Source organism: Desulfosporosinus shakirovi (genome assembly GCF_020595055.1).
GTDB classification, from domain to species: domain Bacteria; phylum Bacillota; class Desulfitobacteriia; order Desulfitobacteriales; family Desulfitobacteriaceae; genus Desulfosporosinus; species Desulfosporosinus shakirovi.
The window spans coordinates 115,344-230,686 of record NZ_JAJDOO010000001.1; the positions used below are offsets into that span (position 1 = coordinate 115,344).

Genomic DNA, 115,343 nt, shown 5'->3' on the forward strand with positions numbered 1-115,343 from the left:
TTTTCAAGTCGTCTAAGCTCTGTAACATCATGAAACACAATAACTGCGCCTCTCGACTGGCCCTGTCCGCTTAAAATCGGATTAATTTTGCTCTGCACGATCCTTTGAGCAATCTGTATTTCTCGCATAGCTGAAGGTTGGCCTGAAAGCACTTTGCGAGTGAGCTGCTCCAGTTCCGAGTCATAGGTCAGCTCTAGCAGATATTCCAGATCTCGAACAGTTTTTTGTCGCTCAAAAATCCTCTCTGCTGCAGCATTCACTAAGACGACCCGCCCCACATGATCTACAGCCACGACACCTTCTTGCATCCCGGCTAAAATGGCCTCCATCTTTTGTGCTTCTTGAGTACCATTTTGTACTATCATTTCGACGTGGCGTGAAAGACTATTAAGTTCGACTGTGAATTGTCCAATTTCATCTGTCGAATCCGATAAATGAATATGCTCAAAGTCTCCCCTCGCAATTCGCTGAGTTGCAAAGTGAAGTTTCTCCATCCGCCGCATAAGTCGACTCGTGTAGAAGTAAACAACCCCAGCCGGAAGAATCAGGGCAAGAAGTAGGACTCCCACATCAATCCGTTGCTCCCCAGACACTAGCCGAACACTTTCCCCCACCCAAAAAAGGAGTATAGAAAGACCTGTCATACCTAAAAAAAGTCCGGTTAGCCGCCATTTTATGCTCATCATTGGTTATCCTTTAAAGCGATAGCCGATTCCACGCAATGTCTCAATATACTCAGGATTCGAAGGATCCTTTTCAATTTTCAAACGCAGATGACGCACATGAACGTCAACCGTACGGGTATCTCCATCGTATTCATATCCCCAAATTCGTTCCAATAAATCGTCCCGTGAGTAAACTCTGCCAGGATGTGCTACTAAAACACGCAGAAGTTCAAACTCTTTGGGGGTTAACTCAGCCTCCACCCCTCGCACATAGACCCGAAACCCTTTTACATCGATTCTTAGCTCTCCACGAATAATCTGAGAATCAGCTTCTTCAGGCAAATTAATCCGGCGCAGACGGGCTTTAATTCGAGCTAATAGTTCACGAGGACTAAATGGTTTAGTCATATAATCATCCGCACCAAGCTCAAGCCCTAAAACCTTGTCAATTACCTCACCCTTGGCAGTTAACATGATGATGGGAATTTGCTGGTACTTTGGAATTAACCTGATTCTGCGACAAACCTCTAGTCCATCCATCCCCGGTAACATTAGATCCAGCACCACGAGATCAGGTTGTTCCTTTTCAACACGCTCCAAGGCTTCCTGACCATCCTTTGCTACACACACAAGGTACCCTTCCTTCTCCAAATTAAATCTAAGGAGTTCAAGGATCGGTTCCTCATCATCAACCACTAAGATTGTTGCCACCTAACCCACCCCCTACTCGATATTCCTAGTTCGATGTTCAATATTCGAACAATGAACTACGAACCACTAACCCCTGAGTCGAATCCATCCTGCCATTCGCCCTGTCCGAGCACCATCTCGACGATGAGAGAAAAACCACTCTTGATTGTCTGCGGTGCAGATTGCCGCGACATCTATATTTTCTGGGCGAACTCCTCTTTCTAAGAGCAAGGTTCGATTAGCCTCCCATAGATCTAGCAAGTAGTGACCATCTTCTTGGAAAAAAAGAAACGGAGTCTTATCGTAATTGGAGCGAAACTGCTCAGCGACACGTTCGTCAACAGAATAACAGCAGGGACCAATGCTCGGCCCGATTGCCACCCAAGCATTTTCAGTCCGCCCACCAACTTCTTCAAAACACTCCAAAGCCCTTTGCCCAATTTTCGAGGCAGTCCCTTTCCAACCAGCGTGTACAATTCCCACTGCTTCTAGATCTGGGTAGTAAAAATATAGCGGGACACAGTCAGCAAAAAAGGCCATTAGCCCTATAGTACTTTGTGTCACTAATCCATCGACAGCTGGAATTGCCGTCCCTAGTTCCTTTGACCCTCGTCCGCCATCTGTTTCCTTAACCCAAATTACATTTGTCCCGTGAACCTGTTCTCCGACTGCAACCCCAGTCGACGGAACCCCCCAATGATCAAACCAACGTTTGCGGTTTTCCAAAACTGCATTAGGGTCATCTCCGACATGAAGTCCTAAATTCAACGCATCATAGGGAACCATGCTCGCCCCCCCGACGCGAGTCGAAAATCCTAAGTCGATTCCTGAAACTTGCCACTTTGGAACAGTTAGGCAGGTTAAACCTCCAGTATTATACCACTTCCAGCTCATCCTTCTAACTCCTTTGGTTTACATTTAATAATATCATTTAATAACCTTTAGGACAAACCTCCAAAGGTCCTAGTCATATAGTACTTTCAGTAACAAATAGGGTCTTAATTGGATTATTATCACACCTAATAATATAAAAACGCATAAAGCTTTGCTCTGATGAGAACAAAGCCTTATGCTTTTTCCGATTTAGTGAACATTATCGACGATCATCATTTTCGATATTAAATTCGGGCAGATCATTGACATCTACTAAGATAACGTCAACCCCTATCTTTTTGACATGATCCCAAGGGACAAAAAAATCTTCAGTCTTCCCACCGCCAAAAAGCCCCCAACTGCGCGAAGGTCCGGGCACAATGATCCCTTTAACTGTGCCCCGTTCCAAATCTAAATCCAGGTCTTTAATTGGCCCTAACCTGCGCCCATCTTTAACATTTACAATATCTAATAATCTTAAATCCGAGACCCGCATTGTTAGCCCCCCCTTTATCGAGGCTCGAGGTTCGAAGTTCGAATATCGAGCCTTAGCCCCGAGATATGCCCGACTATGCACTTCACATGCATCGTACTTCATATATCATCCTATGAGGGAGGTTCTTAAAATAGCCTTATATTCACATATATTTCGAAAGTCTATGTTCGAATTCGAAGCATACATGCATCGCATCTAACCCTTCCAGATATTTATCCTACACTAAGCTTTTAGTGGTCAGCCTAGTTATGTGCTCATCACACATAACTAGGCGTTGGTTTATTCTAAAACCGTACTTATCGTGCCTCGAGCATCGCGCTTCGTGCCTCGCATTAAACATACTTGCGCATGTGTTGCATAGCTGCTTTCTCAAGGCGAGAAACCTGAGCCTGGGAAATCCCGATCTCATCAGCGACTTCCATTTGGGTTTTACCTTGAAAAAAGCGCAAAGACAGGATAAGTTTTTCTCGTTCGCTGAGGCGACGCAATGCTTCCCGCACAGCAAGTCCTTCAACCCAGCCAGTATCTGACTGTTTATCATCTCCTATTTGATCCATTACAAAGATAGGATCCCCACCATCATGATATATGGGCTCGAATAAAGAAATAGGTTCTTGAATAGCATCTAAGGCAAAAACAACATCTTCCCGAGGCAGAGCCAGTTTGTGGGCTATTTCTGCAACCGTGGGTTCACATGATCGCTCGCTGACCAACTGGTCCCGTACCTGAAGCGCCTTATAGGCAATATCCCGCAAGGACCTGCTCACTCGAATAGGATTATTATCTCTTAAATAACGCCGGATTTCCCCAATAATCATAGGAACAGCATACGTAGAGAACTTTACATTCTGACCAAGATCAAAATTGTCAATAGCTTTCATTAACCCAATACAGCCGACTTGAAAAAGATCATCCACATATTCTCCACGATTCGTAAACCGCTGAATCACGCTTAGAACAAGGCGGAGATTCCCATGGATTAGTTTGTCTCGGGCACTGCGATTTCCAGCTTGATAAATCACAAACAACTCTTTCATTTTCACGCTGGATAACACAGGCAACTTTGAGGTGTTCACTCCACAAATCTCAACTTTATTCAATGCCAAACTACGAGCACCTCCCCAGCAAATTCTGTTGGGAAGTATGCCCTAAGACAGTTTAGGTTATTCCAATCGGCAAAATTCTTTACGCAATCTGCGAATTATCCGTTTCTCAAGTCGTGAAATATAGGACTGCGAGATCCCCAAACGATCGGCTACTTCTTTTTGCGTCTTTTCTACACCATCATCCAGACCAAACCTTAGTTCCATGATGACCTTTTCTCTATTCGTCAACCTTCCCATTGCTAAATGCAACAGTTGGCGGTCCACCTGCTCCTCAATGGGCTTCGAGATAATGTCATTTTCAGTACCTAATACATCTGATAAAAGTAATTCGTTTCCATCCCAGTCGATATTTAAAGGCTCATCAAAAGACACTTCTGACCGCGTCTTATTGTTACGTCTAAGATACATCAAAATCTCATTTTCAATACACCGTGAAGCATAGGTTGCCAGCTTGATTTTCTTCTGTGGATCAAATGTATTAACCGCTTTAATTAGTCCAATGGTGCCTATAGACACGAGATCTTCAATCCCAATGCCTGTATTCTCGAATTTACGAGCAATATAAACCACAAGACGCAGGTTCCGTTCAATCAAAATATCTCGAATTGAACCATCTCCCATTTCCAAGCGCTCTAAGAGAACCCCTTCTTCGTCCGAGTTAAGTGGTGGGGGTAGGGCTTCACTGCTTCCAACATAATAGATTCCACTAACTCCAAAGACCTTTTGAAGAAGCATGACCCATAGGCGTCTAGCCTTACCTTGAACACTGCTCCACCACTTCATTTCATTAATCTCCACCTCTCTGCACATGTTCCGGGTGTAGTAACGCTTGGTATTCACCCTCTGAGCTTAACACTTGCCTGACAAGTGCCACGGTAGCATGGATTTGCCGAGATCCTTTGTTACTAAAACACGTCACACGCTCAGGTCTTATCCCCAGCAGCCAGCTTTGACTATCAATAGCTTGGAAGGGGATGAAAACAAGATGTTTTACTAAAATAGGATTGACCTTCCATAATAATGGCCATGGATCTGCGTAATCCTTCCAAGGAATATCTAGGAATGCTCTGATGTTATCCGGCATAGCACTTACGGCGACCTCCTCTTCCAGAAGAATAACTGGGGACCCTGTTAATGGATCTCTCAAGTGATTGCCAGTATCCAGCAACGCTTTTATTTGCACGACCCCATGTTCTTTTCCGCCAAAGTTGATCTCCAAATCATAGATATTTCGCCTCAGAATAGATTTCCTTTCCTGCCAACGTTGCCAAAGACGTTGTAAAAACCACCAAACGATTGCCCCTAAAGGAATAATCCAAAAATTGTTGATAACCAGAGTTAATCGTTTTCCACCTAGCCCGCCATCAAATTGGGCCCACCCCCATAAAGCATAGACAAATCCGCCAAGCCCTGCCGAAAGAAGCCAAAAACCTGTTAGCGCCTTAAGAAACACATTTAGTCTCCTTGTCGGAAAAGCAACTAAAATCATAAGAAACGGAATGATCCATTTAATTAAAACGGTCCACTGTGGAGCTGAATAACAGGTTAAAACTACTGGAATTTCGCCGAGCAAAACCGCAATCAGGATTCGGCTTGGACGGATCCTAAGGTTGAGAAGTCGACCGAGAACGTTAAGCAGAAGAGTATCCATTCCTCCATTGATGAGAATAACCAGATCGAGATAGGTCTCTGCAACGCTCATCTGGTACATCCTTTCCATGCGCTTCTCTAAAAATTATATCTGAAAGGTGAAGTAAAACCTGTCGCTTTCAGGGAGGTATAAATGGATATTTTAGGAAAAACAGTACGAGTGGTGTAGTTTTTTACCCCTGAAGCGTATTCGTCGACAGGATACTCAAGCTTACGCCTAAGATAGTCTCTGGTGGAGATTATCGCCGAAAGCGCATGGCCCGTAACGAATACTATTGCGCTGAGGATAGACTTATGCCTAGGGTGCATATTCACAGACGAATACATTCGCGCCGTAGGATGGACTCTACTCCTTAGTCACTAAATATTTCCTAATGGGAAGGCGGCTCGGCGAAAGCCTCCACTAGAGTCTTTCCTCACCGAAGCGGAACAAGAAACTCCACTTATAGAAGCAGGAGTGTTCTTTAAATTGACAAAAAACCTGTTTAGAAAAACCTAAAGGTCTATGCCAAACAGGTAAGTTCACATAATTGCTGATCCACACCTATTATCACAGCATAGATTATCCTCAGAAAGGCAGCCGGCTAAAAGATATGCCCTGAAATTATAAAAAAAAATTAACAAGTCGATAAAGCACCCGTGAACAAGCTATATAAAATAACTTTTTGTCCAGAAGAGTTAAGTCGTTCTCCTTTCCCCCTATAAACGATGACAACATCAAACTCTTTCATTAACTTCGGCCTAGAATAGTTAACCTTAAAAACCACCTTATTGAAATATAATCGAGTACGTGTTATTGTAAATTTATAATCTTTTAACTATTCATTATACTTTTTAAGCCATTTTCTTAGTTAGAGTTAGTAATTAACGATTATTTTAAAGGAGGTTGATGATCGTGGCTGGAAATATAAAAGTAAATCTTACTCAGAAGAAACGTGGATTAGATACCATCAATCGTATAGCAAGAGAGTTTGAGGGCATCTTAGACCAATCTAATGATTGGGAAACTGCCCAGAGACCACTAAGGGAAGCAATCGATCGGAACCTTGAAAACAATGAGTTTTTATTACTTTGTGATTTAAATGGATTGGCCTTAATCCACTCAAACCGTTTAAGAGAAGGTATTATCTTTAACAATGATATTGAACTAAAAGCCGCTCAATGCACTCAACCTATTACTCAGATTTATCATCGCAACACTGGAGAGGTTTTACTTGACGTTGCAAGTCCGGTTTTCGTCAAAGGAGATCATATCTATACCGTTCGTCTAGGTATCCCCCTACATAAAGTACAACTTGGCAAACAAGTGTTTTCCGGAACACTCCCCGTTCTTTTTCTCGGTGGGGCATGGCTTATCTTAAGCTCTTTTTCACCGGTATCCGTCATCTCTTCAGCCATTGCTCTAGGAGCCCAAATTGTTTATAGTGCCTGGCTAAAAAACAGATTTGCAACTGCCCTGCGTGAAACCTTTAAAGTGACTAAAGCCATTGCAAAAGGGAATTTAAAAATTCTGGCCAAAGCTCATACCAACGACGAATTAGGAAATCTATCCTATGAAGTAAATAAAGTATCCCTCGGCATGAAGTCTATCATCATAGATTTAGCTTCCTTTTCTGAACGCGCCCAAAAAATGAGCCATAATCAAGCATCCCATGCCCAAATATCCGCCGAAAACCAAGAAACTTTGGCGGCGACTTTAGAAGAATTCAGCGCAGGGGCTACCGATCAAATTCAGGGGATGCAAATGTCTCAAAAGCAAGTGGATGAGATCCAATCCGCTTCCCAATGCATCTTAACAAGTACTCAAGAAGTTCTTTCCTTGACTACATCAGCTAAAACAACAAGTCAGGAAGGAACCTTCGCAGTTAATGAAGCGATTCGCGAGATGAGCATTATCTATCAAGTAACTGAGCAAGCCAATGATTCTATACTGGGATTAGCTGCGCAGGCGCAAAAAATCGGGGATATCATTTCTGTGATTAATGGCATCTCCGACCAAACTAATTTATTAGCCTTGAACGCAGCGATTGAAGCTGCCAGAGCAGGAGAACACGGCAGAGGATTCGCCGTTGTTGCAGAAGAGGTCAGAAAGTTGGCAGACAGCTCTGCTTATTCTTCACGTCAAATTATGGAGCTCATTTCTAGTGTTCAGGGAATGGTCGATACAACTGTAGATAAAATTAGTCAAGGCATGGGCGAGGTCAACCGCGGGAAAGAGGTAATCGAAAAGGCTGGACAAGCAATCACATCTCTTGACGAGGTGATCAATGCAACTTCTTATAAAGTAGAAACAAACCTGCAAAATGCCGATCGCTTATTAAACCAGAGTGAACTTTTAGCTCAAACTCAACGGCAAGCTACAACAATTGCAACTCAATTCGCCGAAGGAGCAACTCAAGCAGCGGCAACTGTAGAACAACAAATGATTTCAACCAAAGAAATCGCCATGATTTCTTCAGAATTAGCCAAAACTTCCGCTCACTTGCACCAAGTTATCCAGCGTTTTGAAGTTTAATACTTTAAGGCTTTTAAACAGCGGGGCAGATCCATTGAATGGATCTGCCCCGCTTAACCCTAAATATTGATTTTCAAGGATCTTATTGAGATCTTCCGCAATTTTCTCGTCTATTTATTATTGAAGTCAGCTCCAGTCTGCCTATAAAAGCCATATCCTCTGCGAATAAAGTGAAAAACGAGGCGCAATAATGATTCGCGTCTTTATACCAATATAACGCTCCGAACAAAATTGCATCTCGTTTTACATATAATTTAAAATTAACGTCTGCGTCTAAGAAACTCCGGGATGTCAAGATCCCCTTCTTTTGATACCGTCTTGATGATATTCTCCTGAACCTTTCCGGGTGCCGAACCAAAACCAGCCCACTGCTGATCAAATCCGGTAGCGATAACTGTAACTCTGAGTTCTTCCTTTAGGTCCTCGTCGATAACCGCTCCGAAGATTATATTCGCCTCAGGATCAGCCGCTTCCGCAATAATACCTGCTGCTTCGTTCACCTCAAAGAGAGTTAAATTTGTTCCTCCCGTTATATTGAGCAGTACACCTTTGGCACCTTCAATCGAAGTTTCAAGCAGAGGACTGGAAATTGCTTTTCTGGCCGCATCAGATGCTCGATTTTCTCCCGTTGCCTGGCCAATGCCCATTAAGGCAGAACCTGTATTAGACATAATAGTCTTCACATCGGCGAAATCTAAGTTTATTAAGCCCGGAACCGCAATCAAATCTGAGATACCTTGAACCCCTTGTCTCAAAACATCATCTGCAATACGGAAAGCCTCATGGATTGTAGTATGCTTGTCCACCACTTGCAACAGACGATCATTTGGGATAGTAATAAGCGTATCCACTTTACTCTTAAGTTCAGCGATCCCTTTTTCCGCCTGCATAGCACGTTTACGCCCTTCAAAGGTGAATGGACGAGTGACTACCCCTACCGTCAAAGCTCCCATTTCTTTGGCAACTTCTGCAACAATAGGTGCTGCCCCAGTACCAGTGCCTCCTCCCATTCCAGCAGTGACGAAGACCATATCTGCTCCCTTTAAGACTTTAGCCAGCTCTTCTCGGCTTTCTTCTGCTGCTTTAGCACCAATTTCCGGGTTCGCTCCAGCCCCAAGCCCCTTGGTTAATTTTATCCCTATTTGGACTTTTTCCCCTGCACGGGAGAGTTGCAAAGCCTGTGAGTCAGTGTTTACTGTAACGAAATCTACCCCTTGTAAGCCAGCGGTGATCATACGGTTAACCGCGTTGTTTCCACCACCGCCAACACCAATAACCTTAATTTCTGCAAATTGGTTTAAGTCTGTATCAAATTCCAGCATTTAGGCTTTAACCCCCTCGCTCATTCTTACCTGCAATATCTTTAGCAATACAGGTTATCTTAATATTCATCTGTGCCGTCTCAACGCCCCATGTGTAAGGTCCACCCTCTGTTACTGCTAAAAAAGCCAACTTCTACTGATAAAAAACATGTGCGTTAAACACGCTCATAAACATTTGTAAAACTACTTCTTTTAATACACACAACATTACAAATTCTATATCCATATGCCGTAACCCTTTTTTTTAAGATAAAAATTTCTCTGAAGTTTGTTGGCATCTTCTTAAGAAGAATAACAATCAATATAAAAAAGTAAATTGGTTTTATTTTCTAATTAGATGACGTCGTATACTTCCTAAATTTTGGAATATTCTCACCCCAAATGCGACCACCGCTGCTAAGTAAAGATCAACACCCATGCGGTCTCCGACGTACGCCAATAGAGCTGCAAGAAGCATATTACTAAAGAAACCGGTCAAGAATACTGTGCTGTCGAAATGATCCTCTTGAGCCGAGCGTATCCCTCCTAGGACAGAGTCTAACGCTGCGAGGATTCCAACAGATAGGTATTTGGCATATTCAATCGGGACTGAAAACGGGCTTACATACCCAATTGCCAATCCTAAAACTAAGCCTAATAACGGTAACCACATTTCCAAAGATCCTCCTGACTTAGCGGCCGATTACTGGTTTTGCCGCCGTAAAATCAATATAGCGTACCCCTTGTTGAATCGAAGTATATCCATTATCGCTTATAAGCTGATAAAGGGCCTGTAATTTATCTGCCCAGTCATTGGCTTGTCCTAGTCGGACTTCCACACCGCTAGTCAGAAACAACGTAATTTGTTCAATAGCATTGACGTTTAACTCCCCGATCTGAATAACTAATTCTGGCGGAGCTTGTCCAAGCAAGCGCAAAGCTGCGGTAAGAAGAGGATTCGCTAGATTTTGCCCCGGTCCAACTGTATCCGAAAGCTCGATTCCACTAATCACCGGATAATCACTTTTAGGCCAACTCTCTAAACGGCGTAAAAAAGTCCCTTCAGAATCCACCTCTAAGACTCCCTTGGGGACTACGACCAAGGCTGCTGGGGTTCGTTCTGTCACTTGTATTACAAGGGTCTGCGGTAACTTTTTCTGAAATTGGACACTTTTTACGAGTGGATGTAAGGAAATCTTATATTCGAGGGCCTTTCGATCAAAGAGTAATAAGTTTTGCCCCTGAATCCCATCAGATAACTTTAGAATTTCATTCTCTGTGATCAAATTTAGCCCTTGTACACTAACCCGTTGAACAGCAAAAGCATTAGAGCGTAAAAAGAGCGCCAAACCCAGGGAAAGGAGAATCGTCAAGACTGTGACATAGAGAAAGGACGTATTCATTTTCTTGGGTTCCATATTGGCATTTTCCTCCTTGTTCCAAGTATAACGAATACAATCCTATTCTGCTATGTCTTTTTGAATATTTTCCTAGCAAAATTTAAATTATCGTTAAATTATAGATCCAGAGGCTTCTCACTTGTACCTTTTTTAGAGACACGTAGCAACTTTGCCCCCAAAAGACAGTATTTCTCTTCTATTTTTTCGTAACCACGGTCAATATAATCCACCTTTTCGAGAACAGTTGCTTCTTCTGCGGCTAAGGCTGCCAAGAAGAGCGCCGCTCCTGCCCGAAGATCCGTCGCCTCGACAAAAGCTCCTTCGAGCGATTTAACTCCACGAATAATGGCTGTTCTTCCTTCAACAGTAATTTGAGCCCCCATGCGACGCAGCTCATCTACATGTTGAAAGCGATTTTCAAAGATTGTTTCGGTAATAATACTTGTTCCCTCCGCACTGGAGAGCATGGCCATAAACTGTGGTTGCATATCCGTAGGAAATCCCGGATAAGGCATTGTTTTAAGGTCCACACCTCGAATTCCTCCCTGTTGCTTAACGCGAACGGAATCATCTAACAGTGTAACAGATGCTCCAGCCTGCCGCAATTTTGCAATTACAGGTTCTAAATGTTCTGGGATAACATTTTCTATGACTACATCTCCTTTAGTCATGACCGCCGCTATCATATGGGTCCCTGCTTCGATTCGATCTGGTATGACTGTATGTTCAGCGGGATGGAGCGCACCTACTCCGTCAACCCTCAAAACATCCATTCCTGCTCCGCGCACTTTTGCTCCCATTTTATTTAAGAAGTTTTGCAAATCTACTATTTCCGGCTCACGTGCAGCATTTCGAATGACTGTAGTCCCTTTGGCTAAAACTGCGGCCATCATAATGTTCTCCGTAGCTCCAACACTGGGAACATCTAAGTAAACGTCAGCTCCTTGAAGGTGATCCGCCCATGCTTCGATATACCCATGTTTTTCTTTAACTCTTACTCCAAGAAGTTGAAGGCCTTTTATATGTTGATCCATCGGACGAGAACCAATAGCACATCCACCGGGTCTGGAGATTTTTACCCGTCCATATCGAGCTAATAAAGGACCCAAGATAAGGTTAGAAGCACGCATTTTCCGCATTAGTGCTTCATCAACTTGACAGGACTCTAACCCTCCAGCATTGATAAGCATTGCCTCATTTTGGCGCTCAGCCCTGCACCCCAGGCTTTCAAGTACTTCAATCATATGCTTGATATCCGCTAACACAGGAATTCCCAACAAACTGGAAGTTCCTTCAGCCAACAATGTTGCTGCCAGTAAGGGAAGAGAAGAGTTCTTCGCCCCGCTTACTCGGATACTTCCTTCTAACCTCTGTTTTCCTGTTATAACATAGCGATCCATCGCCATAATCCTCTCCCCCTTTTCGTGTGTCATTCTTCTTTCTTTGTGACTCCACGATTGCCCGTCAAGATACTTTCTACTTCCGTTTGTAACGTAATGCCATATTTCAATTGAACATCCAACTTAATTGATTCTATCAAAGCTAATACATCCTTAGATTTAGCCTGAGCAATGTTCACTATAAAATTTGCATGTTTTTCTGAAACTTTTGCACCGCCAATGCTTTTTCCCTTCCAACCAGCCGCTTCAATTAAACGCCCAGCAGAATCACCCGGCGGATTACGAAAAACACTTCCTGCATTTGGCTCCTCAAGTGGTTGATTAGCAGTTCGTTTTGTCAGGTTCTCTTTCATGGTGCGCAAAATCTGTTCGCGTTCTCCAGTCCTAAATTTTAGCGTAGTTTCCAAGATCCACGCATGGCTGCGTAAAGAACAGAACCTGTAATCAAACTCGAATTCATCTCGCTCCAGTTTCTTAATAGTGCCATCCGCCCAAAGGGTGGAAACACTTAGTACACAAGAAGCCATATCGTCGCCATGAGCACCAGCATTCATCATAATAGCACCGCCAATAGACCCGGGTATACCTCGGGCAAACTCCAAGCCACTCCACCCTCGTTCTCCAGCTTCTTGTGCTAAACGAGCCAATGTGTACCCCGCCTCAACCCTGACCGTGTAATCACTCCATTCAATTCCACGAAGTGACGTAGTCACTAAGGTTATTCCCGGAAGCCCTTCATCCGGAAAGAGAACATTCGATCCTCGTCCGATTAACCGAACCGGGATTTCTGCCTCTTGGGCGCGCATCCATACATTTGATAAGTCTTCCACGCTTTCAGGCCAATACACAGTCTCAGCGGGCCCACCAATCCTCCAAGTGCTCAATAGCTTGAGCGGATAATTCTTCTCCACGCGCCCCTGCATTCCATCCAAAATCATTAGTATTCCACCTCAAGTTATCTGCCATTTTTATGTTCTTCCAAATAGAGCTAAGGGCCGAGCTAATATCTAGCCAAGAAACTCCTAAATCTATACACATCGCTATGTTTTGAGCAACTGTTTGTTCTTCCGACAAGTTAGGCCACCGTGGCAAATGTCCTGCAAATTTCTGACCATCTTGCGAACGATAAAAGTCGATCCGAGTTTCACGAACCACCCATGAAGCTTTTTCTTTTCCTTCATCCCATGCAGTCTCTCTCCCCAATGAGCTTTTCTCCATAAGACCATCCAACCAAGACTCCGGTATTAGCCAATGAAGTCCCTGCTTACGCTCGCATTGCCATCTTCCATCAACAGTTGGCCAGAGAACAGTTGGTTCGAAACCAGCCTCACTTAAGATATGCGCTAACAAAGGGCGTTCTTCTATAAGAACTGTTGGTTCTGAAACCCATATAATTAGTTCATCCTCAAAAAGACTATGTATTAACGATTGAACAGATTGCAGTTCTATCCCTTGTGCAAGTGCCTTTTCTCGCCAGTAATCACGTTCATGCTTCTCAGGCCAGTATACTAATTCCGTTACAGGGCTAAATATATCGGGCCCGGAATTGGGATTAAGCCCAAAAGGCAATTCGATCCAATCCCCCGGGAATTCTTGGCTTAAACCCTCCTTAGTCGGTTCAACCTCGGAAAAATCGAGCAGTATCCCCTTCAGTACGGCCCGAACTCCACCAATTCCTGGAGCCGCAGAAGAAGCAACCAGTTGTATTTTTCGCCTCGGCCACACCATGCTCACTCCTTTCCTTTGTTCACTGCCATATGCTATGCATCGGAGTAAAAAGGTGTGAGCGTATTCGATGTTCGATCTTCGATATTCTTGGTTTGAAACCGAAAATACCGACTGATTCCTCGTCTCTCTTGGATGGAATAAATCTTTACTCCACATCAACGCCTGTCATAATTTTGCCCTTTAAGGCATCTGGCTACTCGCCTGACCAATCGCCGATTGCAAGCCGAGATTTCCCCTGCTTGCATTCGTTGTCGAACCACGATTTATCGCCATGCGTTGGCTAGGCAAAGGTCTACAATTTTATCTAAAGCCTTTGGCCGGGCTATGGCTTTGGCAGCAACCCCCATTTGGTCCAAAAGTGCAGGTTGGGAAATAAGCCTTTCAACTTCTTTCCACAGTCGTTCCCCATCACACTCTGAGTCCAAAATAATTTGAGCTGCTCCAGCTTGTACTAAGGCTTGGGCATTATGTTCTTGATGATTCTCGGCTGCAAGAGGGTAAGGGATTAAAACACTGGGTATGCCGGCAACCATTAACTCAGCCAGAGAGGCTGCCCCCGCCCTGCCGACATATAAATCCGCGCAGGCTAAAGCTTCAGGCATATCTTTCAAATACTCTAAAACGCGCCATTGAGGACATCCCCAAGAAATACCCCTTTTCCCAAATTCCTCAATAGTTTCTGCATACGTCACAGTTCCAGTTGCCCAAATCACTTGAATATCCGGGCGTTTTGCCAGATACTCCAAGACAGCAATCATAGCTTGATTTAACCTGCGGGCTCCCCTGCTTCCGCCTGTTACAAGCAAGGTTAACTGATCAGGCCTCAACCCAAAGCGCTTTGCTCCTGCTTCACGTGAAATTTGCCCAATTTCCTGTCGAACCGGAAGCCCTACCAATTCCAACTTATTCTTAACTCCAAAATGCGCGATACTCTCAGGAAATGTCACCATCACCCTCCGCACAACGCGTGCTAAAATTCGATTTGTAATTCCAGGCAATGCATTCTGTTCGTGAAGCAGCGTTGGAATATTAAACAGGGAAGCTGTCAAGACCACGGGACCAGATACATATCCGCCCGTCCCAACCACCAGATCCGGATGAAATTCGCGCAAAATATTTTTTGTTTCCCAAAGAGCCTTAAAACCTTTGCCGATAACTTTTATCGTATCTAGGCTTAACCTGCGTGGAAGCCCTTTACCGGAAACCCCTTTAAAGGCTATCCCGGCCTCCGGCACCAGACGTGCTTCCATACCATCCTGGATTCCTACATAGAGAATTTGAGTATTAGTATCACGAGCCAGCAACCCTTTGGCGATGGCTAAAGCCGGATAGATATGTCCACCTGTCCCACCACCGGTTAAAATAACACGCACCACATGTACCCCTTTCTCCACCACTTCTGAGACTTCCGCTATCAAAGCTCAGAAACGCGCATCTACTCGAACCTCGTGCTTCCAATACAGAGCTTCGAGTCACCTTACTTCCCTTGAAATATTCAGCAACACTCCAACACCTAACATTGTAAATACAAGGGATGTGCCCCCATAACTTATGAACGGCAGGGTGATCCCCGTAACTGGCAATACCCCGCTGACTACGCCCATGTTAATCATTGCCTGAATAGACACCATGGCGGTTATTCCAACTGCCAGAAAACCCGCAAATGGGTCCGGGGCCCTCATTGCCACTCGAAATCCGCGCCAAGCGAAGAGGAAGAAGACTAAGACCACCAAAGAAGCACCGACAAAACCAAGTTCCTCCCCAATCATCGCGAAGATAAAGTCTGTATGATTTTCCGGCAAATAAAGAAACTTCTGGCGACTCTGCCCTAAGCCTAATCCAAATAATCCTCCTGGGCCCAACGCCAAAAGCGCTTGTATCGTCTGATATCCATTCCCTAAAGGATCCGCCCAAGGGTCCAAAAAGGCAAAAATACGCCGCATTCGGTAGGGAGCGGCTGCAATTGCAGCTACCACCAATCCTAAACCTGTTCCAGCTAAGGCTAGTATATGCCCCGCCCTTGCACCAGCAGCAATTAACATGAAAAAGGTTGTCGCCGCTATCACTAAGGTCGTACCCAGATCTGGTTGGAGCATAATCAGCCCTGCTATTACTCCCATCAAGCCAAGAATTGGCAGAACCCCTTTACGAAACGATTCAATCTTGTGCGGATGAAGAGCTAATAAATGGGACATCATCAACACCATCGAGAGTTTAATCACTTCCGAGGGCTGAATCGATAACGGCCCAAGCCCGATCCAACGATCTGCGCCATTGACTCTGCGCCCAATTCCTGGAACTTTAACTGCAATCAATAAGACAATTGCTAAAATTAGGGCGGGTTTCGCAAATTTTCGCACCCATCTCAAATCTACCACCGTACTGATAAACATAGCCACAAGTCCCATCGTAACCCAGAGTATCTCCATCTTAAGATAGTGATAGGGATCATCGTACTGTATGTACCCCCTTACAGCACTCGAGCTGTAAACCATAACAAAACCTATCCCTAACAGAGCCAAAATCGCTCCAAGCAAGACTAAATCTGGTCGATGGTACTTTCGCATAATAGATCCCCCTTTTATTATTGAATGGGTTCCCTATAATGCCTACGCACTAACTCCTTAAACAATTCCCCTCTTTGCTCATAATTCTTAAACATATCCCAACTTGTACAAGCAGGGGATAATAAAACTACATCGCCAGCTATCGCTTCAGAGATCGCTTTCACTACCCCTTCCTCGAAACTGGTAACTTTAATAACCCTCTGAACCCCTTCGTCTTTTGCTGCTTGCTCCATCTCGTCTGCCGCTTGTCCCAGTAAGATCAGGCTTTTCACCTTCCTCTGAACAACTTTCATGAATTCGTGAAAATCAAGTCCTTTGTTTTTTCCCCCGGCGATTAGTACCAAGGGCTCATCAAAAGCTAACAAAGCTTTGGAAGCAGCATCCGTATTAGTTCCTTTGGAATCATTCACAAAAAGTATCCCTTCGAACGAACCCACAATTTCCTGTCGATGTTCTACTCCTTTGAACTGAGCAAGCCCTTCAGTAATCTCAGTCCAAGAAAGACCGAATGCCCGCGCCGCTGCAGCCGCAGCCATAACATTTTCCAGATTATGAGACCCGCGCAATTGGAGATTCCTTCGGGAAATAATCGGAATCATTGTCCTTTTTTCCTTTTCAGCATAGACAATCTCGTCGCGCCAAAGACTTATCCCATCTTGTAAAAAGGTGGTCGGACTGAAATATATGACTCGGCTTTTCAATTCAGATCCCAGGTTACGTACTAAGGGGTCGTCCCAATTTAAGATTGCTAAATCTGTTGGACCTTGGTTCTTAAAAATTTGGGCTTTGGCCTCGAGGTATTTTTCTAAAGTGCCATGCCTATCCAAATGATCCGGTGTAAGGTTGAGCAAAACTCCAATATGAACATGGAGTTTATCGACAAATTCCAATTGAAAACTAGATAGTTCAGCAACAACTATGCTGTTATCTTCCAAGCACTTCACTTGGCCGCTCAAAGCCATGCCAATATTACCCGCGACAATTGCAGGTCGGCCCGTCAGCTTGGCCAGTTCACCTATTAAAGTTGTGGTTGTTGTTTTACCATTTGTACCGGTTACCCCAACACAAAGCGCAGGACAATCATGCATAGCCAACTCTACTTCGCTCCATATTGTCACATCATGAGAAATTCCCTCCCGGACCAAAGACAGCTTGGGAGACACCCCCGGAGACAAAATTATCAATTCAGGATTAATCTCAGCTAATTCAGGCACCTGACCTAAAAACAAATGCTTAGCATCAAGCCCTGTCTCCTCTACACCAGAAAGCTTCTCGATTGACTGACCGTCTGTCAGAAAAACCTCTGCCCCCAAACTCTGAAGTTTCCGAACTGCTGCCTGGCCGCTTAGACCTCCACCAATCACCAGAACACGTTTATCTAACCATTCCACGTCAAGTTATCCTCCATTTCCAAACCAGTATATTCCTCAATTATCTTTAATTCTACTTTTGTAAATTCATTTCAAACCTTTCGAAATATCCGATCAAATCTCCATTCTCGTCTCTAACCGGCACAATATAAATCCTTTCATTTCTCGGACTAACCTTTAAAAAGACTTCATTAGCGTGATTCTTAAGTTGCTCAACTACAGATTTAATCATTTCCACTGATTTGGGATTCTGATGACAATCGAAAATTGATTTTCCAATTAAATCACGATAACCACGCTCTTGATAATAATGATATTCTGCCCTTTTGTTAAGGTATCTAATAACATGGTCACAATCGACAAATACAATAGAATATGGGTATGAATCTAAAATATAAGACAACATTTTCTCTTTGTCCACAAAAAGCACCTCCTTTGATCATTTAAATAAGCGGCGGCCATTGCTTACTTACACAAGTTCCTTTTACTCATTCTCAGGCTGCTGTAGCTATTACGCCAACCTGGGGACGGTTCTTAGTTCCATCAAATTTTCCCCTAACTTGCTTCCTTCCTACCATGCTCACATGGTAGGAAGGAAGCAAGAGAACCGTCCCAAAGCTTGTATGGGCCCCTCAAGCTTCGCATAACGCAAAAAAACTAAACATCCATTCCTCCCACCTGTCGACCCCAAGCCCCGCAACGACTCAACCAAAGATGGTTGAGGAAATTTCTTCTCTAACCCAGTGTAGGCATATATCCAATTATTCCCATAATAGCACAAATCAACGCTACAAACCAAAAGACAATCACTACTTTCCATTCACCCCAACCTACGAGCTCAAAGTGATGATGAAGCGGGCTCATGCGAAAAATTCGCTTCCCTGTCGTTTGGAACGAAATAACCTGAATAATCACAGAGAGGGCCTCTGCTGCGAATAATCCACCGATTACTATAAAAACAAGTTCACTCTTTGTTAGTACCGCCAAACTCGCTAAAGCTCCCCCTAAAGCCAAAGATCCTGTATCCCCCATAAATATACGGGCAGGGTAGGTATTAAAGCGCAAAAAGCCTAGGGTTCCACCCACCAAGGCAGCCGCAAAAACTGCCATATCTGTCTCATTGGCCAGAACTGCAACCCCATGGATAGCTGCCAAAAGAGCAATCAAGACATAGGCAACTCCGGCAAACATAGTGCTCCCCGCCGCTAAACCGTCCAAGCCATCCGTGAGATTAACAGCATTGGCCATTAACACGATGACCAGAGAAACAAAGACGTAGTAAAACCAGCCCAATTCTAAGTGTATGGATGTGAAAGGAATTGCCACATCCGTTCCCCGCCCTAACCAATGAACAGAAACCCACATTAGAGCGAACGCCAAGCTAAACTGCCCTATAAGTTTTTGGTAGGCCCGAAGCCCTAAAGAACGATGCATCACAACTTTAATAAAATCGTCAACAAATCCAATCAACCCAAATCCGAGCGTAATTCCGACTAAGGTCACCATTTCCAGCGAAGTGGGCTGTTCTGCCGTAAGCAAAGCACTGACAATAATGCCAACAAGAAAAATTATGCCGCCCATTGTAGGAGTTCCGGCCTTTTTCAGGTGTCTCTTAGGGCCATCATCGCGTACATTTTGACCGAACTTAAGAATCCTTAAGACCGGTATCAAAAAAGGGCTTAGGACCAACGTAATAATCAGGGCTAATCCTGCCGCCAAGACCAAACGCTCAGACATGTGCTATTCCATCCTTTACTCTATCTTTCAAGTTTCGCAGTGATCTCTTCCATTCGCATTCCTCGTGAACCTTTAATGAGAACCCAGGTCCCTGTACCCCACGACGTGAGCAGATCCAGTGCCTTCCCGACCGCTTCTTTATGTGATCCCGTTACCGCAACCTGATTCTCACCATATCCAGCCTTCTGAGCCTCTTGTGCAATCTCTGCCGCCAAACTCCCCACGGTTATTAGCCCGCTTACTCCTAAACTTGCGAGGGTTCGCCCCACTTCTCGATGGCCCGACTCTGCAGAGATGCCGAGTTCATACATATCACCCAAAATTGCTAAGGTCTTGTTCCCGCCTGCCCGCTCTTTGAGTACTTCCAGAGAGGCCTGCATAGAAACTGGATTCGCGTTGTAAACATCATTAATAAGGACGCTTCCCAGTACTCCCTGTCGGACTTCCAACCTCATTTTAGATAATTCCAACTCACTCAGTCCCATACATCCCTTATCCAGTGAAACTCCAAGAACCGTACCCACTGCCAAAGCCGCCAAAGCATCCAATACGTTGTGAGTACCCGGCAACGGCAGATTGGCCGACATTTTCTGATCTTTATAGTTTACATCGAAGGTCGTCCCCAATTCTCCCCAAGGCCGAAGCTGAATTCCTTTAATGTTTGGCTTTGCAAAAGCACCTTCAAGACCATAAAAACAAATTGAATGGAAATCCTCTTTGGCCTTCTGAACTGAGAACCTATCCTCAGCGTTAATTATGGCTATTCCATCATTGGGCAGAGCTTCAACAAGCTCCCACTTGGCTTGGGCAATTCGTTCCTGGGTAAGGAGCAATTCTAAATGAGTTGTGCCAATATTGGTAATTACCCCGATATCCGGTTTTGCAATTTCACATAGACTTTTAATCTCTCCTAAGCCGCGCATACCCATCTCTAGAATTAAAATCTCTGTACTAGGCGGCGCATTAAGGATTGTCAACGGAAGACCTAATTCATTATTATTATTTTCTTTATTGCGATAGACTCGAAACTGTTTTGACAAGACTGCGCAGATCATATCCTTCGTGGTGGTTTTTCCGTTACTCCCTGTAACTCCGACCACCTTGACCTTTAGTTCTGTACGCCAGTTCTGAGCCAGTTCTTGAAGTGCGATAAAGACAGACTTTACAAGCAAAAGAGCCTTTCCTTCCGGAACTTTAAGCTTCGTTTCCGCCCTCTTAAAACGGGCTTCATCCACAATTGCCAGCACTGCCCCATTTTTCCAAGCAACTTCAATATAATCGTACCCATCTACTCGTTCCCCCTGCAGAGCAAAAAACATTTCTCCCCCCCGGGCTTGACGACTATCCAGAATGCACCCTTGTACCTCTGAATTTGGGTTTCCAATTAAACTCCCTTTTGTGACTCGTGCAACTGCTTCAGCTGTCCAATTGCGCATAGCCTAGCCCCCTCAGTGCTTCACGCGCTACTTCCCTGTCATCAAATGGGTGAACCTGAGTCCCAACGATCTGGTAAGTTTCGTGTCCTTTACCGGCGATCAAAATTGTATCTCCCGGCTTCGCCAGGTGGCAAGCCCTCCAAATGGCTTCCCGCCGATCTCGCAAAGTCACGTAATCCTCTCCTGAGACTCCGGTTAGAATTCCTTCGATAATTCGATCAGGATCTTCTGTCCGGGGATTATCTGATGTCACAAAGAGGAAATCGCTCCCTTGCGAAGCCACCTTTCCCATAAGCGGCCTTTTGGTTCGATCTCGGTCGCCTCCGCAACCAAAGACTGTCAAAAGTCTCCCCGTAGTAAAATCCCGAGCCGTCCGAACAACGTTCTCCAAACCATCGGGTGTATGAGCATAATCTACAATCACCTGAAAAGGTTGCCCTTGCCGAACACTTTCAAAACGTCCGGGAACACCTGGAATTTCTGCGAGAGCTTCTGCAACAGCAGATGGCAGATACCCTCGTTCAACTCCCCACGCAAAGGCAGCCAAGGCATTATAGACACTAAAAAATCCTGGAGTCGAAAACCAGATATCTTGCACATTTTCACTAAAGCGAACCTGAAATTGTACCCCCTCTGGGGTAACATCAATATTCTCCGCCCGGTAATCAACAGCGTTGTTAATCCCATAGCTCACTATCGGGGCAGCTGATGTCCTGCTCAATTCTCTAAATGCAGGGTCATCCCCATTTAATATACTAATTTTCCCAAGCGGTTTACTCCCCTTTAAATTTGCAAATAAGAGAGCCTTTGCAGAAAGATAGTCCTCCATTGTTTTATGATAATCCAGATGGTCTTGTGTCAAATTTGTGAAAATTCCAGTATCAAATTCACACCCGGCGACTCTTCCGAGGTCCAAAGCATGAGATGACACTTCCATCACAGCCAAGCTTACTTCTTCAGCAACCATATCCCCTAAAAGTCTTTGGACTTCAATAGCTTCCGGCGTTGTTCTGTCTCCCGGGATATCTCTACCGTTAATTCGGGACCCCAGGGTTCCAATCAAGCCGACCTTCTTACCCTGCTTTATCCCTATTTTCTCAATAAGGTAGGTAATGGTTGTTTTGCCATTTGTACCAGTCACGCCTACCAACTCCAGTTGTTCACTAGGGTAACCATAAACAATAGCAGCCAACGTTCCCATAACTTGGCGCACATTCGAAACCTTAACTTGAGGAACATCGAGTGGCAAAAACCGCTCCACAACTAATGCCACAGCTCCAGAGGCGACTGCATTGGCCGCAAAGTCGTGACCATCTACCTGAAAGCCCGGTACGCAGGCATATAGATCACCTGCTTGAACAAGCCGCGAATCCATTGACATCCCACGGACTGTGACTCGACAATCCCCCGAAGATGCCTGAATCACAATTCCGCTGATTATGTCTGTTAATGATTTGTGCACTGTTGGCATTCCTCATCTTTCCTTTCGCCTTTATAATATCTCAGCTCAAAATATTATCGTAAAAATATTATTGACAAATTAACCATTCAACAGACCTTGGTGCCGCGATTAGCGCCCCAGTGGACTGACTTCAATCGGCAAACGTCCTGTTAAACTGCGAATGGCTTCAATATCCTCATCCCCATCTTCCCACCAAGGAGTGAGAGTTGGTTTGGATGCATCTGCCCCCAGATAGAGGAGAATATTCGATTCAGCTTCTACTTGCGAGTCCCCGTGAGGAATCTGATCCAGCACTACCTCACCTTGGCCCTCAGTCATTGTCTTGAACCCGGCTTGAGCCAAAATCCTTTCCGCCTCAGCTAAAGGCAGACCTAAGACAGAAGGAACTGTAGCCGCCTTCTTAATGGGCGGAAATTCAAGTCCGGGCATAGGCTTGCCAGGTGTCAACGGCGCCTTAGAATCCGGCTTAACACCCAAGTATCTCAAGGAATCGAGCAGAACGGTCTGGACTACAGGAGATGCCACTACACCGCCATAAAAAGGCACACCATCTATTACACACAGTATGGCCAACCTCGGCTTGTCAGCAGGAGCAAACGCTACAAAAGAGGCAACATATTCCCCTTGAATGTACCCGCCATTCTGTACTTTTTGCGCAGTCCCTGTTTTTCCTGCCACACGGTATCCCGGAAGAAAAGAACGACGTCCGGTTCCATTGGTTACCACAGATTCTAAAACCTCGCGTTCCAGCTTTGAAGTATCTTCACTGATAATACGTCTGATTTCTTCTTTTTCAAAAGGGGTAACCACCCTTCCACTGGGGCCAACGATTTCTTTGACAAGCTGAGGTTTCATTAACGTCCCACCATTAGCCACTGCCGAAACTGCAGTTAATAGCTGGATAGGGGTAACGTTATTCGTCTGACCAATGGACATAGTTGCCAAGTCCAACGCAGTGGCCTTTTTCTTATTTGCCAATATGCCCAGAGCTTCCCCTGACATTTCGATTCCAGTCTTTTGACCGAACCCAAAATCCCGCAAATACCTATAGAAATTGTCCATTCCGAGACGTTGTCCCATTTCGATAAAACCCGGATTACAGGAATTTTCGGCCACTTCCATAAAGGTTTGATCACCATGCCCTCCTGCTTTCCAACAACGTACATTCTTCCCTAATACGGTATAAGCGCCTTTATCAAAAAAATGCTCAGTAAGCTTGATTTTCTTTTCTTCGAGAGCTGCCGCCAGAGTAATTATCTTAAAGGTAGATCCTGGTTCATAGCCGTTTTGAATAGCAATATTACGCCTCGTGCTAGGGTCCGCTTCCTGATAGCGATTAGGATCAAAGGTCGGGGCAGAAGCTAAGGCCAGCATCTCTCCGGTATTAGGCTCCATCACCAAGATCGATGCGCTCTTAGGCACTTGTCCGTTCATATTGATTCCTTGACCCATCATTAGCTTTTGCAATTCCCTTTCCGCAAAAGCTTGGATATTCTTATCGATCGTTAATCTCACAGTGTTTCCCTGTTTGGGCGCTAAATACTGATGTTCAGCCTGAGGCAAGGGAATTCCATTGGCCCCAAATTCTTGGAGGATACTTCCCGGAATCCCTTTCAGCTCGGATTCCCTGGTCAACTCTATTCCTTCAAGACCCTGATTGTCAATTCCCGCATACCCGATAATATGGGCAGCCATGGTTCCATTTGGATAATATCGTTGGCTATCCTCCGTAGTTCCTATTCCAGGAAGCGCTAACGCCCTTACTTGGGCCGCCACCTCCGGGCTAACCCGTTTTTGGACATATTCTAATGCTGAACGTTTCGTAATACGTGCTTCAATGTCTTGGGCAGGTTTCCCAAGCAGAGGGGACAAAGTTGCCGCCATCTCTTTGGCTCGGCCAGATTGCCGAACCTCTGCCGGAACCGCATACACTGTTTCAGTGCTGACGCTCATAGCGAGGACATTTCCCTCACGATCCTCGATATTTCCACGTTTGGGAGCCACTGGAACACCGCGAAAATGAGAATCATCCGCTTTTTTGCGCAAATCAGCTCCTTGACTGAGTTGCACGAAACCCAATCGAACAATTAAGACGACCAAAAATATACTGACACACAAAAAAAGAAAAGCGATTCGTTTACGCATGACGACATAAGGACTCACAAGTCCTCACCCCCACCTCTCTGGGGTCTCCGCGTACCCAAAGCGCCTTTCTCTTAACGTTGTGTTGAAGCAAAAAAGCTTGTAAATTTTTGAGAAAATTGTTTAAGTGTCGAGGGTTTAGCCTCAGTAGCCTCTGATGCTTGAGTTTCGGCTTGGGTCAACGGAGCCCCCTTTTGAATTTTGGTCGCAGGTACTACACCTGCCATATACACTTTCCCCGTAGGCTTTTCCATACCCATGGCTAGAGCTGCACTCTCAATTCGTCCTACTGAACGAAGTTTGTCGGCCTCCATTTGGAGCAGATCATTTCTAGTTTTAATTGCGGAAATATCATTTTCTAAGGACCGAATCTGAGCTCCTTGGACGACTGTCAGATGAATTGTTTCCGCTCCAATTGCACCAGTTAAACCAACAATGAATGCCAAAACCATAATACTTTTAATCTTAGAGTATCCTTTCCCTTTTCTCACAGGTTGAGGATTTCTCTCGGCATGGGTTTGCGTCAAAGCCTCCTGCCACTCAACCGTTTCCTGCGCCACTACCATGGGTATTCCTCCTCCTATTGCTTTAGACGTTATATTTTTTCGGCAACCCGTAATTTTGCACTTCTTGATCTGGGATTCTGCTCTACTTCCTCTTCTGATGGAAGGATGGGTTTTCTTGTCAACACCTTGGCAATCATTTTTGCGTCACACCGACAGATCGGTAATTCCGGAGGACACGTGCACCGTCCAAGCCATGATTTCATTCTGTCCTTGACAATGCGATCTTCAAGCGAGTGAAAGGTAATGACACCGACTCGTCCTCCCTGATCCAAACAACTAAGGGCTTGATCCAACACTCTGTCCAAGACCCCCAGTTCATCATTCACTACAATCCTAATAGCCTGAAATGTTCGCTTTGCCGGATGAGGTCCACTGCGTCGAACTGCTGCCGGAACCGCTGCTTTAATGGCCTGAACCAAATCCCCTGTAGTTTCCAGCGGCCGTTCCTTGCGATTTTGGACAATAAATTGTGCAATCCGTTTGGACCATTTCTCTTCACCAAAGTCCCAAATAAGTTGCGCTAATTCCTCTTCAGTCCACGAATTTACAATCTCGCGTGCATTCAGAATGCCCGAAGGATCCATACGCATATCCAAAGGTGCATCCTGCATATAACTAAAACCCCGTTCGGCTTCATCCAATTGAGGAGACGAAACTCCTAAATCAAATATGATTCCATTAACCGGAAGTAAGTCTAATTCTCTTAGAGTTTCCTCCAAGGACTCAAAGTTACGATTAATTAAGGTAACCCGCTCATCCTGCCCAAAAACTTCTTCTGCATGACGGATGGCTTGCCCGTCCTGATCAAAACAGATCAATTTCCCAGAAGGTCCAAGCTTTGATAAAATCCTTTGACTATGTCCGGCACCACCCAAGGTGCAGTCAACGTATCTGCCCGCGGGGTTCATAACAACTGAATCTACCGTCTCATTTAACAACACTGTTACATGATGAAACTCCAAATTAATCCGTTCCTTTCTATATTCCAAGCTGGACCAGGGATTCAGCAGCACTGGCATAAGCACTTTCTGCTTGCTGACTGTATTCTGTCCAAAGTGTCTGGCTCCAAATCTCGACACGACTTGATACTCCCACCAGAACCAGATCTTTCTCTAATTGCGCATAATCCCGCAAATTAGCTGGCAATAGAATTCTTCCCTGCTTGTCCAGTTCACATTCCGTTGCCCCGGAAAAAAAGAAACGAACAAACGCACGCACATCAGGTTGAGTAAACGGCAACTCACGCAGTTTCTGTTCCAAGGTGTTCCATTCTGCACGAGGGTAAACAAACAAACAGTGATCTAAGCCTTTGGTCACAATAAATTGTTCGCCTAAGGCCTCGCGGAATTTGACTGGTATAATCAACCGTCCTTTTCCGTCAATCGTATGAATGTATTCCCCCATAAACATAGTGTTCACCCCACTGACGTGGTTTTCTACCCCACTTTACCCCACTTCATCCCACTATTCTCCATTCGTGAAGATAATCCTGCTACAAAATTCCCGTTTTCAAAGAAAAAATATAAAAACAGGAGGAAGGTCCTATTAAACCAGGGTTAACCAGCTAATAACCATAGGCCTTATAGCTGTCTCCGTCTAATTAAGGGTATAAAACTAAAATTAAAAGAGCCTTTTGACACACCGCAAATTTGAGTGTGTTAAAAGGCTCAAGAAAGTCTATTCGCCTAAGTCTAAAAGACTAAGCTAAATGCAATGGTTTACCGTCAATTCCATGCGCCGCCTCCATAATAGTTTCCGGCAATGTCGGATGGGCATGGACTGTCCGCGCAATATCCTCGGCTGGAAGTCCTTTTTCTACTGCAATTACTAATTCAGCGATTAAAGTGCTCGCCTGCGGTCCCATGATACTTGCTCCTATAACCACTCCTTCAGCATTTGCCAGAATTTTTACGATTCCAATACTTTCACCCAGGGCTAAGGCTTTACCATTAGCGGAAAAAGGAAACTTGCTTACACTGTAATCCTTTCCTGAAGCTTTGAGCTCCTGCTCAGTAAAGCCAACTACAGCAATTTCAGGATGGGTGAAAATCGCACTAGGTATAGCTCTGTAACTCATTTCAACTGAATGTCCAGCGATGTGTTCTACTGCAATGATTCCTTCTTCAGAAGCCACATGGGCTAACATGATTCCCCCGACGACATCACCAATGGCATAAACATTAGGAAGATTCGTTTGCATCTGAGCGTTAACCTTAATAGCTCCTCTGTCTAATTCTAAACCTAAACTATCTGCATCAATTCCCCTCATACTCGGCTTGCGACCCGTAGATAAAAGGACACGATCGGCAGGAATCTCTCTTACTCCTTTAGCATCTTCAATCTGAACGACCAAGCTTTCCCCTTCTTGGCGAATCTGCTTTACCGCCGTCTTCGTCAAAATATCCATTCCACCGCGTTTTAACAAAGGAGTTAACCTCTTTGGAATTTCTTCATCAATCGTAGGCAACAGACTTGGAAGCATTTCCACTACACTTACTTTCACTCCAAAAGCCTCATAAATTGAAGCAAATTCTAAACCAATAACCCCTCCGCCAATAATAACCAGGCGCTCGGGCAGATCTATCCTTTCAAGAATCTCATCACTAGTCTCTACCCCCGGGAGATCAGACCCTGGAATGGGGATACGAACAGGCACAGATCCGGTAGCCAAAATAACATTTTCCGCTTCAAAATGTTCCACACCACTTTCGGTCGTCACTGAAATCCGCCCCGCTTTTTTGAATTCCCCCCAACCTTTCACCACACGAATATTCGCGGCTTTCATCAACTTCTCCACACCAGTGACAAGCGAATTGACAACTTGATCTTTTCGCGCGACTACAGCACCGTAATCCATCCGTTTTTCACCCACAAATAAGCCAAACTCCTCAGCCCGTCCTATCTCACGCCATAAATCTGCACTCTTCACCAAAGCCTTAGTAGGGATACACCCACGGTTCAAACACGTACCACCCAATCGGTCACCCTCAATCAACAGAACCGATAAACCCAATTGGGCGGCTCTTAAAGCACATACATATCCTCCAGGTCCTCCACCAAGTATACCAACCTGATAATCCACATTACCTCTCTCCTTCCATACAATTCTCCATTATTCTATTCAAGCAATCATTTTACCTGCTTAACTATACGAATGACACTAAACCTCTAAACAAATATGTCCAGCACAATTCGATCGTATGCATTCATCTCCAAGGGGTCGTGATACCAGGTCACCCTAAGATATCATACCCGCGGATTAAATAGTCAGTAGTTTGTTTTACAAATGTCAAAAAAGCCTTTTCCGTCATCATTGAAGGATCTAAACTCCAAGTCTGCACTCAGAGTTTAGATCTTATAACATCGCTATTTTTATTAATGCTTGCAATTAACCGTAAAACTCTTCAGTAGATGCTCCAGGTATAAACAGAATTTGCCCTGGATAGATAAGATCTGGATTACGAAGATTGTTTGCAAGAATAATAGCTTGCATTGTCGTGCCGTAGCGTTTAGCAATTTTCCAAACGGTGTCCCCTTTTTTCACAACATAAACTTCAGGTGAGGGAGCAGGCGTTGGCACAGGACAATGATGTTCATGATGATGTCGTTGTTGCATCACAGGTGAACCACATGGTGAACAAGGCATTGGGCCTTCAAGATCAAGCGAAACAAAACCAGGATCCCTGTCAACATCTAGATTAACGAACCCTCCAGGCGGATACATACAAGGACCACCATGCATCATACCTCCTTGCATTCCCGGCATTCCTTGCATACCTGACATACCTTGCATTCCTTCCATTCCTTGCATTCCTTGCATTCCTGACATACCTTGCATACCTTGCATACCTTGCATACCTTGCATACCCGGTGTAAAAGTCGGATTATAAGCAACGGAACGTAATTCCATATCAATTTCCTCCTTCAATATAGCAAGATTAGTTATTCAATCATCATAGGATTTAATTCTTGCTCTTAACTAATAACAATATATGGAATAATATGTTATAATGTGTATGTACATTAAGTAAAGCAAATTTATTTTTAGATGCATTCGACTTCACCTGAAGCTATGAATCTAGCATGTATCTAAATTCAAACAAACCGATTATTTGTAAAACGACTTGTACTCTAACCCATAGTAACAACCAATTAATGATTTAGATTAAATAATCCTGTCCAAAACTTTGCAAAGATTGTTTCTGCTGAGACAAAAAAGAGCCGGTCCTTAATTGACCAGCTTCATTAACTAAAATTAACGTGAAGTATATTCCCCCACATAAGTAAGGATAATTCTATACAGCAGCAATTGCCTTATTCAGTTTTTCAACTAACTCATCTGGACTTTTTCCATGAGTTAAAGCTGCTCCTTCAACACTCTCCATCGCGGAAGACGGACATCCTAAGCAATGCATCCCAAGTTCCAAGAAAACTTGAACTGTTTGAGGATATTGCTTTAATACTTGGCCCACAGTCATTTCCTTTGTTAGCATATAAAAAATTCCTCCTCTGCATTCCTAAGTAAATTACTCGGTTTTATTATAAAGCAAAATTGTCGGATATGCAACCCAATCATCCCCGAAGTCCGATGTTAAAATACCTATATGCAACTTCATACAAACTTTTTTCTCCTGGCACAGGAGCGGGACCTCGACATGGGCAGTACGGCCGATGGAATGAGGGTTGGCACGAGCGCGACGTCTTCACGTAAGCAGAACAGCAAACTTCCGTTTAAACGACCGACCCGAAACGCAGGGCAATGTTCAGGGTGCGCCATGGACAGCATACACACTGCCGACTCATCTGACACGATAGTCTCCAGTGGAGATTATCGCCGTAGGCGGGTTCCTCAAAATAATACTATGGCCGAAGGATGAACCCCGCTCCCCAAAGCCAGTCGCTTAAACGGTTGGTTTGCTCTGCGTCGTTAGCACCGAGCGCCGTGTCACACAAGCCCTCCCCGAATCCCAGCCAAAAGCCCATAAATGTGCTCTGACAACTCTTTCTGGAGCGTACCCGTCCCACAGCTCGGCGTTATCATACTTTGCTGACGAAGCAAACTTTCATCAACCCCACGCTTCACAAGTTCTGAAATATTATCTTCCAGCCGAATTATCAAACTTTCAGCAGTCTCTTCCCAGGCGACTGGATTTGTAGGAACAATACCCCAAGAAAGGACACCCCCGCGCATCAAAAATCTGTTGATAGGCTCAGCTAAAACCATCATGCTCTGCATATAGTCATAAGCATCAAAATTCACGACTACCACCTTCGAGTCAAAAAGAAGGGTCCAATCCATCCCTGCACAGACATGTGCACCAGGAATCCCCCCTTGGCGGAGAATCCCCTCGAAAATCGAGTTTAACTCGGCTATCAGGTTCTCTCGATTTAGAGTTACATGAGTTGAAGCACCAAAACCATAAAGCCCCGGGTCATCAACTGTCATAATCACAGGCAGACCAAACTTTCGGAGTCGTTTCGTTTGCCACTCAGCATGCAAAGTAAGGGTCTTAACCAAAATATCTCGCAGACTCTCATCATAATAACTTGATCGTCTATTTTTATCCGTGATTTGCATTCCCAGCGTCAGAGGCCCGCTGAGTTGCCCTTTAAGTATTACAGCTTCTCGTGTCCCTGAACGTTCTAGATTGCGATAGAAAGCTTCGAATCCTTCTCCCCCCTGCGAACTGAAGCCAAAGCGATTCAAGGCTTGTTCATCTCCCTCAATGCCCTGTAAATAAAGCGAATAAAATTCAGTCATGCGCTCTAGCCAATCTGTCTCCTCAATCTGAAACTTCGGATTCGTGACATCGCCAATAACTCCGGTTTCAATCAAGGCATTGAGGTACTGTCCAATAAAAGAACTCTCAGCCCCCAGGTTAGGAAGCTGAGGCCAATGCGGCGCAAAAGGAACACTATTCCATATTAGATCTAAAGCCTCTTCACTGTTAGTTTGAGGAACACTTCCTACGCCCGTTGCTAAAAAATTAGGTGTAAATCCTTGATTCTTCATATAATTCAACCTACCTATCTAAATAAATTGACTCTGCTGCTCCCATTATAGTACGAGACACAAAGTTAACTTGTTCATTTTAAGCTTTGATCGAGATTCAGTGCCTGATGTCTTAGAAGCCCCCCTCCACAAAGAAGCGGGAGGCAAAGATTAGTATAGGTATAGATTATTTTACCATAACGCCTGTAATTGTTGGATTATTGATTCCGTCAGGGGTCTTAACATATTCCAAAGAAAGAACCAATCTGCAACGTAAAAGAGAGCACACACGAATAAGGAAGCAGCAATAATTCCCGGCACCCATAAGAACGGCCGATAATGCCCTCCAATCCGGTGGATATCATGAATACGAATCGGCATAAATAGACAGACAAGAAGGATGTATCCAAGAATCGGTACATAATATGGAATCCCCCAAGGCATCAAAGCCCACCCAACTGCGATAAATACGGACCAACGGTAACGCCTTTCCAACCAATAAATAAGACCAACTTCATGTGGGGTATTCGGTAAATGAGGGATAACTACTCCAATCTGGAGCAGTCGAATGAAAATAATTAACTCCGCAAACATCACCCATATCAGCCAAGGGGATTGTGCTTGCAACAATTGAATTCCGGGCCACAAATGCGAAATCCAAGGATTAACGTGAATCGGAATCCGAAATAGTCCTGAAGTTAATAGCCCTGCCACCATACATACACGGGCAATCACAAACAATCCATTCCATAGCCATGCATTGCGCAAACGGCGTTTAGGCTTTTTGTCTCCTATCTCCTTGTAGCGCCAAGTTACCGACCGAATATTCATCCAGGCTAGAAAAACCATTAGAATAGCCCAAGTTCCGGCGAGAATTTGTTCCTTAGCCCAACCGACACCTGCGCTAGAAGGAGTTCCAACATTTACTTCTCCCCATACTCCTTTAATCATAGGACCTTCAATAAAAATCGATTGTTCCTCTGACAGTCCTGTGCGAAGGTTAGGGATTAGTTTTAGCGCAAAGGCCAAATTGGGTTGAACTTCTTTTTCGGCTTGTTGAAAATATGCTTGGGCCAATTCGCCAGAATCTAAACCTTTCCCTACCGTCCAGGCCCAAAGAGATGGATGAAACGTTTTCTCTTTGATTACTTCCCCAAAAACATCCGGCTGTGGAAGTCTCTTAGACGGGACCAACTCGACAGGCAATTCGGCCCAAACCCCTATCCCTACGCGATCCGCAGTTTTCAACCAAATCTCGTCTGGAAGTTGCCCAATAAAATAGATAAGGTTTTTTCCTTTTTGCCGTTCCGATATTAACCACGACTCCAACTCCCCGGAGTTACGAAGACGATATTCCTCTTGAGGAGTCAACGCCTCTCCTGAGATCAGGATAGTTTGATTATTCAATATCCAATTTCCAGATTCAAGAGAAACCGTACGGAGACCCAAGGGCAATGACAAATCGTCAAGGTCTCCTTTATTGTTCGTGACCGTTAGATGAAGTTGATAGAGAAAAGGATCTTCCATCGTCCAACGCCGGGCATCCGGCAATGTGAAGGTTAATGTCACAGGTTGGCGATCAGCGCTTTCCTGGGGATCTACTATTAGCGTCTGCTCAGCTAAACCTGCAGAACCATCTGAGATCACACCGTAAACCGTCCAAGGTCCTTCCTGAGCAAACCCTCGATGCAACAAATCCGTAGATACAGTTATTTGTGCGGCATTCTCTAACCAGTTAACGCTTACTTGCGGGGGAGCTATTGTCGTTTCTACTACCGCATCTAAACGAATATCGCCCTTAATATGCCCAGATTTTGGCCAGGAGGAACCAAATAACGTAGCGCGCTGTTCGGCACTTCCCGTGAGCTCTACTAAGAGAATATTATCTTCTCCATAACGAAATGCCTTAGGGAAGATCTCTAATTCGTTCGCGCCTCCACTTCCTTCGAATTCTCCAATTTTCTGACTGCTAGAGATTCCATTTAAGTAAACATTCGCATGCCCCTGTACTCCATTAAAAGTAAGCAACATTATCCGCGAACTCCACTCCCCCGGGATTTGAAGCCGTTTAGTTACGACCGAAAATCTCGCACTTGAGGGAAGGTCCAGAGAGCTTCCTTTAGTTAAAAGGGATTGATTAGTTATTCCTTGGGAACGTTCGGATTCCGTTGTCCAGGCCTGACGCAATGACGAAAACCGACTCCAATTCCCATTTAAATTCTGAGTAAAACGTTCAGAACTTATACCGCTTTGCTCAGCATAAAGAGACTCTCCTGTAAAACCTTGCCAGCTCCACCACAAAGTTCCTAATGTTAGTAACCATAAGACAATAAAAAACATGAAGCGACGATTAAACATAAAACGGCCCCTTCTAACATTTGTTCAATTAATAACGTTGATAAATAAGATATTCGTGAAAGATTACTAAAACCCTTGCAAACAATAAAAAAACTCATTTGGTTAACCAGCCCTCACGAAGGACCACGTTTACCAAACGAGTTTTTGCATAGTCTGCACCTTAATTAAGTTGCTCATCCTTGCGGCAGTCCGGACAAACCCCATAAAACTCCATACGATGTCCCAAAATAAGAAAACCGGATTTCTCCATAACTTCTTTTTCCATATTGATTAGAGGTCCATGAAAATCTGCTACCTTACCACACTTTGAACAAACGATATGATAATGGTTATTGGGGTTGCCATCAAAACGACTGGCCATATCTCCATAAGACAACTCCAAAAGATGTCCATGTTCTTTTAGCATGTTTAGCGTATTATAAATCGTCCCCAAGCTAACCCCTGGAAATTTTGCCTTTACGTGATGATAAATTTCATCAGCCGTGGGATGGGAATGAGTTTCAAGCAAAAATTCTAAAATTGCTTGTCTCTGCGGTGTAAAACGGACACCTTTATCTTTTAACTGTTTGAGAATTCCAATTGCGTTCATGTCCGTATCCTCTCCCTTAGGTATTTTAAAATCACTTTTAATTAGATTTTAAGTCAATATAATAAATTTGTCAACCAAAGAATTGCTGTTTAGAGAAGTTCTTAATAGTTTTTCTTAATTAGTAGCTTTTTCAGGCTAGGTTTTCAAATAATCCGACGATAAGCTTACACATTCCAACGACCAAAAGGGCAGTAATTGAAAAAAAGGAGAGTAATAACTCTCCTTTTTCTGGATACCGCTCAAAATAAGATTCAGGTAAATATTAAGCAGGATTTGGTGCTTCAACTGGACAGACAGTAGCACATGAACCGCAGTCGATACAAAGCTCTGCATCAATAACGTATTGACCGTCACCTTCACTGATTGCAGATACTGTACATTCCCCTTCGCACGCACCACAACTAATGCATTCTGAGTTAATAACGTATGCCATTGCAAAACATCCCCTCTTCTCCGAACTTCAAAATCAATATACCAAAGCTGCGGAAAAAAGGCAAGCTAAAAAATTATTAGCATCTTCCATTACACAACAAATTATTCTTGGGTTAAAGATCACGTCCCGGTCTGTAAGGCACTTGATAAAGCCTGCGCAAACAATGAGAACAATAAGGCAATACTCGATTACTTACATGATTTCTACGGAAAAGAATATGTCCTAAATCTTCATGTTCAAAACCACAAGCACGACATTTTTCCAACATAAATTTACCCCCTCACACCTTTGTGTGTTTCTGTACAAATACTTTAATTATAGTATGCTCCTTTTAACCGAAAAATAAACAAGCAATTTATCTAGAATTGCTTGTTTAAAATCTGGGTTAAATGGCCGAGGGTGAAACACTCATACATTTGACAGAAAGGAAGAAACGAGTTTACAAAAGGAGTTTCCGACCAGCGGCGTTCAGGAAGAGTATTTAGCCACAGCACCTCTCGAACATGTCTGCGAACCCCGCTCAGTAAGGCCGCTGCCTTTTCACCTTCAAGGGTCTGTGCATCACTGACGATAAGCAACAAGGTTTGCTTTGTAAACGTATCAGGATACTTCTTGAGCATAGTTTCTAAGGCATTAGCCAGATTAGTCCCGCCCCCCCACTCTTTTCCTGATACAGAGAGCGCTTCCTTAACCATCGCTTCAAATGTCTGACCCTTTCTGAACTTTCCGCTCAAAGGAATCAACGATTCTCCAAAAGCGAATGTTTTTATTCCACTTACAACAGTCGATAGTCCATAAACGAATTGCCAGATAAACTCTGTATATTTGAGCATAGATCCTGATATGTCACACAGCAACACAATTCTGGGCCTTCCTTTGCGGCGGCATCGATAGCTTCTTTCAACAAGCACTCCGCCATAGCGCAGATTTTTTCGCAAAGTAGAGCGCATATCTAAGCCGCCTCGTTGCCGGGCCGCCCTATATCGACGAGTAACTTGACTGGCGAGACGTTGACTGAGACGACGGATTAAACGGATAACTTCCGGCCATTCTTCAGGAGAAATCTTCTTCAAATCCCTGCTGAGAACCTCAACTTCACGGTCACGCAATGCGCGTTCCACCTCAGAAAGAACCCCGTTCGTCGAACCTGGGGAAAGAATTGGCCCTTCTTCGTCTAATTTCTTGCGCCAATACTCCAAGGAGCCCCTGAGAACCCGTTCCACCATAGGCTGATAAGAATAATCCACCGAAACCCCGCTCCGTGTCCCATTAGACGATTTCTCCAAAAAATCGCGCAAGCGTTGTTTATCCTTTTCAGGCAAGCTGGCATAAACTGCCCGCTGTTCCTCACTAATATCCAATTCATTGTCCTGAAAGCGCAGATCTTGATAAGTACTCTCGATCTGTTGGTTCCATTGGTTTGTTTGTTGGGTTGCCTCCTTCTGCCAGGCCTCTTTTTGCTTCAAAGTAGCAAAGTAAGCTCGAAAGGCTTCTTGGAAAGCAGAAGTATGCTGAGCGTTCTTAACAAGTGTCGCTTGCAGAATGGCCTCAACTTTATCTCGATCCACTAAACCGATAAGGGCTAACCCTTCCGTTGCATCAGAAATCTCAGAAGGACTAATTTTAAGTCCCACGGTTCTTAACAACTGCGCAAATTCCACTAAATGACGATCTAATTCACTGACTTTTCTATCGTTGTTGATGTCCATGCACATGCCTTTCTCCTTGTGCCATTTTACTCGACTCAAAAAGGAGGCGTTCTGCTCCCATCTCACGATAGAATAGCTCTACATCATCCTGACTCTTAAGCAACAAGGTTAATGTGGCATCGACCCAGGCCGGATCGAGACCAGTCTTACCCATTACGAGCAAGGCTTTTGCCCAGTCCATTGTCTCCGAGACAGAAGGGATTTTATTTAGAGAGAGGCGTTCCCGAAGAACATTGACAGCTCGAGCCACTTCTAACGCTAATCGTTCCGGCAAATCCGGAACTTTAGCTCTAAGAATGCGAACTTCCTTGTTGACCGAAGGCGGCTCTACAAACAAAAAAATACAGCGGCGCTTCAATCCATCCGAGAGCTCCCTTTCTCCATTTGAGGTTAAGACCACCATTGGGCGTTCTTTAGCCCTAATTGTTCCCATCTCAGGTATTGTCACTTGGAACTCTCCTAAAAGCTCAAAGAGAAATGCTTCAAACTCAGAATCCGTCTTATCAATTTCATCGATCAGAAGGACGCTCCTTTTCTCACTTAAAAGTGCCTGCAGCAACGGGCGAGGAAGCAGATAGTTTGTAGAAAAGAGGTCTGCCTCTTGAAGATGCTCACGGCCCATCTGGATTTTTAAGAGTTGACGTTGATAATTCCATTCGTAAAGTGCTTTCGTCTCATCCAGCCCTTCATAACATTGCAAGCGAATCAGAGGAGCATCTAATACTTGGCTTAACACTTTGGCAATTTCTGTCTTACCCACCCCAGCCGGTCCAGAAATCAAAAGGGGTTTGCCTAACTCAGTCGCTAAGTAGGCTGTAAGCGCGATTCGATCATTCCGTTCGGTAATGTAACCGATGGCTTCTAACTCGTTCTCAAACTGATCCAGCGTCTTCCGATTTTGCATCTAATCCCTCCTAATCGTAGTTCGATATTCGTAGTTCGTGGTTCGCGACTCTAGCTTGAACCACAGCACGAAATCAATAAGTGACTCCTTCAGCAACAGCTGAACATTGAGGCTTAAGATACGAAAGCCTCTCTTGACGATAGTGTCCAGTACTAAAGTCCAGTAGACACTTCGCCCTAGGGCGCATGCTCCTACTCCAGTACATAACTACGATAATAAAACTGCAAACTGTAATACGAGATTTCCAGTATCGGACTACGAACTACGAACCACGAACTACGTTTTGGTATACTGATTCATAGCTTTCTACGGCCCGTTCAATTGGAAATGATTCTCTGGCCCAGGTTGTAGCTTGTTCAGAAAAAGCCTTATAGCGTAATTGATCGGTCAACAGTTTAAGAACCGCCTCGCTCATCCCTTGGATATCTCCTACCTCTGCCAGATAGCCTGTTTCTCCATGCCGCACAACTTCAGGCAATCCTCCAACCCGACTGGCTACTACCGGAACTCCGCAAGCCATCGCCTCAAGCGCAACAAGACCAAAGCTTTCTTGTGCAGAAGGGAGTAGAAAAACATCGGCCATCTGTAAAATATCCTGAACATTTTCCTGTTTACCAAGAAACAGAACCTTTTTCTCAAGCCCTAATTTAACGACCTCCCGTTCAACTCTAGCCATCTCTGGCCCATCTCCGACGAGTAAAAGGCGACTGGGAACTATTTTTTCCACCAAAGCAAAAATATTAACGACATCTACAACCCTTTTAACTTCTCGGAAATTCGAAATATGTGTTAATATCTTTTCTCCTAAAGGGGCAAAATGGTCCTTGCATTTTGACATCAGTCTCCCCTTAGGTAAATACATCTTAGGATCGATAAAATTCGGAATAACCTCAATGCTTTGTTCCAGTGAACCAAAAGCAACAGCTGTGTCTTTTGCCAGCGCATGGGATACAGCTGTAATACGGTCGCTAACCCGCAACGCCAAACAAGTTAAGAGCTTAAATTCTTCAAAAGCCCCCACCAATGTGACATCTGTACCATGAAGAGTTGTCACCAGAGGAATTGGCTTTATCATCATTTGTTTGGCCAAATATGCGCTAATACTATGTGGAATTGCATAATGGGCATGAATCAAATCTAACCCTACATAATTAGCTACTTCAACGATTTTATTAGCAAGTAATAGTGTGTAGGGAGGATATTTAAATACTGGATAGCTCACATCCGTTACTTCATGATAAAAAAGTTTCTCATGAAACCGACGTAAACGAAAAGGTCGAGCCGAGGAAATAAAATGGACTTCATGTCCTCGTTCGCCCAGTGCATACCCTAGCTCGGTTGCGACCACACCACTCCCACCATAGCTCGGGTAACAAACCATTCCGATTTTCAACTCATTCGCACCTCTTTTAATTAGCATACTACAAAGGGCTTGGATGCCTAAGGTGCTCCAATTCTGACTTCCCGCGTTACCATTACGCCATCCTAACGTAAAGGAAGTCCTTGCTATAGAGCAACTTCAAGATCTCCTCTGTTCAGGGATTAATTTCCTCAAAACCTATCGGCATTGCATCTTGAATAGCCTCGCCAATAATCTTTTGGATATCATTAACCATGCAAGATACTTCGAATTCAGCTTCCAAATACTCCCTGGCAGTCGGGTTTATGCTTACCAAACTGTATAATCGTTCTAATTCTTGCTGCTTTTCCTCGCTAACCTCTTGCTCTAACATTTGAGCTTCGCGGATCTCCCATTGTTTCAATTGAAATTCGCGAACCATCTTGTGATTATTAGCATCACTCATAACCTTTTCCTTTGATTTAAGGAACTGCTTGAATTGATCAGACTCCTTAAGTGTACGAGCTAACTCGTGGGCCAAATCAGTAGTAGCCATATCCCTTCCCTCTCCTCTGTCCGTACCTATCTATGTATTAATTCTTAATATCTCATTATATAGAATTTTATTGGAAGAGACAAATACAAGAAACTTGGCAAGTATAAATAAAACTTATACTTTCTGACTAAAATCTAGAAAGTCAAACATCCTGAGCCTTATTCACAATATGTTCCAACAAATCAAAAGCCTGTAACCGGCTAAACGACAATAAATCTGTCCATTGTTCTCGGGAAATAATCCAGGGACTGTGCACAGCCGCTCGACTGGCAAACCCGAGTGGACATCCGCCATACATTTTTTCCAAACGACGTTGGGCGAGGCTTATAGGTCCGGGCGGGTGAGCATTGCAGGTTATCGGTTCTAAACACAGCACAGGCTCACTTTCATAGGTCACTGATAAACTGAACTTAGAGAGCTGCCTTATCCCTACTTTATCGGGACTAATCGGCCCCTCTAAAGGCACCGGGTCCGGCTGGATAACCCCGCCAAGTTTCTGCCAAAAGCTCTTTTCTGAGAGACTGGCATTAGAAACACATACGCCCAAAGCTCCCATTTGTAAGGCGAAACGAACGACAAAACGAGCAAAATCACACTCTACATTTCCCTTTAAGGACAGACCATCTAAAATAACAAGCCTTTCAGCGCTGCTTAAAGTAAGATCTCCAATTCCCGCATCCCCCAATTGAACGACATTATAACCAGGCAACATTTGAATTTGTGGATTTAACCCAGTTCCTTTTTCGGTCAGAAAGGTGCCCAGGGCTAAGGCCCAATCCTTTAGGCCGTCTTCATTCCATTCTGAACGGGGAGAAAGCGCAATTTCTATCCAAGGCATTTTCTTATCTCCTTCACAACCGACTCAACACATATGTACTTATTTAGTGTTTCACCGAAGTGTGAAGTCTATCCAAGTCATCCCAAGTTTTAGCGTAATCGTTTTAACAGGGTCCAACGCCTCTGCACAAAGTCGGCTTTTCTTCGATGAGCATTTCTCATCAAGCACATCTGACAAAGTGTGTCACCCCTAATCCAGCGAATAACTTACTTTATCGAATTTGGCAAATCCAACGACCGATTGAACACCAATCTGACGTAACAACAGACTCGCTTCATCCAGATCCCGTCCCACATTTTCCGCACAATGGGCATCTGACCCTAAGGTGAACCCAATTCCTCGCCGCTGAATCTCCTCGATTAAACGTCTTTCCGGATAAAATTCTTGAACTGGTTTATATCGGCCGTTAGTATTAACTTCCAGAACTAAACCCTGTTCAGCAACCGCCGTTAACGCCTCATCCGCTAGAGTTAAGATATCCTTTCCAGGCCGGGCTCCGAATACTTTAATAAGGTCTAGGTGTCCGATCGTTGTAAACAACCCACTTTTAGCGGCCAGTGTCACTACTTCAAAATACCTGGCATAAAAGTCATCTACATCTTTCTTGCGATGCATGTGTGCTTCTTCCGGAATATCAAAGATCCAGCCGTCAAACTCATGGACCGACCCTATCACAAAATCGAAGGGAAACTGATTTATCAGGTTCTTGATTCTTTCTTCTTCATGAGGGCGATATTCCGCCTCAAATCCAATTCGCACAGCTAAATTGGGATAATCTTTGGCAACTTCCAGAATTAAGGGAAAGTTCATTTGATCCCAATAATAGTCATGATCCGCAAACCCGATTTCTTTTAACCCCCATCGGGTCGCTTCATCCAAAAAGGCCCGAATATTTTCTCGGTTAGCCTCCCGATCGTTATGCCCGAGAAGGTGAACATGTAAATCCAACATCTCTAAACGGTTCCTCCCCTATCTCTAAAGAGTTTGTACTCCGGTCCTTATGATTAGATATGGATGCGTATCGAGGTCAGACAATGCCGTCTTTGTGTTTGGTGCAGCCAAATCAGCGAAGAAGTTACCCGATAATTTCACATCAGTCTTTCCTGCGATTTGACCCTTTAATATTCTTAAGCTGTGAGGTGCACTAAGAGAATACGAGCCAGAAACCGAGTCCTGCGTATGTAACCCCAGCACAGACAAGACAAGAACTCCATCGTCAATCCCCTGCAAAGCTTCAACCCAAGGAACCTCAGCCTGGTGCTTAAGGTACAGTCCCCCCGTTCCTTGCGGAACAGCCGTTGGTTTAGTGCCCCATCGCACGGCATCTTTAACTTTCAGAAAGGGAGTCCGTAATTGGCCATCCTGCACCAATACTGTTTGATTTGCTGGGACCCCCTCAGGCGTAACCAGATAAGACCCCAATTCCAACGGACGGAGCGGGTCAATTATTAAAGAGAATTGTTCGTGAAATACTTGTGTGTGATCTAGAAAACTCTCTTTCGAAAAAGCCCCTTGCCCCTCAATCACTCGATCTCCGGAAAAACTTGGAAGCACAAACTGCCTGAGCATGTCTTCCGTCATAGAAGGTGCAAGAATAACTTGAGTCTTAGGTCCAACAGGAGTTGCTTCCTTCTGCATCCATTCGTATTGATTCACCGTCTGAGCCCATAACTCCTCCTGTTCTTTCGGTTGAATTAGTCGGCGCTTAGCAAACCCGCCCCCAATCAAACTATCAAAGGAAAACCAAGACATAAATTGAGACTGCTGATAGGTAACAGCCAGCCCAGTTGAAGTACGAACATGCCGATAACCCCAGGCCGCCTGAATACTTCCCTGCATTTTAGCTTGTGAAGGTTTATCACTCAGCCAATGATTTACTTGATCAAATAAAAGCTTGTCATCTCCGGAAATGATCTTTTTAATAGCTCTGTCCTCAACCGCAACAAGGGGTAAGGATTCCGGAAATGGTATATGTACAGCATCCGGATCTTCATAGGAGGCCTGTCTCCATTGTTCTAATTGTTTAGTCCAATACTCCGGACTGCTTGAAAACGGAAGTTGGACCATAGCCTGACTGCATGTCCCATCCGCCCACACCAAAAAAACATCCCCGCTCTCCCCTTGACGATAACTTGGCGGAGTATAAACACTGCCCGGTGAATTATCTTTTATTCCTAAGGCTACTACTTCTGATTCATGAACCACAATCCGCCAAGCTGAGAGCCTGAGCTCCTCCTTCTTCGGCGACTGCTGGGATTGGTAGAGCAGATCCTCTAACTGCGCTATAAGTTTCATACCTGTTCACCTCCTAAACTCACTTGTTGATCCGCATCCATGAGCAGGTATCGATGACTTCCACCGCTTGATGCCACGGATTGCCCACCCTTTCCGCAAGTTCCTATTGCATCGTAACACCCTTCACCTAACCCGCCACGGATTGCCTCTAAAGCAGAAAGAATTTTCCCACTAAAAATTGAAGGCTGGTAAATCGGCAGATCAGGGTTAGCAACATCAATAATCCCGTCACATTGGAAGACGAAATCCCCTGTTTTGGGATTCACTTGACCGCCGCGATATCCCAAGAGAAGTAAATTCTTTTCCCCTTCACTCAGCTCGCCGTGCTCCAGGAGGGTTTCCCTGACAGCTTTCACTTCATCCATCAGATGCTCAGCAGGTGTCAATGGAAGCATGGGGTCAACTTGCAAACGGATATTGCTCATACGAGGCAATGGAATATGCCCGTAACTCTCCGCACGCCCAGCTCCTGTTATCGGCATTCCTGCTTCTACTGCCGAAAAGATATCCCCCAGTCCGGCTTCTAACACTCCATCTCGCACTATTGTCACAGTCTGTCTGGGAAGGCCATTGGCCGAATAAGGTTGATTCGCCCAGTCCCCAACGAGCGGACCATCGATAATATTGACGCCCGGCCTTGCTACACGCAGTCCCTGCCTCAGTTTTCCTGCTTCACCAAGTACAGATTCGTTCATATGATCAGATTCTACGGCATGTCCAAATGCCTCGTGCGCCAGCCCTTTTGCTAACCCATAATCAATAATCAGCGGATAATGGCCGTTGGGCAACTGGGGTGCACCACAGACTGCCATTGCAAATTCAGCCCGATCCATCGCCTTTTTCTCCAGTACATGATCTTCAAGTTCCTTAATAAGCAGAGTCGCATCCACTCCGCTGCGGTGAATCAACGTACTCTGAGCCTTGCCCTGATTTCGCACCGTCCCTTGATGCATCAGCACTGCTCGCGGAATGACAAAAGACACCAACGTCCCATCCGACCTTCCGATACACCACGTCTCTTCGACCTGGCGATAACTCGATTGCCACACTCCCTCAGGGAAAGAGCTCCGCAAACGAACATGTAGCTTCATCACCATCTCTTCAAGCTCAGCTAAAGGAATTTCCTCAAATCCTTTTTGAACGGAATTCTCTACCTCCTCCTGAACCTGAGGAGCTTCCCAAATCTGCCGATTTCTCTTCGACCCGATTTCTTCATTTCTGCGTGCCAATTGAATCGCTTTTTCCACGAGTTTGCGGCCAACCCCTTCTTCGAAAACATCCGAAGTGGCAAAGCCTGATGCCCCTTTTTCCGTAAAAGCTTGGACTCCAAACCCACTGTCTTCCCCTGTTGATACCCTTTCAAACCGCCCATTACTTAAGCGCATACTCCATTCTCGACGGGATTGAGCACGCACTATAAAGTAGCCTTCTATTCCCTTTGTCTCTTCCAACACGGATTGAACCAACACCTTGATTTCTTTTTGCTCCAAAAATAACCCTCCTATATTAAACATTTGGTACAATTATGCTTAATAACCAGCTTTACTACTCACTATGGATATTATACCACGGAGAGAAGAAAGGGAAACTCTTCAAAGGACTTTAAAACTTTCTAAACAGAAGCTAACTTTAACTACCCATAAAAATAGCCATTTTCTCCCTTCTAATTGTACCGCTTGGCGTCGAACCCACTCACTTCGAACTTCGAAACTCGAAATCGGGTCAACCCCTAAGGAATCCTTGGGAAAAAATATATCCCGAGGCTAGTATAAATACTAAAGCCTCAGGACATGATTTTAATAGTCTCACTTTTTATTTTTTATCCCCACTCCTCTCTTTACTTCACTTGCGACAGTAAATCCGTCGCAAGCTTTTTTTATTATTCTACATTTTTAACTAATAGTTTGCGTTCCTCTGCAAAGCCGAATTTCTCGTAAAGTCGAATTGCTTTCAAATTATGACTGCTAACCGCAAGGCCTAGGTATGGAATTTCATGTTCCCGACAATAGTCTTCCGCAGCCTTAAGCAACACTTTGCCAGCCCCTTTGCCCCTCCACTCCGGAAGGACCACAATATCCATAATCCACCCCTGAGTGATCCCAGTTAACTCTTCCCGTGAAGAACCATGCAGAACCAAATATCCGATCGGTCGTGCATTAGTATCCTCATCCTGTTCCGATTCCTCGACAATAAACGCTTTAGATTCAGACTGCTCAATCCAGGTCCAAAACCCTCTGAGAAATTCTTCTCTGTACTTAAGCGTTACCGCCATTGGCTGCTTGCGCCATGGGGAAATACTCTCTGGAATCCCAATTTTCCCGAGAGAATAAATAAAAGGCCAATCACGAACATTTCCTTGACGAACTCGCATATAATCACCTCTTAGGTAACTTATGCAACCATCTCCAGTATCGCTTTCACTTTATAAACAATATTCTTATCAATTAAGAGACTCCCACTTAACTGAACGAGTTCACTCAGACGAATTTTCTCCCAGGGGCACTAGTAAAATAGTGCTTTTTTGCTTTGTCGGAAAGTTTTCGAGCTAAAAGGATTTGGCTAAGTAAGTTCTTGACACTTTTCTTGCTCAATATATTTAGGAGAGAACGCAAACAGAAAGGGACGAGATGAAAAGGAGGGGACACCACTGTATATTGTTATCCTAGCCTTGGGCCTTTGCCTGCTTCTCTGGGGGATGAAAATCCTGCGGCAAGGCCTTCAATCATTTGCCGGACATCGCCTCCACCAAGCACTTCTGTGGATGACCGCAACTCCCTGGCGTGGTTTTTGGAGCGGATCAATCTCCACTGCTCTTCTTCAATCAAGTACTGCCTTAACCGTCATGGCTGTATCTTTCGTTGATGCCGGACTCCTCCCTTTTGGCAACGCTTTCGCGCTGATTTTAGGCAGTAATATCGGCACTACTTTAACGACACAACTCCTTGCTTTTCCCTTAGACCAGATAACCCCTTACATCATGGTTTTTGGCTCTCTGGGCTTCCTTTTTATTCCGTCTCATTGGCGGTTTCTTTCCCAGTCAGTTTTTGGCTTAGGCGTTCTCTTCTTCGCATTAGGCTTACTCCAAGTGGGGATGGCCCCACTCGTCGACTTGCCTATGATTCAGAATTTCCTCAAACAGCTGGGTGATAACCATCTCCAAGGGGTAATTGCCGGAACAGCAGTATCCGCCCTGCTACATTCCTCCAACGCCACAACGGGGATTGTTATGTTGCTCACGGCTGACGGATGGATCACCCTTCCTACAGCTCTCGCCTTCATCTTTGGCGCTAACATTGGCACCTGTTTTACCGCTGTTTTTGCAGCTCTAGCCTCCTCGCGAGCCGCCCAGCGGGTGGCATTGTTCCATGTCTTACTTAACGTGTTTGGAGTACTGCTATTCTTACCTTTCGTTGAACCAATGGCCTATGGACTCACCATCATGGGAGGAAGCCTCTCGCGTCAGGTTGCTAATGCTCATACCATCTTTAATCTTTTGTCCTCCCTATTGGCCTTTCCTTTATTGCCCTGGTCAACCAGGTTCCTAAAAAAAGTGCTCCCTTAAAAATAGCTGCTCACCAAAGCGTTTAAGCAATGGCGGCAGCCTGTATCCCAGATAACCTGACCATGACCTTCCAGAAAAGCGGATAAATTTACCCAGCGCTTCCCTTAACACCAAATTTACTCTCGATTAAATTACAAATCCCTTGAACATCTTCTAATCCAAAGCAGGGTATCCCGTTATCAAACTCAACATCACTGGCTATGGCAATAAGTTCCTCAAGTTTAGAATAGAGCTGCTGATGAACAGCTGAGCGATAAACTTCAATCTTTGGCTTGTCAGCATGCTTATATCCTTCAGTGAAAATCACATCGACTCCCTGAATTCGGGCCAGAACCTCATCAAGGGGCTGATCGTCTGAGACGCGTTCTAAGACGGCAATCCTTTTGGGAGAGCTGATTGCCACAACATCCGCCCCAGCACGGTCATGGCGCCAGGTATCTTTGCCTGGTTGATCCATCTCGAACCCGTGGACATCATGTTTTAAGGTCGCTACCCTCCAGCCGCGGCGTTTAGCTTCACGAATAAGCTTTTCTAAGAGTGTAGTTTTCCCTGAATTAGACTTACCGCCTACAATTGAAATAACAGGAATTTGTGAACATTCCTCTTTTGCATCCATCTTAGCTCTCCCAGTCTGCAATCCAGCGTGCCATTAAGAGTTCGCCGACCTCAACGGGTCCATGATTTGCCGGTACATCCACTAGTAAATGGCTGCCAATCATAGAGCGAAGGATTCCCGATCCCTGAGCAGGAGCCAGGTCCGCCCATATTACTCCCTCTTTAAATACCGCCTGAGCCCGCAGGAAGCGTCGTTGTTTCCCCGGCTTATCAAAGCAACCAGCCATTTTAACTTGGAATTCCGCTTCTTCGGGGGTGGAACGTCCTGCAAATTTGCGAAGCGCCGGACGAACCAAGAGTTCAAACGTTACCATCGCTGCTGCGGGATTTCCTGATAGTGAGAAAAATAGCTGCTTTCCTTTTTGTCCAACAGAAACCGGTGTCCCTGGTTTTAAATTCAATTTCCAAAACAGCATATCACATCCAAACTGAGCAAGAGCATGGCGCATAATATCATAATCTCCAACAGAGGCCCCACCTGTAGATATGATCACATCAGCCTCCGCAACTTTTTCTAAAGCATCAAGCGTGTCCTCTATTTGGTCGTAAACAATGGGAATGACGAGGACCTCGCACCCGGCCTCCTGAAGCATTCCACGCAAAGTGTAGCTGTTACTGTTATAGATCTTGCCTGGATACAATGGTTGCCCTACATCCATCAGTTCCGAACCCGTAGAGAGTAACCCAACCCGCGGGCGCCGGTATACCTTGACTTGATTTGTGCCAACCGCAGCCAACAACCCAATAGCGGGCGGAGTCAAGTAAAACCCTCGTTTTAGAAGAATGTCCCCCTCTTGGATTTCTTCCCCTTTATGTACGATATTCGAATCTGGCAACACCGGACGAGAAACCGTCACTTTATCGCCCATCAACTCAGTGTCTTCCATACGAACAACACAGTTAGCACCAGGTGGAATCGGTGCACCGGTAAATATCTTGGCAGCCTCACCCCTGGTAATAACTCGCTCAGCAAAAGTTCCCGCTGGAATTTCACTTACAACGTTAAGCTGAAGCGGTCGAGGGTCAACCTCAGTGGCTAGATATGCATACCCATCCAATGGCGAGCGAGCAAACGGAGGCATAGCAATTTGTGATATAACATCCTGAGCTGACACATGCCGATTAGCATCTGCAAGGGAAATATACTCTGTTTCCACCGGCCGGATGCGAGCGAGGACCAACTCCAAAGCCTCTTCTAATTCAATCATTATTTTCATGCCTCTTCGATTCCTTCCGCTACAAATAGTTGCCAGTTTAATTTTTAACTCATTACACTTCTTTGTTTCCTAAAATCGATTGCTGATCCTATTGAAATAAGCACACCTTAAGTGTAACGATAATTCAAAACATTGTCAAAAAAAACCTGTCAAAGCGACAGGTTCTGATGCTCAATTGGGGATTGGATTAGCCCTTATCTTTTCAATTTGAACCTTGCCATTTTCGCGATAGATCTCTAAGTTTCGGTAGGGCTCTTCAATTTGGATAATTTCTTTACCCACCGCGATTACGACATTCGAATGGCAATACTTTACGTAAAGATGGCTTTCGGGACTAATTTGAACTAAGGTTGAACTAACCTCTGACCCCCCAAGTTCGCGGATTTGGACCTTGCCTCCCGCAAAGATTTTGCCCCCTCGACAAACACCCTCAATCGTAACATCCCCTTCTACACGAATGTCCGAATTGTAGGTTCCTTTCTGACACTCAAACGATCCCCCGCACTCAATGGTTGCCCCTTGTACATAACTAACAACAAAACTGAGCTTATCTGAAATCTCTATGGTTAAATTTTGAGTAAATTGTTCAAAAGCCTGATTCAATCGCAGTAAAATTGGTATAGATTGAGCTTCTAACGGCCCTAATCCTGTCAAAAAACGTTTCGCTGTTCTAATAGAAACACTAAGTCCTTCTGTGATCACTTCGTCACCCTTATTATCTGTCACAAATTTTTCCAGGCGATTTGATAATTTGGGAAGTTCCGAAAATTGTTTTTCCATCACTAACTTGAGACACTGTCCTTGTTTCAGATTAACAGCCCCTGGCGACTTAATCAACTCTGCCGTTCGCTGTAAGCAAGCGCTTAGTCGATTTTGCAATTCTGAGACAAGGCGAAGAAGTTCTGAGCGCACTACGAATTTTTCACCAATTACGATCTTTCCACCTAAAAGATTCTGATGAATCACAGCCCCTTTTTCAGCTCGTATTTCAGCATGGGAAACAGATCCTCTAATTTCTATTTTTCCCCCGGCAAAAACACGGAGCCCATCTTGAACATTCCCATTCACGAACACATCTCCAGGGAATTCAATACTTCCAGTGGCCAGATCGACATCCTTATTCATTATATAGACATGTTCAACCGAGTACGTTTTCTCATCAATACGTACAGGTTGTCCCGCACATTTAGCCACCACTTCAAGTTCATTGGAGGAAAGACAGACATTCTTTTTCAGACGGAATTGAAAATCCTTGGCTATGGCCGCAGGAAGCAACTTCCCTAATACATCTTGGCCTGGTATCCCAGGGCTGCTGGGAATTTTGCGTGCGAGAACAGCACCCTCCTCAACCAATTTTACCTTCGAAGCAAAAAAATCAATCTTTTTACTCTCTTGACCGGAATGCGCTACAGGCTCACCTACAAAGTCCTCTAATCTTGCGTGTTCGGGCGGAATCGGAAGGGTCGCTTCAGCAACAACAACCTCTTGCACGCCTTTGACCGCTAAAATCTCCTCCCAAACTCTGAGACGCCGTCCATGAACAACTTTCAATTGCTCCAAGTCTGCATTTAACCTGGCCTCATCCCAGATCTCACCCTGAGCCGGCAGGCTTTCCCAGGTAAGAAACTGAACCAAATTAATCTCCTCCGCAGGAGGGAGATTTTCAACAAGGATATAATGTCCCGGCAATTCATGTTTAACTTTCGCCACAACAGACAATCCCTGAAAACGGACATCCATTTCCCAAGTCAACACCCCTGGTTGGGCCAATGGATGGAATTCCACTTGATCCCCAAAGCTCACACGAAATGGCTTTTCTTGAAGAACCCCATTAAACCAAACTTCTCCGGCCTCCCAATATGGGGTAAACTGTTTAACCCCTTCACCAAGAACAATATTATACTTCGTACCATCCCAAATTATTTGACTCGGCCCTAATACTGGTACTTGAACTTCCTCCCAAATTAGGCGAACTTTCCACTGACGAGAAAAGAAACTGGGTTTATCTATCACTTCAAGCGTGATATCTTCCGGTAAAATATTTAGTTTAAGTGCCCATTCTTTTTTTATGTCTTCAAGGGATCGCGCCTGAACGACTTTTTCTGGCATGATGCTACACCCCGCTTTTCGAAAAGTTTTCATTTTTTAAATAATATCATAATTCCATTCTATCCCTATAGGTCTTTAGTCCTATTAATGTATAAATTGTGCAAAATAATTAGGTGATTTTCTTTAAGCTTTTATATTTACTCTTTAAACTACTCTCCACGAATTTGAATTAGGGAATTCTAGAGTAAAACCGGGCTGTACTAAAAAATATCATCTACAGCCCGGCCTAATGAACATTATGCTTCCCTTAAGAAATTAGGTGTTATTTACCATTATAGATACCTGATGACCCGGGGATTTCATCCCATTGGGATCCTGGCTGTTCCCTGGAACTTGGGGCAAAGGCTTAGTGGGTGTGGGTAGGACTGGCTTTAACAAATCCACATTCTCCTGATCCATTACTTTATCTGTCGTCTTCCCTTGAAATAAATCTTTAACCACTTTCTTAGCCGCGACAGGGTCGACTTTCCAGTAGCTTACCCCTTCCAGGTCAAGAAATGACCCCGGCAACGTCTGGGAAACCATATTCGAACTGTCAAATCCAACGACAACTTTAGACAGGGTCAGAATGTCTTTAGCCGACAAATTCGTGTTAACAGCACCCATTAATTGGGGAAGGAGAAAGGGGAGTTTTGGAATTGTGCTAAGCCGAAACATCTCCTTAGCTACTGCTTTCAGTACTACTTGTTGCCTGGCAGTCCGCGAAATATCGGCTAACGCGTCATGGCGAAAACGGGTATACTGCAGGGCCTTAAATCCATTTAAGCGCTGTTCGCCTTGACGCAGATTAATATACCCATCCTCATCATCTCCCGTCTCGTAGTACATATCTTTTTCCACATTGACCGTAACTCCGCCTAATGTATCAATAATCTTCTTAAACCCTTCAAAGTTAGTCTGAACATACCCTGCTATTTTTTCCCCCGTCAGCTCTTCTACGGTGCTTTCCAGTGCAGATAAATCCTTCAATGAGACAATCTCATTAATTTTTTTATAACCATGGCCTGATAGAAGGACTCTCGTATCACGCGGAATCGAAAGTAAGCTTGTACGCTGTGTTTTCGGATCGACACTAGCTAGAATAATTGTGTCCGTACTAAACTTCTTTTGATCAGGGCGCTGATCAGCCCCTACGAGTAATACGCTGACCCGATTTTTTAATCCGTCATCGTTAAGATCTGATAAATCTCCACCCGATATCTTACCCGATTCAGAAAATACCATATACCCTACAGCCCCAGCTGCAATAACTACCGTTAAAGTAACAACCATCAAGATTAACCTAAACGCCCGCCGCACATCACCAACTCCATTATGTAACATCCTCTTTTATCATTATACCCAACTCTATTCTTTAGAAAAGGAAATTACAAAATCTTTAGAAATACTTCAAGAAAAAAACTAATCTAATTCTAAAATGTATGAAATAACATTTTAGAGAAGTATCTGATGTTCGGAAAAATCGCCAATTGGAATTTCTGCCACTTGGTCCACAAAGCTAAGCCCATAACGCATAACAAAACTAAAGGGATTTAAAACCCGTTCCTGTCTGGAATGATTAGGAACAATTCCATCCTCAAGCTGTTGCAAGTGGTTAAGTACATCACTGCATCGTTTGCGTTGTGCCTGCCAAACCTTTCTTTCTAAATAGTCTAATTGAAACTTGACCTTCGCCTCATTTCGATCCAACCAATCAATGACATTGGCATGAACCTCTTGCAGTGGTTTCAGTTCTGCATATCCCCTCGCAATTTGTCCCCGCATACGTTGAAAGTGGTCATCAATATCCAGGTTATCCTGTTCTCGCACAAGGCGATTTCGCTGTTCCTGTAAACCATGGTTAACATCCGCTAGCGTTAATCCCTGCTTTTTCAGATATTTCTGCCAAGAGGCTGTCAACGCTACAGCAGACAACCGCGGAAAAAGAATCGGCATTACGAAGCCGAGCTTGGCAAATACTCCCCCGAGCTGAGCCCAGTAATTCAATTCCCCCGGCCCTGGTACATATGCCAAGGTCGGAAACAAATATTCCTGAATCACAGGGCGGGTTACTACATTAGGGGAAAATTTCTCAGGTGCTTGGGCCAGCAATTCATTCAAAGTATCCAAATCCATCGGCTCTTTTTGCCCGCGCAAATAAAACAATTCCGCACTATATAGAATCGCACGTCGTTCAGGTACAGAAAGAAACAAATTAACCTCCCCGCCAGTTGGTTGTATTTGTGGATTAAATCCAAGCTCAACCCATCTATTAGTGCGTTCGGCCAAAGCTTCCCTTACATCCGCATGCATTTTTAAGATCTGCTCATACATTGGCGCTGCTAAACGCTTAAATTCCGGTAGCATAGGATCGAAGAAAATTAGACCCCATTTGTGGACCAGCCACTGTAAGTTAAGGGCAAACCAGTGTGTTAAATTCTCTGCTTGTTCAGTTAACTGACGACATTGCTTCAAGACGGAGGATCGAAATTCACTATCCGGCATCTCTACAAGTTGGGCTTCGATTGTTTCCCAGTCGGGAACCTTTTGATGCCCCACAGATTCCCCGCCTCCATCACCCGGAAGCATGCAAGGAATCGGTTTTCCCTCAGAATTTAAGAGATAGGTCTCGCGAATTTCTTGCCAGTCATGATCTTCACCCGCTATCCAAAAAACTGGAACAACCGAACGACCCAGTTTTTCACGTTGCTCTTTAGCCAACTGAATAGTTGTCATGGCTTTATACAAAGTATACAATGGCCCGGTCAGGATTCCCGCTTGCTGTCCGGTGATCACTGTAAGAGTCTCTTTCTGTCTCAGTTCTTCAATCATATGGAGGGTTTCGGAATTCGCCCCTAAATTCCTGTGATACTCCTTCAGCGTATCCGCTAAAATCTCTCTGGAATAATCTCTGGAGTCTAAATAAACTGCCCTTTGTTCAAAACTTTCCTGAATTTTAGGATCTCCACTCGGAAAAAATAAAGCTACTTGTTCAAAACAAGTAGCTATGGTTTGCATTAGATCTCTCATCTTTATCCCTCCGCTACCTTACCAGTACACGGTATTTTATCATGCACGACTGGAAACCGCAATTCTTCCCGGCTCACCTTTATTAACTCGACCGATAACAGCTGCTGCTAAGGTCTTATGTTCCTTTAATTGTTGAAGCAATGAAGTAACACGTTCTTCAGAAACAGACATTAGCAACCCTCCCGAAGTAATTGCATCAAAGAGCACAATTCGCAACTCTTCTGCAACGTCCGATTCGAAATCCACCTTATTCTCCAGATGACGGCGGTTAGCCTCAGTTCCTCCCGGAATCGCTTTTTGCGCAATACAATGCCAAACACTGTCTAGGACCGGTACAGCACCAGCATAGACCTCTGCACTGCAACCGCTGGCCTCAAGCATTTCATGCAAATGACCTAACAGCCCAAAGCCTGTCACATCTGTAACCGCATGAACTCCAACGGATATAGCTGCTTCAGCAGCCCCCTTATTCAACGCAGCCATAACTCTGATGACTTCCGCTTCGGCCTCCGGTGAAACAATTCCGCGTTTGATCCCAGTTGTGATTATTCCAACTCCCAGCGGTTTTGTAAAAACCAGGATATCCCCTGGTTCAGCCATAGCGTTCGAAAGGACATGGTCAGGATGCACAATTCCAGTGACCGATAAACCGTATTTTGGCTCAGGATCATCAATAGAGTGCCCGCCTACAAGAACCGCACCCGCCTCTCGAATCTTATCGCTTCCACCTTGCAAAATCTTAGCCAAAACTTCCATGCTCAATTTTTTAACAGGGAAAGAAACTAAGTTCATCGCAGTCAACGGTTTAGCTCCCATTGCGTAAATATCACTTAAGGCATTCGCAGCAGCAATTTGCCCGAAAGCATAGGGATCATCTACCACCGGAGTAAAAAAGTCAACGCTTTGAACAATAGCCTGTGCATCATTTAAACGATAAACCCCGGCATCGTCCGAAGTCTCCATGCCTACTATAAGGTTAACATCCTCTAGATTAGGCGGTAAGTAGCGCAAAACTTGCGCCAGGTCAGAAGGACCTATCTTGCATCCTCAGCCAGCCTTCGTGGACAACTGAGTCAGCCTGACCTTATCCTTTACCTTATCTTGCGTCATATTAAGATCCATCTTTGCACCACCTATCGCTTCATTAACTAAATCATCTTTGGACATATCATTCTTTAATTATAACTATATATAACACCACGTCAACTATCGACTCCGCCTCGACCTACCTTAAAAGACACCTAAAAGACGCTATTTCAATCGTAATCCAGCCGACCAAAAGTAAGAGTCCTTGAAGCTGTGGTGATCGTGCAATTTTATTTCACTTCCCCCATTGCTCCAACCGCAGAACGATCTCCTCACTGTCACCACTCAACAATGTTCGTACATCAATCACTACTCGATCCTTGTGAATCCTAGACAGTATTGCTACCGGACCCATTCTTAAAAACTCCTCTAATTCAATAACGTTCCCTTCTGCCGGCCGAATGGCGCACACCCAAGTCGGAAGCCCAACCGTCGGCCAAGCCCCGCCACCCACCTGGGAAACATCCTCTTTTAACTCGGCAGCGATCTTCTTATTCGGCTGAAGTGTCATAACCAGCTCAGACGCTGCTTTATGTAGTGTATCCAAAGGGGCAGAGAGCATTCTCCAGACAGGAATATCTTCTACTTCCCCATTCTCATATAAGTGAAGAGTCCCTTCCAGTGCTGCCAAGGTTAGTTTATCGACTCTCAAAGCACGAGTTAATTGATTTGATCTTAATTGTTCGACAAAAACTCTCTTGCCCACGATGATTCCAGCCTGCGGTCCGCCAAGCAATTTGTCTCCACTGAAAGTTACGAGAGACAGACCTGATTTAACAGCTTGTTTAATAGTTGGCTCTATTGGAAAGCCCAGACTTGTTCCGTCAAAGAAGCTGCCGCTTCCTAAATCCTCCATTACGGGCAAACTCCACTCTTCACCGAGTTCCACTAACTCTGCTCCGGTAACAGCATGAGTGAACCCTTCAACCCGGTAATTACTCGTATGTACTTTCAAGAGCAAAGCAGTATCCGGCCCGATGGCTGCTTCATAGTCCTTTCGCCAAGTCTTATTGGTCGCTCCCACTTCCACCAACCTGGCCCCGCCTGCCTTTAGCACCTCCGGTATGCGAAAAGATCCGCCAACCTCCACCAATTCCCCCCGCGATACAATAACTTCTTTCCCCTGGGCAAACGTATTCATCATCAATAAAACTGCGGCCGCATTATTATTAACAACCATGGCCGCTTCTGCACCCGTGAGACGACAAAGAAGCTCTTCAACATGGACATAGCGTGAGCCCCGCTCACCAGTCTTGATATTCAACTCGAGGTTGCTGTACCTTTCTGCTTGTTCCGAAACAAAACGCGCGACTTTCGGTGCAAGCAGCGCTCTTCCGCAATTGGTATGCAAAACAACTCCGGTCGCATTGATAACCCGCTGTAAATTATATTCAGTACTTGTCAGTTTCTCCAGAAGCTTGTCTCTCAAAGATGTCCAAAGGAAAGCTTCATACTCCTCATACGAATCTGCTAAACTCCGGTTAATATTTTCCCGTGCACTTTGTAAAACCTGTCGAACGCACTGAGTCATACGAGGCAACCACCTCTCATTCGTCATAAACGGACTGAATTCTATGTCGTCTTCCAGCCGAGAAAGCACTTCATGAACAGCCGGTAGTGCCCTTAGTCGCCTATGTATCTCTTGTTGCACTAATTCCCAACTCCTTATGGACCTTCATTATTATCGACCAATTTCCCGTAATCTGGCCCGCACACTTTTTAGGATTTCGACAGTAGGATTAGCATATGATAAAGGAAACCTAAGCACTGAGTTTTACCTAACTATAAAGAACAATCTTACTTATTTGCTGAAGTCCCCGTCTGCTGGCTTCCGGCCTCTGACCTCAGACTTCTTATTTCAAGGAGGTATTCAATGTCTAACATCAACTCAGCTCGCACACTCATGCAGCCAGCGCGTCAAGGCGTTATTCTTCCCTTTAAGACGCGCTCCCAAACAAACGAGCAATTCTCTCCCTGTATCTTTTGTGGTAAAACTATGAGAGTACATAAATTCAAAGGCAAAACAGTTTGCATAAATTGTCTGCGCCTAATACCTGCTATCTTCTCCTATGGATAAACATTATTCTTGATTGCCACTTATCCGACGACGGTCATGGATGACCTGATCGGTCACAGCCAAGGCTCGAATCGACAACCAGCTATCCATAAATAATATTGTAAAAGGGAAGCAAATTGCTTCCCTTTAGAGTGTCTAGCTTTGTGTCGACTTATTGAAAGCAGCATTAAGCGTTTGAACGGCCTTTTCAAGGATTATCCCTTTGCCGTGTTCAGACAGAAAAACTCCGGTTGTACCGACGATTTCACCGTATTCATCAAGGATTGCTTCTGCCAAAAACCTTTTCTTACCCGTTCCCATTCGGTTGAGTACAAGATAGTATTCTTTTTCGAACTCATAAAGTCCCGAACGAAGTTGGGCAAATTCCGGTAACCGTGAAACAGCCGAAATCACATCTTCTAAATCTGCAAATACATAGACCAATTCTGTAACCCGACCTTTAGAGGTTTTTCGACCCGCCTTCTCTTTGACAGAACCCTCAACCTGATCTTCTTGCTTCATAATCGTGATTACAAACTCATCATTCGTTGCCACGGTTGCTTGAATCCAAAACGGTTGATCTAAATTAAATTCAACTTCTTCTCTGGCTTGCGCGATGAGTTCCCAAAACAATTGCTCCGTCTTAGCTGACCGTTGAAAAAGATCAGTCATCGTAATATCCCTGTCACTTAATTCTGTCAAAGAGATAAAGATGCGGATGGTATGCTCATTAACTTTTTGGACACGCACATCCCCCACTCTCCTTTCCGCATCGTTTCTTACTTTAGATTATACATACTCTACCTTATTCTCATTATAACATATTACGCCAATACTTTTCCTGTGAAATCTATGAGAATAAAGATTATCTCTTCCCCAATAGTATGAGCCCTCTGCACTTACAATCACAATATGCAGTTCCCGACTTCTACCTCTATCTTATTAGCAAATTCATTCTATAGCAAGCTGCCTAAAACCTCACAACGAATGACTTCTCGACGCGTCGGTAAATACATAAGCTCAACTTGATCATCTACTTTCACTTTCTCATAGACAAAATAATCAACATAGAATTGCATTTGCTGGGTTCCGCTGCGGATATCTACACTGTAGGAGCTTAAACCAGAGTCAAAAGCCTTTCCCTGAACTGACCCTTCGATAATACCAGGTTTATCAAACCAATCTGGTTGAGAAAACAAAAAAAGTTCTGTATATACACCTAATACCCCAATCCAGATTGAAACTTTCAGCGCTAAGAGCAAAAATCCCCAAACATCACGGGCATTTCGCCACGTATTAACTGACTTCCAAACCAATCTGGAGAGTACCATTGCAAATATCAAAAAGAGTACGATCAAACTAGGCCAAGTCGTACTCCATAGATAACTATAATAGTCTGCCATTTCTTACCCCTTTACAAACCCGGTTATTTAGCCAAACTTATGCTTTCTGCTTTCAACTAGACAACAGTTCCCCCCATTTGCTTTAACAGTATAGAGCAAATGATCAACTCTATCAAAAAATTCGTCAATTGGTTCATCTCGATAAAGGGCCATTCCCATACTTAACGTTACCCTTCCACGATTTGGAAGTGATTCGAAGGAATATCGAACTCTTTGTGCTATATGACGGGCCTCTTCATAATTTGACCATTATTTTATCGCCTCCAAACGATTTAAGCCAGATGTGTCTATCCATTTAATTTAAAAGTCACTTTTATTCTTTAGTTTAAAACTATATAGTTCGCTTAAGATCCCTTATCTCCTTCTCTTTTACAAATAATTTCTTTTATGGATCTGGAAACCAAAAAGGAGCAGTGTCATTCACGCTCCCTAATAAACCGATTTAACCATAAGTGCTATTTTTTCTTTAACTTTTAAATGGAATTCTATATAATTTCAAAGAGATTGTCAACTAAAGAGCCTATTTTCTACGCTCTCCAATCGTTCTGATTCAATCCTGCCATAATCTTTTGCACATAAGCCTGTGTCTCCTTATAGGGAGGCACTCCATTATATTTATCCACTGCACCTGGCCCAGCATTATAAGCTGCTAAACTCAGCGGAATATTCCCCTCAAAGCGATTCAGTAAATCCTTTAAGAAATGTGTTCCACCATCTAAGTTCTGAGTCGGATCATAGGGATTTTTAACTCCATAAGATGCAGCAGTTCCCGGCATCAGTTGCATTAGGCCCATCGCTCCGGCAGGAGAGGTTGCCTTCGAATTAAACCCTGATTCTGCTTTGACTACCTGCTGAATAAGATTTGGATCGACTCCATATTTTTGGGCCATAGAATAAATAAGATGCTCAAGAGAACTGACATTTTCAGATCTCCCCACAGAAGCCGGGGCCGCTTTATAACTATTGAGTGAAGACATCCCGGACATCCCCTGCATTAGACCGGTAAGTCCTTGGGAAGCATTTCCCCCTCCTCCAAGAGCAGCTTTAAGTAAAGTGGCAAACAATAAAGAATTTGAACTGCCACTTTCACCAGCTCCAGACAAATCGTTCTTATCCGTTTGTGTGGTTTGCCAAGACCCATTCATCTGTTGAAGTTGGAATAGGAGAATTATTTGAGCCATGTTCACTTAAATCAACCTCCTATCTTCCAAAATTATATAACGAATACGCTGGTTAATGAGAAATTAATTGACCTAATTCCTTGACCTCATCGCTCTCAAGAATTTGTTCCGGAATAAGTTGAATAATTATTCTATCGGGAAGATTTACCACTCCGCCTATAAAGGGATCTGTAACAAGCGACGGGGGAGGAACAATATTCTCTAAAATTCGAACCTCGCGAAGTTGATCCACAGCAAATCCCACATGATTTCCATGAACCTCTGTGATTAGGGCAAAAGTATTTTGATTTTCTTGCGAGCCCAAACTTTCTGTTGTCATTTTTATTGGATCACTTCCAAACCGCACATGCAAATCGATCAAAGGGATTTCCACACCCCGAATAGTAATCAGACCACACACATATGAAGGGGCATTTGGAATTATATTTACCTCTCCTAGACGGGTGATTTCCCGAACCACATCGATAGGCATCGCATACTCTTCTTGACCTAATAAGAAAACGACAACTTGTACTGCCATCCTAACCATCCTCCATCGCTATATCTTTCCGACCTCATTAACAGCCTTACCCAACATCTCGTCTTGGGTCTGGATTATCTTTTGATTGGCTTCATAAGCTTTCATAACCGTCATCATTTGAATCATTTGTCCGGAGAGGTCCACATTAGATGCTTCCACCGCTCCCTGTCGAACTGCACCAATGACAGCTTGAACCGGTTGATTGGCAATATATAAGGATTGACCTTCACGTTGTAAAGCATCTGCCGGAATCTCGACGACACGTATTTGATCGACTCTTTGTCCTTGATCCATAATTGTGCCATCAGCGCTCACGCTAAATTCTGAACTCAAAGGACCTATGGGGCCTGTTTCACCCTGAATAGAATAACCATCCACGGTTCGAAGCATCCCTTCACCATCTAACTGAAAGTGTCCATTGCGAGTATACCGTTCTCCGCCCGGCGTCTGGACGACAAAATATCCTGGTGAAGTTAAGGCCAAATCCGTATTAATATCCGTCGTCTCTAAAGATCCTTGAACATTGGACATGGCAAGGCGGTCAACGCCTACCCCTCTGCCCATCTCACCAACCTCAACAACTTCAGAAGCTTCGTTTCCTCCCATTCGTTGAATCAGCATCGAAGGAAAAGAAATATTACTAGCCGTCTGCTCTTTATAGCCTGAGGTCTTTAGGTTGACAACGTTATCTCCAACAACCTCACTTTGAGTTTGCGCGGCTAACAAACCTGTGGCCGAAGTATATAATCCTCTTATCATTTTAACCCGCCTTTGTTTCTTACTTAGCGCTTAAATCCGGAATTACTTAACAACCATTCGTAGCAAACCCAGCTGCGATGAGATGGTACGGGTGAGGGAATTGTAGTATAAACCATTTTCAGCTACATAAGTCATCTCTCGGTCAACGTCCACGTTATTTCCATCATTGCGAAAGGATGTTGAATTATCTGTCACAACCCCTGAACCGTTCCCTTCTTGGATACCCGGAATGTGCTTCGGAGTCGTTAACTTCATTGGCAGGTTTCCGCTCTTTTCACCTAAGGCAGTCCCCAAGACCGTCTGGAAATCAACATCCGAACGTTTAAAGTTTGGAGTGTCAATATTCGCAACGTTATTAGACAAGACCTGATGCCTCCTGCTCGACGCATCAAGGCCTTTCTGCAATACGTTTAAAACCGGCCCCTCCAACCAACCACCAGCCATACACCTTACCTCCTAAGGGAATTAGCAAGTCCCCACATCTTATCTCCGTCCTGAACGAGCCTGGCACTCATTTGATAAGCTCTTTGGACCTGAATGAGATCTGTCATTGAGGTGGCCAAGTCCACATTTGATTGTTCTAAAGACTTACTGCGAATCGTTCCAAGTACCAGATTGTCAGCAGTGGTATTACCTGGTTCTCCAATCTGTGGTTCACCTGAATTAGCAGTAGGCACAAAGAGGTTTTTCTCATTTCCAAGCAAACCCTGAGGATTCTGAAATCCTGCCAAAATAAGCTGTCCGAATACCATGCTTTCTCCATTGCTAACCCCAGTTATATCCCCATTTGCAGCAACAGCTATTTCTGTAGCACCGAAGGGAATCAACCCATTGGTTTGGACAATGTTTCCCTGCATATCCGAAAGTTGCCCTGACTCATCTATTTGAAACGCCCCTGCCCGAGTATAGCCCATCTCTCCGTTTGGAGTCTGTACTTGAAAAAAACCTGCGCCATCAATCCCTAAATCCAAAGAGCGCTCAGTTTGCTCTAGAACCCCTTGTTGAAAATTAGTCCCAATACCGCTGGACAGCACTCCAGCCCCAACGTCCAGAGTCTCCACCGTATTTTCGTCTTCAGCATTTATTCTTCCTGAACGCACTTCTGTCGCCAAAGCCTCAGCGAAAACCATCTGATTCGCCTTAAATCCGGGCGTGTTGGCATTAGCCAGGTTGTTCCCAATGGTGTCTATCGCTATCTGCTGCGCACGGACTCCCGACGCAGCAGTACCTACTAAGCGCATTAAGCACCCCTCCGTCTTCTCAAATTGCAATTAAAGCGAATATTAGCGCTTGAGATTAATGAGCTCTTCTAAGAGAGTATCTGAAACCGTGATCACCCTCGAATTGGCTTGAAAGCCACGCTGAGTCACGATCATGTCAGTAAATTCGGTTGAAAGATCGACATTAGACATCTCTATAGAGTTTGAAACGATACTTGCTCGGCCATCCTCTCCGGCAGCCCCAATAGTAGCCATCCCAGAGTTATTCGTTGTAGTATAGAAATTCCCGCCCACATTTTGAAGACCTGCATCATTGGCAAAGGAAGCTACAGCGATTTGGGCTATTTTATGCGTCACCGAGTCTACTCCATTACTATAAACTCCTGTAATTACGCCACTTTGATCGATGCTAAAGTCTGTTAGGGTGTGGGGTTTGTTTGTGAAATCATAGCTGATTGACGCAGTTGCCACAGTTGCAATTGGAGGAGTGTCCCCGTCAGTCCCAAAAGTAATTTGATATTTTCCGCCCACTGATTTCACAGTGTATTCCAAATCTCCAGGCGTAGCAGATGTTGATAATTTATATGGAATAGGTGTACCACTGGCATCATTATACACAATTGTGCCCGGCTTGGGAGGATAATCAACGATTGCAGTATTATTGCCGGCAGTAATATCAACCGTAGTTGTATTTGATCCTGAACCAGCAGGAGCCACAAAATGGATGGTTAATGGATTTGCTGCACTGGGAGCAATATCTGAAGCAAATTGAATATCCCCAGTAACTGGGTCGAAGGAAAATTGACCTGATGCAGGGGTGCCCGTGACTCTTGTCATTCCATCAATCGTCAAATTTTCTGCTCCAATCAAGTCGGCACTATTAGTACTATCTACAAATGTTGCAGATAAACCTGTGGTATTCGAAATATCGAGAGTAACCTCCTCTGGTATTGGAAAGAAACTATCAGTTGCTAAAACATCCCCCAGTTTAAATCTAATATCCGAAGCTGCTCCCCACACAACAGGGGTTGTATCATCCACACCCCAGCTGTAGCCTTGAACCTTAGCTCCTGTTGCAGGATCAATTAGAGTACCATCACTGTCCTGACCAAACCCACCAGCACGAGTGTATACTTGTTGCCCGTTATTATTTAAGACAAAGAATCCCGTTCCTTGTAACATCATGTCTGTTGCTTTTCCTGTGGACTGTGAACTTCCCTGGGTCATAATTTGATCAATCGAGCCTATCCTCACTCCCAGACCTACTTGCATGGCGTTTGTTCCCCCTTGAGCGGGGGAAGGAGCCGAGGCTCCTTTCAAGGTTTGGCTAAGCTCGGTGGCAAACGACACCCGGCTCCTCTTATAACCTGGAGTGTTAACATTTGCAATATTGTTACCAATGACATCCATTTTGACCTGGTGATTTTTTAATCCCGAAATTGCGGAATATAACGAACGCATCATAAGACGTATTTCCTCCCTATTGCTTAATACTCTGCTAAATCAGCAGGATAATATCTTATCAGTCTGTTGACTTCCAGTTAAACTGTTTCCAGTTCTGGTTCTGTTACGCTTTCATCTTCTGGCGTAGTCGTGTCTTCCTCAGTATCCGTGGGCTCATCAGTAACAGGCGGCGTTTTCTCTTTAACCAGCGTAATCAGACCCATTTCCAAATCCACCACTGTTCCGTCTTCCTTGCGAATTTGAAGTTTTGGGTCACCATCAAGCCACTTCACTGCTTCAACGGTTCCTTCCAATACAGTTTCACCATCAATATCTATTCCACTCACCCATTTGCCAATCATAGCTGACCCTTGGGTAAGGGCTGATTGTTGGGAGAAGAATGTCATACTTTGGTTCAACGAATCCATAGATGTTGCAATATTGTTCATCTGCTCCAAAGAGCTGAACTGAGCCAATTGGGCGATGGAATCTTTGTTATCTGTTGGATTTAAGGGATCTTGATTTTGCATCTGGGCAATAAGCAGTTTAAGAAAATCGTCTTTCCCCAGCGAATCATTAGTTATAATCGATTGGCTTCCGCTCGGACTATTCGTTGAATTAGTTTTAGGTGTTACATCTATTGTACTCATAGCTACCTCCTAAGCCGTGACATTAATCCGATTGTTTCCATCCAGTCCATGGGAGTTAGAATTGACTGAGATTTGATCCTCATCTTCGTTAGTAAGCAGATTACTATGCTGGAGCGTCCTTTGGGCCTCATCCCCTTGAGGCTGTTGTTGCCCTTCTCCGCCTTGTCCCATTTGCAACGAGCCACAGTTTACACCTTGATTCATTAAGTTTTGGCGTAAATCCGAGAGCTGATTCTGGAGGAGTTGTCCGGTCGCCGCTTCAGAAGCCTGCACCTGTAAATGGACCTGCCCGCTCTCCCAACGCAAGAAAATCCTTATACTTCCCAGTTCAGCTGGATGAAGTTGAATATCTAATTCCTTCAAAGCCTGTTGCTTATTCATGACTTGCTCACGCACTACGGTAGAGATCTGTTCCCAGAAAGGAATTGTACTAATTTTTCCATCTGCACCGGCAAGGGATACGACGTTAGCAACTGCCCCAAGGCCCATGCTTGAAGGCTGAATTTGACTATCTTTTGTTCCGGATAGATCGTAGGATTTTATAGAATTATTAGGCTTGTTAACTTCTGCTTTAATTGCATCTTGGAAATCCCCAACTAACTTATTCTCCTGAGGACCTGCTCCCTCGAATCTCTGCTGAATTTTAACCTGAGAAGCAACCTCTTTCTGAGCCTTCGCGGTAGACTCCACATCAACCCCTATGTCCTTTAGCTGATTTATAAGTGCTTCATTAGCTCCTCGAGGTCCTTTCGCACCTCCATCCCCTTCACTTAATACAAGGTAGAGGGCTGCCAATAGATTAGTTACTTTCACGTTCAGCCCAGGATCACCACCATCTGCCTTACTGTTCCCAGCAAGAAGACCTTCGATCAAATTCACAAGTCTATTCTGCCCACCGATCTTAAGGTCACTTTCAATACCGTCATCTGGCGTCATCCACCCCTGGATAATTTGGGCCATTTCCTGACGATAAGCGTTTGCGCCTTTGCTATCGGCCCCTAAAAGGCTTCCTGCTGGAGTCACATCAGTGATCTCCCCTGAAAGCGCCACTAAAAGATTAGCTATTACCTGTCTATATTTATCCAATTCCGTGATTCCCAGGTTATTACCCTGAGAGCTTAGTGCCGTCATCCCTGTCGACTCTAAACTTTCATCTGAAGCCAAAGAAACCAGGTTCAACATAGCTGCCTTAAGATTCTTACTGGCTTCACCTGACACATCGCTTAATCCTAAGTTTGCTAACAATGAATCCTCAATTCCCTGACTCATAATCTCTCCGGAATCGGCCTCCTTGCCTGCCGGAAGTTCACTCTGAATCTCAGTAAGAAACGGAAGCACGTAATTACCATACCCAAGAATGCTTTCTAATTCATTCGAGTTTTGATCACCTTGCGCTGGATTTACATTACTCTGCTTATTATCCGAATCTTGGTCTGCTAAAGAGCCTTGCCCTTTCGAATTTGAGTCTAAATTCATTCTGCCATTAAGCACAGCAGCAAAAACTGTTGCCGCATTTTCACAGCCCTCTGAAGTCTCTTTTCCCTTCGAGGGTACAATGTTTTCTAATTTATTGCCACCCTTTAGGGTATCCGAAAGGACATTAATACCTGTCATTTGCCGTCACCTCCTAAATAAAACTCTATGAGTTATATCGACAAACTTCCCCCAAAACATTAGGATGATTATTATTCTTAAAATAAGTTCCTCTTTTGTCGACTAAGCCGTCCCCTCAACCTCAAGATCGCTTGGGAATGCAGTTGGGAAATTCTGGATTCCGAGAGTTTCATGACAGCAGCAATCTCTTTCAACGTGAGTTCTTCTTGATAGTAAAGAGCTACTACTAATTTCTCTTTGTCAGGTAATTTTTCCACGGCTATTGCCAGAATTTGCTTTTGCTCATCTTTCTCTACATCTTGATATGCCTCCAGAGCACTAGGGTCTACGAGTAAATTGAGAGGGGTTCCACTATTGTCTCCATCAATATCAACAGTGGTTTCATCGAAGGAGGTCAGCGTCAGAATTTGGGCCTGAGCCATTACCCCTTCTATCTCCCGCACTTCCACTTTCAGCAGCTCCGCAACTTCTTCGGCGGTAACCGCCCGCCCAAGCTGATATTCTAACTCAGCAAACCCCTCTTGAACCCGCTTCACTTTCTGCCTGGCTGAATGTGGCACCCAATCCATCGTTCGAAGTCCGTCGATCATGGCGCCGCGAATGCGTATCGAGGCATAGGTTTCAAATTTCCACCCTCGAGCAGCTTCAAATCGCTCTAAGGCATCGAGTAACCCAAAAACACCATAACCGATGATATCATCCTCGTCGACATGGGAAGGCAGAGAAATTGTTAAACGACCAGCAATGCGCTTAACCAATGGCAAATATTTTTCCACATATTCTAGTTTCCAAGGTCCGCGTGGGGCGGCTTCATAGGCGTTCGGCATCAAGTTTACTCACCCCCATTTTCGTAGTTCGTATAGTTAGTAGTTCGACCTCAGGTATCCAGTATAAGGTTATAAGGTTGGTTGGTAGTTCGTCCTTCGAACCACGAATATCGAACTATGATTATTCCCAACCCATACGGCGAACAATTTCTGCTTGTCGCTCACTGCCCGGCAACTCTAAGCTTAAATCACGATCAATCTGTCCAGCTGTTCTTAGATCTGGTCCAGGTGCATTAATCGGCTCATCGTCTCCAACAGAGAAATCGATATTTCCTCCACAGCTGGGAGTTGAGTCAGTCTGACTGTCCTCTTCAGGTTTGGGAATCGCAGTCCTTTCAAAGAGGCTTAAGGTTCCTGCCATTAAAAGGTACATACCCCCAAAAGAAATTACTGCGCGAAGGATTATATCAAAAATCTTAACTTCATTCAGCACACTAAGCAACACGACCATAATTGTGGTAGCTATTGAAAGGCGCAAGGCCCAAACTTTTAAGAGTTCCCGATTTTGGCTGCCCATTAAACCACCTTTTCTCCATGATTAATTGTTCGTATGCGTAACTCGCCTGTCCCAACATCAAAATGAATTGTGCGCCCAAAATTCCCTCCAACATCTGCTACCAAAAGAGGAATCCCGTGCCTCTTGAGTTCCTGTTCCACCGCCTCGGCATTTCGATCCCCAATTTTTAAAACTGGCGGTTTTCCCGGAAAGGAGAACATCTGTGCACCACCGGCCATCTTAGCCCTTAGGCGAGATTTAAGGGCACCCATACCTGAAATTTCTTTTAGCAATAACACCAGCGCAGTATCTGCGTATTTCGCAGGATTTCCTCCCAGACTTCCATTAGCTGTGGGAAGCATAATATGGGCCATCCCCCCAACTTTAAGAAAGGGGTCATGAATGCAAATTCCAATGCAAGATCCCAGCCCGGCGGTTAACAAAAGGTCTGGCACCATAGCGGTTTTGAAATCAGCCATGCCAACAGTAATAACTCCATTCATACTCCCATGGCCCCTAACAATTTCTTCAATGAACCATCATCCGGCAAAAAGATAAACTGTCCTTCAATTTTAGGAATTCCAGTGAGTTGTGTGTCAATAAACAACACGGTATCTTCCAGTACTCCTTCTTCGAGGAAAATCGCATCTAAAGTGGCACCGATCATATCCACCGCTAAAGCAGGTACAGAAGGTTGAAGGGGAATTCCTGAGAATTGAGTCAGCGCCATAATAAAGGAGCTTACCAAAATATTTCCCACTTCTTTTAAAGCTGATTGTGCCATCTCATTATAAAGATCTATCGGCTCATTCGTCCCAAATAGAGCTTTCACTACAATTTCTGCGCTTTCAACCGGAAAGAAAAAGACAGCTTTACCCGAAGCCTCCCCTTCAACTTTTACATAGATGACAGCTTGAGGCGTGTCGAGCTGTCCGACAATGGATGTAACCTGTTCAAAAGGGACTGCCCATACTTCTGGAACCGACATATCAATTCGTCGTTGTAAGAGAGTAGATAAAGCTGTCGCGGCATGCCCAGATCCAACATTCCCTATTTCACGCAGGGCATCCAATTGTAATTGCGTAATCTCCATTTATACCAACCCTTTCTTACGCATTGCCCTTTGTTTTTCAAAGACACAGCGAATAATTTTATCTCTCTCCCGTTCTGAGATTTCGTAGAATTCAGTTGAAATACTGTATAAGTTTTTTTCTTCGTTTTTTTCCACACGGATGACTCGAACAGGGGTCTGTATTTCTCCCGTCGGTAAGGATATTTGAACATAGAGTAAGGATTTATCCTCTACTCGCACCTTAGTAGTGAATCGCATTCCTCCACCGCTTAAGTCAATCATTGTTGCTTTAAGCAGATCACTAAGTCCTTCTCGAGTCACCATTCGAAATGTGATCGGAAATAAGGCCGGAACGCGAACAAAATTACGACGTTGAACCTTATCAACAGTATCCGGTAATTCCAGCACGAACATAGGCACAGGGACAGCGATCCTTTGCATAATCTTCCCTTCAAATGAATACACAGCTGATTCATCCCAGAATATTAATCTTACCTTTGTCCCCTCGCGCAAAGGGACTAATTCGCCTTGTTCAAAGGGCGCACCAACTAAGAGGAGCCTCTCCCCCACTTCCTCAACTCGAGTTCGGTAGTGTCCTTCATATTTACCTTCCAGCGCGATTAGATCCACCGCCAGTCCAGGAGAAAGCTTCTTTTTATACGACAAATCGTCACCCCTTTTACGAAAAGAATTACTGTTCACTAATCCTTTTGGAAAATTTGTTATTAAAAAGAACGAAGCAACTTACCTAAAAACCCTCGCACGCCTCCTGCTTGGCGTGGCGGATGAAGACTTATTCCGGCAACTTTACCGGCAATCCACTGAATGCAGCGATACGCTGAACTTTCAGGAAACTTTATCCCCAAAGGTTCCTGCTGCATAACAGAGCGTCCAACGAGTGGGTCATCGTAAACCCAACCCAATAAGTTAAGTGATCCTTCTAAGAACTTGCGCACAACAGTATCCAGACGTTTAAACGTCGCTAAAGCATCTTTTTCAGTCTGTACTCGGTTAATCACTACATGAATTGATGCTTCGCTTGCATCTTGCCTCAAAGACTTAAGTAACCCATAGGCATCCGTCAATGAGGTCGGTTCTGGTGTGATCACCATAATAATATCATCTGCAGCCTGCAAAAAATTCATCACGCTATGCCCTAGACCTGCTCCTGTATCGATAATCAGCAGATCAGCAATCTTTTCTAATCGTCCGAGATTAGCTAGGACATTGGATAGCTTGTCTCTTTCTAAGTTAGCAAGTTTCTGAACCCCGGAACCTCCTGGGATAATTCCAATTCCTCGAGGGGCAGATAGAAGGATTTGCTCAATGGTCTTTTCACCCGATAACAAATGCTCAATTGTATATCTCGCCGAAAGCCCAAAAGCAATATCTACGTTAGCAAGGCCTAAATCTCCATCAAGAATAACAATTCGCTGTCCAAATTCGGCCAAAGCAAGTGCTAAGTTGACTGTGAAGCTGGTTTTACCCACACCTCCCTTACCACTGCTAACTGCAATTACTCTCATTTTACTTTGTCTATGTTTATTACGAGAGACCAAATCACGTAATGCGCTCGCTTGGTCATTCATTGGGCATCTCATCCCCCATCACATAGTGTGCCAAACGATTTGGAGTCGCTACCTCTATGTCATCAGGGACATTTTGTCCGTTTGAAAGATAGGCAATGGGGAGTGTTGTCTGACCCAGGAGGTTTAATATAGACCCTGCATTCCCTGTCTCATCCAGTTTTGTGAAGATAAAATGAGTTGTCAAGTCTTCAAATCGTTTATAGATCTGAAGTTGATCTACTGATTGCGTCGTGGCACTCATGACAAGCATTGTGAAATCTGGTTGAGCCTCATCTAAAAACTCACGCAGCTCATGCATATGTTCCTCATGGTGAGGACTTCTTCCAGCAGTATCAATAAAAATCAGTTCTTTATCTGCATGAAGAAACAAAGCCTCATTTAGCCCCGAGGGTGTCATGGCAACTTCAACGGGTACTCCAATAATTTCACCAAACGCTTTAAGCTGCTCTACAGCGGCAACCCGGTAGGTATCTGCCGTTATCAAAGCAACCTTGCGTTTATCAATGATACTAAACCCCGCCGCGAGCTTACCAATCGTCGTTGTTTTCCCTACCCCTGTAGGTCCAATTAAAGCGACAATCCTCGGCTTGTCAATCCCAGGTTGAATAAGCCCAATCTGTCCACACATTTGACGGATATTGGCTTCAATCCGAGTGTATACCTGAGAATCGTCAAGCCATTTTTCTGGTGCCAAGGTTTGTTGGACATGACTTATTAAACGCTTAACCAAGTTCTCACATATTCCTCTGTTCTGTAAATGGACAGCCCATTTTTCAAGGGCAGGCGGCCAAACACTTTTTTCTTCTCCCACCCCTGCCATCTGCTTGTTCATTTGCTCAAGTAACAAACGCATAGACTTGATTTCAACCTGCAAGCCTTCTGATTGATCTTTAAGACCGTAGACATGACTATCTATTGGTGGTTTTACTCTTTCCACATTATTCTCATAATTAGGGCTTGAAGCTTCCTGTGGGATCACAGGTTTTTCTTCAATAGCTGCCGTGATCTCAACTTTCTTGTTACCAAATAAACCAAAGAACCCTCCATCGCGAAATTCGCGTGTCTGAAGAATGATCGCTTCGGATCCCAGTTCCCTTTTCACTTTTCCCATCGTTTCTGAGACATTTTCTCCTACAAATCGCCTAACTCGCAAGATCCATCCCCACCATTCCTACAGCTTGAACTTGTACTCCTTGGACTAATTCATTATACGAAAGCACCATGAGTTGAGGCAATTGACGCTCGGTAACCCGTTTCAAATTAATTCTCACCAGCGGAGCACAAACTATTACGGGAGTTAACCCTTTAAGCACAACCTTTTCAACCTCGCGCGTAAGATTTTGCATAAGCACATGCAACACCTTGGGATCTAATGCTAAATAAGTTCCATATTCAGACGGTTGAATACTGTCAAGAATTTGCTGTTCGATTTGTGGATCTAAGGTTATTACCGGTAAATTCTTTTCTTTCCCCAGCAGCGGTTGCAAAATTTGCCGAGCTAAAGCCTGGCGCACATGTTCTGTCAACCGGTCCAGATCTTTAGTGACACTTGCATAGTCTGCCAGATTTTCCAGAATCGACACCATGTCTTTAATGGATACCCTCTCGCGAAGCAGGTTTGCAAGAACTTTCTGAACTTGACCAAGACTAAGCATGTCTGGAATCAACTCATCCACCACAGCGGGGGCAAGTTCCTTAGCATGATCAATAAGAGCTTTCACATCTTGACGGTTTAGTATCTCCCAAGCCTGAGTCTTAATTACTTCCGTGATATGAGTTGCAAGCACTGTGGGGGCATCAACCACCATCCATCCACTGAGCTCTGCTTGTTCCCGGTACATCGCATTAATCCATTTGGCATCCAGTCCGAAGGAAGGCTCTTTAGTCGGAGTACCTGGAATCTCACTGTCATCTTCACCACCACTCATTGCCATGTAATGATCCGCTAAAATTTCGCTGGTGGCAATTTCTGATCCCCGAATTTTTATAACATATTGATTAGGCTGTAAGTTCATATTGTCACGGACTCTAATAACCGGAACAATAAACCCCAATTCTGTGGCAATTTGGCGTCGAATCAGTACGATCCGATCGAGCAAATCCCCTCCTTGCTGAACATCGACTAAGGCTATAAGCGCGTACCCCAGTTCAAGTTCCATATGGTCAACATGTAAGAGGTTAAGAACATTTTCCGGTTTCTTACTCTCTTCAATTTCTGTCTCTCGAGCTACAGCTGATTCCTTAACCACAGAAACTTTAGAGTTTCTTTGCAACATTACTCCCATGCCAATTAAGGCAGCGGAAACTAAAAACAGCGGGAATTTAGGCAAACCCAGGAAAGCTAGCATGCTCAATACCCCTGCAGTAATGAATAAGGCCTTAGGTTTTTTAAACAGCTGTTTGACCAAATCTTCCCCTAAGTTGCTTTCCGAAGCTGCCCTGGTGACGACCAGACCTGTCGCCGTAGAAATAAGGAGAGCCGGAATCTGAGAAACGAGTCCGTCCCCGATGGTCAACAACGTATACTTGTGAAGGGCTTCTAACAGAGGCATATCCTGCATCACAACCCCAGTGATAAAACCTCCGATAATATTAATAAATAGAATAATAATAGCAGCAATGGCATCCCCTTTAACAAACTTGGTTGACCCATCCATTGCACCATAAAAATCAGCTTCCTGTTGGATTGCCTTACGCCGATCCCGCGCCTGCTGCTCGTTAATCATTCCGGCATTAAGGTCTGCATCAATAGACATTTGTTTTCCTGGCATAGCGTCTAAGGTAAAGCGAGCTGCGACTTCCGAGACACGCTCAGCACCTTTAGTGATTACGATAAATTGAACAAGTACCAAAATAATAAAAATGATAAAACCTACAACAGCATCTCCACGAATGACAAATTCCCCGAACTGCTGAATAATCTCACCAGCATGCCCGTCGAGAAGAATGAGACGAGTTGCAGAAATATTCAAAGACAATCGGAATAAAGTCAGCGTTAACAAGAGGGACGGCAACGCTGAGAATTCCAAAGGGTCCTGAGCAAAAACAGCGAGCATAAGGGTAAGCACCGAAGCCGTAATATTCAAAGTGATGAGAATATCCAGCAAACCCGCAGGCAAAGGAACAACCATCATGACCACAATGCTGACTAGCCCCAGTGCCGCTATAATATCTGTATTATTTAAGATCCGACTTTTAACCGTCGTAGACATGAGGGTTCCTCCTTTCTTTACTCAATTTCTTAGTCTGCTATAGCACTAACGAAATCTTCACGGGTAAGCACCTTCGAAGACAGTAATCCTACGGCGCTAATAATCCTACGGCACTAACGCATTCATCACTGGATCAGCGCCTTCGGCGAAAGTGTCCACTGGACACTTTCGTACCGGACCTATCGTGTCCTAAGCCCTCGTGCATGAATGAAATGAAATTGCTAAGCGAACCATTCAAGCCAACCCCTAAGAATCACTTCTCGAAGCTTTGGTGAGCGTGCAATTCATTTCATTCATGCCCCCAGATACATTCTCTATATCCTCAGGATACAACATTCATAACCCCTTGAAGTATCCCTCATCCAATCGACCGTTTCTTTTTCTTTAACCGATAAACAAACGCCAACACCTCAGCAACAGCTTTATAAAGATCCGCCGGAATACCTTGCCCAATTTCCACCTGAGCATAGAGAGCACGGGCCAGCGGCTTGTTTTCCATAATCACAAGGTCATACTCTTTAGCTAACTCTCGTATGCGCAAAGCAACTTGATCTTGTCCTTTAGCGACAACATAAGGTGCTTTCTGTACCTTTAAATCATAGCGAAGAGCAACAGCGAAGTGAGTGGGATTCGTGACAACGACATCTGCAGTTTTTAAATCTTGCATCATTCGACTCATAGCTAGAGCTCGTTGTCGTTTTTTAAGTTCACCTTTTAGTTCAGGGTTTCCTTCAGTTTGTTTGTATTCCTGTTTTAAGTCTTCATGAGACATACGTAAGTTTTTTTCATATTCCCACCGCTGATAGATGTAATCAAAAGCGGCTATCCCTAAGAAAGAGAGTGAAATATTCCAAGCAAGTTCCATCAAAGCCTGTCCTAAAAAAATAGCCCCTTGCTCCACACTCAGTTGCTGTAAAGCCGGATAGATATACAACCGATCGCGAACACTCGCATATAAGAAATACCCAATTAATAACACTTTTAGCAAGGATTTTATCAGTTCAACATAGGCCTTAACGCCAAACATCCGCTTCGCACCACTGATCGGACTTAAGCGAGAAATTTGAGGTTTCATAGACTCCCCAGTGAAAAGCACTCCTACCTGGATGTAATTAGAGAATAAGGCAATCACTAAACCCGTAAGCAAGATCGGCGCTAAGATTTGAACCCCTTGCCAAATAAGATTAAGCATTAGACTTGCCACAGAACCTTCAGTCCATTCTGAAGGAAGCCCAAGTACATAGGGGAAAAGGTATTCCATTCGGATAATCATAGCTGGAATCCAAAACTTAAGAAGAGCTACGAGACCCAGGAGCATCAAGGCAGAAATTACCTCTTGGCTCTTAAAAACCTGACCCTTTTTTCGCGCATCTTGTTTGCGCTTAGGCGTCGCGGGATGTTTCTTTTCACTCACTGCTTCCACCCCTGATAAAGTTCTAAAACCCAAGACATATTGGTGTCAAATAATTTGGCTACGGCCTCCCCGAAAAAAGGCAGCGAGAGAAACAAAATAACCAATCCGAAAGCAATCTTAACTGGGAAAATAACTGAAAAGATATTCAGTTGAGGTACTGTCCTCGTCAAGAGCCCTACCCCTACATCTGATACTAGAAGCGCTCCAAAGATTGGCATTGCCAATTGTACTGCTAAAGCAAATACATGACCGATAAGTTCGGCGTAAAAGAGATAATTAGCGGGCAGATTGGACGGGTTAATAGGAATATAAGCATAGCTCTTAACCATAGCAGCAATAAGATAATGATGAGAATTAGTTGCGAGCATAAGCATCGTAGCTAATACAATCTGAAAATTACCCATCATAGGACTTTGAACTCCATAGACAGGATCAATCGCGGCCCCCATGGTAAAACCCATTTGGAAATCAATCAGTTGTCCTGCCCCTTGTAAAATAGCCGTCAGTGAGTAGATTAAAAAACCAATGACCAGACCAACCAATATTTCCTTGACCACCACCGCAACATAAGGTAACAGCTCAAGGGGTATGGGGGGATTAGTCGCATATATCAAGGGATAGAGAATGACTGTAATACTTGCAGCTAATCCCAGTCTTACCATACTTGGAACTCCTCTGGCAGCGAAGACTGGAGCTAACATGATCATACCGGCCCAACGGCATAAAATCAGTATGAATAAAGAGAGATTCCATTGGAGCAGCAGAGCTAGACTCAATTTTCTCCCCCCCAAATTCGATGTTCGTGGTTAGATGTTCGTGGTTCGATGTCAGAGGTTAGAAATCTAAGTTCATTTAAATCAAAAGTTCTAGGTTCTTTGTTCTAGTTCGAATATCGAACAACGAACCTCGAGTTTACATACCTCCGAAGGTTGCCAGCTGAGTTAACAAATTAGAAGTATATACTGTTAGAACCGAGAGCATCCAAGGGCCTAACAAGAGCAGAACCACAACAACAGAAAGCACTTTAGGAATAAAAGTAAGCGTCTGCTCCTGGATTTGGGTCATAGACTGAAAGATACTCACCAGAAGGCCAACTAACAAAGCAACACCAAGAATTGGCCCTCCCACGAGAAGCACGGCGCCCACGGCTTCCCTAGCCATATATAGCACTTGATTTTCGGTCATCGTCCTGTCTCCCCCATTTCTATTGGAAACTCGTCACCAAGGATTCAACCACCAAATGCCACCCATCGACTAACACAAACAACAGCAATTTGAACGGCAGCGAAATCATCATCGGGGGAAGCATCATCATCCCGATTGACATAAGAGTACTCGAAACAATCATATCGATAACAATAAAAGGAATAAATATTGCGAATCCCATTTGGAAAGCCGTTTTTAATTCACTAATCACAAAGGCTGGAATCAGTACATAGGTGGGTACGTCTCTATAGGTTTTAGGTTGCTCCATCTTAGACAACCCTACAAAAAGTTCGAGATCTTTTTCCCGAGTCTGTCGAAACATAAAGATTCGTAGAGGTTCTTCCGCCCTATCAATGGCCTCTGTCTGAGTAATCTGATTCTGCATATAGGGCTGTATAGCATTGGTATTAATCTCGTTCCAGGTTGGGGCCATAATAAAGAAGGTAAGAAAAAGGGATATGCCTACCAGCACTTGATTCGGAGGCAGTTGCTGAGTTCCCAGTGCGTTTCTCACAAAGGACAGCACAATAATGATCCGAGTAAAGGAGGTCATCATCATCAGAATGGCCGGTGCTAATGACAACACCGTTAAAAGCATTAAAATTTGCAATGAAGTACCGGTTTGTTCTGTGGCTGAGGTTCCCAGATCTAAGGTAATTCCCGCTGCCCAAGCAATTTTAGGGCTTGACAACATTCCTGCCCCCAGAGCCAAGCCAAAAGGCAATCCTGATGTGAAAAGTTTAATCAAACGCCCTGAAGAAGACATTATTTTTCAACCTCCTCAAGCAAACGTTGCAATTCATCAGAAAAGGGCTCTTTCTGCCTTAACGGCCTCCGCCATAGCTTTCGTACACTTTGCATCCATCCTTCTACTCGTTCCGTTGGTCGCGTGGCAATCTCCTCCAGTATTTCGGAAGCAACCTGCGGATCATTAATTTCACTGATTTTCACCAAGTGATGATCAGATCCGCCGAGGACCTGCAATTGACCAGCTATTTCCACAAGATAAAGGCTTTGTTGTCCACCTAAAATTTGTCGATCAATAACTCTTGCCCAGGGCGCATTCATACTCCTCATATTTACCTTATTAAGGCGTCGAAGTGTCCAAAGGGACACAAGCAAAATAATGAGGAAAACCAATAACGTTCCTAGAAGCCCCCACCATGAGAATACAGACTGTGAAACCTCTGGAGCAGTCACACTTGAAGTATACGGCTGGCCTTGGTCAAATGACATTTTATTTCAACGCCTTCATGACAGCCTCAACCACGCGTTCTGCTTGGAAGGGCTTAACAACGAAGTCTTTGGCTCCGGATTGAATCGCTTCAATAACCATGGATTGTTGGCCCATAGCACTACACATAATTATCCGAGCCTTTGCATCTATTTTGCGTATTTCTTTAACCGCCTGAAGCCCGTCCATTTCTGGCATAGTAATATCCATAATCGTCAGGTTTGGTTGCAAATCCTTATATTTCTCCACGGCCATGGCCCCATTTTCTGCTTCGCCAACCACGTTAAACCCATTTTTAGTCAATATGTCCTTTAGCATCATACGCATAAAGGCTGCATCATCAACAATCATTATTGTATCACTCATAACATTTCCTCCTTTATTTCAATGAATTCATTCGTTCCATTGGATGTATTATATCAGTAATTCTAATTCCAAAGGTCTCATTAACGACAACAACTTCGCATTTTGCGATCAATTTTCCGTTGACTATCATATCCACCGATTCTCCAGCTAAACGATCCAATTCAACGACTGAACCAGGTCCCATATCCAGGATTTCCTTAATTGTCTTTTTGGCACGCCCAAGTTCCACGCTTATCTGTAAGGGAACATCGAGAATCAGGCTGAGGTTATCCGATTGTATCATCTGATGGCCCGGTTGCAACGGTGCAAATTGTGCTGGTTGAACAGGGGTCTGCATTCTTCCTTGAGAACTGGACTGTGCAGTCCCATATTGAGGGTAGTCGGCGGGAGCCGAATAAGGTGGCGCTTCATATGCCGGCGGCGGGGATGACTGTGGAGCCTGATATGTTGGAGGCGCAGGTTGAGCAGGGGTAGCCGACGGTGAAGTCGGCTTTGCTGAAGCACTATTCATAGCGCTCAATAATTTATCGACCATCCCTTTGGCTACACTTAGCGGGAGTATTTGAACAAGAGTACTATCGATAACATCTTCTACAACCATTCGAAAAGAGATCCTTACAAGGGGATCATTCTGAGGCAAGAAGTCATGAATAACATCTTTACCGTCTGCCATATCATTGAGAACTAAATTTGGAGGGGTTATATCAACCATTGCATTAAACATGGTTGACATTGAAGTAGCCGCTGACCCCATCATTTGGTTCATCGCCTCAGAAATCCCACTGATTTGAAGCTCTGAGAGCCCTGGTGCCGGGTTTTTTCCATCCCCCCCCATCATCAGGTCTACAATCACTGAACCATCCCGTTGGGAAAGAATCAAGAGGTTAGAGCCTTCAATTCCGACCTTGTATTTAACATCACAAATCACGGAAGGGACAGGATAATCCTCGCGAATCTGTTCCGAAGTCGTTAAGTCGACTTTCGGTGTGGTGATATCCACTTTTTTGCCTAAGAGCTGAGATAATGTCGTAGCTGCGGTACCCATTGAAATATTGGCAATTTCTCCAAGTGTATCTCGTTCCATCTCATTGAGAAGATCATTTGATGATGACGGCAGCTCGGAACTGGATTCAGCCGGAGTCTCTACGTCTGGGTCCGATGTTCCCCGGAGCAAAGCGTCAATTTCTTCTTGAGAAAGCATCCCACTACTCATTTTGTTCCCCTCCTTCCTTTACTATTTCCGTAATCTGGACCGCTAGATGTTCTCCATTCAGACCAGGAACAGATTTAAACTTCATAAACTCTCCTACATAAATTGGCAGTGATTCCTGAACGGATTGATTCAGTGGGATTACATCTCCTTTGGAAAGGTCCAGAAGTTCTCTGACGAGAATTTCCGAAGTCCCTAAAAATACGACCATTTCGACCTTCGCCCACTCAATTTTTTTGCGAATCGCTTGCACCTGTTCTGGAGAACTGACTTTTGCCTGTGATGAAAAGAGAAAAAACGTGCTTAGCTTATCTAAGATGGGTTCGAGCACAAGATAGGGGATACAAATATTAATCATCCCCACAGCTTCACCAATCCTGACTTCCAGAGTTATGAGTACAATCATTTCGTTTGGAGCTACAATTTGGGTAAACTGAGGGTTTGATTCCATTGACAGAAACTGAGGGTTAAGCTCGTATACCTCTGCCCAAGCCTCTTCCGAGATTAAAATCATTTGCCGCAGACGATTTTCAATAATTGTCTTTTCAATTTCAGTCAAATCTCGGTTCTTTTCAGCACCTTCACCTTGGCCTCCTAAAAGTCGGTCCACCACGGCAAACGTAAGCGCTGGACTGACTTCCATTAAGACGGTCCCCTCCAAAGGACTCAACGAGTAGAGAGCTAAAACAGTGGGGTTTGGTAAAGAACGGATGAATTCGTCATAGGTTATTTGCTCAATTGAAAGGACGGCGCTTTCAACAACAGAATGTAAATTTCCAGAAAAGAAAGTAGTAAGCCCTCTGCAATAATTCTCATGAATGTTATGGAGGGAGTGAATCTGATCCTTGGAAAACTTATTTGGACGTTTAAAATCGTACACTCGAATTCGCTTTTGAGTCTTGGTTGTCTTCATTTCCTCAACATCGACTTGTCCATCGGACAACGCATTGAGTAAAGCATCAATTTCACTTTGGGACAAGACGTCTCCCATCAAATCCCCCCCTTCTCGATATTCGATGTTCGCGACGAACATCGAGCCCGTTATTGGTAAACCATAGAAATAAATAGCACATCCGTAATGTTATCATCCGCTACTTCGTTGAGTTGGTTCACTAACTCTTCTCTCAGTCTTTCACGAGCAGCTGGAGTTTGCACATCGTTAAGGGACTTATTAGATAAGACTGTATTAACTCTGTCCTTCAGGAACGCATCCTCTTCCTTTAAACTAACTTCAGCCTTTTCGTCAATTACTTGAACTGTTATATTCGTCTTAAGAAAAGATCCCCCTTGCAAGTTAACTGTGAACTCTCCGATGGGTAGTAAAGGTCCTGATTTTCTGGAAGATTTCACATGCGACTTTTCACTGTCATCGAAAGTTTTGAAAATATACTTTTGTGTTCCAAGGGTTCCACCAACACCTAGTCCCAGGCTCAAAAGTACGGCAACAATCGTAATAACTAAAGATTTTCGATTCATAAAATTGATCAATCCTCCACTTTGAAAATCTGGCAACGCCTGCGAAATTCGGCAATCCGTTCGATAAGGACCTCGATCGGTTCTGACACCACATATTTATTTCCACCCGTTAAGGTAATTACCGTATCCGGGGTTTTTTCCATAGTTTCAATCAGGTCGGAATTTAAAGTGAATTCTTTTCCATTTAATCGTGTCACATTAATCATAAATTCGCCCTTCCGTTAATTACACATTTATCAACTGTCGAAATTCTGCCAAGCCAGTGAAGGACTTGTCCAGTTTCATCCAATATCTTTTGTTCCTTTTGTAACTCCAGCACTCGAAAGGCTGCAGCCTGTTTTGCCTTCAGCCGTTCATATTTCTCAACTTCACGGTGAGCTTCCAATAGGCACCGACGTGCGTTATCCATGACAAGTTCCTGCTCCTTTCGAATCGCTTCACATCGATCTAGTCGTCGTCTCTGTTCTAAAGCAAACACTTGGCAAACCCTAAGTTCCTCCGGTCGATGGCGTCCCGCGTCTCTTTGACTTTCTTGGGCTTCGTGATAATACTCTTTTTGAGCCTCGAAGGCTAGAAGACAGGCTTGCCAACGCTTCATTTCCTGAGCATACTTTCGTTGAGCTGACTCTAAAAATTGTTGAGCTATTTGAAGACTTGCATCCAAGCGGAAGCGAAATCTTGCCATCAGTTTCCACTCCTTTATTCAGAACCACACTTTATCCACTATCCTCAAGGATCTGAATTATTGTTAAGCCAGTAACAACTCTCACATAAAAATCTCCTGCAATTGTTGAAGCGTATCCTTGTATTGAATGTGTTCGTCAATATTTTGTCGAGTAAAAGCCTGAATGCGGTCCATGTGGGCAATGGAAGCATCAATTTTAGGATTACTTCCAGGAGTATACGCCCCAATGTCAATCAAATCCTTGGCGTCACGATAGACTGCGATATGCTCGCGGACCTTACCGGCTAATTCCCGCTGTTCCGTACTAATAACATCATTCATAACCCTGCTGACAGATTGCAAAATATCAATCGCTGGGAACTGATTTTGCATAGCTAGCTCCCTAGTCAAAACAATGTGTCCATCGAGAATTCCGCGAACTGAATCTGCAATCGGCTCATTATGGTCGTCCCCGTCTACCAGAACGGTATAAATTCCCGTAATACTGCCGACTTCCGCCATACCTGATCGTTCCAGCAGTTTCGGCAACAGAGCAAAAACAGAGGGAGGATATCCGCGGGTCGCCGGAGGTTCACCAACTGTGAGGCCTACCTCCCGTTGTGCCATAGCAAAACGGGTTACGGAATCCATCATAAGGAGCACATTTTCCCCTTTGTCCCTGAAATACTCGGCAATAGCTGTAGCCGTAAAGGCCGCTTTTAGTCGCACTAAGGCCGGTTGATCCGACGTGGCCACGATAATGACGGATCGAGCTAAGCCCTCAGGACCCAAATCCTTCTCAATAAAATCACGCAGTTCTCGACCCCGTTCTCCAATCAAAGCGATAACGTTGATATCAGCCACTGTATTCCTTGCCATCATCCCCAGCAATGTACTTTTCCCCACCCCGGACCCGGCGAAAATCCCCATTCGTTGTCCACGACCAATGGTTAAGATCCCATCAATTGTTCGGACACCAACACTCAGCGTATCCATGATTCGAGGACGCAATAAAGCACTGGGTGGTTTGTTTTGCAACGGGTAGGCCGTTTCGGTCTTTAGTGGGCGTCCATCCAGTGGATTTCCTAATCCGTCGAGAATTCGGCCAAGAAGTCCCAGTCCAACCGGCACGGTTAACTTTTGTCGTTGTGAAAGCACACTGTCTCCCGGTGCAATACCTTCGAGTTCTCCGAGAGGCATAAGTAAAGTGGTTGAATCCCGAAAACCAACGACTTCAGCCGGAAGTTCTCGCCCATCTCGCGTGATAATATGGCAATACTCACCCACACTGGCGCGAGGACCAGCTGCCTCCACCATCAGGCCGACAATCTTTGAGACCCTTCCTTGGACCGAAATCGGTTCTGTCTGTTTCACCGTCTGGGTTAAGAGATTCCACGACCCCATGTTCGAGCTCCTCTCGCAAGGTATGTTCCAATTTATCTAATTGAGCTTCAAGCCGACCATCAAAAACCCCTTCCTGGCACTCCAGGAAACAGTCTCCGGCAATCAAAGATTCGTTCGTCACCCACGGACAGGGCAACTGATTATCTTCGAGCCATTGGGCGTCATCAGGGGCCACATGAAGCCGCCACCCTTGGCGTTCAATAGGTAACAGGGTTAAAGCCTGGATAATACCCACCACTAGTTGGGGGTCGACGGCTATAGCAGAACGGACAATGCGTTCGGCGATTTTAATAGCCAGATGAAGTAATTCTTCATCAACTTTTGAGTATTCCTCTTGAACAGCCCTTTGTGCTAACTGAAAGAGTCGATTTGCATTTTCTGTTAATCGAATTCCTTCAGCTTCTCCTGCTTGCTTTCCTTCAAGATAACCCTCTGCCTTAGCTGCCGGATAAATCTCAGATTGTGCATTATCCATAACCTCTTGGCGCAAATGATCGATTTCAGATTGAGCTTGCGCCAGCATCTCCTGGGAACCAACTTCAGCCTTCGTCAAAATCTCTTGAGCACTCTCCTCAGCCTGCGCAAGGATTTTCTGTGCATCCGCTTCAGCTTCAGCTATAATTCTGGCAGCCTGCCCTCTAGCCTCTTCAAAAAACTCTTCTGTTTGCTCTTCAGGGTTCTCCTGCTCAGCAGCTTCCCTCTCATCAATGAGCAGAGAACTTTCGTAGTTCCGACGGTCTTCTTCAACTCTCAGAACTGCTAAACAAGCGGTCAACTGCTGAAACCCTATTAGGGACTCCACCATTCGCGGTGTCGATACCTCAACATTGTGACTTTTGACAATACGTGCGTTAATAGATGATTTCATCGCTACCTCCTCTGGAGATGACAATCGCACCACTTTCCTCAATCTTACGAATTACCTTAACAATGCGTTGCTGCGCCTCTTCTACATCACGCAACCGCACCGGGCCCATAAATTCCATATCGTCTTTGAGCATCTGTCCTGCCCGCGAGGACATATTCGCCAGAATTTTCTGTGCCACTTCGGGATTCGATCCTTTCAAGGCAAGCCCTAAATCCTTAGTTTCCACTTCACGTAAGACCAACTGAATTCCGCGGTCATCCAGCATAACAATATCTTCGAAGACAAACATCTGCCGCTTAATTTGTTCCGCCAAATCAGGATCATCTATCTCCAGAGCATCCATGACGACTTTAACTGTTCCCTGATCTGTCCGATTAAGAACATCTACAATACTCTGAATTCCACCCGATGCAGTATAATCAGTAGGAGCTAAACTAGAAATCTTTCGTTCTAAGACTTTCTCAATCTCTTTAAGCACTTCCGGACTCGTACGACCCATAGTTGCTATGCGTTTCGCCACATCCGCCTGTCGATCTTGGCTAAGGCTGGCCAGTAAGGTGGCCGCTTTATCGACGGGAAGGTGTGTCATGATCAGCGCGATTGTCTGGGGGTGCTCCCCTTGAATAAAGGAGAATAGCTGCTTAGGATCTGTTCTGCGCACAAGGTCAAAGGGCCGCATCTTCAATGAAGTCGATAACCGACTGATGATATCGAATGCTCGAGTTTCCCCCAGAGCCCGTTCCAATACCTCGCGAGCGTATTCCAACCCTCCCCTGGCAATGTAGTCATTAGCCATGCACATCTGATGAAATTCTTCTACAACACTATCCCTGTCTTCTGGAGACACTCTGCCGACATTAGCCATTTCCAAGGTCAACTGCTCTATTTCTCCATCTCCAAGATGTTTAATGACATTGGCTGAATTTTCCGGTCCCAACGAAATCATAAGAATTGCTGCTTTTTGAATTCCAGTTAAAGCTTGCACCATCTACTTGTCCTCCGATAGCCATGTTTTCATAAGACGGGCGGCCTCATCCGAGTTATTACGTGTATAAAGTTCAACAGCCTCTTTAAGCTTTTGCTTCTGGATTTCATCCACCGACTTGGTATGTTTCTGAGCTAATTTCTGCTTTGCCTCTTCCTCTGCGATCTGTTGCGCTAAGAGCATTGCGGCATCAGCCTGAGATACAGGCTCCGAAGCCTCTAACTCCAACAATTTGGCCGCCTTTGCTTTGTTTGAACGCCTTCGCAGATATATAAGTAAAAGTATTAAGCCAAGTAACAGGGTGGCTCCAATCACTCCATATATGACAAGTTGTTGCTGTTTCCGAGCATTTTCCATTGCCAATATGTCATTCTGCAGATCTGTTTTATTAAAGGGAATTGCTTCAACTTGAATATCATCCCCCCGCATTGCGTCCACTCCCGCAGCTGAGGCAACGATGGTTTTAATTTGGTTTAGTTGATCCTGAGTAACAGTGTCCGCATCCGCCATGACCGAGACAGAAAGACGTTTAACACTGCCCGGGCTAATCACTTGTTCCTCTTGTGTGGTATCTACCTGATAGTTAGTAGTATTTGTGTTTTTGGTGGAGGTCGAGTTTACATTTGTATTAACTGGATACGTCGGAGCCCCATTGGCCGGTAATCCAGGTGCCCCTCCGGCCGCTTCAGTACCATTCGTAGTCGTTTCATTAGAACTTTGATCGCTCACCACTGCACCAGGGCCGTTAATCTGCTTAATGATTTTTTTCTGATCAAAGTCCAATACCGCACTAATTCGAACCACAGCCTTACCCGAGCCAAGAACACGATCCAGCATGCTCTGAACTGATTTCCGAGTATCTTCTTCGACCGTTTGTTTGAGTTGATATTGGGTAACTGTCAATTTTTCAGGATCATCGCTTTTTCTCAACATATCTGAGACAACATTTCCGCCGGTATCCACAATCGTCACATTCTCCGGTAACAGTCCTTCCACTGACCCTGACAATAAATTAGCAATGGCGCGGACCTGATCTTCAACAAGGGTCGTGTGAGGGGCAAGTTTCAGAGTTACCGCTGCTGTAGCTGATTTTTGACTTTCAATAAATAATGATTGTTCAGGCATCACGATGTGCACGCGCGCCTCTTCCACACCACTCAGGGTCTTTAAAGTATTCTCTAATTCGTTCTGTAATCCGAGAACATAACGCAGTTTACGGTCAGAGTCCGTCTCCCCCAGCCTCATTGTATCTAGATTGTCGAAGCTGAATTTGCTTTGCTGAGGAAGTCCTGCACTGGCAAGTTGTAAACGAATATCAGCAGATGTCTGTTGTGGGACCATAATTGTCGAACCATTATCGGCTAGCTTATAATCCGCCTTCATGTCTTGTAATTTGGTCCTAATTGCCCCAGCATCAGTGTCGCTTAATTCAGTAAAAATCGGTATGTACTGCGGGCGACCGGCCCACAAAATCAAATAAATTAACATTCCTGCGACCAAAAGGGGAGCCAACACCGTAATTATTTTCTGTGGGCTAGATAGGTTACCCCAAAATGTCTTTACTGCTTCTTTTATTCTGGCCCAAGAAAATTCCACCCTTGGCTCCTCCTTTCATTATTAGATGCGTGAAGCTCAATGCCCCTATACCCCCTAAAAAAGCAAAGCTCAATCGTATTTACTAATAATTGACAATTGCTTCTCTCTTATATTTGCATGCGCATTATCTGGTTGTATGCATCTAAAACTTTATCCCGTGTTGCTACTGTTAGGGACAATGACAGATTTGCCTTTTCCAACGCTACCATCACTTCAGACAAGTCTTGAACTTGACCTGTTGCCAGTTCCAGACTGGCTGAATCAGCCTTAGTTTGCAAGGCATCTACTTGGCTTAGAGCATCACTAAAAAACTTCGCGAAATCTGCGCTGGCTTTTTGAGCCCCGTCCCCAGAGCTGAGAGTTCCCTGAGCAGTTTCAGGTCCTGTCGGAGTGATAGGATTTATTACTCCAAGGGGCATAATAGGTACTATCGGCAAAATGCTCATCTAACTTTTACCCCTTTCCGATCTCCAATGCTCTGGAGGCCATTGACTTACTGACATTGAGTGCTGTTACGTTCGCTTCATAAGCTCGCGATGCAGATATCATATCCACCATTTCTGTGACGATATTTACGTTTGGCTGCCGAATATATCCTACTGGCAATCCCTCCTCTGCAACCCTAGACGCATCCGGCGAATCGGGATTGTATTCTAACTTGAAAGGTTCTGTAACATCATTATAAATCCCAGCTACTTGAACCCCATTGCCAATATTTTGACTGCCCAGAGTTTCCCCTAACACTTTAGAAAACTGTGATTCCGAGGGGCGAGGAACGAACACAGCAACTTGTCTGCTATAAGGAATTTGATTACCCCCAGGGGTTAGTTCTCCGGTACGAGTCGTATTAATATTGGCGATATTGTTAGCCGTTAAATCCATGCGTAAACGCTGGGCGGTTAAACCCGAGGCACTAATATCCATTGCTCCAAAAAGACCCATTAATCTTATCCCCTCCTCATAACACACTCTACAATCGTTTTCCCAATCTCTCCAAGAGGTACAATTCGGTCAGCAAGACCCGCCTCCACCACTGATCTGGGCATCCCATAGACTACACAGCTTTCCTCAGACTCCGCTATTGCAAATCCTTCTAAGGCTTTGAGTTCCTTCATACCCTTGGTTCCGTCACTTCCCATTCCCGTCATGACCACCCCCAAGGTCCCTTTGCCTACAGCCTTCGCTAAAGAAAGAAACATGACATCCACGGAAGGACGATAAAGGGTGGGTATAGGAGATTCCTCTCCTATATGAAGAACAAGCTGTCCTGACTTGCGTTGAATCTGAAGCTGTTTACCAGCCTGAGCTACATATACGTTCCCTGCTTTCAGTGTTTCACCGTGTATTCCTTCTCTGACATTTAAGGCGCAAAGTCCATTCAACCTCTGGGCAAGGGGCCCGGTAAACCCCGGCGGCATGTGTTGAGCGACCAGCACCGGTACGGGAAAATTTCCGGGAAGGGTCGGCAGAACTGCTTGTAAAGCAGATGGACCTCCAGTTGAAGTGCCGATGGCCACAATTTCAACCGGATGCTTTGGCGATATTTCCTTCCCATTACTAACAGCACGTGTGCCTTGTCCCGTGCTTGACATAGCTGGTGAAACAGGAGCGGCAGCCTTTGAGGTTGCCGTGTTAACTGCGCTATTTGTTGTTGATGGGGCCATTGTTCCAGAATATGTTGAGCCCATACCCTTGAGACGTGCGGGATTCACTAAAGCCGCCGCTTTTACCTTCTCGATTAGATCATGGGAAAGTGCCTGCAGATTATCTCCCGGTTTTCCTGAGGGCTTAACTACGACATCAATCGCCCCCAAATCAAGCGCTTTCAACGTGGCTTTAGCCCCCTCGGTTGTCACTGAGCTTAAGATGATCACCGGAGTCGGTTGCCAACGCATAATCTCTTCCAATGCCTGCAGTCCATCCATAATTGGCATCTCGACATCCATCGTCACGACTTGGGGACGAAGAGCTTGGAGCTTCAAAATCCCGTCACGTCCATCTCGTGCAGTATCGATTACCCTGATACCAGAGTCCTGGCTAAGGATTTTTTGCAGGGTTAGCCGCATAAAGGGAGAATCATCAACGATAAGGACCCCAATAGGTTTTTTAGGCACAGACATCATGGTTTGTTTCTCCACCCATGATGTGATCAAGATCCAATAGTATGAGCAGACGCTCCCCTATTTTCCCAACTCCGCGTATGAACTGAGCATCCATTCCTAAGGTAATCGGCGGCGGCGGTTCAATTGCTTCGCTTTCTAAGCGCAAAACTTCGGTTACAGCATCAACTCGAATGCCGAAAACCTTGGTTTGTACTTGCAAGACAATAATTCGACTGAGATCGGTCTCTTCTACACGAGTCATACCAAAACGATTCCGCAAACTAATCACAGGAATTACATTTCCCCGCAGGTTGATTACACCCTCGACATACTCCGATGCTTTAGGCACTCGAGTAATCGGCGGAATTCGAATAATCTCTTGAACACGCATAATATCGACGCCAAATTCTTCAGACCCTAAGCTAAAAGTTACTAATTGTTCTTCTGCCATTGGCTTTACCCTCCCCTTTATCGTTGTTCGTGGTTTAAAGTTCGTAGTTTGACTGATAAAATTAAATGTTAACTTGACTTTTTAAACTTTCTGCTTTGCAAACAAACTAATTAACTAATATTTAAAGGTGATTAATTGAGGTTCGATTTAGCCTTTTCTATTGACCAAGACGTCTTGGAGCAAGGACCCGATATCAAGGATCAAGGTAACCTTGCCATCCCCAAGAATTGTTGCCCCGGCAATCCCCGGGAGATTATTCAGAAAATCCCCAAGGGATTTAATAACAACTTCTTGTTGTCCGCGCAGTTCATCCACGATAAGCCCTAAGGCTTTATCTCCGAAGCCCACAACAACAACAAAAACCTCACCGCTTTCAGACTCGGGAGCAGGTAAATCAAACTTCTCTTGCAGAGAAATTAGCGGCAGGGTGTTGCCACGCAATTGAACCATTGGTAACCCGCCCACGGTTTTAATATCCTCTCGACTGACAAGAAGAGTCTCCAAAACAGAGGAAAGTGGGACCGCATAAATTTCTTGCCCAACCTCTACTAGAAGAGCCTGGATGATCGCTAAAGTCAAAGGTAAGCGAATAGTAAAGGTGCTCCCCTTCCCTCTGCGAGTCGTGATATCCACCATTCCTCCCAGATTATTCAGAGCCTTCTTCACGACGTCCATCCCAACACCGCGACCGGAAATATCCGTTACCACATCTGCAGTGCTAAAACCCGGCAGGAAGATAAGATTGGCAACATCTCGTTCAGAGAGTTCTTCACGTTCTCCAACCAGACCTTTCGAAACCGCTATTTGACGAATCTTATCGAGATCTAAGCCCGCCCCGTCATCCGAGATGAGTATAGCAATATGGTTTCCTTCATGAAAAGCATTCAGGGTAATCGTACCGAATTCCGGTTTACCTGCCTCGCGACGCTTCTCCGGAGACTCTATCCCATGATCCACTGAGTTTCTAATCAGATGCATCAAGGGATCTCCGATAACTTCAACAACCGTCTTATCAAGTTCTGTGTCCTCACCCTTTAAGACAAGGTCGATTTCTTTTCCGGTCTTCTTCGCTAAATCTCTAATCAACCTCGGAAAACGGTTAAAGACAGTGCCAATCGCCACCATTCTCAAGCGCATGACACTCTCTTGAAGGTCATTCATTAAACGTCCTAAATAAACATTAGCCTCATTTAGATTATTGACCATACCATCCGTACTATACTGAGCCTTCAGATCCAAGCCGATTTGCACCAAGCGAGTTCTGGTGATGACCATTTCCCCTACAAGGTTAATCAGATTATCCATCCGTACTGTATCCACTCGGATCGTATGTACTTGGGTGTTGCCCTCCCCTGTTGTGGCTTCGGCAGCCGGAGAAGCAACGGCTTTCACAGACCCTTTAGGTATAGCGGCGGTTTCCTGTTTTGAGATTGGCGTTTTTTTCTCTTCTGCCATAGTCTTGTTGATTTCATTAGGTATTTTATCTAGGTCACCCAGTTCCTCACTGTTAGGATAGGTATGAAGAATAACCTCCACTAACTCGGAAATTTCCAACAGATCCCTTTGAATCTCTTCCTTAGATTCATCAGAGAGAATAAGCATAGAAAAGCTCTCTGCTGTCCCCGCTTCCAACTCTTCGACGCTCGGAAGCAGCTTAATTACTGTTCCCATGCCCTCAATCACTTGCGTAGCCATAACTGCGCGTACAGCCTTCATCAGCGTGTTAGATTCTAAAGCCACATCCACTTGATAAACAGCACGCCCTAAACTATAAGCACTGTTCAGTTTTTCACGTTCATCCAATGTCAATGAGAAGTCCAGCGGGACAAAACTCAACGTTTCTATAACTTCTTCTTCAGAGTGGGAAGCTACAGAAACATCTACACTTTCACCGTTTAATAGCAATCTCATTGAGGAAACCAAATCCTCAAATCCTACCGTTATGTCCTGACGTTGTTCTACTTGGGCCAGCATCGCTTTAACCCGATCTGTCACAGCCAATAATATATCAATCATTTCAAGAGAAACTTCTATTTTACCCTGACGCAACCGATCCAATAAGTCTTCAGCTGCATGTGTCAACGAAACAATCGGTGTGAAACCCATTGTTCCTGAAGCCCCCTTCAAGCTATGTGCAGAGCGAAAAAGATCATTGATCAGACCAATGTTTTCTCCTTCTTTTTCCAATTGCAAAAGCCCTGCTCCAAGTCGTTCAATCTGCTCTTGCGAATCTAATAGGTAAAAATCCAGGAATTCTCCTAACTCGATCCCTTGTTTATTATCCTCATCTCGCCCCAATTTTTCCCACCCCTATCTTTTGGATATTCCTTTAATTACAACACTTTCGGCTCACTTTACTACACTAACATTCTTAATCAAACCTATTCGATATTTCATGTGCATTCTGAGGCAAACATTGTTACTCTCGGCCTATTGATTCGCCTTGGTTTTTTTATTCCTTCAAAAAATTCGGTTTTTGAACTCTCTTCTCTAAATAGTAGCATTAAGTTGCAAAATCGTATATAGTTTGTCGACAAAATCCCAAGGTAAATTTTGTATACCTACAGAATGCACCAATTTACACATATTTACTTGTTTAACAATAGCATCAATAAATAGCCCTACAAATAGTATTTTGGTCATAAATTCATAGGACCTTCGGGTATTTTTTTGTATTATAAGGGTTTATAGGGAAATATTTAGCATAAAATATGCTATATTTCTTTCTTATACCGGGTATAGATTATGAAATTCTATCTTCATAAGACAAATTATTCGACATATAGAGCAAACTATTTATCCTTCAAAAGATAAGGGATCCTCTCCTTATTTAGAGTAATTTTTATTCATGAATGGAATTCTTCAACGATAAAAAACAAACAAGCAGGATGCATAATTACCTACATCCTGCTTGTTTGTTTTAAATAAGAACTCATGTTTCCATAAAAAACGTTAGGTCGTTTTTACACCAATTCATCGACCAATAATCCTGCCACTTGCGTAAAAGAACCTAAAATACCCAAAACCCGTTCCGGAGAAATTTCATCCAATATATCTCCGCTTGGTTGATCTATTATCCTAACCGTAAATTGATCAGATTCATCATGAAGACTAAATTCTAAGCGCTTATTAATAATCCCCATTAATCGATTAAGCTTGTCAGTTGCCTTTTCGACTTCTTCACGCGGAATTTCTTCACGAGCTGAGGGAATTTCCCCCTTGCGATCAATGACCTTACGAGAGGTCTCTAGTGAACGGTCCATCTTTTGTCCGGGAAAAGTATCCATGGGAATCATGGTGGATTGAGTATTTGGTTGAATGGGATTGATCATGATAAATCCCTCCTATATTGACCATTAGCGTTTTAAATTCATCTGGCTGACTGCTGTCGTACTCGCAGCACCATAGGCCTTTGAAACTTGATGTTGTCGCTTGCTACTGCCCATTCGAATCTGCATTGTGTCAATAATAGCTTGGCTGTCTTGCCGTATTTCGCGAAGCAAGTTTCGTCCGGCAGGCGAGACTTTGAAGCCATCGTCAGGTGTCTTCTCAATGAGGGTCTGCAAGCGCTCTCGCTGATTCATCAGGTGGTAAAAGAGCTCCATATCCTGTTTGGTCAAGAACTTTAGCATCTCTTTGGTCAAGAAATGATAGTCCTGCCACAAAGTCTGTACAGCCTTTTCAGTCATCACTTGGCAACCGCTCGATCCACATGAGTTTGTTTCATGGCCTCTGCCCAAGCATCCCGCATTTCAGTAAGCATACTTTTCGCTTGCAACAACTGTTCTACATCCTTTTTGATGTTTCCTTGAATGAGACAGTATTCTGTATACTCATAAAGTTTAGCCCAATTTATCGACAGTTCATAGTTCATATCTAAGGTACGTATAAATTCACGTACAATGTTCTGTACACGTATATTTGCGTTGTGGGATTTTGGTATATTCCCCTGCTCCATCGCCAAAATGCTTTCAGTTAGAAACCGCAACGCTCCGTTATAAAGCAATAATGTCAATTGTTCTGGAGAGGACGTCATCACCTGTTGATTTTTATAGGCATTCGCCATTTGTGGATTCACCATAATAACCCTCCTATATGATCACTTGTGTTCTCCACCGCTACGAAGTAGTCCCAAACGATTCTAACCAACTGCTCTGGGAGTTTAACTGTTGCAAGGCGACTTCCATGGCATTATACCTTTTATAATAGGCGGCTTCCATCATATCAAACCTGTCTTCTGCGCTATAAATTTGCTTTTCGATATCCTTAAGCCTCTCTGCGAAATCGCTTTCTGTATCATATTGAGCATTTGCCGTTGTCCCCGCGATTTGGTTTAATTGCTTCTTGGAATTTTCTAAGCTATCATATAAGCGTCCTACGATCCCCTGACTTTTTGTATCAATAGTACCGTCTGCCTTCGTTGTCCCAACAGCGCCAAACAGATCATTCAGCACATCCGGATTGTTAGACAGAGCCGCCTTTAACTTCTCAGTATTCAGAGTTAGCTTGCCACCTTCGCTATAATCGCCTGTAGTAATCCCAATTGAGGAAGCATTATTATAAGTAACATTTTTGCCAGTAACTTTATCTAAGGTTGTAGAAATGCCAGAAACTGAGTTAGAAAAGGCATTCCGCATACTGTTTATCAGGCTTGTCAAGGTGTCATCATTATGGAGCATCCCGCTCTTAGCCTTAGCCTCCCAAGCGGTAACATCGGAATCCTTCATCGCCGTCTTCTGTTCATCCGTAAGAGGGGTATAATCCTTATAACGAGTTTCATCCACCATGCCATTGAGCTCAGCTAAAATCTTGTTATAGGCGTCGACTAAGGATTGGATACTAGCCACCGCTGTGTCGGCATCAAACGACACACTTATATTGGTTGCATTTGATGATCCCCATACGGGATTGTCACCAGAGTCCATAGATGCACCTGTCGAGACGCCTGTCAGACTATACTTCACACCAGCTATAGTAAACGTATTGCTGGCTTGAGTCAATTCCACCCCATCGAGCTGAAACACAGCGTCTTTACCCGTTGCACTCGAAAATGTCGTGGTATAAACGCCACCATCATTAGTAGTATTAGAAGTACCGAGCTTCAACCCCTCAATAAATTTTTGACCAGAATCAGTAGTGCCGACCGATGAGAGCTGAATCTCTGCTGAAGACCCCGTAGTACTTGTCGAAAGGAAAAAGCGATCCAGTGTGCTATCATAACTGGCCTTAACGTCGAGACCAGACTTATTGATGGCACTGACCACATCATTAATACTATCAGTAGGGTCAACGGTTATAATCTTATTCGTTTTACCGTCACCAATGTTAAGGTTAAAGGAATCAGTTATACCCATATGAGTGGCAAGAGATGTCTTACTAACTGTAGTGTCACTATTAAGTCTATCACTGCTTGTTAGATTTACGCCGGTGGCTAGCTGCGCAACGACCAAGGAATGAGTCACTTCCGCTGCATCCGAGTTTGCTGTGACTGTAGCTACCGAAGTGTTACTGGAAGTGACTTTATGTGGACTTAAAGTTGACTCGAGCTTATAATTAAAGATTGAATCTCGAAAGCTGCTGATATCATCATAAACCTTATTATAGGCAGACTTTTGCCATTCCAATACCGTTTTCTTTTGTAGCAAAGCATCTGCTTTCGCTTGTTGTCCCGCCATTAAATTCTTAACGAGTGCGTCAATATCCATCCCCGAACCTGACAAGCCATAAACCCCTCCGGCTGTATTAATTGACATACCTAAAACCTCCTATCGAAATCTTTATAGCTATATTTTTTTATCCAATAGTATCCCAACATAATCCCGAATCGCTGCAATAGTATCCAGAAAATCTGTGGGCGGGAACTCTTTAAGTACTTTATTAGTATCTTGGTCAACCACTTGCACCATTAGTTGGTTAGTTCCCTTATGAATTTCAAAATGTATATTAGTATCCATTGCTTTAACAAATTTATTTATTGCTTCCGTCAATTGAGTTACTTCTTGAAGATCTCCGGGATTTTTATGGACTTTGTCGTCAGTTGTGGTCGTTAACGATTTATCTGTAATGTCACCCGACTTCCCAGTTGGGACACTGACAAAAGGCTGAGGAATGGAATTTGTCTGTGCTAGATTGGCGGAACCGCCAAAATCTATAGGAGCCTTTACTACGCTAATATCCATATCGAACACCTCTGAATTTAATCATCTAATAGATGTATCGTAAAAAGTGTTATAAAGCTTTAGGGTAAAGATAAGAAAAATCAAAATCACATGCATAGAATTTACTTAGCTAGTGGCTTTGATTTAGACTTGAATATCGAGATTTGCTCCTAAATATGGTTGAACTGACGATTCCATAATTTTGGTCATTTCAGTAGCTAGAGACGTTATTGAGTCAGCTTGGGTCGCTTCAACCCCCATGGCCAATTTCATGACGGATAGACTGGCTTGTTCCTGGACTTTATTATGATTAAGTATTATTGACATGGCTGCTATATCCAATATGGATTCCTCCTCCTTGAGTTCGATTCACACCTAGGATTAGGCTTAAGACTATTAACAATGTCCATCACTCACTTGAATGTTTCTATTTTACCATGCCAATTGATTCATAAACTTCCTCAAGTCATATAGACTCTTATCCTTATCTGATAAGGTAATTTCATCCACCAGATGTGTTGGCCACTCTATCGCTACATCGGGATCGTTCCATCGAATACCTGAATCAAACTCTTTTAAAAATTGGCCGGAACAAAGGTATGAAACAAGGGCACTTTCCGATATCACTAGAAAACCATGTGCAAAACCTTCTGGAATATATAACGCCCTATGATTTTCCGCGCTAAGATATATCCCTTCCCATTGGCCAAATGTTGATGAATGAGGACGCAAATCCACAGCCACATCAAAAATCTCACCAGTTAATGCACGGACTAACTTCGACTGCGGATGCTGCGTTTGAAAATGCAGACCTCGAATAACACCCTTCACAGAGTATGATTCGAAATGTTCAAATACATCTGTCCGAATTCCATTTTGGGCAAATACTTCTTTTTCGTAACTTTTTCTAAAATAACCGCGACTATCCTCAACGAAGAAGGGTCTAACGATTTTAAGTTTTTCTAGCTTAGTATTAATAAATGAAAAATGTTGCATTTTTTAATACCCTTCTACAGATTTTAGCCATTCGATAGTTCGCTCAATTCCGTCCGAAAAAGATATTTCCGGAACAAAGCCTGTATCTTTTTTTACTGCCTGTAAATCAAACATTGAGTAATCTAGAGAAATACCGTTAAATTGTATCTCCCCTAGATTTAACGTCAGCATAGAGTTGACTTCATCACGCATTACCATCAAAAAGTCTTTTAAGGGTTTAGGCTTAAGACTGCCGATATAGTAGTTTTTGTTGGATTGTCCGTACTTACCGATAGCATAAAAGGCCTTTGCCGCATCTGTAATATAGATAAAATCATACATTTGCTCCCCTGATGTAAACGATGTTTTTTCACCAGACAAAAATTTTCGCAATGTAGTATTTACTAAACGGGGCGATATCTCACCAACACCATAGATGTTGGAAATTACACCCACGACATATTCCACACCCATTTCTGTGGCAACTGTGCGCGCCATATAATTCGCCGCAATCTTTGCTGCACTATAAATATTAACTTGACTCGGCCTTTTCGATGTTTCCATTAGTCGAGCGCATTCATATTCCATGATGCTACCCGCAAAAACAAACCTTTTGCAGCCAAGCCTTTGACATGCTTTGACTGCATCGCAACTATATTGAGCATTTTTCAATTGCAGTTCATAACTGGAACGTAGTGAACCAGCTGAACCTTCCCAAGCGAAATGATAAAACGCATCAATATCACGATCGAAAATTCCCTCTGACAGCCGTTCGATTTCATCGAGAGAGCAGTAAACAATCCTGATATTCGGCAATCCATTGATACAGGAATAATCTGATTGTTCATTGCGGATAACCGCAATAACCTTAATCCCCTTGTTTACAAGCTCCTTAACTAAGGCGCTTCCCACAAAGCCATTTGCACCTGTAACTACGACCTTCTTCATTGAATTTCTACAGCCTCTCTGATCATTTCTGCCATATAGTCAATCATCTCATTCGTCATGCCTGGATATACCCCGACCCAGAAAGTATCATTCATGATACGATCCGTATTAGTTAGTTCTCCAATGACTCTGTATCCTGTACCTGATTCTCTCAATTCATCAAAGCAAGGATGTTTTGTTAAATTGCCAGCAAAGAGCATCCTAGTTTGTACACCCTTCCGCTCAAGATATTGCACTATCTGATTACGGTTTAAGTCAGATTTACACGTGATCATAAACCCAAACCAACTCGGAATACTGTTGGCACACGGTTCAGGTAAAATAACCTTATCTTTAATACCATAAAGCGCAGATTTTAAGCGATCAAAATTGTGGCGGCGGCGCTCTACAAAGTTTGGTAACTTTTCAAGCTGTGCACAGCCTATGGCGGCTTGCATATCGGTTGCCTTTAGGTTATAGCCAAAATGAGAATACACATATTTGTGATCATATCCTACCGGAAGCTCACCATACTGGTTATCAAATCTATGTCTGCACAAATTATCTATGCCGGAAGGGCACTCGCAATCTCTCCCCCAGTCTCGGAAAGACTTAATTATTTTAGCTAGGAGAGAGTGACTTGTGTAAACTGCTCCCCCTTCTCCCATGGTCATATGATGAGGCGGATAAAAGCTTGAAGTTCCAATATCTCCTATGGTCCCAGTAAACTTTTTCTCGCCGTTAATAACGTACTTTGAACCGAGGGCATCACAATTATCCTCGACCAACCACAAACTATGCTTGTCACAAAACCCTTTAACAGAACTCAAGTCAAAAGGATTTCCAAGAGTATGGGCAATCATAACCGCCTTTGTTTTATCTGTTAATGCCTTCTCCAGCATGTCCACATCGATATTATACTGAGGAATTGTAACATCGATAAATACAGGAACCGCTCTATATTGAATGATCGGGGACACTGTAGTCGGAAAGCCCGCTGCGACTGTGATAATCTCATCACCACGTTTGATTGCGCGCTCGCCTAACAACGGGGAGGTAAGCGACATAAAAGCGATCAAATTAGCGGAAGAACCCGAGTTAACTAACGCACAATATTGCACACCTAGGTATTGTGCAAATTTCTTCTCAAATTCCTCTGTATAACGCCCAGCAGTCAACCAAAATTCCAAGGAGCTATCCACTAAATTGACCATTTCCTGATGATCATAAACACGTGAAGCATAAGGAATACGATCTCCTGGCTTAAACTCTGGTTGGTTATGGAAGACGCTGTAGTAATTCGCAACCATTTGTAAGATTTGCTCTTTTGCCTGTTGTTCGGTCAAATTTTTAAACAATTCGATACCCCATTCAACCTAAATATTCCACAATCTGTCTATCCATCATATCAGAAACATCACCGTTTGCGAAATATACTTTGGTCCATTCTACTGTTCTTTCTACAGCATCCGATACGCTCCAACGTGGTTTCCATTTGATGGTGGATTTCAGCTTAGAGCAATCCAGCTTTAAAAAATTAGCCTCATGAGGACCGACTTCATACTCAGTTTGCCACGAAAGCCCCTCACCCCAAGAACGGCAAAATAATTCTGCGAGTTCTCCTGTCGTAATACAATCTTTTTCATCTGGGCCCACATTATAGTAATCTGCGCATTTACGATCTTCATATTGTTTTTGTACTATCATTAAGTAGGCAATAAGTGGTTCAAGTACATGTTGGTAAGGTCTTGTCGAATGGGGGTTTCGAACAATGATCTTGTCTCGCCTCTCAGCAGCCCTCACACAATCAGGAATGATTCTATCTTTTGAAAAATCTCCGCCACCAAGCACATTGCCGGAGCGTGCGGTAGAGATTGCAACCCTGCCATCCATAAAAAATGAGTTTTTATAGCTGTGTGTTACCAATTCCGAACAAGATTTACTATTAGAATATGGATCAAAGCCATCTAGGGGCTCATTTTCACGATAGCCCCAAGCCCATTCACGATTCAAGTATACTTTGTCTGTTGTTACATTCAGGACCGATTTCACGCTTTTGCTATTGCGAACAGCCTCTAATAAATTAACCGTTCCCATCACATTTGTTTCATAGGTATAAACCGGATCATCGTAGGAATCCCGAACCAACGGTTGTGCCGCCATATGTATTATAATATCAGGCTGAAACTCCGATACACGCGCCTTCAAATGTTCTCGATCACGAATATCTCCTAAAACCGACTGGGTTGCATGATCAATATTTGCTTCCTTAAATAAGCTGGGGTGGGTCAGAGGGCTTAATGAATAGCCACAGATAGATGCATTGGCCATCTTTAAAATCTTACACATCCATGAACCTTTAAATCCGGTGTGGCCTGTAATAAATACTCTCTTCCCATTAAAAAAGGATAAATCCATTGTCAGTCCCTCCACGGTGCGTGACACTAGTTATTTCGCGATCTGTAAACCAGAAGACCTGTTTATATCCCATACCTTCCAGGGCGCTTCACCGTTTTCCCATAATGTCTCTAAATTAATTTTATCCCTTTGAGTATCCATGCATTTCCAGAACCCGCTATGCTTGTAGGCAACAATCTGACCCTCATCTGCCAGCCTTGCTAAAGGTGAACCTTCAAACGATGTATTATCCCCTTCTATATATTCTAAAACCTCTGGCTCAAGGACAAAAAATCCGCCATTGATCCATGCGTCTAATGTCTTGGGTTTTTCGACAAATTCGAGGACCGAAGCATCGTCATTGAGTCCTAGCGCTCCGTATCTGCCGCTGGGTTGGACAGCAGTAACTGTAGCTAACTTGCCATGGGCTTTATGAAATGCCACAAGTTCATCAATATTAATATCCGCCACTCCGTCACCATAAGTAAGCATAAAGGTCTCATTACCTATATATTTTTTCACCTTCTTAAGTCGACCACCTGTCATTGTATCCATTCCTGTATTGGCAAGAGTAACCTTCCAAGCTTCTACTTCTTCGCTTGAATGGATTTTCAACTTATTCTTTGAAAGATCAAATGTTACATCCGAACCATGCAAAAAGTAGTCAGAGAAATATTCTTTAATAATATGACCTTTGTATCCTAAACAAATAATAAAATCATTAAAAACATAATGCGAATAGAGTTTCATAATGTGCCACAATATAGGGCGCTCTCCAATTTCAATCATAGGTTTTGGCCTCAAATGAGATTCTTCACTTATACGCGTTCCGTAACCACCTGCAAGAATAACGACCTTCATCAGTATTGCCTCTTCTCTTTATAAATCTAAAAAGACATCAGTAATATGCCTTTAATCGTTGAGCAAAAGGATCTAACACATCTTCAGGGAACAAGTTATATTTATACATCAAACACTCACTACAGACGGGGCCTGCATTTTGGGTACCCTCAAGCATATTTCGGCGAAAGTCTGCTAACTGCTGACTATTCCATATCTCTTCAATCGATTGATTGGATATATTGCCGAATACACCAGGATATTTCATAGAACAACAGGGAACAATTGCTCCGTCCGGATTTATCTGTAGCATATAAAATGGCTGAGGGCAAATAGCAACATCCAGAACGGGATTGCCATTTTGGGTAAAATCCAAAGATTTGCCTCCCGCAATATTTCTATAATCAATGTCCTGTACTGCCGGCGCTAAATGCTCAACGGCGATTATATCGCATAATTCTCCAAACATATCATAAAATCTCTTGGTTTCAGCTTCATCATCAAGTGCGCAATCAATAATTTTAATGTAAACGGTTGTCTTTTCTTTATGCTTATAAAAAAAACGTAAATTCTGCAAGAATTTATTCAGATCAATATTTGCTTTCGAAATACCATTATACTTTTCGGCAGTTACACCTTGGATGGAAATCCTCAATCGATCCAGCCCTGACTCAATAAGCGACCATGATAATTTTTCATTGAGGAGAACTCCATTTGTGACAATGTCGACACTCTCGGCAATTTTTTGTAACTTAGCATACCTCACCATTTCGGAAATATTCTTATGTAAAAGAGGTTCTCCGATTCCGGCAAATCTAAGCATTTTAAGTTTATTGGGTAATGGGATCATATCATCGATACACTTCTTATATAAATCAATTTCCATAAATGTTACATCTGATATATACCCGTGTTGCATGCGGGGAAGGGCATGTAAACAATATTCGCATCGAAAATTACAGCCATAAACAGGAAATATCTGCACCAAAAAGGGAGTGGAAAGAGGTAGCTCCTCACCTAAGACAGCGCGTGTAATACCTGTAAGAGTATTAACGTGTTGCAATCAATTCACTCCCCTTCATTATCTTACTGGATCTTACTGTGTATCAAATCTAGAATACATATAACACATTTCACGTTTTTCTACTTTCACAACTATATTAAATTCTTACTTCAGTCAAATAGCTTAATAAGTCTCCCAGCATCATCATCCAAAACTTCCTCTGAATACATGGTATATTTATAGTACTGACATTTTTCACAAATAGAATTATTAGCTTTCTTCTTCAAAAGATGCATTCTTCTAAATGAATTATACTTTTCATTATTCCAAATTGCTCGAACGGATTCTTGTTTGCAGTCTCCCACATATATTGGAAAATCAACATTACAACAGGGAATGCATTTTCCATCTGGATTTATTTGCATCCAGTAAAACGGTTGCGGACAAATATCGGAATATACAAGATTATTACCCAACATATTTTTATTAAAGTCTTTAGAGTGATTGGTATTACTATAACTTGCCTCATTAAGTGGCACTAGATGCTCCACGGCGATTGTATCGGAAATATTACCAAAAATATTTAAAAACGTTGACTCTTCGGCTTCATCTAACATACAATCAATAATCTTAACATGTAAGAGGGTATTCTTCTTTTGTTGGTAAAAGTATTGTATGTTTTTAATGAACATTTCAAAATCAATATCTACTCCTGATATTTGTTTGTATTTTTCCGTATTTATCCCTTGAATAGAAATCCTTAGAATTGATAATCCTGCATTTATTAAATCATTGGAAAGCTGTGGGGTAAGCAACGCACCATTGGTAACTATATCAACAACGTCAGCTACTTCTTTTTCTACAGCATAAGCTACCATTTTAGAGATATCTTTATGAAGTAATGGTTCTCCATAACCGATAAAATGAAGAGCTTTCAGCTTTCGTGGAAAAGTAGCTATATCATCAATACACTTTTTATAAAGTTCAAAATCCATAGAAACCACATCAGAAATATGTCTTCTCATTTCATTACTTATTGAATGTAAGCAGTAATTACATTTAAAATTACAAGCATAAATAGGAAAAAACGTTACAGAATACGGAGTGTCTAAAGGTAGTACTTCTGCCAAAACAGTTCTACTTCCATTTACTGAGTGGCCGTCAATTCTTGTAGCTTTCACTTAATATTTCACCTTTCCTTATACTTATTTTCATCCATCTATTCTATCAAAGAGATCATCGACATCATCGTCCAAAATATCCTCCGGATGAGCAACATCGTTCGGTGCACAGCAGGAAGCACATCCCGTATTAGTACATCGTTCTTTCTTTAATTGCATTTTCCAAAACTTTTTTAGTTCTTTTCCGTTCCACAGCCTAATTAGCCTCTCATGGTTTACATTACCAAGAACTATGGGTTTATAAATAGTATCGCAAGGTTCCACATCCCCATTGGGAAAGATTCCAAGCATATAAAAGGGCAATGGACATACCGCTCTTTTTTGATGCTTTCTTCCGTAACGATCATAGTCAACCTTCATATTTAGGGTAATTTCGACACCTTCATAAGCAGGAAGCATTTTTTCAATATACATTCGATCCGAACAATCATGAAATAATTGGTAAAATTTCTCTTCCTCGCTTCCTTCAAGAGAAACATCCATTATTTTTACAAAAAAGTTCGTATTACTTTTATGCCGGTAAAAGTATTTAATATTCTCCATAAATTTTTCAAAATCTATATTACTTCCACAGATTTCTTTATATTTTTCTGACGACAAGCCTTGCATAGATATTCGCAGCGTATCAAGTCCCGCTTCAATTAATCCGTCTGACATTTCAGGTGTCAATAAAGATGCATTGGTGATTATCTCAATTCTCTCAGCAATATTTGCTTCTTTGGCAAGTTTGACCATTAGTGGTACATTCTTATTTAACAGAGGTTCTCCCTGACCTGTTAAGGAAAGCATTTTTAATTTATTTGGAAATTCCTTAAGTTGTTCTAATATTTTCGTATAGGTTTCCATTGACATATTTTCCGGTACAAAGTCATATTTTTCTTTCATTTTAGGATAACCCAAGGAATATCCACAATAAATGCATTTAAAATTACAATGGGTTGAAGGAAAAACGAATACGCTAAAAGGAGTAGAAAGTGGAATAACATCCGCTAATTTTACTCTATCTATCCCATAGATCGGCTTAATCTCAGATGTCAATTGTTATTCACTCCTTCAAAATTTATCATCGAACAACTGCAACAACCTATTAGCCTCAGCATCAAGGTTCTCAAGCGGATTGTTTATAGCGTTGAAACAAGTACAGTTATTACACTCCGGTATGCTATCTTTTTCAAGCTGAAGCATGGTCCTTAATAGTCTCGTACGCTTGGGTCCATTCCAAATTTCTAACAAAGTGCTGTCTTTGATATTCCCCATCGATAGTCCCTTTCCCAGTCCCGGTACCGGACAAGGGAAAGTATCATAGTCACACCCGATTTGCAAAAAATAAAACGATTGCGCACAAACCTTTCGGTTTAGATTTAATTCTTCGTTATAGAAATTTTTTGTTTCATCGACAACTGGTTTTAAGCCATCCATTTGCTGCTGCATGACAATTAGATGTTCAACATAAATCCGATCTGCAATACTTCCAAATATCTCGTAAAACCTATTCTCATCTTCTTTAGTTCTTAAAGTAGCGTCGATAGCTTTAATATAAATTTGCGTGTTCTTGCGATGATGAAATAAATAAGTTAAGTTATCCGTAAACTTCTCAAAATTGATTCTCATTCCACAGGTCTCTTCATATTGTTCAGCACTTAACCCTTGAATAGAAATATTGATATTCGTAAGACCAGCCTTAATAAGCTTATCAGACAATTCCGGGGTTAGTAACAGTCCATTGGTAATCACTTCCACGCGATCAGCTATATGAGCGTCTATAGCAATTCTTATCATTTCCGGTAATCTTGGATTCATCAACGGCTCACCTAACCCGGAAAAAACAATTCGTTTAATACCTTTGGGAAATTCGGATAGTTGCTCGATAATTCGTTCGTACATATCAAACTCCATATGCTTGATATCATAACCTAAGCTTTCAAACTCCCCGTCAGGAATATTCCTAGTAGAATGAATACAATAGAAACATTTTAAATTACAATGTCTAGTTTGCTCTATATAGACTGTAAAAGGTTGGGGTAGAGGAATAATGTCCGCTAGCTTTTTTCGGTTTGTATCATAATTAGGTTTTATTTCTGCGTTCATTAATCTCCACGACCTTTCTTAACTCTTTATCTTCAGGGAAATATCGCAAATAGTGTTTTGCTGAACCTTTAGTCTCACTAAAAGCAGTTCCCTGGATATTTGCTTCATCTCCAACGTAGCAAGACGAAAACCAGTCATAAGGAGTTTCTCCAAAAACTGAATTGAGATAATGGATTTTCTTATTTTTAAGCAAAACCTTTTTATACACCTTATTCATCTTTTCAACAGTAGCCTTAATGTGATATTCATTGAGAATATATTCAGAAGCATTCCTGCCAAGCCTCTCGCGCTCAACTGGATTTTGATATAGCCATTGCAAAGCATGACCATATTCAGATATATTATCCACGACAAGTCCTGTTTGCATATTTTGAATTAAATGCTTTTCTGTACATTGGTTAAGTACGACTGGTACTACTCCAGCGGCCATAGCCTCCAGCAAAGCATTTTCGGCTGTACCATAATGATTGGGATTAAGCGGATAACCAAATACATCAAACGTTGCCAGATTATCCATAACGTCAAAGGAATATCCTGTGAATATAACTTTATCCCTAATCTTTTCAGAATGTTGAACATCATTGATCAGTTGACCGCCGTACTTTGTATCTCCTACAACACTGAATCGGATATTAGGTATACCACAGGCACTTTCGCAATACTTTACATATTCAGGATGAGTTTTGCTATAGCCTAAAAAGCCAATATACCCTACTTGAAACCCTGGATGATCCCTCTTTTCTATAGACTTATCAAAATCTATCCCCGAGCTAATGACAACATCGGCTTTTTCTATAATCTGTGTGCGTTCCACACAAGACCATAAGGGATTTTCTAAAGAAAAAGGTGTTGTAAAAACAAATGCATCTGAATGCAAAATAAAGTTATACGGGATGTGGGGATATGAACAACCTGCAATGTGACTCCAGACCAAAAGTCTGCAAGATATTCTCCCTAAATAGTTCATCATAAACTGAGAGGTTAATGGATGATGCCACCAATCGACTTGAACAATATCCGCTTGTTCTAAAATAGTTCCTATGTCACATTCCCTAGCACTATGTATTGTTACATTGTGTTTTTTACATAACTTCTCAAATTGAACAGTCTGTGTCGGCTCCAATGTTATAATAGAATGTTCAAATTCCTGTCGTTCTTTAGAATAAATGGAAATACTGGATAATATCCTGCCAACTCCACCGCCTAAATGTGCTGTAATGTGGACAATTTTGTTCATACCTTAATCTCCCTAGCCATTATTCAGGAAAAGCGTAAAGAACCGTTTCAAATCCCATAACATTATAATTTCTCAAATAAAATTTGTATCCCTCGTAACAACTTTTAATAAACAAAGGGACTTCCCATATATCAGAAAGGCGATGATAGACACAAATCGCAAGCTGAGGACGATATTTGATAATTGTCTGCTTAGCTCCTTTTAAAGCCTCTATTTCTGCTCCTTCAATATCCATTTTAATAAAAGTTGGCTTAAATCCTTGCAACACCTCATCAATGGCCACGCATTGGATAATATCATTTCCTTGATCATCGATCTTTGCCGATGAGGGTGCATCACCCGACACGGAAAATTTAAATTTCCTCATTTCAGAATGTACACCACACGGAAATAATACCACCGAATCAAACTTATCCTGATTTTGTTGAATATACCTAGAAATCTTTTGACAAAGTTCATTTTGGGGCTCAAATACGGCGATGTTATTCATTTCAACCCCATTAGATACAAAGTTACGCAGGGTATCGCCATCATACCCTCCGCAGTCGATAAAATTCCCGTAATTTTTCGATAGAGGAATATCATGAGCCAAATACTGCAACGAAATCTCTTCGGGATCTTTAAAGCGAGTAAAATCCATGGTGAGATGGGCTTGTAGAAAATCAAGAAAGAATTCTTGATCTTGCTCTGTTTCCAAGAGTGAAAATGCCTCTATTATTTTAGCTCGATCTTTACCCAGAATATCATTTTTATCGTACGATCCATCTAATAAGTTATTGTAAAAAAATCCATCGTCAATACTGCTCAAATTAACCTCATGCAAAGCAAAAACATGTTTGAAGCCAAGCTCAAAAAGTTTCCCCTTAATTTCAGAGCTCTGATTCAGTGAGAATAATGCTGATAAAATAACATAACCAGTTTCTTTCATATCTGCAAACTCTCGGTAGTCAGGATGATAGATCGGCACTTCGTATTTGGAGGAATCCAGATTGCTGTTGCGATCAATAAAACATATAACTTGAATCTCATTATCCTTAAAAATTTTATAAAGTTTCTTGCCGATATTACCTGCCCCATAAAGCATTATTTCTTTATCTTTTAAACATCCTATCTTGTCATTTGTTACTTCGAATGTTCCATTTTGGAATTTTTCCAATATTTCCTCCAAAACTACAACTGAAGTCATATTTATTTCCTTTCTGCTCAAAAGCTACAATTAATTTTTAACAATGTTAATAATATATTCTTTAGCGGTTGCTTTATGATAAGCATTTTTATCTGAAAAGTTAATATTTTTTAGCAGATCTCTAATTTCATTATTAAAGGTATGTTGCTCAATGATAATATCTTTGATCATATAACCGTGTGTATCCAATTGACGATTAAGTTCTTTAATAGAATTATGATGAATATTATAGTTATCTACCGATATGTTAATTCCTATTATGTTCAGGAGTGTACCGATATCGTAGGAATTTTTAATTTTTATTAGTAATTGCCCGTCATTATCAAGTAATTGTAACAAATGCTCTAAGAATACATATGGATATGCATATGTATTCAAGTAGTGTCCGACAATAATATAGTCAAATCTTTCATGTCCAAAATACTCCATAATATAATCAACACGGTCTACTTCAACTTTACCATCACAAACAGTTTTCAAATCAAGCCAGTACTTAGCTTTTGTAGAAAAGGCTGATAGCCTAGTGTTAAAAACTCCTTGTTGCCGAAGCGTATTCTTAATCTCAAGTAAGGGGGTACCACACAGAACATCAACTCCTAAAATGTTAGGAAAAGATTCCGAAAATTTTTGTTTCGCTTTAACCAACGACATCATTGTACTTTCAAAATTATTAACATCGTCCCAAGCATCAATTCCGTAATATTTATCTTGAAAGGTAGTCCGCCCTTTTTCAAGGGATTTTCTAAATACTTCCGGATCTCTTGTGGCTATCCCAGCGTGACGTACAAAAACATCTTTACAAAGTATAGCTTTATAACCAGCCCTACGCACTCTAAAGGTCACATCATCGTCTCCAAAATCATGAAAAAACCCATAATCCGTCATTCCAATCATATCCATACAAACTCTGTTATAAAGTGTCATTGACGGTGTCAAACGAAGCCGTTCGTGCCATTTTCGCGGATCTGACACATTAAATTCTGCCGCTTTATTTTGCATATCATCAAAATCTGCAAAATTTAAATCGACACTTTGGAGATTACTAACGTTATCTGATACAGGAACTACCATCCCGATCCGATCATCTGATAAAGCACACTTAAGCAAATTTTCCAACCAATTTTGAGTGACAAATATATCATTGCTTATACCTACAATAAACCTTCCTTTGGCCACCTTAATACCGGCATTCGCACCAAAAAAGACCCCTAAGTTGTTAGTTATTTTTATAACTTTTTTCTTTGGATGCTCTATAGATTCAAAAAATTCAAAAGTTCCATCAGAAGAGCCATTATCAACCAATATTAGTTCATAGTTAGTTTTCTTTGTATATTTTAAAATACATTCAACACAAGTTTTAGTATACTTTTCAAGATTGTTATATCCAAGAACTACAAGGCTGACCAAAGGTGTATCATGTTCAACTAAGTTAGTTATGACGTTATTTCTTGCTAAGTAGATATTATCCCCAGGCTCTGGTATTCTTTTGCTATCGGTATTAATTTCGATTATTTGAGCGGAATCTTTGTGATTATTACCCATGTTAGTCATTCCTCTTCAAAAAGTTTATTCAATGCACCTCATAATTTAATCGTCCCTCTTCTGCTCCAAGAATTCGCACTATTTCCAACCTCACATTGTCATTTTCAGGAAGACCGTTATTGTTCCACCGCATAAACTCATAAATATCATTCTCTTTATATCCTAACTCATAAGCCTGTAAAAACGCAGCCGCAGCGTTTTGATAATCTCGTTGCTTAAATCGGCAAAGACCAATCGCAAAAACAATATTGAACGCGCGCTGATCATCTGATTTAGCGTGATCCAAAAATTGAAGATAAAGTTCTACAGCTTCCGCAAAACGCTCTTGCCGTAGAAATATATTACCTAAGCCAATAAACACATCTTCATTTTCAAAACATTGAGATAGGTTGATTATCTTTTCTAGAGATTTCTCATTACCTAACTGGAGCAATCGAGTCACTAGGTCAAAATAATCTTGTTTATACTCTTGAGGAAAAACTGCAAATTTATCTCGCAATAAGGTATCAACAAATACTTGCATTGCTCCTATCATATTTTCCACAATCCAATAAAGATGCTCTCGATTGTCACTCATCATCGCTGATGCTACAGTCAATGATGAAAATAATTTATTACTTGGCTCGTTAATATAACAATCCCGAGTTATCTCCAACGTCTTATCATACTGGCCATTGGCTAATAGCATATAAACAACTGTTATATCATCTTGTTGGAACCTTTTCGAGCGTATGGCTGAATAATAGGCAAGTACTGTGGGCAGGTTTATGGTTGTTAAGTTGCTAACCACAAATTTAAGTTCTTCTTCCTGGTTTACATCATATAAGCTGTTAAGCAACAAGATAATATCTTGTTCCGGAAAGCTTTTTATAATCAACAGTAACCGATATAAACAATCGGCTTGCATTTTTTCGCGTTTTAATGACTCGACATAGCTGGTTAAAGCCTCTTCGTAATCATTACGATGTGAAGCAATAATACCCAAGTAATAATAGATATAATAAATAATGGACGGCACTGAGTTAATTTCAATATCGTCGTACTCTTCCTGAAGTTTTAGAGTCATTTTATATTCAGCATAAGAAGTATCATACTTTTTTAAGTCATACATCATATTCGCTAGGTAAAAGCGAAAAGACGGGTTACTCGGGAATTTACGAAGCGCGACATGAATTTCCTCAAGAATATCATTAGCGTTACACTTCAGATGCAACATAGAGTCAATAATATTCTGATGAGGCTTAACATTATAGCCAATAAATTTTGTTCCACTATCAATAAACAATCTAGCATATTTCATAGCCAGTTCCCATTCATTAATTCCAAAATAGCAATCGCTAATGTATTGATAGATTGCTGGCTTTTCCGGAGCTTTATCCAATTCCAGCAGTAGTAGTTCAAGGTTCCTTTCAGCTTTTTCGCCTCGATTACTTAGAGAATAACCGGTATGGTGTATTAGCAGTTCCTTTTCATCAGCTAAAAAGGCTCTTAGATTCTTATTTTTAGTTTTATTAATCAGCATTTCGTGGATGCTATTGACATAGCAAATATTTCTATCCCGCCGAAAAATACGAACATGGGTTATTTCATCAAGCATTTTCCCGTTTGCATAATCTATGTTTTTCATTTTGCAGGCAATAGTATCAAAACTCGCATGCAAACGTTTTATCAATGGAATAATGTTTTGCGCAGTATCATTAGCGAAATACTCATCCGCATCTAGGAAAAGTATCCACTCTCCTTTAGCTTGTTTAATTGCAAAGTTCTTAGCGTCAGAAAAATCATTATTCCATGTATAATGAAAGACTTTAGCCCCCATAGACTTTGCTATTTCGACAGTTTTGTCTGTAGAGCCTGTGTCTACAACAACGATCTCTTTTACTACATCTTTATAACTTTCAATGCACTTAGCAATATTTTTTTCTTCATTTTTGGCAATCATACAAGCCGATAGTTTCATGCTGATAGTTCCTCTTTCTTATGCAAAGAGGCCAGGGTATACACACTCTGGCCTCTAATAGCATTCTTAGGAAGATTATTGGAGAAGTTGAAGAACACCTTGTGGCTGTTGGTTGGCTTGTGCCAGCATTGCTTGCGCGGCTTGGGAAAGAATGTTGTTCTTTTGGAAATTCATCATTTCTTTCGCCATATCTACATCGCGAACGCGGGACTCAGCAGCAGTGAGGTTCTCAGAAGAAGTTCCGAGGTTGTTAATGGTATGCTCAAGACGGTTTTGCACTGCTCCAAGTTTGGAACGTTCTGCCGAAACTGTCTCAATGGCATTGTTGATAGTAGTGATAGCAGCCGTTGCATTTTTATAATCACTAACATCCAGCGCATCGCCATCAGTTTGTCTCACGCCAATATCATCTGCTTTCATTGAATTAATACCAAGCAGAATGTTCTGACCACTATTCGCACCAATTTGCATACTGAACGCATCTTCTACATTATTGCTTACGGCAACTTCAGCTTTTACACTAATTGTAATGCTTTCACCCACCGCAAGACTTGCAAGAGATCCGCTCAGTTCTATACTATCAGTACCATCCCATAAAATAGTATCGGCATCAGTTACTGTAGCACCCAATTGAGAAGGATCCCCCATATCAAACTCAGCAGGATCAAACCCAGTGCTGGCAGCGTTCGTACGAGTAATAGTGATAGTACCACTCGTTGCAATATCAGTAACAGTAGCAGCATCAATTGTGATATCAGCCTTGGTGTTTAATTGTAGTGTAGTTTTGGACTCAGCAGCCTCAACTAAACCTTTCTTAGTTCCATCGAGAAGTTTTTGAGTGTTGAACTCGGTGGTATTAGCAATACGGTCAATTTCATCGGTTAATTGGTTAATTTCCTTTTGGATTTCGTCACGGTCAGTTGTCGAGTTAGTATCATTGGAAGCTTGAACTGCCAATTCACGCATCCGTTGGAGGATGCTGTGAGTTTCGTTCAAAGCACCTTCAGCGGTTTGAATTAGCGAAATAGAATCTTGAGCATTACGATTAGATTGGTCAAGACCACGAATCTGTCCACGCATTTTTTCAGAAATTGCAAGACCTGCAGCATCGTCTCCAGCACGGTTAATACGAAGACCTGAAGAAAGCTTCTCTAGGGATTTAGAGCTGTTAGAGTTATTAGTGCTCAGTTGACGATGGGTGTTTAGTGCTGCCATGTTGTGATTAATAATCATAATTTTATTCCTCCTTGATTTTGATGCCAGGCATCCTTGCCCGTGCATTTTGCTTGAGGATAATCATAGAATTTCCCGCCCCCCGGCCGGTCGGGAGGAAAATGTCTACTACTCCTGCTTACTTAATGTATCGAAGAATTAAGAGATTTACCTTAGGATTAACAATGACCAATTTAGCTGTTTTACTGCCAAATTAGTCATCAATCCTTCAAATATCTCAACGTTTCACTATCCTGTCGAAAATCTAAGTTTAGAATGTCTTGTGAATGAATCGGCTCATATCTAAGCCCATTTATCAAGCAGTACTCCCACATAATCTCGGATTGCTGCTAGTGTGTCCAATAATTCATGGGGAGGGAATTCCTTAATGACTTGCTGGGCTTGCCTATCCACAAATTGGACCATTATTTGACCGCTGCCTTCGTGTATTTCAAATTGCAAATCCGTGTTTATCGTGTTCATAAACATATTTAGTCCGTTGGTAATCTTGCTAATATCATCACAGGTGAGTTCTTCAGCCTCTTTTTCTTTTTTGGGTAATTGTGATTGGTCCTTAACGGCTTCATATTTAATTGTAACAGTATTGCTTTCCGTTCCCTCTGAAATTGATGTCCCCGGAGATTGTGATGAATATTTGTTCAGAACATTTGATGAACTCCCAACATTAATATCCATTAGTTACACCTCGTTTAGTTATTACCTTTAAACTAAATATCGAAGGCAGGTCTAGAAATCTTTAGTAGATTTTTTGGGCAATCCGCTAAGGATGGGCAGCCGGTATGAGGATGGAAATTTCCAACAGGACGCCTGCGCAAATCGCACCCGAGCTTAACTTTATTAATGGAGAGTGGCTTAAATGGCCGACTGAATCAGTGAGTTACTCCCCCATCGGGGAAGAGAGGCCAAATGTTGCACCGATGCAACATTTGATTTTAACTCCATGTGCACGGTTTTTGACGCCAAAGGCTGTTTTTCCATGCACATTATTCATTAAAACACTACTTGTAAACCCTTGCGAAGTCTAGACTTTTCGATAAATTAGCAAGCCTTAACTACTTTGTTTTACAGCCCCAATAAAAACAATTAAACAGGCGATGGAGTAACTAGTACCTAGTTGCCCCATCGCCTGTTTAATTGTTTTTATTGGCATATTATGGCATTAGATATAGGTATTAGATATTATTTAAATATCCAATTTAGTAACATTAGTTAATACTTTCAGCATATCCAAATCTGATACATCATTAGGAACGGCGGCTTGTATATTTTCTGCTACGATAGCATCGAAAATCTCGCCACGATAGATCTTGATCTCTTTAGGGGCCTCAATGGTCATACGGATATTATCTCCCTTGATACTTACCACTGTCACCACAATGTTGTCACCAATGACGATTCGCTCGCCAACTTTACGGGTAAGTGCCAACATATTACGCTCCTCCTTTAACGGCTTCTTTCGGCAAGCCGTCAGGAAATAGTTTATGCCTGATAGAATACTCCCGCTTGTCTAGGATGACCTGGCTACCAATACGATTAAGTCCATTCATTACTAAAGGCGCCACCAGGTTTACCGTCATATCTTCCAATTTTTCTTTCACCGTAGCAATCAAAAACACCTGAGGCGGATTTTCTTCAGAAAGGTCCAATTCCTTAGCAATTTCATCCTCTAAAACAAATTCATAGTCCTTAAAAAAAGTAAATGGGTCGGCCAACAAGAAGGTCAAATTAGGTTCCGTTGTCGACTGGAGATAGGCAAAAGGACTTTTCTCATCGAGTGGTATGAAGACGAAAATCTTTTCATCAGGAAAACCGGGGATTCCATGGGAAAAGTTGAATAGATGTTCTTCCGCCACTTCCAGTTCCCCGAATCTGGTTGACTCTATTTTCATTAGCATTGCCTCCTATGGGGAGTTTATTATGCAAACCGTATAAACGCATCTCTTTAAACCCTGACATCCACGGTTGATATCTCAATATCAGGGTATTGTGCAATCCTTATATCGACACTCCCGCGCTGGTAATCCCCTTGAACTATGCCGCGGTGCAGAGTCAAATCTACGTTCCCGTCCTTAGGATTGAATTGAACCGGATTAGCTTGATAATTAATGTCAGGCGATGCAATACGTGCATATGTAATATCGGGAACTTCAGATATGGTGGAGCTGGCAGCTATGTTAGCAATCGCATTAGTCTTATTCTGAATCTGAGCCATTTGGTCTCCTTCTTGGGCAATACGGGCGATAGTCTCCATTACAGTTTGCTTTCCTTTAGCAGCAATGTCCCGAGCAAGATCGGCGATATTCTTGAGTCCAATTGAATAACGACAGGGATACTGGTTAATCGTCAGATTCCCTTGGGGCTGACGAATCTCCACAGTCGTCGGTGTCGTCTCCAGTTGCACCTTAGGTTGAGTGGTGCGTAGATTTGACTTAGCATTATTAATGGTGTAATCCAAACGAATGGGCTGGGTGAAAATATTAATACGGAGCATTTAAGTGGCTCCCTTCCGCTATGCACTATTTATCAAAGAAAATCCACTAAAGACATCGGCATAATCCTTGCACCGATTTGAAGTGCTGTTTTGTAGACATTCTCAGCGTTTTTATAATCAACAATACCTTTGGCTACATCAATCGAATCGTTGTTAGCTTGATCCCCTGCAATAATTGTATTGCTGCTATCAAGCATAGTTTTCGCCATCTCGTACATCGACATACGAGTTCCCAGCGTTGTGTGAGACAGCAACATTTTGTCAGTGTCCTCCTCAATCAGCGCTAAGCCTTTGTCAGAGAGCCATTGCTGATCTGCCTCAGTCCCAGATTTCAGGTGATTTTTAATATCGATTAGATCATTTAAGATTTTTAGACTTGGGCCAAAAACATCCGTCCCTGTTAGATTCACGCTATCCTGAGTTGGAGTGGCTTCCCCTGGATGAGTCGGCATAGAAATTTTCTCATTATCCCCATTATAGGTGATAGTGTCGCCGTTGCGGGTAAATGGAGCAATTTTATCATTCTGTCCAGCAAAAATATATCGGCCACCCAGTTGAGAGTTACCAATATTAATCATCTGGTTGATCAGATTATCGACAGAATCCCCAATCGTTTGGACAGCAGATTGAGGATTAGTTCCATTACTAGCCTGGATAACCTGCTCCTTGATATTAATCATAATTTTGCTCAAATCCTGCATATTATCATCTGTGGAATCCATCCAACTTATAGCATCTTGGGCATTCTGAGTATACTGGTTATTTAACTCCAGACTTGTACTAAAACGTAAGCTCCTCCCCACTTTAATCGGATCATCCGAGGGGGCATGAAGGGCTTTGCCATCCGCTAATTGCATTTGGATCTTACTCGACTTTTCAAGGGATTTGTTAAGGCTACTTAAAAAATTGTAACTCATCATATTATTAGTGATTCTCATATCAAATCTCCTCCTATCGGCCTACCATGCCAGTACCATTGATCAATTTGTCCAGCATTTCATCCATGGCCGTTAATACTCTAGCCGAGGCATTATATCCTTTTTGAAATCTAATCATATCTGTCATCTCTTCATCCATATTTACCCCGGAGGTAGATGCTCTGAGGTTGGAAAGCTGATCAACTACAGTTTGTTGATTGGTATTCAGCCGTTGAGAGTCTTGGGATTGCACCCCCAAAGTACTAATCATTGCTGAATAAAACGAATCTAAGGAAACATCACCTAGTGTAGGTGATGAATCAATTTTTAAACGATTTCCAAGTAAAATGGCATTATCACCACTTGCATTGTTGTTGCCTTTTGATAAGGTGAAATCATAGGTATCAGTACCTGTCGGAGTGGTTGCGGAGTTTACCTTAATTGTAACATCCATACCTTGGATCGTTACAGTTTCAGGTGAAGCCGTCAAAGTTGTTGAAGCACTCCAAGTGGTGCCTCCATCCGTAGAAGTAGCATAGCTCATATCACCTAAATTATTAACTGAAACCCTTACTGTAGTCGGAGTACTCGGAGTAGTAGGAGCAGTTGGTGCATAAGTGCCAGTGCCGGTAGCAGAAACCGTAGCGGTACCGGTATTGCTTGACCCGGGCGCAACCGCACTAACCAGCGAAAACGTGGTTTTAGCCGCTATTATAGCCAGTCCGCTAGTCGAATCAGTTATATCCTCGTTTACACATAAGGCATTTATCCAACCGCCACTTGGTGGGGTTGCAGTTGTGTATGTTGTTGAATAATCAGTATCGCCATCCGCACTCCCATCACCGAAAAAGTTACGCCCATTAATATTATCAGTACCATAACCACTCCGATGCACAGCGTTAAAATCTTGCAATAGAAATTGGCTAACCTTTTCAAGGTTGTCCATATACCCTTTAATACCCTTTGTAGAGGAATCTCGAGAATCAATCAACCCCTTTAATTCACCTTTACCATCAGCAAAATTTACCACGTCCCCACTATTTACGAACACAACGTTTGTTACGTCATAACTAAGATTGTCAGGAGGTGTATTTTTAGCAGTTGTCTCAGTACTCAACTTGTTGCAGTAGCCTTTGGCATCTACAAGAGTCAAGCCACTGGTCTGAATTGTATATCTCCCAGTACTATCTTCCTTAACTGAAATATCCACGAGGGTTGATAATTCATCGACAAGCAAATCCCTGCTGTCACGCAAATCATTAGCATTGTTGGTGCCACTAAACTCTGTAAAGTAGATCTGCTCGTTAAGTTTATTAATACTGTCCGTAATTTGATTAATCTTATCAACACTGGCAACAATTTCAGCGTTAATATTTGCCGCCGTATCTCTTAGCTGCTCGGCAGCATGCTGTACTGCATTAACAAGCGCTACACCCTGTTGAGCTACCGCAGTACGCGCTCCGGAATCAGAAGCATCAGTCGAGAGTGTTTGCCAAGAGGTCCAGAACCGATTAAGCACGGTCTGAATACCGGTTTCAGAAGGCTCAGTAAATACCCCTTCCATTTTAGTCAAGGCAGCACTGCTTGTTTGACTGTAACTAAGGGAGGATGATTCCTTCCACAATTGTTCATCTGTAAACCTGTCCCTCGCCCTGGTAATGGAGGCCACAGTGACTCCGCTTCCTGAATAGTTTTTATTTCGTCCATAAACCTCCCCCGATGGAGACGCGGTTACTAAGTTGACTCTTTGCCGGGAGTAACCGTCCGTACCTGCATTTGCAATATTATGGCCTACCGTTTCAAGCGAAGCCTGATTAGCGTATAAACTTCGAGACAATATATTTAAACCGCCAAACGTTGAACCCATATCTTAAATCCTCCAATCCATAAGATGCCGTTTCTTGTTTTCTTCTTTTTCTCTCTGTCCGGGGTATGTATAGGTATTACTCGCTTGGTGCGTCAATAGCCCTACTGTATAATCGACAATTTTCATGGCCTGTTGGAGAAGCTGAGAGTTGCTCTCATGGACTGTTTTTAATCGTAGGACAACTTGGTCCAGACTAAGACGTACCTCTTCTAAAGCCGGGAAATGTTCCGCTAATTCAGCCAGAGTTAGGTCTTCAGGAGGTTTCCCCAGTTCACGTCCGATTTGTTCTGCCCACATAGACCGCTCTTTTTCCAAGCGATTAACCTGGATTATGAACCTTTCTTCCTGAGCTGTTATTAATTCAATCTCCTGAATTACATTTTTAATCAGAGCTTTTTGTTTCTTCTCTTCTAGGGTTAGTAGTTTATTATATAATTCAGCTTGTTCGCTTAAGTTAACATTTAAGTTTTGAAGTGCTTCAGACACAGAAATCTCCCCCTCTAAAATAAGCTGGTCTGGCAGAATGAAAGACGCAAGGTCGGAAGCAACTTGCCTTCCCAAACTATTCTTTCGGATATATCTCTAATAACTTATCGGCTATTCTTTGT

The 115,343-nt window shown here is 43.2% G+C and carries 118 protein-coding genes (2 of these 118 cut by a window edge); 3 read left to right on the plus strand and 115 right to left on the minus strand.

The genetic code is table 11. The annotated features are described in order from the left end of the window. The 7 genes from LJE72_RS00595 to LJE72_RS00625 form a co-directional block, all read right to left on the minus strand. Nucleotides 1-683, minus strand: partial view of a sensor histidine kinase gene (locus tag LJE72_RS00595; RefSeq protein ID WP_229245920.1) — the 5' portion only. It extends 691 nt beyond the left edge of the window; 683 of the gene's 1,374 nt are visible here — the first part of the coding sequence; the start codon lies at nucleotides 681-683; the stop codon falls past the left edge of the window. Between the two features lie 6 nt (nucleotides 684-689). Further along, complete coding sequence (locus tag LJE72_RS00600; RefSeq protein ID WP_229245350.1) at nucleotides 690-1,376, minus strand: response regulator transcription factor; 687 nt, start codon at nucleotides 1,374-1,376, stop codon at nucleotides 690-692. A 66-nt stretch (nucleotides 1,377-1,442) separates the two neighbouring features. Next, on the minus strand, nucleotides 1,443-2,249 hold the full coding sequence (pgeF, locus tag LJE72_RS00605) for a peptidoglycan editing factor PgeF (protein WP_229245351.1): 807 nt from the start codon (nucleotides 2,247-2,249) through the stop codon (nucleotides 1,443-1,445). A 199-nt stretch (nucleotides 2,250-2,448) separates the two neighbouring features. Continuing rightward, nucleotides 2,449-2,724, minus strand: coding sequence for a YlmC/YmxH family sporulation protein (locus LJE72_RS00610; RefSeq protein WP_073028327.1), 276 nt, complete (start codon nucleotides 2,722-2,724; stop codon nucleotides 2,449-2,451). 332 nt (nucleotides 2,725-3,056) lie between these two features. Beyond that, a complete protein-coding gene (gene sigG, locus LJE72_RS00615) occupies nucleotides 3,057-3,830 on the minus strand; it encodes an RNA polymerase sporulation sigma factor SigG (protein WP_073028328.1) in 774 nt (257 codons plus the stop codon). Between the two features lie 57 nt (nucleotides 3,831-3,887). After that, nucleotides 3,888-4,613, minus strand: coding sequence for an RNA polymerase sporulation sigma factor SigE (sigE, locus tag LJE72_RS00620; RefSeq protein ID WP_282437803.1), 726 nt, complete (start codon nucleotides 4,611-4,613; stop codon nucleotides 3,888-3,890). Nucleotides 4,614-4,617: 4 nt separating this feature from the next. Next, the gene (locus tag LJE72_RS00625) at nucleotides 4,618-5,532 is read right to left on the minus strand and encodes a sigma-E processing peptidase SpoIIGA (protein WP_229245352.1); all 915 of its coding nucleotides are present in this window, start codon (nucleotides 5,530-5,532) and stop codon (nucleotides 4,618-4,620) included. Nucleotides 5,533-6,369: 837 nt separating this feature from the next. Here LJE72_RS00625 and LJE72_RS00630 point away from each other — a divergent pair. Next, complete coding sequence (locus LJE72_RS00630; protein ID WP_229245353.1) at nucleotides 6,370-7,995, plus strand: methyl-accepting chemotaxis protein; 1,626 nt, start codon at nucleotides 6,370-6,372, stop codon at nucleotides 7,993-7,995. A gap of 260 nt (nucleotides 7,996-8,255) precedes the next feature. On the opposite strand, the gene ftsZ is transcribed toward LJE72_RS00630, so the two are convergent. From ftsZ to LJE72_RS00730, 20 genes are all read right to left on the minus strand, one after another. Then, complete coding sequence (ftsZ, locus tag LJE72_RS00635; RefSeq protein WP_229245354.1) at nucleotides 8,256-9,317, minus strand: cell division protein FtsZ; 1,062 nt, start codon at nucleotides 9,315-9,317, stop codon at nucleotides 8,256-8,258. Nucleotides 9,318-9,639: 322 nt separating this feature from the next. Continuing rightward, complete coding sequence (locus LJE72_RS00640; protein ID WP_073028333.1) at nucleotides 9,640-9,969, minus strand: small basic family protein; 330 nt, start codon at nucleotides 9,967-9,969, stop codon at nucleotides 9,640-9,642. Between the two features lie 19 nt (nucleotides 9,970-9,988). Then, nucleotides 9,989-10,714, minus strand: a complete 726-nt coding sequence (locus LJE72_RS00645) for a cell division protein FtsQ/DivIB (protein WP_229245355.1) — start codon at nucleotides 10,712-10,714, stop codon at nucleotides 9,989-9,991. Nucleotides 10,715-10,812: 98 nt separating this feature from the next. Beyond that, nucleotides 10,813-12,102 carry a UDP-N-acetylglucosamine 1-carboxyvinyltransferase gene (gene murA / locus LJE72_RS00650; protein ID WP_229245356.1) on the minus strand — a complete coding sequence of 430 codons (1,290 nt, stop codon included), beginning with the start codon at nucleotides 12,100-12,102 and terminating at the stop codon, nucleotides 10,813-10,815. 23 nt (nucleotides 12,103-12,125) lie between these two features. Beyond that, entirely contained in the window at nucleotides 12,126-13,034 is a 909-nt protein-coding gene (murB, locus tag LJE72_RS00655) for a UDP-N-acetylmuramate dehydrogenase (RefSeq protein ID WP_229245357.1), read from the minus strand. Then, entirely contained in the window at nucleotides 12,949-13,824 is an 876-nt protein-coding gene (locus LJE72_RS00660; RefSeq protein ID WP_229245358.1) for a hypothetical protein, read from the minus strand. The genes murB and LJE72_RS00660 overlap by 86 nt, the downstream gene beginning before the upstream one ends. A gap of 263 nt (nucleotides 13,825-14,087) precedes the next feature. Then, a complete protein-coding gene (gene murG, locus LJE72_RS00665; protein WP_229245359.1) occupies nucleotides 14,088-15,197 on the minus strand; it encodes an undecaprenyldiphospho-muramoylpentapeptide beta-N-acetylglucosaminyltransferase in 1,110 nt (369 codons plus the stop codon). A gap of 99 nt (nucleotides 15,198-15,296) precedes the next feature. Next, complete coding sequence (gene spoVE, locus LJE72_RS00670; protein WP_229245360.1) at nucleotides 15,297-16,391, minus strand: stage V sporulation protein E; 1,095 nt, start codon at nucleotides 16,389-16,391, stop codon at nucleotides 15,297-15,299. A gap of 17 nt (nucleotides 16,392-16,408) precedes the next feature. Further along, nucleotides 16,409-17,782 (minus strand): UDP-N-acetylmuramoyl-L-alanine--D-glutamate ligase, encoded by a 1,374-nt coding sequence (murD, locus tag LJE72_RS00675; RefSeq protein WP_229245361.1) that lies wholly within the window; start codon nucleotides 17,780-17,782, stop codon nucleotides 16,409-16,411. A gap of 52 nt (nucleotides 17,783-17,834) precedes the next feature. Further along, complete coding sequence (locus LJE72_RS00680; RefSeq protein WP_229245362.1) at nucleotides 17,835-18,182, minus strand: PAS domain-containing protein; 348 nt, start codon at nucleotides 18,180-18,182, stop codon at nucleotides 17,835-17,837. Between the two features lie 314 nt (nucleotides 18,183-18,496). After that, on the minus strand, nucleotides 18,497-19,498 hold the full coding sequence (mraY, locus tag LJE72_RS00685) for a phospho-N-acetylmuramoyl-pentapeptide-transferase (RefSeq protein ID WP_229245363.1): 1,002 nt from the start codon (nucleotides 19,496-19,498) through the stop codon (nucleotides 18,497-18,499). A gap of 20 nt (nucleotides 19,499-19,518) precedes the next feature. Beyond that, nucleotides 19,519-20,934 carry a UDP-N-acetylmuramoyl-tripeptide--D-alanyl-D-alanine ligase gene (locus tag LJE72_RS00690; RefSeq protein ID WP_229245364.1) on the minus strand — a complete coding sequence of 472 codons (1,416 nt, stop codon included), beginning with the start codon at nucleotides 20,932-20,934 and terminating at the stop codon, nucleotides 19,519-19,521. Next, nucleotides 20,915-22,405, minus strand: a complete 1,491-nt coding sequence (locus LJE72_RS00695) for a UDP-N-acetylmuramoyl-L-alanyl-D-glutamate--2,6-diaminopimelate ligase (RefSeq protein WP_229245365.1) — start codon at nucleotides 22,403-22,405, stop codon at nucleotides 20,915-20,917. The genes LJE72_RS00690 and LJE72_RS00695 overlap by 20 nt, the downstream gene beginning before the upstream one ends. Before the next feature lie 99 nt (nucleotides 22,406-22,504). Next, nucleotides 22,505-24,559 (minus strand): penicillin-binding transpeptidase domain-containing protein, encoded by a 2,055-nt coding sequence (locus tag LJE72_RS00700; RefSeq protein WP_229245366.1) that lies wholly within the window; start codon nucleotides 24,557-24,559, stop codon nucleotides 22,505-22,507. Nucleotides 24,560-24,612: 53 nt separating this feature from the next. Beyond that, nucleotides 24,613-25,104 carry a septum formation initiator gene (locus tag LJE72_RS00705; protein ID WP_229245367.1) on the minus strand — a complete coding sequence of 164 codons (492 nt, stop codon included), beginning with the start codon at nucleotides 25,102-25,104 and terminating at the stop codon, nucleotides 24,613-24,615. A 29-nt stretch (nucleotides 25,105-25,133) separates the two neighbouring features. Continuing rightward, a complete protein-coding gene (gene rsmH, locus LJE72_RS00710; RefSeq protein ID WP_229245924.1) occupies nucleotides 25,134-26,066 on the minus strand; it encodes a 16S rRNA (cytosine(1402)-N(4))-methyltransferase RsmH in 933 nt (310 codons plus the stop codon). 16 nt (nucleotides 26,067-26,082) lie between these two features. Next, nucleotides 26,083-26,514, minus strand: a complete 432-nt coding sequence (mraZ, locus tag LJE72_RS00715) for a division/cell wall cluster transcriptional repressor MraZ (RefSeq protein ID WP_200797878.1) — start codon at nucleotides 26,512-26,514, stop codon at nucleotides 26,083-26,085. Between the two features lie 289 nt (nucleotides 26,515-26,803). Further along, nucleotides 26,804-28,186, minus strand: coding sequence for a dihydrolipoyl dehydrogenase (lpdA, locus tag LJE72_RS00720; protein WP_229245368.1), 1,383 nt, complete (start codon nucleotides 28,184-28,186; stop codon nucleotides 26,804-26,806). Nucleotides 28,187-28,492: 306 nt separating this feature from the next. Then, nucleotides 28,493-29,014 (minus strand): LysM peptidoglycan-binding domain-containing protein, encoded by a 522-nt coding sequence (locus LJE72_RS00725; RefSeq protein ID WP_229245369.1) that lies wholly within the window; start codon nucleotides 29,012-29,014, stop codon nucleotides 28,493-28,495. Nucleotides 29,015-29,399: 385 nt separating this feature from the next. Then, on the minus strand, nucleotides 29,400-29,597 hold the full coding sequence (locus LJE72_RS00730; RefSeq protein WP_229245370.1) for a DUF1858 domain-containing protein: 198 nt from the start codon (nucleotides 29,595-29,597) through the stop codon (nucleotides 29,400-29,402). 162 nt (nucleotides 29,598-29,759) lie between these two features. Here LJE72_RS00730 and LJE72_RS00735 point away from each other — a divergent pair, with 162 nt between their 5' ends. Then, nucleotides 29,760-29,981, plus strand: coding sequence for a hypothetical protein (locus LJE72_RS00735; RefSeq protein WP_229245371.1), 222 nt, complete (start codon nucleotides 29,760-29,762; stop codon nucleotides 29,979-29,981). Between the two features lie 68 nt (nucleotides 29,982-30,049). On the opposite strand, the gene LJE72_RS00740 is transcribed toward LJE72_RS00735, so the two are convergent. The 15 genes from LJE72_RS00740 to LJE72_RS00805 all read right to left on the minus strand — a co-directional run bounded on the left by LJE72_RS00740 (nucleotide 30,050) and on the right by LJE72_RS00805 (nucleotide 44,488). Further along, a complete protein-coding gene (locus tag LJE72_RS00740) occupies nucleotides 30,050-31,117 on the minus strand; it encodes a methionine synthase (protein ID WP_229245372.1) in 1,068 nt (355 codons plus the stop codon). Between the two features lie 171 nt (nucleotides 31,118-31,288). Then, nucleotides 31,289-33,454, minus strand: a complete 2,166-nt coding sequence (locus tag LJE72_RS00745) for a glycoside hydrolase family 2 protein (protein ID WP_229245373.1) — start codon at nucleotides 33,452-33,454, stop codon at nucleotides 31,289-31,291. A 160-nt stretch (nucleotides 33,455-33,614) separates the two neighbouring features. Further along, entirely contained in the window at nucleotides 33,615-34,043 is a 429-nt protein-coding gene (locus tag LJE72_RS00750; protein WP_229245374.1) for a Fur family transcriptional regulator, read from the minus strand. 262 nt (nucleotides 34,044-34,305) lie between these two features. Next, nucleotides 34,306-34,476, minus strand: a complete 171-nt coding sequence (locus LJE72_RS00755; protein ID WP_073028352.1) for a DUF362 domain-containing protein — start codon at nucleotides 34,474-34,476, stop codon at nucleotides 34,306-34,308. A 112-nt stretch (nucleotides 34,477-34,588) separates the two neighbouring features. Then, nucleotides 34,589-34,744, minus strand: a complete 156-nt coding sequence (locus LJE72_RS00760) for a hypothetical protein (protein ID WP_200797867.1) — start codon at nucleotides 34,742-34,744, stop codon at nucleotides 34,589-34,591. Nucleotides 34,745-34,835: 91 nt separating this feature from the next. Then, on the minus strand, nucleotides 34,836-36,191 hold the full coding sequence (locus LJE72_RS00765; RefSeq protein WP_396389993.1) for a VWA domain-containing protein: 1,356 nt from the start codon (nucleotides 36,189-36,191) through the stop codon (nucleotides 34,836-34,838). Next, nucleotides 36,166-37,089: an AAA family ATPase gene (locus tag LJE72_RS00770; RefSeq protein WP_229245376.1), complete on the minus strand. Its 924-nt coding sequence runs from the start codon at nucleotides 37,087-37,089 to the stop codon at nucleotides 36,166-36,168. The genes LJE72_RS00765 and LJE72_RS00770 overlap by 26 nt, the downstream gene beginning before the upstream one ends. A gap of 262 nt (nucleotides 37,090-37,351) precedes the next feature. Continuing rightward, complete coding sequence (gene bshA / locus LJE72_RS00775; RefSeq protein ID WP_229245377.1) at nucleotides 37,352-38,482, minus strand: N-acetyl-alpha-D-glucosaminyl L-malate synthase BshA; 1,131 nt, start codon at nucleotides 38,480-38,482, stop codon at nucleotides 37,352-37,354. A 142-nt stretch (nucleotides 38,483-38,624) separates the two neighbouring features. Continuing rightward, nucleotides 38,625-38,984 carry a YlbF family regulator gene (locus LJE72_RS00780; RefSeq protein WP_073028356.1) on the minus strand — a complete coding sequence of 120 codons (360 nt, stop codon included), beginning with the start codon at nucleotides 38,982-38,984 and terminating at the stop codon, nucleotides 38,625-38,627. A 142-nt stretch (nucleotides 38,985-39,126) separates the two neighbouring features. Further along, a complete protein-coding gene (locus tag LJE72_RS00785; RefSeq protein WP_229245378.1) occupies nucleotides 39,127-39,822 on the minus strand; it encodes a hypothetical protein in 696 nt (231 codons plus the stop codon). 51 nt (nucleotides 39,823-39,873) lie between these two features. Further along, nucleotides 39,874-39,999 carry a hypothetical protein gene (locus tag LJE72_RS26115; RefSeq protein WP_282437806.1) on the minus strand — a complete coding sequence of 42 codons (126 nt, stop codon included), beginning with the start codon at nucleotides 39,997-39,999 and terminating at the stop codon, nucleotides 39,874-39,876. 12 nt (nucleotides 40,000-40,011) lie between these two features. Further along, nucleotides 40,012-40,773, minus strand: a complete 762-nt coding sequence (locus tag LJE72_RS00790) for a histidinol-phosphatase HisJ family protein (RefSeq protein ID WP_229245379.1) — start codon at nucleotides 40,771-40,773, stop codon at nucleotides 40,012-40,014. Between the two features lie 24 nt (nucleotides 40,774-40,797). Continuing rightward, entirely contained in the window at nucleotides 40,798-42,117 is a 1,320-nt protein-coding gene (locus LJE72_RS00795; RefSeq protein ID WP_229245380.1) for a metallopeptidase TldD-related protein, read from the minus strand. Next, nucleotides 42,114-43,607, minus strand: coding sequence for a TldD/PmbA family protein (locus LJE72_RS00800; protein ID WP_229245381.1), 1,494 nt, complete (start codon nucleotides 43,605-43,607; stop codon nucleotides 42,114-42,116). The genes LJE72_RS00795 and LJE72_RS00800 overlap by 4 nt, the downstream gene beginning before the upstream one ends. A gap of 389 nt (nucleotides 43,608-43,996) precedes the next feature. After that, on the minus strand, nucleotides 43,997-44,488 hold the full coding sequence (locus tag LJE72_RS00805; protein WP_229245382.1) for a GNAT family N-acetyltransferase: 492 nt from the start codon (nucleotides 44,486-44,488) through the stop codon (nucleotides 43,997-43,999). A gap of 276 nt (nucleotides 44,489-44,764) precedes the next feature. Here LJE72_RS00805 and LJE72_RS00810 point away from each other — a divergent pair, with 276 nt between their 5' ends. Continuing rightward, nucleotides 44,765-45,679: a Na/Pi cotransporter family protein gene (locus LJE72_RS00810; protein WP_282437815.1), complete on the plus strand. Its 915-nt coding sequence runs from the start codon at nucleotides 44,765-44,767 to the stop codon at nucleotides 45,677-45,679. An 88-nt stretch (nucleotides 45,680-45,767) separates the two neighbouring features. Here LJE72_RS00810 and mobB read toward each other — a convergent pair whose 3' ends face one another. From mobB to flgM, 73 genes are all read right to left on the minus strand, one after another. Next, complete coding sequence (gene mobB, locus LJE72_RS00815) at nucleotides 45,768-46,295, minus strand: molybdopterin-guanine dinucleotide biosynthesis protein B (protein WP_229245384.1); 528 nt, start codon at nucleotides 46,293-46,295, stop codon at nucleotides 45,768-45,770. Between the two features lies 1 nt (nucleotide 46,296). Further along, a complete protein-coding gene (locus LJE72_RS00820) occupies nucleotides 46,297-47,511 on the minus strand; it encodes a molybdopterin molybdotransferase MoeA (RefSeq protein ID WP_229245385.1) in 1,215 nt (404 codons plus the stop codon). A 171-nt stretch (nucleotides 47,512-47,682) separates the two neighbouring features. Beyond that, nucleotides 47,683-49,620 carry a DUF342 domain-containing protein gene (locus tag LJE72_RS00825; protein WP_229245386.1) on the minus strand — a complete coding sequence of 646 codons (1,938 nt, stop codon included), beginning with the start codon at nucleotides 49,618-49,620 and terminating at the stop codon, nucleotides 47,683-47,685. A 255-nt stretch (nucleotides 49,621-49,875) separates the two neighbouring features. After that, nucleotides 49,876-50,943: an LCP family protein gene (locus tag LJE72_RS00830; protein WP_229245387.1), complete on the minus strand. Its 1,068-nt coding sequence runs from the start codon at nucleotides 50,941-50,943 to the stop codon at nucleotides 49,876-49,878. A gap of 111 nt (nucleotides 50,944-51,054) precedes the next feature. Continuing rightward, entirely contained in the window at nucleotides 51,055-52,629 is a 1,575-nt protein-coding gene (gene bshC / locus LJE72_RS00835; RefSeq protein ID WP_229245388.1) for a bacillithiol biosynthesis cysteine-adding enzyme BshC, read from the minus strand. A gap of 39 nt (nucleotides 52,630-52,668) precedes the next feature. Further along, entirely contained in the window at nucleotides 52,669-53,739 is a 1,071-nt protein-coding gene (selD, locus tag LJE72_RS00840) for a selenide, water dikinase SelD (protein WP_396390161.1), read from the minus strand. 211 nt (nucleotides 53,740-53,950) lie between these two features. Further along, nucleotides 53,951-55,366, minus strand: a complete 1,416-nt coding sequence (gene selA, locus LJE72_RS00845; protein ID WP_229245390.1) for an L-seryl-tRNA(Sec) selenium transferase — start codon at nucleotides 55,364-55,366, stop codon at nucleotides 53,951-53,953. Between the two features lie 561 nt (nucleotides 55,367-55,927). Continuing rightward, a complete protein-coding gene (locus tag LJE72_RS00850) occupies nucleotides 55,928-56,521 on the minus strand; it encodes an adaptor protein MecA (RefSeq protein WP_229245391.1) in 594 nt (197 codons plus the stop codon). Between the two features lie 206 nt (nucleotides 56,522-56,727). Beyond that, entirely contained in the window at nucleotides 56,728-57,174 is a 447-nt protein-coding gene (locus tag LJE72_RS00855) for a hypothetical protein (protein WP_229245392.1), read from the minus strand. 527 nt (nucleotides 57,175-57,701) lie between these two features. After that, nucleotides 57,702-58,361, minus strand: a complete 660-nt coding sequence (locus LJE72_RS00860; protein ID WP_229245393.1) for a lytic transglycosylase domain-containing protein — start codon at nucleotides 58,359-58,361, stop codon at nucleotides 57,702-57,704. A 46-nt stretch (nucleotides 58,362-58,407) separates the two neighbouring features. Further along, on the minus strand, nucleotides 58,408-58,875 hold the full coding sequence (locus LJE72_RS00865) for a chemotaxis protein CheW (protein ID WP_229245394.1): 468 nt from the start codon (nucleotides 58,873-58,875) through the stop codon (nucleotides 58,408-58,410). A gap of 18 nt (nucleotides 58,876-58,893) precedes the next feature. Then, a complete protein-coding gene (locus tag LJE72_RS00870; protein WP_229245395.1) occupies nucleotides 58,894-59,634 on the minus strand; it encodes a flagellar hook-basal body protein in 741 nt (246 codons plus the stop codon). Between the two features lie 42 nt (nucleotides 59,635-59,676). Beyond that, entirely contained in the window at nucleotides 59,677-60,078 is a 402-nt protein-coding gene (flgB, locus tag LJE72_RS00875; RefSeq protein WP_229245396.1) for a flagellar basal body rod protein FlgB, read from the minus strand. 5 nt (nucleotides 60,079-60,083) lie between these two features. Continuing rightward, complete coding sequence (locus LJE72_RS00880; protein ID WP_229245397.1) at nucleotides 60,084-60,875, minus strand: flagellar hook-basal body protein; 792 nt, start codon at nucleotides 60,873-60,875, stop codon at nucleotides 60,084-60,086. A gap of 42 nt (nucleotides 60,876-60,917) precedes the next feature. Then, nucleotides 60,918-62,318, minus strand: a complete 1,401-nt coding sequence (locus LJE72_RS00885) for a flagellar hook protein FlgE (RefSeq protein ID WP_229245398.1) — start codon at nucleotides 62,316-62,318, stop codon at nucleotides 60,918-60,920. A 77-nt stretch (nucleotides 62,319-62,395) separates the two neighbouring features. Beyond that, the gene (locus tag LJE72_RS00890; protein WP_229245399.1) at nucleotides 62,396-62,947 is read right to left on the minus strand and encodes a flagellar hook capping FlgD N-terminal domain-containing protein; all 552 of its coding nucleotides are present in this window, start codon (nucleotides 62,945-62,947) and stop codon (nucleotides 62,396-62,398) included. A gap of 9 nt (nucleotides 62,948-62,956) precedes the next feature. After that, nucleotides 62,957-64,561 carry a flagellar hook-length control protein FliK gene (locus tag LJE72_RS00895; protein ID WP_229245400.1) on the minus strand — a complete coding sequence of 535 codons (1,605 nt, stop codon included), beginning with the start codon at nucleotides 64,559-64,561 and terminating at the stop codon, nucleotides 62,957-62,959. Nucleotides 64,562-64,638: 77 nt separating this feature from the next. Next, nucleotides 64,639-65,388, minus strand: coding sequence for a FliA/WhiG family RNA polymerase sigma factor (locus LJE72_RS00900; RefSeq protein WP_229245926.1), 750 nt, complete (start codon nucleotides 65,386-65,388; stop codon nucleotides 64,639-64,641). Between the two features lie 121 nt (nucleotides 65,389-65,509). Continuing rightward, entirely contained in the window at nucleotides 65,510-65,905 is a 396-nt protein-coding gene (locus LJE72_RS00905) for a hypothetical protein (protein ID WP_229245401.1), read from the minus strand. Continuing rightward, nucleotides 65,905-66,387: a chemotaxis protein CheD gene (locus LJE72_RS00910; protein ID WP_229245402.1), complete on the minus strand. Its 483-nt coding sequence runs from the start codon at nucleotides 66,385-66,387 to the stop codon at nucleotides 65,905-65,907. Before LJE72_RS00910 ends, LJE72_RS00905 begins: the two co-directional genes overlap by 1 nt. Then, nucleotides 66,384-66,977 carry a chemotaxis protein CheC gene (locus LJE72_RS00915; RefSeq protein WP_229245403.1) on the minus strand — a complete coding sequence of 198 codons (594 nt, stop codon included), beginning with the start codon at nucleotides 66,975-66,977 and terminating at the stop codon, nucleotides 66,384-66,386. The genes LJE72_RS00910 and LJE72_RS00915 overlap by 4 nt, the downstream gene beginning before the upstream one ends. Continuing rightward, the gene (locus LJE72_RS00920) at nucleotides 66,978-67,622 is read right to left on the minus strand and encodes a flagellar brake protein (RefSeq protein ID WP_229245404.1); all 645 of its coding nucleotides are present in this window, start codon (nucleotides 67,620-67,622) and stop codon (nucleotides 66,978-66,980) included. Nucleotides 67,623-67,681: 59 nt separating this feature from the next. Then, nucleotides 67,682-68,545: a MinD/ParA family protein gene (locus LJE72_RS00925; protein WP_229245405.1), complete on the minus strand. Its 864-nt coding sequence runs from the start codon at nucleotides 68,543-68,545 to the stop codon at nucleotides 67,682-67,684. Then, nucleotides 68,538-69,698: a flagellar biosynthesis protein FlhF gene (gene flhF / locus LJE72_RS00930; RefSeq protein ID WP_229245406.1), complete on the minus strand. Its 1,161-nt coding sequence runs from the start codon at nucleotides 69,696-69,698 to the stop codon at nucleotides 68,538-68,540. The genes LJE72_RS00925 and flhF overlap by 8 nt, the downstream gene beginning before the upstream one ends. Continuing rightward, nucleotides 69,688-71,757 (minus strand): flagellar biosynthesis protein FlhA, encoded by a 2,070-nt coding sequence (gene flhA, locus LJE72_RS00935; RefSeq protein WP_229245407.1) that lies wholly within the window; start codon nucleotides 71,755-71,757, stop codon nucleotides 69,688-69,690. The genes flhF and flhA overlap by 11 nt, the downstream gene beginning before the upstream one ends. A gap of 358 nt (nucleotides 71,758-72,115) precedes the next feature. After that, nucleotides 72,116-73,171 carry a flagellar biosynthesis protein FlhB gene (gene flhB, locus LJE72_RS00940; protein WP_229245408.1) on the minus strand — a complete coding sequence of 352 codons (1,056 nt, stop codon included), beginning with the start codon at nucleotides 73,169-73,171 and terminating at the stop codon, nucleotides 72,116-72,118. After that, the gene (gene fliR, locus LJE72_RS00945; protein ID WP_229245409.1) at nucleotides 73,168-73,947 is read right to left on the minus strand and encodes a flagellar biosynthetic protein FliR; all 780 of its coding nucleotides are present in this window, start codon (nucleotides 73,945-73,947) and stop codon (nucleotides 73,168-73,170) included. Before fliR ends, flhB begins: the two co-directional genes overlap by 4 nt. 136 nt (nucleotides 73,948-74,083) lie before the next feature. Next, nucleotides 74,084-74,356, minus strand: coding sequence for a flagellar biosynthesis protein FliQ (gene fliQ, locus LJE72_RS00950; RefSeq protein ID WP_229245410.1), 273 nt, complete (start codon nucleotides 74,354-74,356; stop codon nucleotides 74,084-74,086). Between the two features lie 19 nt (nucleotides 74,357-74,375). Beyond that, nucleotides 74,376-75,143, minus strand: coding sequence for a flagellar type III secretion system pore protein FliP (fliP, locus tag LJE72_RS00955; RefSeq protein WP_229245411.1), 768 nt, complete (start codon nucleotides 75,141-75,143; stop codon nucleotides 74,376-74,378). Then, nucleotides 75,143-75,613, minus strand: coding sequence for a flagellar biosynthetic protein FliO (locus LJE72_RS00960; RefSeq protein ID WP_229245412.1), 471 nt, complete (start codon nucleotides 75,611-75,613; stop codon nucleotides 75,143-75,145). Before LJE72_RS00960 ends, fliP begins: the two co-directional genes overlap by 1 nt. A 1-nt stretch (nucleotide 75,614) precedes the next feature. Next, on the minus strand, nucleotides 75,615-75,977 hold the full coding sequence (locus LJE72_RS00965) for a response regulator (protein ID WP_229245413.1): 363 nt from the start codon (nucleotides 75,975-75,977) through the stop codon (nucleotides 75,615-75,617). Between the two features lie 13 nt (nucleotides 75,978-75,990). Next, the gene (fliY, locus tag LJE72_RS00970) at nucleotides 75,991-77,190 is read right to left on the minus strand and encodes a flagellar motor switch phosphatase FliY (protein ID WP_229245414.1); all 1,200 of its coding nucleotides are present in this window, start codon (nucleotides 77,188-77,190) and stop codon (nucleotides 75,991-75,993) included. After that, on the minus strand, nucleotides 77,183-78,178 hold the full coding sequence (fliM, locus tag LJE72_RS00975; RefSeq protein ID WP_229245415.1) for a flagellar motor switch protein FliM: 996 nt from the start codon (nucleotides 78,176-78,178) through the stop codon (nucleotides 77,183-77,185). Before fliM ends, fliY begins: the two co-directional genes overlap by 8 nt. 50 nt (nucleotides 78,179-78,228) lie before the next feature. Continuing rightward, the gene (locus LJE72_RS00980; RefSeq protein ID WP_229245416.1) at nucleotides 78,229-78,663 is read right to left on the minus strand and encodes a flagellar basal body-associated FliL family protein; all 435 of its coding nucleotides are present in this window, start codon (nucleotides 78,661-78,663) and stop codon (nucleotides 78,229-78,231) included. Between the two features lie 8 nt (nucleotides 78,664-78,671). Continuing rightward, nucleotides 78,672-78,869 carry a flagellar FlbD family protein gene (locus LJE72_RS00985; RefSeq protein WP_229245417.1) on the minus strand — a complete coding sequence of 66 codons (198 nt, stop codon included), beginning with the start codon at nucleotides 78,867-78,869 and terminating at the stop codon, nucleotides 78,672-78,674. After that, a complete protein-coding gene (locus LJE72_RS00990) occupies nucleotides 78,866-79,348 on the minus strand; it encodes a flagellar export protein FliJ (RefSeq protein ID WP_229245418.1) in 483 nt (160 codons plus the stop codon). Before LJE72_RS00990 ends, LJE72_RS00985 begins: the two co-directional genes overlap by 4 nt. Nucleotides 79,349-79,429: 81 nt before the next feature. Next, nucleotides 79,430-80,701, minus strand: coding sequence for a flagellar protein export ATPase FliI (fliI, locus tag LJE72_RS00995; protein ID WP_229245928.1), 1,272 nt, complete (start codon nucleotides 80,699-80,701; stop codon nucleotides 79,430-79,432). After that, nucleotides 80,607-81,599 carry a FliH/SctL family protein gene (locus LJE72_RS26455; protein ID WP_229245419.1) on the minus strand — a complete coding sequence of 331 codons (993 nt, stop codon included), beginning with the start codon at nucleotides 81,597-81,599 and terminating at the stop codon, nucleotides 80,607-80,609. Before LJE72_RS26455 ends, fliI begins: the two co-directional genes overlap by 95 nt. Beyond that, nucleotides 81,583-82,587, minus strand: a complete 1,005-nt coding sequence (fliG, locus tag LJE72_RS01005) for a flagellar motor switch protein FliG (RefSeq protein WP_229245420.1) — start codon at nucleotides 82,585-82,587, stop codon at nucleotides 81,583-81,585. Before fliG ends, LJE72_RS26455 begins: the two co-directional genes overlap by 17 nt. Further along, nucleotides 82,588-84,180: a flagellar basal-body MS-ring/collar protein FliF gene (gene fliF, locus LJE72_RS01010; protein WP_229245421.1), complete on the minus strand. Its 1,593-nt coding sequence runs from the start codon at nucleotides 84,178-84,180 to the stop codon at nucleotides 82,588-82,590. A 107-nt stretch (nucleotides 84,181-84,287) separates the two neighbouring features. Continuing rightward, on the minus strand, nucleotides 84,288-84,626 hold the full coding sequence (gene fliE / locus LJE72_RS01015; RefSeq protein ID WP_229245422.1) for a flagellar hook-basal body complex protein FliE: 339 nt from the start codon (nucleotides 84,624-84,626) through the stop codon (nucleotides 84,288-84,290). Between the two features lie 7 nt (nucleotides 84,627-84,633). Further along, nucleotides 84,634-85,122, minus strand: coding sequence for a flagellar basal body rod protein FlgC (flgC, locus tag LJE72_RS01020; RefSeq protein WP_229245423.1), 489 nt, complete (start codon nucleotides 85,120-85,122; stop codon nucleotides 84,634-84,636). A gap of 5 nt (nucleotides 85,123-85,127) precedes the next feature. Then, nucleotides 85,128-86,300 (minus strand): protein-glutamate methylesterase/protein-glutamine glutaminase, encoded by a 1,173-nt coding sequence (locus LJE72_RS01025; protein ID WP_229245929.1) that lies wholly within the window; start codon nucleotides 86,298-86,300, stop codon nucleotides 85,128-85,130. Next, nucleotides 86,287-86,733, minus strand: a complete 447-nt coding sequence (locus LJE72_RS01030) for a chemotaxis protein CheW (protein WP_073028408.1) — start codon at nucleotides 86,731-86,733, stop codon at nucleotides 86,287-86,289. The genes LJE72_RS01025 and LJE72_RS01030 overlap by 14 nt, the downstream gene beginning before the upstream one ends. A gap of 147 nt (nucleotides 86,734-86,880) precedes the next feature. Continuing rightward, on the minus strand, nucleotides 86,881-89,031 hold the full coding sequence (locus LJE72_RS01035) for a chemotaxis protein CheA (protein ID WP_229245424.1): 2,151 nt from the start codon (nucleotides 89,029-89,031) through the stop codon (nucleotides 86,881-86,883). A 665-nt stretch (nucleotides 89,032-89,696) separates the two neighbouring features. Further along, nucleotides 89,697-90,065, minus strand: coding sequence for a flagellar protein FlaG (locus LJE72_RS01040; protein WP_229245425.1), 369 nt, complete (start codon nucleotides 90,063-90,065; stop codon nucleotides 89,697-89,699). Nucleotides 90,066-90,089: 24 nt separating this feature from the next. Beyond that, entirely contained in the window at nucleotides 90,090-90,422 is a 333-nt protein-coding gene (locus LJE72_RS01045) for a hypothetical protein (protein WP_229245930.1), read from the minus strand. Continuing rightward, on the minus strand, nucleotides 90,422-90,814 hold the full coding sequence (fliS, locus tag LJE72_RS01050) for a flagellar export chaperone FliS (protein WP_229245426.1): 393 nt from the start codon (nucleotides 90,812-90,814) through the stop codon (nucleotides 90,422-90,424). Before fliS ends, LJE72_RS01045 begins: the two co-directional genes overlap by 1 nt. A gap of 37 nt (nucleotides 90,815-90,851) precedes the next feature. Then, nucleotides 90,852-92,486 carry a flagellar filament capping protein FliD gene (fliD, locus tag LJE72_RS01055; protein ID WP_229245427.1) on the minus strand — a complete coding sequence of 545 codons (1,635 nt, stop codon included), beginning with the start codon at nucleotides 92,484-92,486 and terminating at the stop codon, nucleotides 90,852-90,854. 30 nt (nucleotides 92,487-92,516) lie between these two features. Further along, nucleotides 92,517-92,912 carry a flagellar protein FlaG gene (locus LJE72_RS01060; RefSeq protein WP_229245428.1) on the minus strand — a complete coding sequence of 132 codons (396 nt, stop codon included), beginning with the start codon at nucleotides 92,910-92,912 and terminating at the stop codon, nucleotides 92,517-92,519. 123 nt (nucleotides 92,913-93,035) lie between these two features. Further along, nucleotides 93,036-93,233: a YjfB family protein gene (locus tag LJE72_RS01065; protein WP_229245429.1), complete on the minus strand. Its 198-nt coding sequence runs from the start codon at nucleotides 93,231-93,233 to the stop codon at nucleotides 93,036-93,038. 90 nt (nucleotides 93,234-93,323) lie between these two features. Beyond that, a complete protein-coding gene (rfbC, locus tag LJE72_RS01070) occupies nucleotides 93,324-93,887 on the minus strand; it encodes a dTDP-4-dehydrorhamnose 3,5-epimerase (RefSeq protein ID WP_229245430.1) in 564 nt (187 codons plus the stop codon). Between the two features lie 3 nt (nucleotides 93,888-93,890). Then, nucleotides 93,891-94,814: an NAD-dependent epimerase/dehydratase family protein gene (locus LJE72_RS01075; protein ID WP_229245431.1), complete on the minus strand. Its 924-nt coding sequence runs from the start codon at nucleotides 94,812-94,814 to the stop codon at nucleotides 93,891-93,893. Then, nucleotides 94,811-96,151 carry a lipopolysaccharide biosynthesis protein RfbH gene (gene rfbH / locus LJE72_RS01080; protein WP_229245432.1) on the minus strand — a complete coding sequence of 447 codons (1,341 nt, stop codon included), beginning with the start codon at nucleotides 96,149-96,151 and terminating at the stop codon, nucleotides 94,811-94,813. Before rfbH ends, LJE72_RS01075 begins: the two co-directional genes overlap by 4 nt. A 13-nt stretch (nucleotides 96,152-96,164) precedes the next feature. Then, nucleotides 96,165-97,211 carry a CDP-glucose 4,6-dehydratase gene (gene rfbG, locus LJE72_RS01085; RefSeq protein ID WP_229245433.1) on the minus strand — a complete coding sequence of 349 codons (1,047 nt, stop codon included), beginning with the start codon at nucleotides 97,209-97,211 and terminating at the stop codon, nucleotides 96,165-96,167. A 30-nt stretch (nucleotides 97,212-97,241) separates the two neighbouring features. Beyond that, nucleotides 97,242-98,051 (minus strand): glucose-1-phosphate cytidylyltransferase, encoded by an 810-nt coding sequence (rfbF, locus tag LJE72_RS01090; RefSeq protein WP_229245434.1) that lies wholly within the window; start codon nucleotides 98,049-98,051, stop codon nucleotides 97,242-97,244. Between the two features lie 37 nt (nucleotides 98,052-98,088). Further along, the gene (locus tag LJE72_RS01095) at nucleotides 98,089-99,093 is read right to left on the minus strand and encodes a radical SAM/SPASM domain-containing protein (RefSeq protein WP_229245435.1); all 1,005 of its coding nucleotides are present in this window, start codon (nucleotides 99,091-99,093) and stop codon (nucleotides 98,089-98,091) included. A 110-nt stretch (nucleotides 99,094-99,203) separates the two neighbouring features. Then, nucleotides 99,204-100,214: a radical SAM/SPASM domain-containing protein gene (locus LJE72_RS01100; RefSeq protein WP_229245436.1), complete on the minus strand. Its 1,011-nt coding sequence runs from the start codon at nucleotides 100,212-100,214 to the stop codon at nucleotides 99,204-99,206. Between the two features lie 30 nt (nucleotides 100,215-100,244). After that, nucleotides 100,245-101,252, minus strand: coding sequence for a radical SAM/SPASM domain-containing protein (locus LJE72_RS01105; protein WP_282437808.1), 1,008 nt, complete (start codon nucleotides 101,250-101,252; stop codon nucleotides 100,245-100,247). A 15-nt stretch (nucleotides 101,253-101,267) separates the two neighbouring features. Beyond that, on the minus strand, nucleotides 101,268-102,302 hold the full coding sequence (locus LJE72_RS01110; protein WP_229245438.1) for a radical SAM protein: 1,035 nt from the start codon (nucleotides 102,300-102,302) through the stop codon (nucleotides 101,268-101,270). Further along, on the minus strand, nucleotides 102,280-103,539 hold the full coding sequence (locus LJE72_RS01115; RefSeq protein WP_229245439.1) for a glycosyltransferase family 4 protein: 1,260 nt from the start codon (nucleotides 103,537-103,539) through the stop codon (nucleotides 102,280-102,282). The genes LJE72_RS01110 and LJE72_RS01115 overlap by 23 nt, the downstream gene beginning before the upstream one ends. A gap of 19 nt (nucleotides 103,540-103,558) precedes the next feature. Next, a complete protein-coding gene (locus tag LJE72_RS01120) occupies nucleotides 103,559-104,695 on the minus strand; it encodes an FkbM family methyltransferase (protein WP_229245440.1) in 1,137 nt (378 codons plus the stop codon). Nucleotides 104,696-104,755: 60 nt separating this feature from the next. Continuing rightward, nucleotides 104,756-106,267: a glycosyltransferase family 2 protein gene (locus tag LJE72_RS01125; protein WP_229245441.1), complete on the minus strand. Its 1,512-nt coding sequence runs from the start codon at nucleotides 106,265-106,267 to the stop codon at nucleotides 104,756-104,758. Nucleotides 106,268-106,295: 28 nt separating this feature from the next. Beyond that, nucleotides 106,296-108,227, minus strand: a complete 1,932-nt coding sequence (locus tag LJE72_RS01130; RefSeq protein ID WP_229245442.1) for a glycosyltransferase — start codon at nucleotides 108,225-108,227, stop codon at nucleotides 106,296-106,298. A gap of 75 nt (nucleotides 108,228-108,302) precedes the next feature. Further along, entirely contained in the window at nucleotides 108,303-109,460 is a 1,158-nt protein-coding gene (locus tag LJE72_RS01135) for a flagellin N-terminal helical domain-containing protein (protein ID WP_229245443.1), read from the minus strand. 282 nt (nucleotides 109,461-109,742) lie between these two features. After that, nucleotides 109,743-110,135 carry a flagellar protein FlaG gene (locus LJE72_RS01140; protein ID WP_229245444.1) on the minus strand — a complete coding sequence of 131 codons (393 nt, stop codon included), beginning with the start codon at nucleotides 110,133-110,135 and terminating at the stop codon, nucleotides 109,743-109,745. Nucleotides 110,136-110,643: 508 nt separating this feature from the next. Then, the gene (gene csrA / locus LJE72_RS01145; RefSeq protein ID WP_229245445.1) at nucleotides 110,644-110,889 is read right to left on the minus strand and encodes a carbon storage regulator CsrA; all 246 of its coding nucleotides are present in this window, start codon (nucleotides 110,887-110,889) and stop codon (nucleotides 110,644-110,646) included. A 1-nt stretch (nucleotide 110,890) separates the two neighbouring features. Further along, on the minus strand, nucleotides 110,891-111,349 hold the full coding sequence (gene fliW / locus LJE72_RS01150; RefSeq protein ID WP_229245446.1) for a flagellar assembly protein FliW: 459 nt from the start codon (nucleotides 111,347-111,349) through the stop codon (nucleotides 110,891-110,893). A 53-nt stretch (nucleotides 111,350-111,402) separates the two neighbouring features. Then, nucleotides 111,403-111,951: a DUF6470 family protein gene (locus LJE72_RS01155; RefSeq protein ID WP_229245447.1), complete on the minus strand. Its 549-nt coding sequence runs from the start codon at nucleotides 111,949-111,951 to the stop codon at nucleotides 111,403-111,405. A gap of 32 nt (nucleotides 111,952-111,983) precedes the next feature. Next, nucleotides 111,984-112,889 carry a flagellar hook-associated protein FlgL gene (gene flgL / locus LJE72_RS01160; RefSeq protein WP_229245448.1) on the minus strand — a complete coding sequence of 302 codons (906 nt, stop codon included), beginning with the start codon at nucleotides 112,887-112,889 and terminating at the stop codon, nucleotides 111,984-111,986. Between the two features lie 13 nt (nucleotides 112,890-112,902). After that, nucleotides 112,903-114,735, minus strand: coding sequence for a flagellar hook-associated protein FlgK (flgK, locus tag LJE72_RS01165; protein ID WP_229245449.1), 1,833 nt, complete (start codon nucleotides 114,733-114,735; stop codon nucleotides 112,903-112,905). A 3-nt stretch (nucleotides 114,736-114,738) separates the two neighbouring features. Beyond that, nucleotides 114,739-115,221, minus strand: coding sequence for a flagellar protein FlgN (locus LJE72_RS01170; RefSeq protein WP_229245450.1), 483 nt, complete (start codon nucleotides 115,219-115,221; stop codon nucleotides 114,739-114,741). Between the two features lie 76 nt (nucleotides 115,222-115,297). Continuing rightward, on the minus strand, nucleotides 115,298-115,343 hold the end of the coding sequence (flgM, locus tag LJE72_RS01175) for a flagellar biosynthesis anti-sigma factor FlgM (RefSeq protein WP_229245451.1). Its footprint extends 233 nt past the window's final position; the window shows 46 of its 279 coding nt (coding positions 234-279); its start codon lies beyond the right edge, outside the window — the gene reads right to left on this strand; it ends in the stop codon at nucleotides 115,298-115,300.

Excerpts from the sequence above, each read along its gene's own strand:
- LJE72_RS00980 (WP_229245416.1), bottom strand. The coding sequence starts at position 78,663 with ATGAATCGAAAATCTTTAGTTATTACGATTGTTGCCGTACTTTTGAGC.
- mraZ (WP_200797878.1), bottom strand. The coding sequence starts at position 26,514 with ATGTTTATGGGGGAATACATTCATACGATTGACGGAAAAGGACGGTTG.
- LJE72_RS01155 (WP_229245447.1), bottom strand. The coding sequence starts at position 111,951 with ATGCTCCGTATTAATATTTTCACCCAGCCCATTCGTTTGGATTACACC.
- fliM (WP_229245415.1), bottom strand. The coding sequence starts at position 78,178 with ATGGGAGACGTCTTGTCCCAAAGTGAAATTGATGCTTTACTCAATGCG.
- LJE72_RS00880 (WP_229245397.1), bottom strand. The coding sequence starts at position 60,875 with ATGCGCTTAGTAGGTACTGCTGCGTCGGGAGTCCGTGCGCAGCAGATA.
- LJE72_RS00820 (WP_229245385.1), bottom strand. The coding sequence starts at position 47,511 with ATGAAAATAATGATTGAATTAGAAGAGGCTTTGGAGTTGGTCCTCGCT.
- LJE72_RS00765 (WP_396389993.1), bottom strand. The coding sequence starts at position 36,191 with ATGTGCATGGACATCAACAACGATAGAAAAGTCAGTGAATTAGATCGT.
- murB (WP_229245357.1), bottom strand. The coding sequence starts at position 13,034 with ATGATTTTGGATGGAATGCAGGGGCGCGTGGAGAAGAATTATCCGCTC.
- murA (WP_229245356.1), bottom strand. The coding sequence starts at position 12,102 with ATGGCGATGGATCGCTATGTTATAACAGGAAAACAGAGGTTAGAAGGA.
- LJE72_RS00905 (WP_229245401.1), bottom strand. The coding sequence starts at position 65,905 with ATGGGCAGCCAAAATCGGGAACTCTTAAAAGTTTGGGCCTTGCGCCTT.
- csrA (WP_229245445.1), bottom strand. The coding sequence starts at position 110,889 with ATGTTGGCACTTACCCGTAAAGTTGGCGAGCGAATCGTCATTGGTGAC.
- flhA (WP_229245407.1), bottom strand. The coding sequence starts at position 71,757 with ATGTCTACGACGGTTAAAAGTCGGATCTTAAATAATACAGATATTATA.
- fliE (WP_229245422.1), bottom strand. The coding sequence starts at position 84,626 with ATGAGCATTTTGCCGATAGTACCTATTATGCCCCTTGGAGTAATAAAT.
- LJE72_RS00865 (WP_229245394.1), bottom strand. The coding sequence starts at position 58,875 with ATGGCAGTACAAGTTGTCGTTTTCTTATTAGGTCAAGAAGAGTATGCG.
- fliD (WP_229245427.1), bottom strand. The coding sequence starts at position 92,486 with ATGTCAATTAATACAGCCGGAGGGGTTTATGGCTTGTCAGGTTCGGGG.
- LJE72_RS00790 (WP_229245379.1), bottom strand. The coding sequence starts at position 40,773 with ATGTTGGATTTACATGTTCACCTTCTCGGGCATAACGATCGGGAGGCT.
- LJE72_RS00725 (WP_229245369.1), bottom strand. The coding sequence starts at position 29,014 with ATGGAATTACGTTCCGTTGCTTATAATCCGACTTTTACACCGGGTATG.
- LJE72_RS01045 (WP_229245930.1), bottom strand. The coding sequence starts at position 90,422 with ATGACTGAAAAGGCTGTACAGACTTTGTGGCAGGACTATCATTTCTTG.
- rfbG (WP_229245433.1), bottom strand. The coding sequence starts at position 97,211 with ATGGATTTATCCTTTTTTAATGGGAAGAGAGTATTTATTACAGGCCAC.
- LJE72_RS00660 (WP_229245358.1), bottom strand. The coding sequence starts at position 13,824 with ATGGTGTGGCCGAGGCGAAAAATACAACTGGTTGCTTCTTCTGCGGCT.
- LJE72_RS00890 (WP_229245399.1), bottom strand. The coding sequence starts at position 62,947 with ATGAGTACAATAGATGTAACACCTAAAACTAATTCAACGAATAGTCCG.
- LJE72_RS00805 (WP_229245382.1), bottom strand. The coding sequence starts at position 44,488 with ATGCGAGTTCGTCAAGGAAATGTTCGTGATTGGCCTTTTATTTATTCT.
- LJE72_RS01130 (WP_229245442.1), bottom strand. The coding sequence starts at position 108,227 with ATGAAACTATCGGCTTGTATGATTGCCAAAAATGAAGAAAAAAATATT.
- rfbC (WP_229245430.1), bottom strand. The coding sequence starts at position 93,887 with ATGCAACATTTTTCATTTATTAATACTAAGCTAGAAAAACTTAAAATC.
- LJE72_RS00780 (WP_073028356.1), bottom strand. The coding sequence starts at position 38,984 with ATGGCTACTACTGATTTGGCCCACGAGTTAGCTCGTACACTTAAGGAG.
- LJE72_RS00825 (WP_229245386.1), bottom strand. The coding sequence starts at position 49,620 with ATGCCAGAAAAAGTCGTTCAGGCGCGATCCCTTGAAGACATAAAAAAA.
- fliQ (WP_229245410.1), bottom strand. The coding sequence starts at position 74,356 with ATGACCGAAAATCAAGTGCTATATATGGCTAGGGAAGCCGTGGGCGCC.
- bshC (WP_229245388.1), bottom strand. The coding sequence starts at position 52,629 with ATGAGAGATCTAATGCAAACCATAGCTACTTGTTTTGAACAAGTAGCT.
- LJE72_RS01040 (WP_229245425.1), bottom strand. The coding sequence starts at position 90,065 with ATGATCAATCCCATTCAACCAAATACTCAATCCACCATGATTCCCATG.
- LJE72_RS01125 (WP_229245441.1), bottom strand. The coding sequence starts at position 106,267 with ATGGGTAATAATCACAAAGATTCCGCTCAAATAATCGAAATTAATACC.
- LJE72_RS00740 (WP_229245372.1), bottom strand. The coding sequence starts at position 31,117 with ATGAAGAATCAAGGATTTACACCTAATTTTTTAGCAACGGGCGTAGGA.
- fliG (WP_229245420.1), bottom strand. The coding sequence starts at position 82,587 with ATGGTGCAAGCTTTAACTGGAATTCAAAAAGCAGCAATTCTTATGATT.
- LJE72_RS00795 (WP_229245380.1), bottom strand. The coding sequence starts at position 42,117 with ATGAAACTTATAGCGCAGTTAGAGGATCTGCTCTACCAATCCCAGCAG.
- LJE72_RS01135 (WP_229245443.1), bottom strand. The coding sequence starts at position 109,460 with ATGATTATTAATCACAACATGGCAGCACTAAACACCCATCGTCAACTG.
- LJE72_RS00870 (WP_229245395.1), bottom strand. The coding sequence starts at position 59,634 with ATGATAAGAGGATTATATACTTCGGCCACAGGTTTGTTAGCCGCGCAA.
- flgC (WP_229245423.1), bottom strand. The coding sequence starts at position 85,122 with ATGGGTCTTTTTGGAGCAATGGATATTAGTGCCTCGGGTTTAACCGCC.
- LJE72_RS01075 (WP_229245431.1), bottom strand. The coding sequence starts at position 94,814 with ATGAAGAAGGTCGTAGTTACAGGTGCAAATGGCTTTGTGGGAAGCGCC.
- LJE72_RS00990 (WP_229245418.1), bottom strand. The coding sequence starts at position 79,348 with ATGGCAAGATTTCGCTTCCGCTTGGATGCAAGTCTTCAAATAGCTCAA.
- LJE72_RS26455 (WP_229245419.1), bottom strand. The coding sequence starts at position 81,599 with ATGAAATCATCTATTAACGCACGTATTGTCAAAAGTCACAATGTTGAG.
- LJE72_RS00645 (WP_229245355.1), bottom strand. The coding sequence starts at position 10,714 with ATGGAACCCAAGAAAATGAATACGTCCTTTCTCTATGTCACAGTCTTG.
- LJE72_RS01060 (WP_229245428.1), bottom strand. The coding sequence starts at position 92,912 with ATGGATATTAGCGTAGTAAAGGCTCCTATAGATTTTGGCGGTTCCGCC.
- LJE72_RS00630 (WP_229245353.1), top strand. The coding sequence starts at position 6,370 with ATGATCGTGGCTGGAAATATAAAAGTAAATCTTACTCAGAAGAAACGT.
- LJE72_RS00625 (WP_229245352.1), bottom strand. The coding sequence starts at position 5,532 with ATGAGCGTTGCAGAGACCTATCTCGATCTGGTTATTCTCATCAATGGA.
- LJE72_RS01140 (WP_229245444.1), bottom strand. The coding sequence starts at position 110,135 with ATGGATATTAATGTTGGGAGTTCATCAAATGTTCTGAACAAATATTCA.
- LJE72_RS00855 (WP_229245392.1), bottom strand. The coding sequence starts at position 57,174 with ATGGCAGACTATTATAGTTATCTATGGAGTACGACTTGGCCTAGTTTG.
- LJE72_RS00830 (WP_229245387.1), bottom strand. The coding sequence starts at position 50,943 with ATGTTACATAATGGAGTTGGTGATGTGCGGCGGGCGTTTAGGTTAATC.
- LJE72_RS00925 (WP_229245405.1), bottom strand. The coding sequence starts at position 68,545 with ATGAATGACCAAGCGAGCGCATTACGTGATTTGGTCTCTCGTAATAAA.
- LJE72_RS00985 (WP_229245417.1), bottom strand. The coding sequence starts at position 78,869 with ATGATTAATGTGACACGATTAAATGGAAAAGAATTCACTTTAAATTCC.
- LJE72_RS00910 (WP_229245402.1), bottom strand. The coding sequence starts at position 66,387 with ATGAATGGAGTTATTACTGTTGGCATGGCTGATTTCAAAACCGCTATG.
- LJE72_RS00785 (WP_229245378.1), bottom strand. The coding sequence starts at position 39,822 with ATGCCTTGGATAGAAATTGCGCTTTCTCCCCGTTCAGAATGGAATGAA.
- fliS (WP_229245426.1), bottom strand. The coding sequence starts at position 90,814 with ATGGTGAATCCACAAATGGCGAATGCCTATAAAAATCAACAGGTGATG.
- LJE72_RS00730 (WP_229245370.1), bottom strand. The coding sequence starts at position 29,597 with ATGCTAACAAAGGAAATGACTGTGGGCCAAGTATTAAAGCAATATCCT.
- fliY (WP_229245414.1), bottom strand. The coding sequence starts at position 77,190 with ATGAGTAGTGGGATGCTTTCTCAAGAAGAAATTGACGCTTTGCTCCGG.
- LJE72_RS00885 (WP_229245398.1), bottom strand. The coding sequence starts at position 62,318 with ATGATGCGTTCGTTATATTCCGCAATTTCGGGATTAAAAAATCACCAG.
- LJE72_RS00965 (WP_229245413.1), bottom strand. The coding sequence starts at position 75,977 with ATGAGTGATACAATAATGATTGTTGATGATGCAGCCTTTATGCGTATG.
- flgK (WP_229245449.1), bottom strand. The coding sequence starts at position 114,735 with ATGGGTTCAACGTTTGGCGGTTTAAATATATTGTCTCGAAGTTTATAC.
- LJE72_RS00760 (WP_200797867.1), bottom strand. The coding sequence starts at position 34,744 with ATGTTGGAAAAATGTCGTGCTTGTGGTTTTGAACATGAAGATTTAGGA.
- LJE72_RS00610 (WP_073028327.1), bottom strand. The coding sequence starts at position 2,724 with ATGCGGGTCTCGGATTTAAGATTATTAGATATTGTAAATGTTAAAGAT.
- fliP (WP_229245411.1), bottom strand. The coding sequence starts at position 75,143 with ATGTCTTCTTCAGGGCGTTTGATTAAACTTTTCACATCAGGATTGCCT.
- rfbF (WP_229245434.1), bottom strand. The coding sequence starts at position 98,051 with ATGAAGGTCGTTATTCTTGCAGGTGGTTACGGAACGCGTATAAGTGAA.
- LJE72_RS01030 (WP_073028408.1), bottom strand. The coding sequence starts at position 86,733 with ATGGCAGAAGAACAATTAGTAACTTTTAGCTTAGGGTCTGAAGAATTT.
- flgL (WP_229245448.1), bottom strand. The coding sequence starts at position 112,889 with ATGAGAATCACTAATAATATGATGAGTTACAATTTTTTAAGTAGCCTT.
- LJE72_RS00735 (WP_229245371.1), top strand. The coding sequence starts at position 29,760 with ATGGGCAGTACGGCCGATGGAATGAGGGTTGGCACGAGCGCGACGTCT.
- LJE72_RS00745 (WP_229245373.1), bottom strand. The coding sequence starts at position 33,454 with ATGTTTAATCGTCGCTTCATGTTTTTTATTGTCTTATGGTTACTAACA.
- LJE72_RS01110 (WP_229245438.1), bottom strand. The coding sequence starts at position 102,302 with ATGAACGCAGAAATAAAACCTAATTATGATACAAACCGAAAAAAGCTA.
- LJE72_RS01115 (WP_229245439.1), bottom strand. The coding sequence starts at position 103,539 with ATGAACAAAATTGTCCACATTACAGCACATTTAGGCGGTGGAGTTGGC.
- LJE72_RS00960 (WP_229245412.1), bottom strand. The coding sequence starts at position 75,613 with ATGTCATTTGACCAAGGCCAGCCGTATACTTCAAGTGTGACTGCTCCA.
- mraY (WP_229245363.1), bottom strand. The coding sequence starts at position 19,498 with ATGTCTGAGCGTTTGGTCTTGGCGGCAGGATTAGCCCTGATTATTACG.
- LJE72_RS00705 (WP_229245367.1), bottom strand. The coding sequence starts at position 25,104 with ATGGTAGTGGCGCAGGAAACGGTTGAGTGGCAGGAGGCTTTGACGCAA.
- flgB (WP_229245396.1), bottom strand. The coding sequence starts at position 60,078 with ATGGCTGGTGGTTGGTTGGAGGGGCCGGTTTTAAACGTATTGCAGAAA.
- LJE72_RS00690 (WP_229245364.1), bottom strand. The coding sequence starts at position 20,934 with ATGCGCAATTGGACAGCTGAAGCAGTTGCACGAGTCACAAAAGGGAGT.
- fliW (WP_229245446.1), bottom strand. The coding sequence starts at position 111,349 with ATGAAAATAGAGTCAACCAGATTCGGGGAACTGGAAGTGGCGGAAGAA.
- LJE72_RS00770 (WP_229245376.1), bottom strand. The coding sequence starts at position 37,089 with ATGCAAAATCGGAAGACGCTGGATCAGTTTGAGAACGAGTTAGAAGCC.
- LJE72_RS00695 (WP_229245365.1), bottom strand. The coding sequence starts at position 22,405 with ATGCCAACAGTGCACAAATCATTAACAGACATAATCAGCGGAATTGTG.
- LJE72_RS00915 (WP_229245403.1), bottom strand. The coding sequence starts at position 66,977 with ATGGAGATTACGCAATTACAATTGGATGCCCTGCGTGAAATAGGGAAT.
- LJE72_RS00640 (WP_073028333.1), bottom strand. The coding sequence starts at position 9,969 with ATGTGGTTACCGTTATTAGGCTTAGTTTTAGGATTGGCAATTGGGTAT.
- ftsZ (WP_229245354.1), bottom strand. The coding sequence starts at position 9,317 with ATGCTGGAATTTGATACAGACTTAAACCAATTTGCAGAAATTAAGGTT.
- LJE72_RS01025 (WP_229245929.1), bottom strand. The coding sequence starts at position 86,300 with ATGTCTGTGCCTAAAAAACCTATTGGGGTCCTTATCGTTGATGATTCT.
- spoVE (WP_229245360.1), bottom strand. The coding sequence starts at position 16,391 with ATGCGAAAGTACCATCGACCAGATTTAGTCTTGCTTGGAGCGATTTTG.
- LJE72_RS00755 (WP_073028352.1), bottom strand. The coding sequence starts at position 34,476 with ATGGCATACGTTATTAACTCAGAATGCATTAGTTGTGGTGCGTGCGAA.
- LJE72_RS00900 (WP_229245926.1), bottom strand. The coding sequence starts at position 65,388 with ATGCCGAACGCCTATGAAGCCGCCCCACGCGGACCTTGGAAACTAGAA.
- LJE72_RS00895 (WP_229245400.1), bottom strand. The coding sequence starts at position 64,561 with ATGACAGGTATTAATGTCCTTTCGGATACCCTAAAGGGTGGCAATAAA.
- LJE72_RS00750 (WP_229245374.1), bottom strand. The coding sequence starts at position 34,043 with ATGAACGCAATTGGAATTCTCAAACAGTTAAAAGATAAAGGTGTCCGT.
- pgeF (WP_229245351.1), bottom strand. The coding sequence starts at position 2,249 with ATGAGCTGGAAGTGGTATAATACTGGAGGTTTAACCTGCCTAACTGTT.
- mobB (WP_229245384.1), bottom strand. The coding sequence starts at position 46,295 with ATGGATGCAAAAGAGGAATGTTCACAAATTCCTGTTATTTCAATTGTA.
- sigE (WP_282437803.1), bottom strand. The coding sequence starts at position 4,613 with ATGAAGTGGTGGAGCAGTGTTCAAGGTAAGGCTAGACGCCTATGGGTC.